This window comes from Flavobacterium marginilacus, from assembly GCF_026870155.1.
Classification (GTDB): Bacteria; Bacteroidota; Bacteroidia; order Flavobacteriales; family Flavobacteriaceae; genus Flavobacterium; species Flavobacterium marginilacus.
This window is the reverse complement of sequence record NZ_CP113975.1, coordinates 4,094,672-4,210,014: the sequence shown is the minus strand read 5'-3', so window position 1 is coordinate 4,210,014 and position 115,343 is coordinate 4,094,672. Positions and strand designations below refer to the sequence as shown.

General features: G+C 35.2%; 100 protein-coding genes, 4 tRNA genes and 2 pseudogenes (2 of these 106 running past the window's edge). 65 read left to right on the top strand and 41 right to left on the bottom strand.

Features of this window, described 5'->3' with window-relative positions; genetic code table 11:
• The 7 genes from OZP07_RS17470 to OZP07_RS17440 all read left to right on the top strand — a co-directional run.
• On the top strand, positions 1 to 83 hold the end of the coding sequence (locus OZP07_RS17470; protein ID WP_281636111.1) for a ThiF family adenylyltransferase. Its footprint begins 985 nt before the window's first position; only the last 83 of its 1,068 coding nucleotides appear in the window; its start codon lies off the left edge, out of view; the stop codon is at positions 81 to 83.
• Between the two features lie 113 nt (positions 84 to 196).
• Positions 197 to 640 (top strand): molybdenum cofactor biosynthesis protein MoaE, encoded by a 444-nt coding sequence (locus OZP07_RS17465; protein WP_281636110.1) that lies wholly within the window; start codon positions 197 to 199, stop codon positions 638 to 640.
• A gap of 201 nt (positions 641 to 841) precedes the next feature.
• On the top strand, positions 842 to 1,756 hold the full coding sequence (moaCB, locus tag OZP07_RS17460) for a bifunctional molybdenum cofactor biosynthesis protein MoaC/MoaB (RefSeq protein WP_281636109.1): 915 nt from the start codon (positions 842 to 844) through the stop codon (positions 1,754 to 1,756).
• Positions 1,746 to 2,753 carry a GTP 3',8-cyclase MoaA gene (gene moaA / locus OZP07_RS17455; protein WP_281636108.1) on the top strand — a complete coding sequence of 336 codons (1,008 nt, stop codon included), beginning with the start codon at positions 1,746 to 1,748 and terminating at the stop codon, positions 2,751 to 2,753. Before moaCB ends, moaA begins: the two co-directional genes overlap by 11 nt.
• A gap of 275 nt (positions 2,754 to 3,028) precedes the next feature.
• Positions 3,029 to 4,108, top strand: a complete 1,080-nt coding sequence (gene mnmL, locus OZP07_RS17450) for a tRNA modification radical SAM protein MnmL/YtqA (RefSeq protein WP_281636107.1) — start codon at positions 3,029 to 3,031, stop codon at positions 4,106 to 4,108.
• Between the two features lie 94 nt (positions 4,109 to 4,202).
• The gene (locus OZP07_RS17445; protein WP_281636106.1) at positions 4,203 to 5,102 is read left to right on the top strand and encodes a Fic family protein; all 900 of its coding nucleotides are present in this window, start codon (positions 4,203 to 4,205) and stop codon (positions 5,100 to 5,102) included.
• Positions 5,103 to 5,337: 235 nt separating this feature from the next.
• Positions 5,338 to 6,867 (top strand): ArnT family glycosyltransferase, encoded by a 1,530-nt coding sequence (locus OZP07_RS17440; RefSeq protein WP_281636105.1) that lies wholly within the window; start codon positions 5,338 to 5,340, stop codon positions 6,865 to 6,867.
• A gap of 158 nt (positions 6,868 to 7,025) precedes the next feature.
• Here OZP07_RS17440 and nadB read toward each other — a convergent pair whose 3' ends face one another.
• Both nadB and nadA read right to left on the bottom strand, forming a co-directional pair.
• Positions 7,026 to 8,564 carry an L-aspartate oxidase gene (gene nadB / locus OZP07_RS17435; protein ID WP_281636104.1) on the bottom strand — a complete coding sequence of 513 codons (1,539 nt, stop codon included), beginning with the start codon at positions 8,562 to 8,564 and terminating at the stop codon, positions 7,026 to 7,028.
• Positions 8,565 to 8,566: 2 nt separating this feature from the next.
• Positions 8,567 to 9,493 (bottom strand): quinolinate synthase NadA, encoded by a 927-nt coding sequence (gene nadA / locus OZP07_RS17430; protein ID WP_194640723.1) that lies wholly within the window; start codon positions 9,491 to 9,493, stop codon positions 8,567 to 8,569.
• Between the two features lie 258 nt (positions 9,494 to 9,751).
• Between nadA and OZP07_RS17425 the strand changes: the two genes are divergently transcribed.
• A complete protein-coding gene (locus OZP07_RS17425) occupies positions 9,752 to 11,575 on the top strand; it encodes a hypothetical protein (protein WP_281636103.1) in 1,824 nt (607 codons plus the stop codon).
• Between the two features lie 82 nt (positions 11,576 to 11,657).
• Here OZP07_RS17425 and OZP07_RS17420 read toward each other — a convergent pair whose 3' ends face one another.
• The 8 genes from OZP07_RS17420 to ric all read right to left on the bottom strand — a co-directional run bounded on the left by OZP07_RS17420 (position 11,658) and on the right by ric (position 18,913).
• The gene (locus OZP07_RS17420) at positions 11,658 to 12,392 is read right to left on the bottom strand and encodes a hypothetical protein (RefSeq protein WP_281636102.1); all 735 of its coding nucleotides are present in this window, start codon (positions 12,390 to 12,392) and stop codon (positions 11,658 to 11,660) included.
• A gap of 61 nt (positions 12,393 to 12,453) precedes the next feature.
• Complete coding sequence (locus OZP07_RS17415) at positions 12,454 to 12,888, bottom strand: RrF2 family transcriptional regulator (protein WP_281636101.1); 435 nt, start codon at positions 12,886 to 12,888, stop codon at positions 12,454 to 12,456.
• Between the two features lie 224 nt (positions 12,889 to 13,112).
• Positions 13,113 to 13,562, bottom strand: coding sequence for a CopD family protein (locus OZP07_RS17410; RefSeq protein ID WP_281636100.1), 450 nt, complete (start codon positions 13,560 to 13,562; stop codon positions 13,113 to 13,115).
• A gap of 179 nt (positions 13,563 to 13,741) precedes the next feature.
• On the bottom strand, positions 13,742 to 14,950 hold the full coding sequence (locus OZP07_RS17405) for a hypothetical protein (RefSeq protein WP_281636099.1): 1,209 nt from the start codon (positions 14,948 to 14,950) through the stop codon (positions 13,742 to 13,744).
• Between the two features lie 2 nt (positions 14,951 to 14,952).
• Positions 14,953 to 15,669, bottom strand: a complete 717-nt coding sequence (locus OZP07_RS17400; RefSeq protein WP_349293644.1) for an anaerobic ribonucleoside-triphosphate reductase activating protein — start codon at positions 15,667 to 15,669, stop codon at positions 14,953 to 14,955.
• Positions 15,623 to 15,790 carry an anaerobic ribonucleoside-triphosphate reductase gene (gene nrdD, locus OZP07_RS22180; RefSeq protein ID WP_115813472.1) on the bottom strand — a complete coding sequence of 56 codons (168 nt, stop codon included), beginning with the start codon at positions 15,788 to 15,790 and terminating at the stop codon, positions 15,623 to 15,625. Before nrdD ends, OZP07_RS17400 begins: the two co-directional genes overlap by 47 nt.
• A 256-nt stretch (positions 15,791 to 16,046) precedes the next feature.
• On the bottom strand, positions 16,047 to 18,152 hold the full coding sequence (locus OZP07_RS17390) for a ribonucleoside triphosphate reductase (protein ID WP_281636098.1): 2,106 nt from the start codon (positions 18,150 to 18,152) through the stop codon (positions 16,047 to 16,049).
• 29 nt (positions 18,153 to 18,181) lie between these two features.
• A complete protein-coding gene (gene ric / locus OZP07_RS17385; protein WP_281636097.1) occupies positions 18,182 to 18,913 on the bottom strand; it encodes an iron-sulfur cluster repair di-iron protein in 732 nt (243 codons plus the stop codon).
• Between the two features lie 431 nt (positions 18,914 to 19,344).
• Between ric and OZP07_RS17380 the strand changes: the two genes are divergently transcribed.
• The 16 genes and pseudogenes from OZP07_RS17380 to OZP07_RS17305 all read left to right on the top strand — a co-directional run bounded on the left by OZP07_RS17380 (position 19,345) and on the right by OZP07_RS17305 (position 34,703).
• A complete protein-coding gene (locus OZP07_RS17380; RefSeq protein WP_281636096.1) occupies positions 19,345 to 19,779 on the top strand; it encodes a c-type cytochrome in 435 nt (144 codons plus the stop codon).
• A 12-nt stretch (positions 19,780 to 19,791) separates the two neighbouring features.
• Positions 19,792 to 21,126 carry a cbb3-type cytochrome c oxidase subunit I gene (locus OZP07_RS17375; RefSeq protein WP_281636095.1) on the top strand — a complete coding sequence of 445 codons (1,335 nt, stop codon included), beginning with the start codon at positions 19,792 to 19,794 and terminating at the stop codon, positions 21,124 to 21,126.
• Between the two features lie 107 nt (positions 21,127 to 21,233).
• Positions 21,234 to 22,025 (top strand): CbbQ/NirQ/NorQ/GpvN family protein, encoded by a 792-nt coding sequence (locus OZP07_RS17370; protein WP_281636094.1) that lies wholly within the window; start codon positions 21,234 to 21,236, stop codon positions 22,023 to 22,025.
• Positions 22,026 to 22,073: 48 nt separating this feature from the next.
• Positions 22,074 to 23,849, top strand: a complete 1,776-nt coding sequence (locus OZP07_RS17365) for a nitric oxide reductase activation protein NorD (protein WP_281636093.1) — start codon at positions 22,074 to 22,076, stop codon at positions 23,847 to 23,849.
• A 182-nt stretch (positions 23,850 to 24,031) separates the two neighbouring features.
• Positions 24,032 to 24,997 carry a DUF438 domain-containing protein gene (locus OZP07_RS17360; protein ID WP_281636092.1) on the top strand — a complete coding sequence of 322 codons (966 nt, stop codon included), beginning with the start codon at positions 24,032 to 24,034 and terminating at the stop codon, positions 24,995 to 24,997.
• A 195-nt stretch (positions 24,998 to 25,192) separates the two neighbouring features.
• Positions 25,193 to 25,774 (top strand): cytochrome c oxidase subunit 3, encoded by a 582-nt coding sequence (locus tag OZP07_RS17355; RefSeq protein WP_281636091.1) that lies wholly within the window; start codon positions 25,193 to 25,195, stop codon positions 25,772 to 25,774.
• Positions 25,775 to 25,776: 2 nt separating this feature from the next.
• Complete coding sequence (locus OZP07_RS17350) at positions 25,777 to 26,028, top strand: cytochrome C oxidase subunit IV family protein (protein ID WP_281636090.1); 252 nt, start codon at positions 25,777 to 25,779, stop codon at positions 26,026 to 26,028.
• A 117-nt stretch (positions 26,029 to 26,145) separates the two neighbouring features.
• Positions 26,146 to 27,606, top strand: a complete 1,461-nt coding sequence (nirK, locus tag OZP07_RS17345) for a copper-containing nitrite reductase (protein ID WP_281636089.1) — start codon at positions 26,146 to 26,148, stop codon at positions 27,604 to 27,606.
• Between the two features lie 74 nt (positions 27,607 to 27,680).
• Positions 27,681 to 28,013: pseudogene (locus OZP07_RS17340) on the top strand (c-type cytochrome); the annotation flags it as partial.
• Between the two features lie 47 nt (positions 28,014 to 28,060).
• A complete protein-coding gene (locus OZP07_RS17335) occupies positions 28,061 to 28,807 on the top strand; it encodes a formylglycine-generating enzyme family protein (RefSeq protein ID WP_432419568.1) in 747 nt (248 codons plus the stop codon).
• A gap of 37 nt (positions 28,808 to 28,844) precedes the next feature.
• Entirely contained in the window at positions 28,845 to 29,486 is a 642-nt protein-coding gene (locus OZP07_RS17330; RefSeq protein ID WP_281636087.1) for an SCO family protein, read from the top strand.
• A 204-nt stretch (positions 29,487 to 29,690) separates the two neighbouring features.
• On the top strand, positions 29,691 to 30,965 hold the full coding sequence (locus OZP07_RS17325) for an alginate export family protein (RefSeq protein ID WP_281636086.1): 1,275 nt from the start codon (positions 29,691 to 29,693) through the stop codon (positions 30,963 to 30,965).
• 301 nt (positions 30,966 to 31,266) lie between these two features.
• Positions 31,267 to 31,632 (top strand): hypothetical protein, encoded by a 366-nt coding sequence (locus tag OZP07_RS17320; protein ID WP_281636085.1) that lies wholly within the window; start codon positions 31,267 to 31,269, stop codon positions 31,630 to 31,632.
• A 121-nt stretch (positions 31,633 to 31,753) separates the two neighbouring features.
• Positions 31,754 to 32,554: an MbnP family protein gene (locus OZP07_RS17315; RefSeq protein WP_281636084.1), complete on the top strand. Its 801-nt coding sequence runs from the start codon at positions 31,754 to 31,756 to the stop codon at positions 32,552 to 32,554.
• Between the two features lie 50 nt (positions 32,555 to 32,604).
• A complete protein-coding gene (locus tag OZP07_RS17310) occupies positions 32,605 to 33,642 on the top strand; it encodes a cytochrome-c peroxidase (protein WP_281636083.1) in 1,038 nt (345 codons plus the stop codon).
• 80 nt (positions 33,643 to 33,722) lie between these two features.
• Complete coding sequence (locus OZP07_RS17305) at positions 33,723 to 34,703, top strand: transporter (protein WP_281636082.1); 981 nt, start codon at positions 33,723 to 33,725, stop codon at positions 34,701 to 34,703.
• Positions 34,704 to 34,740: 37 nt separating this feature from the next.
• Here the strand turns inward: OZP07_RS17305 and OZP07_RS17300 are convergent, their stop codons facing one another.
• From OZP07_RS17300 to lysS, 6 genes and pseudogenes are all read right to left on the bottom strand, one after another.
• Entirely contained in the window at positions 34,741 to 35,052 is a 312-nt protein-coding gene (locus OZP07_RS17300) for a type II toxin-antitoxin system RelE/ParE family toxin (RefSeq protein ID WP_281636081.1), read from the bottom strand.
• The gene (locus OZP07_RS17295; RefSeq protein ID WP_281636080.1) at positions 35,034 to 35,270 is read right to left on the bottom strand and encodes a hypothetical protein; all 237 of its coding nucleotides are present in this window, start codon (positions 35,268 to 35,270) and stop codon (positions 35,034 to 35,036) included. The genes OZP07_RS17300 and OZP07_RS17295 overlap by 19 nt, the downstream gene beginning before the upstream one ends.
• Before the next feature lie 37 nt (positions 35,271 to 35,307).
• Positions 35,308 to 35,940 carry a hypothetical protein gene (locus OZP07_RS17290; RefSeq protein WP_281636079.1) on the bottom strand — a complete coding sequence of 211 codons (633 nt, stop codon included), beginning with the start codon at positions 35,938 to 35,940 and terminating at the stop codon, positions 35,308 to 35,310.
• Complete coding sequence (locus OZP07_RS17285; RefSeq protein ID WP_281636078.1) at positions 35,933 to 36,142, bottom strand: DUF433 domain-containing protein; 210 nt, start codon at positions 36,140 to 36,142, stop codon at positions 35,933 to 35,935. Before OZP07_RS17285 ends, OZP07_RS17290 begins: the two co-directional genes overlap by 8 nt.
• 75 nt (positions 36,143 to 36,217) lie before the next feature.
• A pseudogene (locus tag OZP07_RS17280) lies at positions 36,218 to 37,887 on the bottom strand (IS1182 family transposase).
• Positions 37,888 to 37,998: 111 nt separating this feature from the next.
• Positions 37,999 to 39,699: a lysine--tRNA ligase gene (gene lysS, locus OZP07_RS17275; RefSeq protein ID WP_281636077.1), complete on the bottom strand. Its 1,701-nt coding sequence runs from the start codon at positions 39,697 to 39,699 to the stop codon at positions 37,999 to 38,001.
• A 334-nt stretch (positions 39,700 to 40,033) separates the two neighbouring features.
• On the opposite strand from lysS, the gene OZP07_RS17270 reads away from it, so the two are divergent.
• The 4 genes from OZP07_RS17270 (at position 40,034) to OZP07_RS17255 (ending at position 42,927) form a co-directional block, all read left to right on the top strand.
• Positions 40,034 to 40,774, top strand: a complete 741-nt coding sequence (locus OZP07_RS17270) for a hypothetical protein (RefSeq protein ID WP_281636076.1) — start codon at positions 40,034 to 40,036, stop codon at positions 40,772 to 40,774.
• A 123-nt stretch (positions 40,775 to 40,897) separates the two neighbouring features.
• Positions 40,898 to 41,650 carry a hypothetical protein gene (locus tag OZP07_RS17265; RefSeq protein WP_281636075.1) on the top strand — a complete coding sequence of 251 codons (753 nt, stop codon included), beginning with the start codon at positions 40,898 to 40,900 and terminating at the stop codon, positions 41,648 to 41,650.
• Positions 41,651 to 41,655: 5 nt separating this feature from the next.
• Entirely contained in the window at positions 41,656 to 42,369 is a 714-nt protein-coding gene (gene lipB / locus OZP07_RS17260) for a lipoyl(octanoyl) transferase LipB (protein WP_281636074.1), read from the top strand.
• Positions 42,370 to 42,741: 372 nt separating this feature from the next.
• The gene (locus OZP07_RS17255) at positions 42,742 to 42,927 is read left to right on the top strand and encodes a hypothetical protein (protein WP_281636073.1); all 186 of its coding nucleotides are present in this window, start codon (positions 42,742 to 42,744) and stop codon (positions 42,925 to 42,927) included.
• A gap of 48 nt (positions 42,928 to 42,975) precedes the next feature.
• Here the strand turns inward: OZP07_RS17255 and rnhB are convergent, their stop codons facing one another.
• Positions 42,976 to 43,638 (bottom strand): ribonuclease HII, encoded by a 663-nt coding sequence (rnhB, locus tag OZP07_RS17250; protein WP_281636072.1) that lies wholly within the window; start codon positions 43,636 to 43,638, stop codon positions 42,976 to 42,978.
• A 730-nt stretch (positions 43,639 to 44,368) separates the two neighbouring features.
• Here rnhB and OZP07_RS17245 point away from each other — a divergent pair.
• The 5 genes from OZP07_RS17245 (at position 44,369) to OZP07_RS17225 (ending at position 49,981) form a co-directional block, all read left to right on the top strand.
• Positions 44,369 to 46,339: a putative porin gene (locus OZP07_RS17245; protein ID WP_281636071.1), complete on the top strand. Its 1,971-nt coding sequence runs from the start codon at positions 44,369 to 44,371 to the stop codon at positions 46,337 to 46,339.
• Positions 46,340 to 46,459: 120 nt separating this feature from the next.
• Positions 46,460 to 47,821 (top strand): pyridoxal-phosphate dependent enzyme, encoded by a 1,362-nt coding sequence (locus tag OZP07_RS17240; protein WP_281636070.1) that lies wholly within the window; start codon positions 46,460 to 46,462, stop codon positions 47,819 to 47,821.
• Between the two features lie 25 nt (positions 47,822 to 47,846).
• The gene (locus OZP07_RS17235; RefSeq protein WP_281636069.1) at positions 47,847 to 48,329 is read left to right on the top strand and encodes a 3'-5' exonuclease; all 483 of its coding nucleotides are present in this window, start codon (positions 47,847 to 47,849) and stop codon (positions 48,327 to 48,329) included.
• 101 nt (positions 48,330 to 48,430) lie between these two features.
• Positions 48,431 to 49,702: a DUF2851 family protein gene (locus OZP07_RS17230; RefSeq protein WP_281636068.1), complete on the top strand. Its 1,272-nt coding sequence runs from the start codon at positions 48,431 to 48,433 to the stop codon at positions 49,700 to 49,702.
• A 51-nt stretch (positions 49,703 to 49,753) separates the two neighbouring features.
• The gene (locus OZP07_RS17225) at positions 49,754 to 49,981 is read left to right on the top strand and encodes a PspC family transcriptional regulator (protein WP_100841929.1); all 228 of its coding nucleotides are present in this window, start codon (positions 49,754 to 49,756) and stop codon (positions 49,979 to 49,981) included.
• Positions 49,982 to 50,057: 76 nt separating this feature from the next.
• On the opposite strand, the gene OZP07_RS17220 is transcribed toward OZP07_RS17225, so the two are convergent.
• On the bottom strand, positions 50,058 to 51,536 hold the full coding sequence (locus OZP07_RS17220) for an amino acid permease (protein WP_194640758.1): 1,479 nt from the start codon (positions 51,534 to 51,536) through the stop codon (positions 50,058 to 50,060).
• A gap of 287 nt (positions 51,537 to 51,823) precedes the next feature.
• Between OZP07_RS17220 and OZP07_RS17215 the strand changes: the two genes are divergently transcribed.
• From OZP07_RS17215 to OZP07_RS17120, 20 genes are all read left to right on the top strand, one after another.
• Complete coding sequence (locus OZP07_RS17215) at positions 51,824 to 52,690, top strand: ComEA family DNA-binding protein (protein WP_281636067.1); 867 nt, start codon at positions 51,824 to 51,826, stop codon at positions 52,688 to 52,690.
• A 17-nt stretch (positions 52,691 to 52,707) separates the two neighbouring features.
• Positions 52,708 to 53,847 carry an acyl-CoA dehydrogenase family protein gene (locus OZP07_RS17210; protein WP_281636066.1) on the top strand — a complete coding sequence of 380 codons (1,140 nt, stop codon included), beginning with the start codon at positions 52,708 to 52,710 and terminating at the stop codon, positions 53,845 to 53,847.
• Positions 53,848 to 54,014: 167 nt separating this feature from the next.
• On the top strand, positions 54,015 to 54,212 hold the full coding sequence (rpsU, locus tag OZP07_RS17205) for a 30S ribosomal protein S21 (RefSeq protein WP_115813444.1): 198 nt from the start codon (positions 54,015 to 54,017) through the stop codon (positions 54,210 to 54,212).
• Between the two features lie 77 nt (positions 54,213 to 54,289).
• The gene (locus OZP07_RS17200; protein WP_281636065.1) at positions 54,290 to 55,189 is read left to right on the top strand and encodes a tyrosine-type recombinase/integrase; all 900 of its coding nucleotides are present in this window, start codon (positions 54,290 to 54,292) and stop codon (positions 55,187 to 55,189) included.
• A gap of 34 nt (positions 55,190 to 55,223) precedes the next feature.
• Positions 55,224 to 55,526 carry a ribosome hibernation-promoting factor, HPF/YfiA family gene (gene hpf / locus OZP07_RS17195; RefSeq protein WP_115813442.1) on the top strand — a complete coding sequence of 101 codons (303 nt, stop codon included), beginning with the start codon at positions 55,224 to 55,226 and terminating at the stop codon, positions 55,524 to 55,526.
• A 91-nt stretch (positions 55,527 to 55,617) separates the two neighbouring features.
• Positions 55,618 to 55,691, top strand: a tRNA-Thr gene (locus OZP07_RS17190).
• 67 nt (positions 55,692 to 55,758) lie between these two features.
• A tRNA-Tyr gene (locus tag OZP07_RS17185) sits at positions 55,759 to 55,839 on the top strand.
• 61 nt (positions 55,840 to 55,900) lie between these two features.
• A tRNA-Thr gene (locus OZP07_RS17180) sits at positions 55,901 to 55,972 on the top strand.
• A gap of 54 nt (positions 55,973 to 56,026) precedes the next feature.
• Positions 56,027 to 57,214 (top strand): elongation factor Tu, encoded by a 1,188-nt coding sequence (tuf, locus tag OZP07_RS17175; protein ID WP_194640762.1) that lies wholly within the window; start codon positions 56,027 to 56,029, stop codon positions 57,212 to 57,214.
• A gap of 52 nt (positions 57,215 to 57,266) precedes the next feature.
• Positions 57,267 to 57,337, top strand: a tRNA-Trp gene (locus tag OZP07_RS17170).
• A gap of 18 nt (positions 57,338 to 57,355) precedes the next feature.
• Positions 57,356 to 57,553, top strand: coding sequence for a preprotein translocase subunit SecE (secE, locus tag OZP07_RS17165; protein WP_194640763.1), 198 nt, complete (start codon positions 57,356 to 57,358; stop codon positions 57,551 to 57,553).
• Positions 57,554 to 57,562: 9 nt separating this feature from the next.
• A complete protein-coding gene (gene nusG / locus OZP07_RS17160; protein WP_194640764.1) occupies positions 57,563 to 58,114 on the top strand; it encodes a transcription termination/antitermination protein NusG in 552 nt (183 codons plus the stop codon).
• 66 nt (positions 58,115 to 58,180) lie between these two features.
• Entirely contained in the window at positions 58,181 to 58,618 is a 438-nt protein-coding gene (gene rplK / locus OZP07_RS17155; RefSeq protein ID WP_115813558.1) for a 50S ribosomal protein L11, read from the top strand.
• Positions 58,619 to 58,631: 13 nt separating this feature from the next.
• On the top strand, positions 58,632 to 59,321 hold the full coding sequence (rplA, locus tag OZP07_RS17150) for a 50S ribosomal protein L1 (RefSeq protein ID WP_194640765.1): 690 nt from the start codon (positions 58,632 to 58,634) through the stop codon (positions 59,319 to 59,321).
• Positions 59,322 to 59,343: 22 nt separating this feature from the next.
• Positions 59,344 to 59,844 carry a 50S ribosomal protein L10 gene (gene rplJ, locus OZP07_RS17145; protein WP_194640766.1) on the top strand — a complete coding sequence of 167 codons (501 nt, stop codon included), beginning with the start codon at positions 59,344 to 59,346 and terminating at the stop codon, positions 59,842 to 59,844.
• A gap of 96 nt (positions 59,845 to 59,940) precedes the next feature.
• Positions 59,941 to 60,312, top strand: coding sequence for a 50S ribosomal protein L7/L12 (rplL, locus tag OZP07_RS17140; RefSeq protein ID WP_115813437.1), 372 nt, complete (start codon positions 59,941 to 59,943; stop codon positions 60,310 to 60,312).
• Positions 60,313 to 60,591: 279 nt separating this feature from the next.
• Entirely contained in the window at positions 60,592 to 64,404 is a 3,813-nt protein-coding gene (gene rpoB / locus OZP07_RS17135) for a DNA-directed RNA polymerase subunit beta (protein WP_194640768.1), read from the top strand.
• Between the two features lie 296 nt (positions 64,405 to 64,700).
• Positions 64,701 to 69,008 carry a DNA-directed RNA polymerase subunit beta' gene (gene rpoC / locus OZP07_RS17130; RefSeq protein WP_281636064.1) on the top strand — a complete coding sequence of 1,436 codons (4,308 nt, stop codon included), beginning with the start codon at positions 64,701 to 64,703 and terminating at the stop codon, positions 69,006 to 69,008.
• A 62-nt stretch (positions 69,009 to 69,070) separates the two neighbouring features.
• Positions 69,071 to 69,382: a DUF3467 domain-containing protein gene (locus OZP07_RS17125; protein ID WP_194640770.1), complete on the top strand. Its 312-nt coding sequence runs from the start codon at positions 69,071 to 69,073 to the stop codon at positions 69,380 to 69,382.
• Positions 69,383 to 69,583: 201 nt separating this feature from the next.
• Positions 69,584 to 69,958, top strand: coding sequence for a hypothetical protein (locus tag OZP07_RS17120; RefSeq protein ID WP_281636063.1), 375 nt, complete (start codon positions 69,584 to 69,586; stop codon positions 69,956 to 69,958).
• Between the two features lie 84 nt (positions 69,959 to 70,042).
• Here the strand turns inward: OZP07_RS17120 and OZP07_RS17115 are convergent, their stop codons facing one another.
• Positions 70,043 to 71,632, bottom strand: a complete 1,590-nt coding sequence (locus tag OZP07_RS17115; protein ID WP_194640772.1) for a peptide chain release factor 3 — start codon at positions 71,630 to 71,632, stop codon at positions 70,043 to 70,045.
• 624 nt (positions 71,633 to 72,256) lie between these two features.
• Here OZP07_RS17115 and OZP07_RS17110 point away from each other — a divergent pair.
• From OZP07_RS17110 to OZP07_RS17095, 4 genes are all read left to right on the top strand, one after another.
• Positions 72,257 to 73,690, top strand: coding sequence for a peptidylprolyl isomerase (locus OZP07_RS17110; RefSeq protein WP_194640773.1), 1,434 nt, complete (start codon positions 72,257 to 72,259; stop codon positions 73,688 to 73,690).
• An 82-nt stretch (positions 73,691 to 73,772) separates the two neighbouring features.
• Positions 73,773 to 74,726, top strand: coding sequence for an AAA family ATPase (locus tag OZP07_RS17105; RefSeq protein WP_194640774.1), 954 nt, complete (start codon positions 73,773 to 73,775; stop codon positions 74,724 to 74,726).
• Between the two features lie 330 nt (positions 74,727 to 75,056).
• A complete protein-coding gene (locus OZP07_RS17100; protein WP_281636062.1) occupies positions 75,057 to 77,831 on the top strand; it encodes a bifunctional aconitate hydratase 2/2-methylisocitrate dehydratase in 2,775 nt (924 codons plus the stop codon).
• Between the two features lie 126 nt (positions 77,832 to 77,957).
• Positions 77,958 to 80,225 (top strand): aconitate hydratase, encoded by a 2,268-nt coding sequence (locus tag OZP07_RS17095; RefSeq protein ID WP_281636061.1) that lies wholly within the window; start codon positions 77,958 to 77,960, stop codon positions 80,223 to 80,225.
• Between the two features lie 578 nt (positions 80,226 to 80,803).
• On the opposite strand, the gene OZP07_RS17090 is transcribed toward OZP07_RS17095, so the two are convergent.
• The 3 genes from OZP07_RS17090 to OZP07_RS17080 all read right to left on the bottom strand — a co-directional run bounded on the left by OZP07_RS17090 (position 80,804) and on the right by OZP07_RS17080 (position 83,982).
• The gene (locus OZP07_RS17090) at positions 80,804 to 82,606 is read right to left on the bottom strand and encodes an NACHT domain-containing protein (protein ID WP_281636060.1); all 1,803 of its coding nucleotides are present in this window, start codon (positions 82,604 to 82,606) and stop codon (positions 80,804 to 80,806) included.
• 160 nt (positions 82,607 to 82,766) lie between these two features.
• Complete coding sequence (locus OZP07_RS17085) at positions 82,767 to 83,129, bottom strand: transcriptional regulator (protein ID WP_281636059.1); 363 nt, start codon at positions 83,127 to 83,129, stop codon at positions 82,767 to 82,769.
• 355 nt (positions 83,130 to 83,484) lie between these two features.
• Entirely contained in the window at positions 83,485 to 83,982 is a 498-nt protein-coding gene (locus tag OZP07_RS17080; protein WP_281636058.1) for a hypothetical protein, read from the bottom strand.
• Between the two features lie 478 nt (positions 83,983 to 84,460).
• On the opposite strand from OZP07_RS17080, the gene trhA reads away from it, so the two are divergent.
• From trhA to OZP07_RS17065, 3 genes are all read left to right on the top strand, one after another.
• Positions 84,461 to 85,093, top strand: coding sequence for a PAQR family membrane homeostasis protein TrhA (trhA, locus tag OZP07_RS17075; protein ID WP_281636057.1), 633 nt, complete (start codon positions 84,461 to 84,463; stop codon positions 85,091 to 85,093).
• 214 nt (positions 85,094 to 85,307) lie between these two features.
• Positions 85,308 to 86,717, top strand: coding sequence for a peptidoglycan endopeptidase (locus tag OZP07_RS17070; RefSeq protein WP_281636056.1), 1,410 nt, complete (start codon positions 85,308 to 85,310; stop codon positions 86,715 to 86,717).
• A 148-nt stretch (positions 86,718 to 86,865) separates the two neighbouring features.
• Positions 86,866 to 88,275, top strand: coding sequence for an APC family permease (locus OZP07_RS17065; protein ID WP_281636055.1), 1,410 nt, complete (start codon positions 86,866 to 86,868; stop codon positions 88,273 to 88,275).
• A 227-nt stretch (positions 88,276 to 88,502) separates the two neighbouring features.
• Here the strand turns inward: OZP07_RS17065 and ald are convergent, their stop codons facing one another.
• On the bottom strand, positions 88,503 to 89,627 hold the full coding sequence (ald, locus tag OZP07_RS17060) for an alanine dehydrogenase (RefSeq protein ID WP_281636054.1): 1,125 nt from the start codon (positions 89,625 to 89,627) through the stop codon (positions 88,503 to 88,505).
• Between the two features lie 211 nt (positions 89,628 to 89,838).
• Here ald and OZP07_RS17055 point away from each other — a divergent pair, with 211 nt between their 5' ends.
• The gene (locus OZP07_RS17055) at positions 89,839 to 90,297 is read left to right on the top strand and encodes an Lrp/AsnC family transcriptional regulator (protein WP_115813425.1); all 459 of its coding nucleotides are present in this window, start codon (positions 89,839 to 89,841) and stop codon (positions 90,295 to 90,297) included.
• Between the two features lie 57 nt (positions 90,298 to 90,354).
• On the opposite strand, the gene OZP07_RS17050 is transcribed toward OZP07_RS17055, so the two are convergent.
• From OZP07_RS17050 to OZP07_RS16970, 17 genes are all read right to left on the bottom strand, one after another.
• Positions 90,355 to 90,744, bottom strand: a complete 390-nt coding sequence (locus tag OZP07_RS17050) for a DUF1801 domain-containing protein (protein ID WP_194640783.1) — start codon at positions 90,742 to 90,744, stop codon at positions 90,355 to 90,357.
• A 318-nt stretch (positions 90,745 to 91,062) separates the two neighbouring features.
• Positions 91,063 to 92,832, bottom strand: coding sequence for a DUF885 domain-containing protein (locus tag OZP07_RS17045; RefSeq protein ID WP_281636053.1), 1,770 nt, complete (start codon positions 92,830 to 92,832; stop codon positions 91,063 to 91,065).
• 37 nt (positions 92,833 to 92,869) lie between these two features.
• Entirely contained in the window at positions 92,870 to 94,183 is a 1,314-nt protein-coding gene (locus tag OZP07_RS17040; RefSeq protein WP_281636052.1) for an amidohydrolase family protein, read from the bottom strand.
• Positions 94,184 to 94,187: 4 nt separating this feature from the next.
• Positions 94,188 to 97,184, bottom strand: coding sequence for an amidohydrolase family protein (locus OZP07_RS17035; RefSeq protein ID WP_281636051.1), 2,997 nt, complete (start codon positions 97,182 to 97,184; stop codon positions 94,188 to 94,190).
• A gap of 628 nt (positions 97,185 to 97,812) precedes the next feature.
• Complete coding sequence (locus tag OZP07_RS17030) at positions 97,813 to 98,175, bottom strand: transcriptional regulator (protein WP_281636050.1); 363 nt, start codon at positions 98,173 to 98,175, stop codon at positions 97,813 to 97,815.
• 383 nt (positions 98,176 to 98,558) lie between these two features.
• Positions 98,559 to 99,059 (bottom strand): hypothetical protein, encoded by a 501-nt coding sequence (locus tag OZP07_RS17025; RefSeq protein ID WP_281636049.1) that lies wholly within the window; start codon positions 99,057 to 99,059, stop codon positions 98,559 to 98,561.
• Between the two features lie 263 nt (positions 99,060 to 99,322).
• Positions 99,323 to 99,880, bottom strand: coding sequence for a hypothetical protein (locus OZP07_RS17020; protein ID WP_281636048.1), 558 nt, complete (start codon positions 99,878 to 99,880; stop codon positions 99,323 to 99,325).
• A 306-nt stretch (positions 99,881 to 100,186) separates the two neighbouring features.
• Positions 100,187 to 100,513 (bottom strand): hypothetical protein, encoded by a 327-nt coding sequence (locus tag OZP07_RS17015; protein WP_281636047.1) that lies wholly within the window; start codon positions 100,511 to 100,513, stop codon positions 100,187 to 100,189.
• Positions 100,514 to 101,059: 546 nt separating this feature from the next.
• A complete protein-coding gene (locus OZP07_RS17010; protein WP_281636046.1) occupies positions 101,060 to 101,659 on the bottom strand; it encodes a hypothetical protein in 600 nt (199 codons plus the stop codon).
• Positions 101,660 to 101,992: 333 nt separating this feature from the next.
• Positions 101,993 to 102,697 carry a DUF4386 domain-containing protein gene (locus OZP07_RS17005; RefSeq protein WP_281636045.1) on the bottom strand — a complete coding sequence of 235 codons (705 nt, stop codon included), beginning with the start codon at positions 102,695 to 102,697 and terminating at the stop codon, positions 101,993 to 101,995.
• A 182-nt stretch (positions 102,698 to 102,879) separates the two neighbouring features.
• The gene (locus tag OZP07_RS17000) at positions 102,880 to 103,368 is read right to left on the bottom strand and encodes a hypothetical protein (protein WP_281636044.1); all 489 of its coding nucleotides are present in this window, start codon (positions 103,366 to 103,368) and stop codon (positions 102,880 to 102,882) included.
• A 138-nt stretch (positions 103,369 to 103,506) separates the two neighbouring features.
• Positions 103,507 to 104,055 carry a hypothetical protein gene (locus OZP07_RS16995; protein WP_281636043.1) on the bottom strand — a complete coding sequence of 183 codons (549 nt, stop codon included), beginning with the start codon at positions 104,053 to 104,055 and terminating at the stop codon, positions 103,507 to 103,509.
• A 191-nt stretch (positions 104,056 to 104,246) separates the two neighbouring features.
• The gene (locus tag OZP07_RS16990) at positions 104,247 to 104,978 is read right to left on the bottom strand and encodes a hypothetical protein (RefSeq protein ID WP_281636042.1); all 732 of its coding nucleotides are present in this window, start codon (positions 104,976 to 104,978) and stop codon (positions 104,247 to 104,249) included.
• Between the two features lie 813 nt (positions 104,979 to 105,791).
• Entirely contained in the window at positions 105,792 to 107,048 is a 1,257-nt protein-coding gene (locus OZP07_RS16985; RefSeq protein WP_281636041.1) for a DUF6161 domain-containing protein, read from the bottom strand.
• A gap of 386 nt (positions 107,049 to 107,434) precedes the next feature.
• Positions 107,435 to 108,883, bottom strand: coding sequence for a glyceraldehyde-3-phosphate dehydrogenase (locus OZP07_RS16980; protein WP_281636040.1), 1,449 nt, complete (start codon positions 108,881 to 108,883; stop codon positions 107,435 to 107,437).
• A gap of 195 nt (positions 108,884 to 109,078) precedes the next feature.
• Positions 109,079 to 109,321, bottom strand: coding sequence for a hypothetical protein (locus tag OZP07_RS16975; protein WP_194640904.1), 243 nt, complete (start codon positions 109,319 to 109,321; stop codon positions 109,079 to 109,081).
• Positions 109,322 to 109,453: 132 nt separating this feature from the next.
• Positions 109,454 to 110,854 carry a trypsin-like peptidase domain-containing protein gene (locus OZP07_RS16970; RefSeq protein WP_194640796.1) on the bottom strand — a complete coding sequence of 467 codons (1,401 nt, stop codon included), beginning with the start codon at positions 110,852 to 110,854 and terminating at the stop codon, positions 109,454 to 109,456.
• A gap of 138 nt (positions 110,855 to 110,992) precedes the next feature.
• On the opposite strand from OZP07_RS16970, the gene dapF reads away from it, so the two are divergent.
• From dapF to OZP07_RS16950, 4 genes are all read left to right on the top strand, one after another.
• Positions 110,993 to 111,778 (top strand): diaminopimelate epimerase, encoded by a 786-nt coding sequence (gene dapF / locus OZP07_RS16965; RefSeq protein ID WP_281636039.1) that lies wholly within the window; start codon positions 110,993 to 110,995, stop codon positions 111,776 to 111,778.
• 191 nt (positions 111,779 to 111,969) lie between these two features.
• Complete coding sequence (locus tag OZP07_RS16960; RefSeq protein ID WP_281636038.1) at positions 111,970 to 112,524, top strand: GNAT family N-acetyltransferase; 555 nt, start codon at positions 111,970 to 111,972, stop codon at positions 112,522 to 112,524.
• Positions 112,525 to 112,541: 17 nt separating this feature from the next.
• On the top strand, positions 112,542 to 113,582 hold the full coding sequence (gene mltG / locus OZP07_RS16955) for an endolytic transglycosylase MltG (RefSeq protein WP_281636037.1): 1,041 nt from the start codon (positions 112,542 to 112,544) through the stop codon (positions 113,580 to 113,582).
• A 569-nt stretch (positions 113,583 to 114,151) separates the two neighbouring features.
• A complete protein-coding gene (locus OZP07_RS16950; protein ID WP_194640800.1) occupies positions 114,152 to 114,799 on the top strand; it encodes a peptidoglycan-binding protein LysM in 648 nt (215 codons plus the stop codon).
• 55 nt (positions 114,800 to 114,854) lie between these two features.
• On the opposite strand, the gene OZP07_RS16945 is transcribed toward OZP07_RS16950, so the two are convergent.
• Positions 114,855 to 115,343, bottom strand: partial view of a hypothetical protein gene (locus tag OZP07_RS16945; protein ID WP_281636036.1) — the 3' portion only. 51 nt of this gene lie beyond the right edge of the window; the window shows 489 of its 540 coding nt (coding positions 52-540); the start codon falls outside the window, past its right edge; the stop codon is at positions 114,855 to 114,857.

Genomic DNA, 115,343 nt, shown 5'->3' with positions numbered 1-115,343 from the left:
TGAATTATCTCCAAAACTCTGGGTTTATTGGAGTTTTTCATTTGGCAAGAGGAATTGAATCCCTTAAAAATCAAATAGAATAGCAATTTTAATAACAATATCAAAAAAATAAAAATAGGCTATAGACGTCACAGAAAAAAAAATAATCGGCGAAAATCCGTTCAATCGTTGTCATCTTTGGCCCAAAAGAAAAAATATGTCAGATAAACCAAAAAAAAGTTCCTTCATACAAGGACAAATAACCTCCGAGTTCATTGGGAATTCGATTGCCAAACACCAAAGTAAAACCACAATTGGAGCCCATAATATTTTTTTGGGTCAGGTTCGTGCCGATGTGATTGAAGGAAAAACAGTGACCGCAATTGAATACACTGCCTACGAAGAAATGGCAGAACAAACATTCTATGAAATTAGGGAAGCCGCTTTTGCAAAATATGAACTTTCATGTCTGCATATTTATCACAGTTTGGGATTGGTAAAAACAGGTGAAATCTGTCTGTTTGTCTTTGTTTCGGCACCAAGACGAAAAGTGGTGTATGAAGCATTGGAGTTTTTGGTGGAAGAAATAAAAGAGAAAACAGCGATTTTCGGAAAAGAAATTTTTGATGACGAAAGCTATACTTGGAAAAAGAACACATAAATAAAAAATAGGCCACTCCCGATAGTTATCGGGAGACACGGATAAAACTTATAAACACGGATAGAAAATGATTTTTAATAAATTTTAAAATATATAATCAGTAAAAAATCCGTTTAATCTGTGCCATCCGTGGCAAAAAAATATACGTGCAGTAGGTAAATCTAAAGTCTAAAAATCTGCAGTCTAAAATCTAAAATCATAATGGTAGATATCACCCATAAAATAATTACCCAGCGCATTGCAACAGCTCAGGCCATTGTAAAAGTAGGTTCGCCTGAAACGATGCAGGCAATTGTAAATAAAACAGTTCCAAAAGGCGATGTATTGGAAGTAGCACGAACTGCAGGGTTGTTTGCGGTAAAAAACACTTCAAATTCGATTCCGGATTGTCATCCAATGCCGATAGAATATACAGGAATCGAATACGAATTGCTCGAAGATTCAGTGTTGATAAAAGTAAGCGTTAAAGCGATTTACAGAACAGGAGTTGAAGTAGAAGCCATGCATGGTGCTTCGATAGTGGCTTTGACGATGTACGATATGCTAAAACCTATCGACAAACAAGTCGAAATTTCGACTATAAAACTACTTTATAAAAAAGGAGGAAAATCGGATTATGGAGTAAAAGAAAATTTGGATTTATCGGTGGCGGTGATCGTTTGTTCTGACAGTGTTGTCAGTGGAAAAAAAGAGGACAGAGCCGGAAAAGTGATTTCGGATAAAGTCAAAAAGATGGGAATGACCGTTTCGAATTATACGGTAATTCCGGATGAGGTTGCTGATATTCAGGAAACGATTACCAAATTATGTTCCGGCAATAAAGATTTGATTATTCTCACCGGCGGAACAGGTTTGTCCAATCGTGATGTAACCCCCGAAGCGATTATCCCAATGCTTGACCGTCGTATTCCGGGGATTGAGGAAGCGATTCGTTCTTATGGACAAGACAGAACGCCTTATGCGATGTTATCCCGAAGCGTTGTTGGATTCAAAGGAAACACGCTGATTATGGCTCTGCCGGGATCTACAGCGGGAGCAAGTGAATCGATGGATGCCGTTTTTCCTTCGGTGTTGCATTTATTTAAAATACTAAATGGTTTCAACCATGGAAAATAGCAAAAATCCAATGCAGGACGACCACGGAAGGGTACACAATTACCTTCGTATTTCGATTACAGAACATTGTAATTTGAGATGTACGTATTGTATGCCTGCCGAGGGGATTGCGCTTACACCAAGAGCGCATCTGATGACTGCAGCCGAAATTGTTACCATTGCAAAGACTTTCGTAAAACTTGGCGTCAACAAAATCCGATTGACAGGAGGTGAGCCTTTGGTACGGAAAGATGCCAAAAAAATTATTGAAGAATTAGGAAAACTAGGCGTAGTACTGACTTTAACAACCAACGGAATCCTAGTTCATGAATTTATAGATACTTTCAAAGAGGCCGGAATTACCACTTTGAACGTGAGTATCGACAGTTTGAAACAAGACAAATTTAATGAAATTACCCGTCGCAATTATTTTGAGAAAGTCATTGAAAATATTGATTTACTAGAAAGAAATGGCTTCAAAGTAAAACTGAATGTCGTTGTTATCAAAGGATTTAATGATAACGAAATTGTTGATTTTATTGAGTTGACCAAAGAACGAAACATTCAGATTCGGTTTATAGAATTTATGCCTTTTGACGGTAATCGATGGAATAAGGAAAAATTGGTAAGCTATGCCGAAATACTTTCACAAGTGAATGATTTTTATGGTAAATCTAATGTAAACCGTTTGCAGGACAGACCAAATGATACCTCCAAAAATCATAAAATTGAAGGTTACCAAGGGAGTTTTTCGGTAATCAGTTCGGTTACGAATCCGTTTTGCAGTACGTGTAATCGTATCCGTTTGACCGCCGATGGAAAATTGAAAAATTGTCTGTTTTCGAATACTGAAACTTCTTTGCTCGATACCTTGAGAGCAGGGGATTCAATTGAACCGCTTATCTTCCAAAATATAAAATCTAAATTTGCCATGCGGGGCGGAATGGATAATGATGCTAAATTCCAAGATCCGCTCCTTTTTTCGAAGAATAGAAGTATGATTAAGATTGGGGGGTAGTATTATTTCACAAAGATTCACAAAGTCTATTGAGTAAGGTTTTTAATGAATTTCTAAAAATCTGCGTGAATCTGCGAAATCTGAGTGAGAAATAGTGGCACGCAGATTTTCGCTGATTAACGCAGATAGAAAGGATTAATTTTATAGGCAAGGACTTTGCGCCTTAGCGTCTTTGCGAGAAATTGGGTTCGTAAGGAGTCGCTAAGACGCAAAGAAAAGCGGATTATGAAAATAAAATATTGATTTTTAGCCCCGATTGCAGTAGAAATCCTTGTGTGCCGGGGTTCGGCACGCAAGATTGTAACGGAGCGGGAGGAATTTCTCTGAAAATAACAAATCTTTCTGCTCCAAAATACCTGACAAAAATCATTTCGGTGTCATATAATCGTGGATACCTTTGCGAAATGAATGCAGAAAAAGAATCCGGAAAGAAAGGTTATAACAATTACGGGACACATCTCCGTGAGAAATACAATGGAAAGAAAGTTTTCAAGGTAATTGTCGATGGTAATTTTAGCTGTCCCAACCGTGACGGACTGAAAGGTTATGGAGGTTGTACCTATTGTAATGTTGATTCCTTTACACCCGATATTTCAAGAAAAGCACCCACGATAGAAGATCAATTGCTTCAGGGGATGGAGCGCGCCAAAAAGTCGTATAAGGCAGACCAATTCATAGTTTATTTTCAGCCGAATACCAATACTTATGCACATGTTGATTATCTAAAAAATATCTATGACCGTGCTTTGGCTTTCAATCCTGATGAGGTTGTTGGGTTTTCGGTAGGGACTCGTCCTGATTGCATAGATGCCGAAAAAGTGGTTTTACTCGAAAGTTATTGCGACCGTTTTGATGTTGATCTCGAAATGGGAATGGAATCGATGTATGACGAGACGTTATCGAAAATCAACCGAGGCTGTACCCATGCCGAATTCATTACTGCAGTGGAGCTGTTAAAAGACAGCCCAATTGATTTGTGCGTTCATACCGTTTTTGGATTTCCGTGGGAAACCCGCGACATGATGCTCAATTATATCGCCGAGATCAACCGTTTTCCGCAAATAAAATTTGTCAAATTCCATCACCTGCATATCGTCGAAGGCTCGATTATGGGCGTACATTACAAGCGAAATCCGTTCCCGCTCTTCACTTTGGAACAATACACCGATTTGCTTTGTGAGCTTATTCCGCTCCTGCGTCCTGATGTTGTTATTCAGCGCCTCTTCGGGATCTCCGATTGGGACTTGCTCATCGCCCCAAATTGGGGACTCAAAAAAACCGAAATCCAACATTATATCGATTCTACAATTGAAAAAAGAGGGATTGTTCAGGGGGCGCAGTACAAAGGGAATTAGAAAGAGTATTTTTTGCCGTTAACGGCAAAAAAGTAAAGTTTTAAAAGTATTTTTTGTTGTATATTTGCCGATAACGGCAGGTTTAAACAAAGCAATGAGGTATATTTCTGTAAATGAGTTTGCAAAAAAATGGATTTTATCCGAAAGGACTGTACGCCATTATTGTGCTTCCAGTAAAATCAAGGGTGCTTTCCTGACAGGTAAAACCTGGAATATTCCCGAAGATGCTGTTTTGCCTGAAAAGGAGAAAAAGAAAAAATTCAGTAACAATATTTTGCTGAATCACCTGAAAGAGCAAAAGGATATGAAACTTAAGGGAGGGATTTATCATCGTACGCAGATTGATCTCACTTACAATTCCAACCGCATTGAAGGGAGTAAACTTAGTCACGATCAAACCCGATATATTTTTGAAACGAATACCATTGGAGTTTCTAAAGAAGCTATTAATGTAGATGATATTATTGAGACCTCAAATCACTTCCGTTGCATTGACCTGATAATTGATAAAGCTAAAGCAAAATTGACAGAATCATTTATCAAGGAATTACATTTTTTATTGAAATCGGGTACTTCTGATAGTGGTAAAGATTGGTTTAATGTCGGTGAATATAAAAAGCTTCCCAATGAAGTTGGAGGAAATGAAACTTGTTTGCCTAAAGAGGTCGCTGTTAAAATGAAAGAACTGCTTTCTGAGTATTATAAAATTAAGAAGAAATCTCTAGAAGATATTATTGATTTTCATTATCAGTTTGAAATTATTCACCCCTTTCAGGATGGTAATGGCAGGGTGGGACGATTGATTATGTTTAAAGAATGTCTGGCAAACAATATTGTGCCATTTATCATTGATGAAGATTTAAAATTATTTTATTATAGAGGTTTGCAGGAATGGAATAATGTAAAAGAATACCTTTTGGATACTTGTCTAACCGCTCAAGATAATTACAAAGCCATTCTTAATTATTTTGAAATAGTTGGTAATAAAGATTAAGAGAAGTAGTGTCTATTTTCTATCTGTTCGAAGAAAATTTGTTTTTCTTTTTTGACAAACAACCAATATTTCGACAAGTTATTCAATAAGTTTTTTTGCCCTTTTGGTGAAAATTTAGTTTTGTAATATAATTCTATGTAATATTGATAAAAGATTTTTATTGCAATATCTTTTATATTTATGAGCTTGAAATATCGAAAATGAATATTATCCTAATCGATAACTAACTTATATCATGACCAAAAAAACATTATTACTACTTGGCTTCGTTTTATTCAAATTTGTTTTACAATATTCATTAATAAGCTCCGACTACGATTTACAACGAGATGAATATTTGCACTTAGATCAAGGCCATCATTTGGCCTGGGGATATCTATCGGTACCACCGTTTACTTCCTGGATTTCCTATATTATTTATCTTTTGGGGAATTCGATTTTTTGGGTGAAATTTTTTCCTGCTTTGTTTGGCGCAATGACTTTAGTTGTGGTTTGGAAAGCAATTGAGGAATTAAAAGGTAAGCTGCCTGCCTTAATATTGGGAGCTGTTTGTGTGCTGCTTTCGTCTCTTTTGCGATTAAATACCTTATATCAGCCTAATTCTTTTGATGTTTTGTGCTGGACGACTTTGTATTTTGTCTTAATAAAATACATCAATTCTGATAATACCAAATGGCTTTTCATTGGAGCTGTCGTTTTTGCTTTAGGTTTTTTAAATAAGTATAATATTGGCTTTCTATTGATTGGTTTGATTCCCGGATTGTTAGTGACGAAACAGAGAAAAATCTTTGCTCAGCCCAAATTTTACTTGGCATTGATTTTAGGATTGTTACTTATTGCACCGAATATTTATTGGCAGATTCAAAACAGTTTACCTGTTATTCATCATTTAAAAGAATTGGCAGATACTCAGTTAGTTTATGTTGATCGGTTAGGATTTTTAAAATCACAATTGTTCTTTTTTATCGGCTCTTTTTTTGTTATTGTTTCGGGATTATTAGCCTTATTATTCTACAAACCATTTGAGAAATACAAATTTTTCTTTTGGTCGATAGTTTTTACACTAATGGTTTTTATGTATTTCAAAGCCAAAGATTATTATGCTATTGGGCTGTATCCTATTTATATTGCCTTTGGTGCTGTCTTTTTAGAAGAACAATTAAAAAATGGCTGGAAAAGGTATTTATTTTCAGTTTTAATTGTAATTCCTATGTTGATTTTTATTCCAATGTATAAAGTTGATTTTCCAAATAAAAGTCCGCAATACATTGTGAGTCATGCCAAAGAATTTCAAAAATACGGACTGCATCGCTGGGAAGATGGAACAGAGCATATACTCCAGCAGGATTTTGCCGATATGGTAGGATGGAAAGAATTGGCCGTGAAAGTAGATTCTGTTGCCGGAACATTGCCGGATTTGGAACATACCTTAATTCTCTGTGATAATTACGGACAGACCGGTGCTATCAATTATTATACTAAAAATAAAAAAGTTACTGCTCATTCCTTCAATGCCGATTATGTTAATTGGATTCCTTTGGATAAAGAAATTAAAGACGTTATTTTGGTAAAAGAAGATAATGATGATGATAAAGAAAGGAAAAGAGAAATTCCAATTTTTGACACCGTTTATTTGGCAGGCAAAAGGATTAATAAGTTTGCAAGAGAGCCAGAAATTTCGATTTATGTTTTGCGGGGTGCCAAAGTGGATATCAACAAAAGAATAAAAGAAGAAATGGAAAGAAAGAAAAATTATCAAGAATAATGCATTAGTATTCTCAGCGGATATTATCGTCGAGAAGAAAAGTTTATATGTTGGATTATAGTATTAGATAAACAGCAGAGCATTCCATTTTTAAATTAAACTAAAAACTCCTTCAGCTATTTTGTCGAGGGAGTTTGATAATTTATTTTTAATGCTAATTATTTAATGTCTTTAGATTCATATTTTACAAATCCGCCACAATTGCCGTTTCGGTCGATGGATTGCTGAACGATTAGGTTTCCAATATCGATCATATTATGTAATTCATATAAATCCTTGCAGACCAAATGATTTTTTATTTTGTCATCAATTTCGTTCTGCAGATTTTTAAGAACATTTTTTGCCAGTAATAAATCCGATTCAAATCGTACGATTCCCGCATTCTGACGCATTAATAATTGCAGTTTTGCTTTTGTTTGTGCGATATATTCGGGAGCAATTTTATCTTTAGACTGGTTAGGCCATTCAGAAATAATGCTGGCAGTTTTTGAAGTGATAAAAGGATTTTCTGCCAAGTAATGATATATTTTATCCGAGTAAACCAAAGCTTCTAAAAGTGAGTTTGAAGCCAGTCTGTTAGCGCCGTGTAATCCTGTTCGGGAACATTCGCCGCAGGCAAATAAATTCTCTATTGAGGTTTTTCCGTTGCTGTCTACCACAATGCCGCCACATAAATAATGCTGGGCAGGAACAACCGGAATCCATTCTTTTTCAAGATCAATTCCCACTTTTTTGCAGTGGTTGTAAATCATTGGGAAATGGTTTTTGAATCCTTCCATATCCAAATGTGTGCAGTCTAAATACACACATTCATCACCCGATTTTTTAAGTTCCAAATCAATGCTCTGCGAAACAATATCTCTTGATGCCAAATCGCCTCTTGAGTCATAATTCAGCATAAATAAATCGCCTTTTTTGGTTCTCAAATGAGCGCCAAAACCACGGACAGCTTCGGATATTAAAAATTTGGATCCTGGAGAATCATCGTATAAAGCTGTTGGATGAAACTGGATAAACTCCATATCCTGTATTCTCGCATTGGCACGATACGCCATTGCAATTCCATCTCCTGTTGCTATGACTGGGTTGGTGGTATGTCCGTATAGATGTCCGATACCGCCAGTGGCCAGTAAAGTAAAATCAGATTGATATGTGATTACTTCATTTGTTTTTTCATCCAAAGCATAAGCTCCTATACAGCGGTGATCTTGCGTAATCAATTCCAGAGCAAAATGATGATCGAGAACATTTATATTTTCTTTTTGCATTACCTGTTCCAAAATGGCACGCTGTATCTCATGGCCGGTCTGGTCTTTGTGATGCACAACTCTGTTTTCAGAATGACCTCCTTCTTTTCCTAAATCAAAAGTACCTTTGGCATTTCTATCAAATTGGGCTCCCCATTCGATAAGTTCTTTTAATCGTTTTGGGCCTTCAGTAACAACCATTTTAACTACGGCTTCGTCACACAATCCGTCTCCGCAAATCAGAGTGTCTTCGATATGTTTTTGATACGAATCTTCAGTCTTGTCGGTAACAATAGCGATACCGCCTTGAGCGTATTTAGTATTGGACTCGTCTGCGTTTGCTTTGGTGATAATGGTGATGGTTCTCTCAGGAAAACGGTTGGCCATTTTTAAGGCAAATGTCAGACCTGCAACTCCTGAACCTATAATTAAATAATTGGCTGTGATCATTATTAAGATAATTCGAGCATGCGTTCGATAGGGATTAATGCTTTTTCTCTAATGTCATCGGGAACATTAACTTCGGGAGTTTCATTCAATAAACAGTCGTATACTTTTTGTAATGTATTCATTTTCATGTATCCGCATTCACTGCAGGCGCAGGTGTTGTCTTCGTTTGAAGGTGCCGGAATCAATATCTTATTAGGGACTTCCTGTTTCATTTTGTGTAAAATACCCGCTTCAGTGGCTACAATAAATTTGCTGCTTGGATTGGTTTTTACATAATTAATCATTCCTGCGGTAGAACCGATGTAATTGGCAGTTTTCAATATATGTGTTTCCGATTCTGGATGCGCAATGATTTGAGCGTCTGGATTTTGTTTGTATAAAGCCACCAGTTTGTCAAGTGAAAAAGCTTCGTGAACTACGCAGGAACCATCCCAAAGCAGCATTTTTCTGCCTGTTTGTTCCATTACATATTTTCCTAAATTTTTATCCGGAGCAAAAATAATTGGTTTGTCTTTTGGAATAGATTCAACGATTTTGACCGCGTTGGATGAAGTTACTACAATGTCTGTCAGCGCTTTTACTTCGGCAGAGCAGTTTACATAAGTGATAACGATATGATCGGGATGTGCTTCGGTAAATTTTTTGAAATCTTCTGGGGGACATGATTCGGCTAGTGAACAGCCTGCTTTCAGATCCGGCAGAATTACTTTTTTGGCAGGGTTTAATATTTTGGCAGTTTCGGCCATAAAATGAACTCCTGCGAAAAGGATAATATCGGCATCTACTTTCATCGCTTCCTGAGATAATCCCAAGCTGTCCCCAACATAATCTGCCACATCCTGTATATCGGATTCTTGATAATAATGCGCTAGAATTACCGCATTTTTCTCTTTTTTTAATTCCAATATACGTTCTTTAAGACTTTTCATTTTTTAAAAACTTTAATGGTGTTTTTTTAATTGAGATTAATTCTATGCAAATATAAGGTAAAACTTTGAAGCTGCACGTTTCCGCAAGCTTTCTAAACCATTCAAAAAAAATGTTTTTGTTAAAAAAAACAGCTTTTCAGGTTTTTGCAACCAGCAAATTTAAAGGGATATGTTTCATTTGAACATGATATTTATCAGGTTTTAAGCGGATGAGTATTGTGATATTTGCACAAAGTTTTAAACCAAATATTTACATTTATGAACGCTAAAAAACAACTGCATAATTTCCATATTCCTGTGATGGGACTGGCCTATACGATTGATAGTCCAATTCGTGTTGCACAGTATGGAATTTCATCTGTAGTATCAATTATAGATGATGATTTGATTGAAAGAATGAACGCTTTTTACAGCGAAAAATTCAAAATGCCGTATCAGGAAATCACAGAAAAGATCCATGATTATCGTGCTGAACGTGTTACTTCCTACTTGAATCTGATGGATACTATCGTTAAAGATAAATTCGAAAAATTTAAAGTAGAACTGACAGAAAGCAAGCAAGCTTTGGAAAATTACATCGCGATGCTTCCTAATAAATCGGAGATCAAAAAAGGGCTGCAGAATTTTATTGATGAAGGAATTACTTTCAAGGATACCATCAAAAAATATATCGAAGAAAATCTTTCTCCAGGTGAAATTGATGTGAATATCATGACCAAAGTCGATAAAGATAATTTTATAAAAGACAAGCAGTTACCGGTTGAGTTTAATGATGCTCATGCTTCACTTCGCGGTTTTGCAAACAGTAATCTGTCTTCATCAGTGGTGCTTTCTGCGGGAATGAATCCGAGATTGTACGCTTATTTTGAAAATTTTCCGGTTTTTTATCCGAATACTGATAATAAACTGCAAAAGAAAATTATCCTTAAAGTGAGCGATTTTCGTTCGGCAATGATTCAGGGAAATTTTCTGGCCAAAAAAGGACTTTGGGTTTCAGAATATCGAATTGAATCAGGGTTAAACTGTGGTGGACACGCTTTTGCTACCGACGGATACTTGCTGGGACCAATTTTGGAAGAATTCAAACAAAAGAAAGAACAACTGATTCAATCGGCTCACGAGCTGATGGTGAAAGCTTTGGAAATAAAAGGACTGCATGTTCCAGAAACTCCATTAGAACTAAAAATCACAGTTCAGGGCGGTGTTGGTACCGCCGAAGAGCATGACTTTTTACTAGAACATTATCAAGTAGATTCTGTGGGCTGGGGTTCACCTTTTTTATTAGTTCCCGAAGCTACTTCTGTTGATGTTGAAACGAGAAGATTGTTAGAAAAAGCCAAAGAAGATGATTTTTATTTGAGTCATATTTCTCCTTTGGGAATTCCATTCAATGCCGTGAAAGGAACAACGAATGAGTTTTTTAAACAAAAGAGGATTCAGGAAGAAAAGGCGGGTAGCTCCTGCCCAAAGAAATTCTTGGCTTTGAGCAAGGAATACGGTCCAAAAGGAATGTGTCCAGCGTCCAAGTCGTATCAGGATTTAAAACTGGAAGAATTGAATGCTGAAAAAGATTCATTGACCCAAGAAGCTTTTGACAGAAGAAAAAACAGTATCACTGAGAAATCGTGTCTTTGCGTAGGGTTGGCAAATGCTTCTTATCTTGAAAACAATTTAAAAATAAAAGGACAGCAGCAGGGAGTTGTTATCTGTCCAGGCCCAAATTTGGCCTATTTTGACAAAGAAGTTTCGCTTTCGGATATGGTAAAACATATTTATGGAAATGCTTCTGTTCTTGGAAATAAGGAGCGTCCGAATGTTATTATCAACGAATTGAAAATGTACATGGATTATCTGAAAAATGAGATCAATGAATTTTCAGAACAAATCACAGCAGCACAGACAAAAAAACTGAAAGCTTTCAAAACTAATCTGAATGAAGGAATTGAATATTATCAGTCTTTAATCGCGTCTAATAATTGGTTTGAAAAAAGCAGACAAACTATAGAAAAGCAGTTAAAACAATATAAAGACGAACTGCTGGAGCTTTGCATTCCGGAGCAAATACCTGCAATAGCAGTTTAAACAGAAAGAGGCTTGATTCAGAATCGAGCCTCTTTTTTTTATAGTGTTTTTCAAGTTGTTTTTATTTTGAAAACAATTGTTGTCAGTTATGATCTTTAAAAAGGGTTTCACCTTTAACTAACCATGCAAAGCCGAAACTTTCAACCGCCAGTGTTTCCATCCAAAATGTTAGTGGATACTTTGAAAAATAGAAGGAAGGAATTATTTTTAGTAAGCCGGCAAACGGAACCAATATTGCCAAAAACATAAGTACAGCACAAATTCTGTAAATTCGGTTTCGGAGGATTTTTTTACTTCCTCTTTTACTAGGATCCTTATTTGATTTTGTAAATAAAAAAAAGCACATATACGATAGGCAAATAAAAAATAATGCTGCCATGGTATAATGAAAATACATTCTGAAATTGCTTACTGGTAATATAGTAACTGCATATTTTTTTGCAGGATCTCCGCATATATCCGTAATATTACTAGTAGGAAACAAAACGGCCAGTAAGGCAAAAATTCCTGCAGATAACGAAATATAAAAGTCAGCAGTCTCTTTGCCCTTGTAAACAATCAGAAAAAAGGCGAGGAGGCTCAAAACAATTACAAAAATACTGCCAGCACGGGTATAGTAATAATGGCTGATAGATTCTAAAGGATATTGTAAGCCATTGTCAAGATACAGGAATCCAAATAACAGTAAAGGCAAAGCCATTCCCATAATACCAATAATCTTTCGAAGGGTCAGACTATTGGTAAGCCAAATTTTATTATCATCTTCATAATCTATTTTTAGAAGAGAATTTAAGCCGGATTCCTTAGATTTAGTCATGATAATTAGAGGTTTTAAGATTGGCTGCTTAAAATTATCATGTAAATATAGGATTACTATTTTAATACCTCAAAAATGTATCACTAGATTTTATACCTAAAGCTAATTCTTCAAGATTGGTATTCTCGAGCATAAAAGCTAATTCGCTTCGAATTGATTTAAATTTTTCATGCATCGGGCAGGGATGACTATCGGAACAATGCGCGAGACCTAAACCACAGCCCGTAAAAACGCGGTCCCCTTCCAGGGCATTCACGATTTGTGCTAGTTTAATGTCCTTCATTATTTCTCTTGGAATCTCGAAACCGCCACCAACACCTTTTATGGAATTAATGATGTTGTCTTTTGATAGTATTTGAAGAATTTTGGCCGTAAAAGCTTCTGGGGAATCAATCTTTTTGGCAATGTCTTTGAGTCCAACTCTTTTGTTTTGATAAGACTCTGAAGCGATGAAAATCGTGGCTCGAATGCCGTATTCACAGGTTTTGGAAAACATAATCGGTTTTTTACAAATTTAAGAAATTAGTTCCAAACTCTCTAGAAATTACCCTAAAGGTTTGGCTGTTTTTTGAATAAAAATCATCATTTGGGCGTGTCCCTTCGTAAAAAACTCAGGGTCGGGTTTTTCGTTCCCGCTTCCCGATGAAAAATCGGGAGAGCTTCACTGCAACCCCTCACGCGGGTAACTGCAGGAGAAGAGAATTAGTTGTTCGTTCAAGATTAAAGTCCTCCAAAACGCACAAAAGAACCCAAAATAAGCATCACAACACCAATCAGCGTAACCGAAAGAATATGAAATGTCATTTCGGGCAGTTTACGGGAATCAGTTTTCAGTTTTGGCAGCACTCTGAATTGCGCGCTCAACGCAAAAAGAACTGTCAGAAAAAGTAAAAGCAGTTTGGTAGAAACCACTTTTTCTATCGGTGTGGCAAATTGAAACCAGTATTCGATGCTTACGCCATATTTGTAAGCCATCATAATTCCCGTGGTTACTAATAAAACCAGCGAAGTCATTCCCACCGGTTCGTACTTCCGTTCATAGTCGAGAATTATATTTTGGTTTTTTTCTTTCAGTGCTTTTGGCAAATGCCCAAAAACCAGTAACAAATGCCCTCCCACCCAAATGGAAGCACATATAAGATGAATGATTAACAGTAAATGATGGTTCATATCGTTTTTGGTTTAAGTTTTTAATAAAACATATAAGTCATGTATATTTTTTAGTTTAAACCATTAAGTTATTAAGGTTCATTAAGGGATAACCTTAATTTTCTTAATCTCTTAATGGTTCAAGATTTTGAAAATTTATTTTCTGTTTAAAAAACTTATATGACTTATATGTTTAAAAATTAATCGTTTGTTTTTTTAAATGAAATACCAATCGTAAGCATCAAAAGTCCCACTGGTAAAAAGATGCTCACTAAAAATAAATTTAGATAATAATCAGGAAACGAGCTTTTGTTCAGGAACAGCCAAATGCCTTGGAGAAACAGCAGTATTTCAGTTGCCACAAATCCGAGCAGAAATAGATTCATTCCCCATTTTTCAATAAATTTTTTCGGGTTTAAAAAACTATTCTGAAAAGCAAATCCAAACAGAAATCCAGTGATAATTCCCAGCATCGTCAAATGAATATAACCAATAACAAAATTCCGAATCTGATGAGAAACCTGCGCTAGTTCAGGAACCAAAACTACCAGCTGAATGATGATTTTTAAAGCTAATGAGAACAACGCAAATCCGTAAACGGTTTTTACTAATATCGAAAGATTGGAAAAAAACACCGTTAATTGTGGCTTGATGTGATGAATAAAAAGAACCGCCGAAACCATCTGCAGGACAACGCCAATTGCATTTATCCAGTGAAAAATAGGATTGGACAAATACCAGCTCACGGGCAAGGCCAAAGTCAATACTGTAGAACAGACGAATAAATTATAAATTAGACTGAATTTTTTCTCATCGAAAACGAGTTTTGCCTGCTTGAAAAATAAAGCCAAAACAGCAAACAGAAACCATCCATTAAACTGAAAATGGAGGAAAAACTGAATAGCAATTTGATAGAACGCACTTGCTTTTCCTAACAATCCTACCGCAGGACCCAGACACCAAACACCAGCGGTGGATAAGAGCATAAAAAACAAAGCGGTTCGCAGCATTTTCTTTTCGGGCAAAGCGGCGGGTTCGGCGTCTTTCCAAACTAAATAACAGAACCAGTAACTGCAAAAAATATGCAAAGTCGAAAAAAGGATAGAAGCAAAGGCATATCCCTGCGCAGGGAAGTCGATCATCATCCCGATGACTGCGATTTCTGTTACCCAAAACAATTTGTTGTAAATGGGTTTTTCTTGTGCTTTTTCAGGGATAAAAGAGTAAAATATCAGGCAATAAAGCATCATATACACCCAGCCCAGCATTGCAACATGCGAATGGCCGTGCATCAAAAACTGAAAATTGACTCCTTCAATTGGGGCAACATACATCCATCGGAGTAATAACCCCATCAGCGAAGCAATGAAAAAATTGATAAAACAAACAAGAATCCAGCTCTTTCTCATAATTAGCCTCTAAAATGCACTTTAATTTTTTCTGTTGAAAGATTTTCGTTTTCCAAATCCCTGAACGAATGCCCTAGTTTTTCAATCGTTGGGGTCTCATTCCTAAAATGCTGAAGATAATAATTTCCTATATAACCGATGTTTTCCAGATAGGAAATCATCTGCTGAATGTCGTTTTTCTTCAATAAATCGGAATGTACCGTTGTGCGCACTTCAAATGGAACTTCGCTCTCAAGCAATAAATGTAGTGACTTTTCAAACGGAATAAAAAGATCCGACTGTGTTATCTTTTCGAAGTTATCCGGCATGGCCTTAAAATCAAGTGCGACATAATTGACAAGTTTTTTGTTGATAAGTTCTTTGAGTATTTTGGGCTGTGAGCCGTTCGTGTCAATTTTGACCAAGAATCCCATATTCTTGACTTCTTCAATGAAGGAGACGCTTCTTTTGTGCAGTAAACATTCGCCACCGCTAAAGACGACAGCGTCCAGCAGTTTTTTTCTGTTTTTTAGAAACTGGATTGCATTTTCGAATGAAATAATGCCTTTCCCAAAAACAATTTCGGGATTGTAGCAATATAGACACCGCATATTACAGCCTGCAAACCAAAGAATGCAAGCTGATTTGTGCGGATAGTCTAATAAAGTGAAAGGTGTTAGGCTGTAAATGGGCCTAACAGCACTTTCCTTCTGTAAAATGAGTTCGTTGTCTGTGTTCACCTTTTTTTCCTATGTTAAAACTTTCTACGGGTCTGTGATAGCCCATTACTCGTGTGTACACTAAACACTTAGTGCGTAGTTCTTGATTTTCTTCTAGAATCTGCTTGGCTGTTATTTTCATATTTATTTGGGTTTTAAAAGGTTTAAAGTTGTTTAAAGGTTAAAATAGTTTAATGTTATTTTCGTTGTTTATCTCACAATATTGTCAATTCCGACGAAGGAGGAATCTCCACAAGTAACTCCGTAATCAAAGGCAATCATCTTTGTCGATTTTGCAGCGGAGATTACTTCGCCAATTTACTGTCGCTCGTGTCCTCCTACGTCAGGAATGACAAAATCGAGGAATGGCTTCCTGTTTGACACATTTTAAACTTTTCTTAATGTTCAATAAATTTCGCTTTTTCCTCAATGATGGTTTCATCACATTTTGGGCAATATTCGTGTTCGCCGTTCAGGTAACCGTGCACCGGACATACACTAAAAACAGGCGTTACGGTAATGTACGGTAATCTGAAATTGGTAATCACTTTTTTTACAAACTGCTTGCAGGCTTCGGGTGAGCTTATTTTTTCGCTCATGTACAGGTGTAAAACTGTTCCTCCGGTATATTTACACTGCAGTTGATCCTGCAGCATCAAGGCTTCAAACGGATCCTGAGTGAAATCTACTGGAATTTGAGAACTGTTCGTATAATAAATATTGTCCTGCTGTCCTGCCTGAATAATATCGTCATAACGTTTTTTGTCTTCTTTGGCAAAACGATACGTTGTTCCTTCGGCAGGTGTTGCCTCGAGATTGTACAGATTTCCGGTTTCTTCTTGGAATTCTTTCATTCGGTTGCGGATGTGATCCAAAATTTCTGAAGCAAACTCGATGCCTGTTTCAGAGGTTACATTGTCTTCGTCATTGCTGAAATTTTCAATCATTTCATTCATTCCATTCACGCCAATGGTCGAAAAGTGGTTTCTGAAATGTTCCAGATAACGTTTGGTGTACGGATACAATCCTCGGTCGTACATCTCTTGGATAAATACCCTTTTTTTCTCCAAAGTCGATTTGGCTATATATAAAAGATGGTCTAGTTCGGTGTATAATTTACCTTTATTTCCTTTGTTCAAATAACCCAGACGAGCCATATTGATGGTTACAACACCAATGCTTCCGGTCATTTCGGCACTTCCAAAAAGTCCGTTGCCGCGTTTCAATAATTCACGTAAATCCAGCTGCAGGCGACAGCACATACTGCGGACGGCATTGGGTTTGTAGGCATTTTCATTTTCAACCTGATTGCCATTTTCATCCAAAACATATTGACTGCCAATAAAATTCTGGAAATAAGAAGAACCAATTTTGGCCGTATTTTCAAAAAGCAGATCAGTGTTTTCTCCGTCCCAGTCAAATGCTTCGGTGATATTCACTGTAGGAATAGGGAAGGTAAACGGCTGTCCGTTGGCATCGCCTTCGGTCATTACGGTATAATACGCCTTGTTGATAAGGTTCATTTCTTTCTGGAAATGCTCATAACGCAAGTCGGTTACTTTAGACACTCCTCTTCTTTTTGCTCTGACTAATAAGTCAGAAGTAATGCAGTCTTCAAAGATATGATGGTCATTTTTGGTTGGAATCTGCGTTTTTAAATCATCTGGAACGATCCAGTCCAAAGTGATGTTGGTAAACGGCGATTGTCCCCAGCGCGCGGGAACATTCAGATTGTAAACAAAACCTCTGACCGCTTTTAAAACATCGTCAAAACCCAAATTATCTTTGAAAACATAAGGAGCGAGATACGTGTCAAACGAACTGAAAGCCTGAGCTCCCGCCCATTCGCTCTGCAGAATCCCAAGGAAATTTGCCATTTGTCCCAAAGCCTCCCTAAAATGGGACGGAGGCTTACTCTCTACACGCCCCCTCACGCCGTTAAAACCTTCGTTGAGCAGTACACGCAGACTCCAGCCAGCACAATAGCCGGTTAAACAATCCAAATCATGAATATGAATATCGCCATTGCGGTGGGCATAACCTTCTTCTTTGGTATAAACTTTATCTAACCAATAATTGGCAATAATTTTTCCTGCCACATTGTTGACCAATCCAGCATTGGAATACGAAGTATTGGCGTTGGCATTGATGCGCCAATCGGTTTGTTCAATATATTCTTCAATTGTCTGAGAACTGTCCACATAAGTTGTGTCATCATTCAAGCCCTGTATATGTTCGCGCTGTAATTTCCTCGTGTGACGGAAAAGCATAAAAGAACGCATGACGTCAAAGTATTTCTTTTCGTATAATTTCTTCTCAATCATGTCCTGTATTTCCTCGACGGCCCATACTTCTTCAGCTTCAAGCTGTATGATAATGCTTTCAAAAATACTTTCATCAACAACTGCAGAGACGCTTTTGAAACTTTTTTCAATGGCATCTTTAATTTTATAACTTTCAAATGGCTTGTACTTACCATTTCTCTTTATTACATAGTTCTCCATAGTTGTTGATTTTTAGTGTTTGACATAGTTTATGATTGTGCCGAAAATTCCTTTTCGAGTTTAGCTGCTTTTGGGAATAAAATGTTATTTTCCAAATGGATGTGTTTGTGCAGATCCTGTTCAAATTCCTGTAACATGGCAAATGTTACTTTATAAGTATTACATGCATCAGATGGCGGTGTGTAATCGTTGCTTAATGATGCTATTTTTCTAAAACGCTCTCCTTCAGTATCATGCTCGTGCATCATCATCGCAATTGGATTTTCTACAGTTCCAAAATGTGGCTGTTCAATTAATTCATCTGAAATAGTGGCACGAACCATTTTTTTGACAAAAGGAAACAGAATCAGTTCTTCTTTTTTCATGTGCTGTGCCAATTCTCCTGCGCATCCTTTAAAAAGTTCGTTTATTTCTAATAATTCAGGATGATTGGCTCCGTGTACTCTGCTCAGTTTATCTAAAAACTGAAGCAGCACTGGTGTTTTTTCCGATACATAACGGTGGTGTGTTTTCTCGATATAATCGGCTAATAAATCGATCGGCCAAGAATTGAAATCAATTCCCGAATCACTTTTTTGAGACAAAACAGCTTCAATTTCTTTCAATAATTCATCAGGATTAACTGATTTTTTCTCGCATGCTTCTTCAATACTTCTGTTGCCGTTACAGCAAAAATCGATGCCGTATTTTGAGAATAAAGCTGCAGTTCTAAAATCTTTTGCTACATATTGACCTATTGTAATTTTTTCTAAAGTTTCCATATTGATTTTTTTTATTTAAAATTTATAGGCACAAAAATAGATACTATTTTAATAAAAGACAAATTTATCCTTAATTAATTTTATTATTTAAAATTCTTTATAAATACTTGAAGGTTAAAATAATGAGATTGTAGGGGGTCTCTTTTTTTGACTTTGTAATTTTACGACTAATTGAAAATTAGGAACATGATTTTTATCATATTCCGGCTTCAACTTAAGAACATTTTTGTGTTGAAAACTCCTAAAATCTATATTCATAATCAGTTGCACGGAAATTTTTTTTTAAAGAGCAGTCAAATTATTTTTTTTGAAATAAATGATAAAAATCATAATAAAAGACAAAAATATCTTTTATATTTGCATTTAAATAAAAGACAACTTTATCCTTTATTTAAAAATAACATTTTACTAACTAAAAAAAACAGATTATTATGCTTTCAAAATCACAAGCACGGGCATTTTTTCTGGGAGGAACATTGGTCACCTTTTTAATCTTTATCGGATTGACCATTTATTCGTTTATGCCTAGAAATGATCAGACAAATTACAAGGCGATTGATAAACAGGTCGTGAGAGGAAAAGAAATTTGGGAACACAACAATTGTATGGGCTGTCATACTATTTTAGGAGAAGGAGGCTATTATGCACCGGAATTGACAAAAGTTATCGACCGCAGAGGCGAGGGTTACGTTAAGGCTGTACTGATGTCACCAGTGCCTTGGGCACCAAATGGACGAAAAATGGTGGTCTATAATATGAATGAAAAAGATGCCGATGCCGTTGTGGCCTATTTAAAATGGATCGGGAAAATTGATTTGAACGGATTTGACCGCATCGTTTCGCCTTTAGCTAAAGAAAATAATTAAAAGAAAATTACAATGAAATATAAATCACAAAAAGTAGCCTATTGGTTTTTTGCACTCTGTATGCTGTTGTTCTCACTGCAGATTGTCTATGGCTTTATTATGGGCTTTGATAGAATCGGAGTTCAAGGACTGCATGATATTATCCCTTTTAATGTTGCCCGTGCGGTGCATACTAATTTATTGGTAGTTTGGCTGTTAACTGGTTTCATGGGAGCGGCCTACTACATTATCCCTGAAGAAGCACAGCGCGAACTGATAAGCGTAAAATGGGCGTATGTACAACTGATTTCCCTTGCCGTTGTTGGTGTTGTGGCCATCGTTGGATTTCACTTAAACCACTGGGAAGGAAGAAAATTTCTAGAAATCCCGAGAGAATTGGATTTCTTGGTTGTTGTTAATGTATTGCTGTTCCTTGGATTGATTCTGGGAACGCTTTTCAAAGGAAAACGCAAAACGACAACTGCACTGGTATTGACAATGGGATTGTTATTCGCCGCTTTATTGTATCTGCCTGGAATGATTTGGTTCGACAGTCAGGTGATGGATTCCTTCTTCCGCTGGTGGGTAGTTCACTTGTGGGTTGAAGGTGTTTGGGAACTAATTATGGGAGGTATCCTTTCGTATTTATTGATCAAATTGACTGGCGTTGACCGCGAAGTTATCGAAAAATGGCTGTATGTAATCGTTGGTTTGACATTCCTTTCAGGAGTGTTGGGGACAGGACACCATTACTATTATATTGGAGTGAATAAAATTTGGTTAATCGTGGGCGGAATTTTCTCTGCATTGGAGCCATTGGCTTTCCTCGGAATGGCTTTGTTTGCTGTAAATATGTACCGCAAAGGTGAAAAAAGCCACCCAAACAAAATTGCTCTTTTCTGGACAATAGGTTCTTCAATCGTGTCATTTATCGGAGCTGGATTACTAGGTTTCGCACATACTTTACCGCAGACAAACCTTTATACCCACGGAACTTTGGTAACGGCCATGCACGGACACTACGCTTTCTGGGGCGCTTATGCGATGATTGTTTTGGCGATAATTAGTTATGCTTTACCGAATTTAACAGGTCGTAAAAGATACCAAAGCGCAACAGGAATGGCTGCTTTCTGGCTGTCAAATGTTGGAATGCTGGGAATGACTGTCGCTTTTGGAGTTGCCGGAGTGGTACAGGTATATTTGGAGCGAAAAATGAAAATGGAATTTATGGTCGTACAGAACGAAATCAGTATTCACTTCGTAGTATTATTGATCTGTGCAACAATGTTCGCCACCGGAATCTGTATGTTCATCTATGATTTTATAAAATACGGCCGACCAACGGATGAAGCTTTGGAAATAAAATAACTAACCTGCCTTTTTTTCCAACCGGAACGTTCATTCAAAAGTTTTAAACTTCCATTTCCTCAAAACAATTGTTTGACGTTTCGGTTTTTTCAAAAAAATAAAAAAATATGTTAGCAGATACTTTAACAATAACACCGTATTACCACGCTGTAGGTAAAGAAGTGGAAGTTTTTGAACACTCGTACAAAAACAAAATTCCCTTTTTGCTGAAAGGTCCAACAGGAACGGGTAAATCCCGATTTGTGGAATATATGGCACATCAATTGGACAAAAAACTGATTACGATCAGTTGTCACGAGGAAACCTCCTCCACCGATTTGATTGGCCGATTTATTATCAAGGGAGCCGAAACGGTTTGGCTTGACGGTCCTTTGACCACCGCCGTAAAAGAAGGTGCAATAATTTACCTTGATGAGGTTGCCGAAGCCCGACCTGATGTAATTGTGGCAATTCACTCCTTGACGGATCACCGGCGAGTGCTTTTCATAGACAAATTGGGTGAAACCATAAAGGCGCATGATGATTTTATGCTGGTGGCGTCTTTCAATCCAGGTTATCAAAGAGGTTTTAAGGAATTGAAACCTTCTACAAGACAACGTTTCATTGCCGTTTCATTTGATTATCCAGAACCGAAAATCGAAGCTGAAATTTTGGTAAACGAAACGAATATTGATCACGACACATCCAAGAAATTAGTAGCAATAGGTAACAAGATTAGAAATTTAACCGAATTAGGTTTGACCGAAACGGTTTCGACACGACTTCTAGTCGATGCTGGGAAAATCATCCACAGCGGATTGCCCAAACGATTGGCGGTTCACGTAGCCGTTGTCGAGCCATTGACAGACGATTTACAAACGTTGGAAGCATTGAAAGATTTGTGCAATTTGATGATATGATTCCGTAGGGACAGCTCGCGAGCTGTCCGTACACAAAAAAATAAAAAAATGGGTTTCGAGATAGATGAATATTTAGTCGGAAAGTTTTTTAAGCATTTAAAAAGCCGAAAAAAAATAAGCCCCGAAGTAGAAACCAGAACGGTTTCCCTTGCCAAGATACAGTCACGCCTGACGATAATGGCGCGCGCCTTGACGGGAAATCCAATCGAAATATTTCCTGCCGAAAGGGAAGGAGGTTACAAAAACAATAATTTTTTCCTTCCGGTTTCGTTTGCCGAATTTTCAGCAACAGAGGAGAATCTTGCTTTTTATCACTTCAGGATTTTATATTTAAGCATTCAACAGCGTTTGAATTACAATTGGACTCCCGAAGATGCGGAGCGGAGCCTGCTTCTTTCGCAACAAAAAGCATTGGAAACTTCTGAAGCCATTCTTTCGGTTTTGTTCGATGAATTTGCGTTTGACAGAGAGTTTTTGGCGAAAGCCAAAAAACATTTTATCGAAAAACAAGATGCTAAAAACGAACCTGATTTTTCTTTTCTTTTTGGCAAATGGATGAAAAATGAAGTGGTTGCCGAAACTGAAAATGAACTTCAAAATTTTACGGACAAGATTCAAAAACCGAACGAAATTCAGCCTTTAACGACATTGAAAGCGCAAGCTGTTGAGGAAGTAGTGACGGTTGAACTCGACAAAAAACAGCAGGAAGATTATGTGATGCTTCATAATTTTGAAAAAGTAGAAACGGCTGAGGAATTCAACGGAAATTGGCGAGATTTTGACGGCTCGGATGAACTCGAAGACCATCAGGATGCTTTGGAAGAACTGAATATGAAATTCACAGTCCGAGTTGACGACACGGCACATTCCGTATATCAGGCCGATTTTATTGAGAACACCACTATTTCTGAAAGTGCTTCGGTAGACGAAAAAGGTTTTCACCACAGTTACGATGAATGGGATTTTGCCAAAAAAAGTTATAAAACAAATTTTTGCAAGGTCTATCCAAAACTACAGTTAAAAACCGACAGCGATTACTACCAAAAAACAATAACAAAGAATGCCTCAACGCTGATGGGTCTGCGCAAAATGCTGACGAATGTCAACAATAAAATGCAACAGCAAAAAAGGCAGACTCAGGGCGATGAATTCGACATCGATGCAATAACCGACTTGTATGTCGATGTACATTCCCGTAGAACGCCATCGGACAAAATTTATGTTTCCAAACGAAAAAAAGAAAAGGATTTATCGATCTTGATTCTTTTGGATATTAGCCTTTCGAGTGATGGATATGCTTCTGGAAACCGTGTGATTGATGTAGAGAAAGAAGTTTCGATTTTGTTTGGGGAAATTCTGAACGAGTTCCAAATCGATTTTTCAATTGACAGCTTTTATTCCAAAACCCGAAATTACTCAACCTATCTGACCATCAAGGATTTTGATGAAAATTGGAATGTTGCCAAGCATAAAGTGGGTGCAGTAGAACCTAGTGGTTACACCCGGATTGGGTCGGCCTTGCGCCACGCAGGAGTTCGCCTCGACAAACGAAACACCAAAAATAAATGGGTTATCCTAATCTCTGACGGAAAACCCAATGATTACGATAAATACGAAGGTAAATATGGAATCAATGATGTAAAACAGGCACTTCGGGAACTGAATTCAAAAAACATCAATTCCTACGCATTAGCCATCGAGGCCGAAGCCAAATACTATCTGCCCCAAATGTTCGGGCAAAACCATTACCAGATTTTGACAACTCCCGTCGAGCTGTTGCAGTCGCTAGTAAAATTATATGAGAAGATAAAACACCAAAAATAATGCAAGACCATTTTTTTAAATGAACCATTAAGATATTAAGATTCATTAAGGTTAATGTGAAAATATAGATTGAAATTTAATTTTATTAAAGTCTTAAAGCTTAAAAAAGGAAACATAATCCAGCTTAATTTCCTTAATACTTTAATGGTAAAAAAAATAAAATGGTTCAAAATTTAATCAAAATGACAGATACAACAGATACCCCAGTATTGCCCGAAGGACATCCCGTTTGGATTTACTTTCAGGAAAAAGAATTAATAGTGTCTCTTTTGGAAGAGATTCAAAGTGTTGACCCAGCGATTGATTTGCCAAAGTATACCAACATATTCAATCAGCTGCTTACGATTGAGAAACGTTTTGCCCGCAAGGAAAATCAGCTTTTCCCTTTTTTGGAGAAAAAAGGCTGGGTTGGTCCGTCGCAGGGAATGTGGTCTTTCCACGATAATTTGAGAGAGCAAATCCGCTTGATTCAGTACTATGTAAAAATGAATAATCCTGAAAGAATAGCAACTAATACTCCCTTTTTGGTGGACGGAATCTATCGATTGTTGGGTGTGGAGGAAAACGTGCTGTTTCCAAACGCACTAGATATTCTTACCGAAAATGACTGGATCGAAATGCGCAAAGGCGAAGAGGAAATAGGCTGGATGCTTTCGCACACACCGCCGTCTTTCCCAAAAGTCGAATACATACACCCGAGCGAAGATTTCACCGTAAGGGAAATGCCTTTTTCGTTGGAAAACACTTCCCATTACGACGAGGGTTATATGACGGTCGAGCAGGTGAATCTGCTTTTGAGAACGATGCCATTGGATTTGACTTACGTTGACGAAAACGACAGGGTGATTTTCTACAACCGCGGAGAAGAACGCGTATTTCCAAGAAGTGCAGGAATCATCGGTCGTGAAGTGAAGTTTTGCCATCCGCCAAAAAGTGTGGGAACGGTACTGAAAATTCTCGAAGAATTCCGCAAAGGAACTCAAAATGAATCGTCGTTTTGGATTAACTACAAAGACAGATTGATTTATATCCGCTATTTTGCCGTTAGGGACGCTAATAAAAATTACAAAGGCGTAATCGAAATGTCACAGGATATCACCGACATTAAGAAAATAGAAGGTGAAAAAAGACTGTTGGATTGGGAATGAAAAGATTTCTGATTTTTGATTAACGATTTTTGATTTCTGATTTTAGTGCAGAAGGATTAGTTTTTTCCCGTTATGTACAAAAGAAAAAGCTGAAATAATCGACTTCGTTTTTCAACATCTAAAATCTTTTATCATTCCTCTATCGTTTACCCAAAATCATAAATCTAAAATCGTTAATCTTCAATCTAAAATCAAATGGAAAGTTTGAAAATAAATTACAAAAATATTTACTATCCGCCAGGAGGTATTCTGATGTGGATCATCATTTTTCTGGAACTCATCACTTTCGGGATGGCACTTCTGGCATTTGTATACTACGGAACTGAAAATGCCACGGTTTTTCATGAGTCGCGTATGGAATTGAATACGGTTTTCGGAACTTTAAACACTGTTTTTTTATTGACTAGCGGTTTTTTTATGGCCAATGCTGTTCATTCGTTTAAGGAAAATGAAGTTAAAAAATCATCTCTGTATTTTAAATTGGCAATGCTTGGCGGATTTTTATTTTTGGCATTAAAAAGTGTTGAATATTACCATAAAATCGAAAGCGGAATTTCATTGGACACCAATATGTTTTACACTTTTTATTGGCTGTTGACCGGATTTCATGTTATTCACGTGATTATGGGATTGGTCATTTTGGCGTGGACAAATTACGGAATGACGAAGAAAAATTCTGACACCACAGCTGAAGATATCGAAGCTTGCGGTGCTTTTTGGCATATGTGTGATTTGATTTGGCTGCTGTTATTTCCAATCCTTTATTTATTTTTTTAATTATGAGAAAATCATTAATTTTAATCTATATTTTACTGTTAATAATCACTTTTACAGTTGTTTGCGTGGCTGGCTGGCTTGGGGTTTCAAATATCGTTGCTCCTTTGATAATGTTTTTTGCGGTTATTAAATTTCTGTTAGTAGCTTTTCAGTTTATGGAATTGAAGAAAGCACATTCGTTTTGGAAAATCAGTTTGACGTTTACTTTGGTTTTGTTCACGGTATTGGTTATTTCGCTAAAACAAAAGTCATAAAAAAAAGTTAAGAAATATGATATTTATCATCCTTTTTATGGAACTCATATTTTAATTTTACCCTATAAAAGACATAATTATCCTTAATTGAAGTACTATTCTAAAACCAAAAATAAAATGAAAAAACCATTAAATTTTAGCAGACCTTTTAGCTTGAAGGCATTGGCATTAATTGCATTTATTTGTATTTTTTCCTGTGCAAAAAAAGAAGAGGAACATGATGCAGCTTATTACGAAAAAATAAAGGTCGAAGGACAAAAAGAGGCCGAACTGACTGTGCCGCCATTGGTTCCAAAACCAATTGGTGACCGACCGGCGATGAAATTGGTTGTCAATATGGAAATCAAGGAAGAGGAAGGCGAAATGGTTGATGGAACCAAATACGTTTATTGGACATTTGGTGGATCTGTTCCTGGAAATTTCATTCGAACCAGAGTAGGCGACGAAGTGGAATTTCACTTAAAAAACCATCCAGACAATAAATTGCCGCACAATATCGATCTGCATGCAGTAACCGGTCAAGGCGGAGGAGCAGCTTCATCAATTGTTGCGCCTGGACATGAAAAAGTATTCAATTTCAAAGTACTGAATCCGGGGTTGTATGTGTACCATTGCGCCACTGCGCCTGTGGGGATGCATATTGCGAACGGTATGTACGGTTTGATTTTGGTGGAGCCAGAAGGCGGATTACCACCAGTTGATAAAGAATACTACGTGATGCAGGGTGATTTTTATACCAAAGGAAGTTACGGAGAACAGGGAGTACAGCCTTTTGACATGAACAAAGCCTTGAAAGAAGAACCCGATTATGTGGTTTTCAATGGTAAAGTGGGAGCGATTGCCGGTGATAATGCCCTTACGGCAAAAGTAGGTGAAACAGTACGTATCTTTATGGGTAACGGTGGGCCAAACTTGGTTTCTTCATTCCACGTTATCGGTGAGATATTTGACAAAGTACACATCGAAGGCGGTGACTTAATCAATAAAAATGTGCAGACAACGATGATTCCTGCGGGAGGTTCTGCGATTGTGGAGTTCAAAGTTGATGTTCCTGGGACATTTATATTGGTGGATCACTCCATTTTCAGAGCGTTCAATAAAGGAGCCTTGGGAATGCTGAAAGTAACCGGTGAAGAAAATAAAAAAATCTATTCAGGAACGACTCAGGAAGGAATTTATTTGCCTGAAGGCGGAAATGTGCAAAATATGCCGGAAGGTAAAAAAGAGACTAAACCTGCAGTTGCCAAAACGCTGCCTGAACAAATTAAATCAGGAAAAGCAATCTTCGGGACAACTTGTTTTGCCTGTCACCAATCTGAAGGACAAGGGGTGCCGCATGCATTTCCTCCATTGGCAAAATCAGATTTCTTGAATGCCGATCCTAAGAGAGCTATCCAAGTTGTCATAAGAGGATTGAGCGGTGAGATTACAGTAAACGGTCAGAAAATAAATAGTGTGATGCCAAGTCAAAATCTTTCAGATGAAGAAATCGCAGATGTTTTAACCTATGTTTACAGCAGCTGGGGTAATAACAAAACGGTTATAACTCCTGCAATGGTAAAAGCGCAAAGAAAATAATAAACACAATTTTAAATATTTTATAAGTCATGAAAAAATACATTTTAGGAATAGCATTGATTGGATTAAGTCTGAAAGGGTTTAGTCAGGATGTAAACAAGGGTAAAGGTGTTTATACCAAAACTTGTATTGCCTGCCATCAGGCTACAGGAGCTGGAGTTCCTGGTGCTTTTCCTCCATTAGCTAAATCGGATTATCTGAATGCCGATGTAAACCGAGCCATTAAACAGGTAATCAAAGGGTCAACTGCACCAATAACCGTAAATGGAAAAAAATACACAACGGCTATGCCTCCGCAGGCTTTAAGCGACCAACAAATCGCTGATGTACTTACTTATGTTTACTCAAGCTGGGGCAATAGTAAAAAAGTGGTTACCGCAGCCATGGTGAAAGCTCAAAGAAAATAATTAATTTTAAAGCAAAAAGAGTTCCTATGTCTCCACTTAAAAAAATAATGATCTTCTTTTTATTGCTGATAAACAGTATTCTTTTTGCTCAAGAATCAAAAATGGTATTCATAGATAGGGGGACTTTTGTCCCCCTTTATGGTGCCACCACTAAAAAACCGGTTAAAGTGGAGTCTTTTAAATTAGATGTTTATCCGGTTACCAATGCACAATATCTTGCCTTTGTAAAAAAATATCCGGACTACAGCCGTTCGAAAATGAAAGGATTATATGCCGATAAAAGTTATCTGAATCAATGGGAAAGCGATTTCAGTATCGGAAAAAATAATTTGGCCGATGCTCCAATAACCAATGTCTCTTGGTTTGCTGCCAAGAAATATTGTGAGTGCCAAGGGAAAAGACTGCCGTCGATGGACGAATGGGAATATGTGGCTATGGCCGATGAAAAACGCTCCGATGCCCGTACCAAAGAGGAGTTCAATCGATATATTCTGTCTTGGTACGAAAAGCCAAAAACCTATTCGAATCCGATAGGGAAAACCTTCAAAAATTATTGGGGTGTCTATGATATGCACGGATTGGTTTGGGAATGGACTTCGGATTTCAACAGCATTTTTCTTTCGGGTGAATCCAGAAAGGACAAAGACACTGACAAGAATCTCTTTTGCGGAAGCGGATCTGTAAACGCCACAGATCTGATGAATTATGCCGCTTTTATGCGCTACGCTTTCAGGGGAAGCCTTAAAGCAAATTATACTACAAAAAACTTAGGTTTTAGATGTGCCAAAGATTAATTGGCACTTTCTGAAATCAGCCAAAACCAATCCAAAAATGAAACTTAATTTAACTCCAAACCGTAAAGGAATTTTTAAAACAGAATGGTATTTTTTACTTGTTTTGCCTATTTTTGCGCTGTTTTTAGCTTTTCAAGGCTGTAACAAAAAAGAGATTGCTGCCAAAGAGAGACCTATTTCTGATTTGTCGATTTACAATCTGCCATCTAAGTGGACTACACAAAACGGGCAGAATATTGAAATGAAGGATCTGAGAGGGAAAGTACTTGTAATGGTTATGATTTACACTTCCTGTAAAGCGGCCTGTCCGCGTCTGGTGGCAGATATGCGTAATATCGAATCGCGTCTGCCGAACGATATCAAGGAAAATGTAAAACTAGTATTAGTTAGTATTGACCCGGAAGTAGATACTCCAAAACGGCTGAAAGACTTTTCGATTGAAAATAAAATGGAAGGTGACCAATGGCTGTTTTTGCGTTCGACAGAAGAAAACACCAGAGAGTTTGCAGCGGTTTTGGCTGTTAATTATAAAAAAATATCTCCAATGGATTTTTCTCATTCCAATATCATAAGCGTTTTTAATACCGAAGGCGAATTGGTTTATCAGCAGGAAGGATTAGGTGTGAACTCGGATGCAACAGTTAAAAAAATTACCGAAGAATCTGCTAAAGTACAGTAAGCGTAACTATTCGGCTGGATAAAAGTTTGATACGAATGTCGCCGATTAGTACAAATTCAAGATGAAAATGAGGAGAATTTCACAAATACAGCTTCAATTCAATTTGTGCAAATTTGCGAGATTAGTGTTTCGTTTTATTTCGATTTTATGTTTTATTAATTTTTAGCTGAATAATTACAAGTAAACTAAATTAAAATTTCACTAATGAAAATGTTCAAAAAAATGGTACTGGCAGCTGTATTAATTGCCAGCGGGAATATTTTTGCCCAAGAGTTTGATGCCAACTTACAGATTAAGCCCCGTTACGAATTTAGGAACGGCTATAAAGCTCCGATTCCTTATGGAGAAACACCGGCGCAGTTTATAAATTCAAGAGCGCGTCTGAATCTGAATTTTAAACAGGATCAATTTGTTACCAAATTTACTATGCAGAATGTCCGTGTCTGGGGAGATGCTGCTCCAAATACCAAATCGGATGTGAATGGTATTCAGGTTTTTGAAGCGTGGGCGCAATATAATTTTAATGAAAAATGGAGTACCCGTTTAGGCCGTCAGGTGATTTCATATGACAATCAGCGTATCCTTGGTGAAGCTGATTGGGCACCGCAGGCACAAAGCCACGATGCTGTATTGGTAACCTATAAAAACAGTAAAAGCCATTTGGATTTAGGTTTTGCTTTAAATGCAAACGGAGAATCTGATATTGCCGTACAATATACTGTTGCCGCTTACAAAGCCATGCAGTACGCCTGGTATCATACAGAATTGGGTAAATTGAATATGAGTTTGTTGTTCTTAAACACTGGTTACGAAAATAAACTGACAGCTCCAATTCCAACACCAACCCCAGAATTGAAAGTGGATTATATGCAGACTTTCGGGACCTACATGAACACCAAAGGTAAATCCTGGGACGGAAATCTATGGTTTTATGGTCAGACTGGAAAAAATAGTACTTATAACGTGAGCGCTTTTGATGCTGCGCTTAATTTTAATTATGCTGTAACCGAAAAATTTAAAGCCGGTTTTGGTTATGAATTTTTATCTGGAAAAGGTCAAGACAATACAAGTACCGATATAAAATCATTCAGTCCTCTTTTTGGAACAAACCACGGATTGAACGGTTATATGGATTATTTCTATGTAGGGAATCATAAAAATTCGGTAGGACTGCAGGATGTATTTTTGAAGTTTGGTTATAACGTAAACAAATGGCAGTTTGCTTTACTGCCTCATGTCTTTAGTGCTGCCAATACTGTTTTAGCTGCTAATGGAAATGAAATGGACAACTATCTGGGAACGGAAATTGATTGTACAGCTGCCTACGCTGTTCATAAATTTATCAATATAACTGGCGGCTACTCTCAAATGTTTGGAACCGATACAATGCAAAGAATAAAAGGTGGCGATGTAGATCACACCAATAATTGGGCATGGGTTATGATTAATGTGAATCCTCAGATTTTTTCTTTTAAATAATTATTAATTTTTTGGAGCAGAAACATCAGGTATTTTTGGTCAGATGGTTCCTGCTCTTCGTTACAATCTTGTTCCCCGAACCACGGGCAACAAGGATTTTCACTCCGATCAGGGCTAAAAGGTGAGATAGTGTTTTTTTGTTATGATTAAAATTAGAATCGAATTTCGTTTTTAATTCATTGGATTAAAAAACATTTCAGCAAGAAACTCTTTATTGTTTAATCGATCGTTATTTGATGTTAATTTGTGTTTTAAAACGAAAGTTTAAAATTTAAATATATATTTTTGCACCGTGAAAAAAATGATATTCATAATAGTGCTAATGATGCTCATAAAACCGATATTTCCGGTTATTGAGTATGTGGTTAATTATGAGTATATTTCAAAAGTGCTTTGCGAAAATAAAGCAAAACCCATGATGCATTGTAATGGGAAATGTCATCTGATGAAAGAACTGGCCAAAGCATCTGATGCTGAAAACCCAAAATCATCAGACAAAAAAGGAACTGTTCAGCTTACCGAAGTGTTGTTTTTCGAAGAAATAAAATCATTCAAAATCAATACTTTAATTTCTTCAAATACTCAAAAAATAAATAAAAGCTATTCGGATTTATACTTCTATCTGAATGGTGATGCAGTTTTTCGTCCCCCTATTTTTATTTCTTAAAATTTAGATTTATTAAAAGTTTCTTCTGTCGTTTGCACAGATGGGATTAATTTTGCTTGCATTAAAATGAATTGTTTTGATGCAGACTGTTATGATATTTTAAAAAATAAAAAACTTAAAAATGAAATTTCAAATAAAAAAAATAATAGCTGTTGTGGCTATAGCATTTGCATTGGGTTCATGTTCAAATAATGATGATGAAGCGATTGGTGGAGAAGGAAAATTAGGAGTAGAATTTGATAATGTTTTTGGAAGCAGTAATTTGATTCTGAACACACAAAGTAATGTTACTTCTCAAGGTGAAACCTTAAAAATATCAGATGTAAAATACATTATTAGCAACATTGTTTTAACAAAAGAAGATGGAACTACGTTTACTTATCCAAAATCTAAAAGCTATTTTGTAGTGAGTGAAGCAGATACTGAGACTCAGGAAATTGAATTAGAAAATATTCCTGCTGGAGATTACACAAAAATTAAATTCGGAATAGGAGTAGACAAAGCCCAATTTGATTTGGGAGCAACAGGACAAGGAGACTTTTTAACAATAGCAGATGAGGCTGGAATGATGTGGTCTTGGAGTGCGGGGTATAAATTTGTTCTTTTCGAAGGTAAGTTTACTTCATCTACAGTAACTGCAGAAACTGCTTTTATGGTGCATACAGGACAAACTGGAACAGATTATAATTATACCGAAGTAACACTTAATCTGCCAACTAAAGCTTTGGTAAGAACTACTATTACACCAGATATTCACATTTTTGCAGATGTTGCCAAAATTATTGATGGAACTAATAAAATCAAACTTTCGGATAATAATATGGGAGGAATGGGAGCGATGATTATGGGAGGAACAAACCTGCCATTAATTACGGCTAATCTTTCTAATATGTTTACTGTAAATCACGTGCATAACGACTAAAAAAGGATAAAAGCGGTTGGTTACACTGACCGCTTTTTAAAACAAAAAATATGCAAGTAAAATATTTAGTATTGCTCATTTTGCCTTTTTTCTGGAGCTGTTCTGATAATGATGAGGTGTATCAAAATATTCCTTTAGCATTTGAAGTACCTTCTAACTTTCCGCCTTTGGTATATGATCTGGCTAATAATCCGCCAACTGAAAAAGGTTTCGAATTAGGTAAAAAGCTTTTTTATGACGGAAGATTATCCTCGGATGGATTGGTTTCCTGTGGATTTTGCCACATTCAGCAAGATGCATTCACACATCACGGACACACTGTAAGCCATGGTGTGAATAATGCTGTAGGAACCCGCAATACACCGTCTATTCAGAATTTAGCGTATCAGACAAGTTTTATGTATGATGGAGCGACAGCGCATTTGGATTTACAGCCCATAATTCCATTTACGAGTGCAGTGGAGATGAATGGTAATTTTAGTAGTGCCATTGCGATGATGAAAGCCGATCCTGAATATCAAAAATTATTCAAAATTGCTTTTACCGATGGAGAAATCAATTCAGAGAATATGCTCAAAGCCTTGGGACAATTTATGGTGATGGTAACATCGTCTAATTCTCGATTTGATAAATACCGCCGTAAGGAATCTGGCGGGACACTTACTCAGCAAGAGTTAGATGGCTACACTGTTTTTAATGCAAAATGTGCTTCTTGCCACGCTACTGATTTGTTTACTGATAATTCGTTTCGAAATAACGGTTTGCCTGTAAATCCTGCCGTGAATGATGTTGGGCGTTATCGAGTTACCGAATTGGCGACTGATTATTATAAATTTAAAGTGCCCAGTCTGCGCAACATTGAGAAAACAGCTCCTTACATGCACGATGGAAGATTATTTACTTTGGAAGCCGTTCTGGAACATTATAATTCGGGAGTTGTTGCATCAGAAACATTAGATCCAATTTTGAATAAAAAGAGCAAACTGGGAATTCCTTTAACTGAAACTGAAAAGTCACAAATAATTGCTTTTCTAAAAACCTTAACCGATAATCAATATCTAACTGATAAACGATTTTCAGAGTATTAAAGTTTCTAAGTTTCTAGGTGGCTAAGTTTCTCAGCAACTTAGCCACTTAGGAACTTAGAAACTATTTAAAAAAAATAAATATGAAAAAAATACTAATTCTTTTTCTTATTGCTTGTCAATGGGCAAATGCAGCCGAAAAAGATACACTGAACGCGATCAATCCGTTTGCCAAATTTCGCTATTTTTCGAAAGTGGAATCTGAATTCGAATTTGAAGATGAGGATTGTGATGCCTGTGGCTGTTCTGCCAGTGGCGGAAGCATGGGTTTTGCTTCTGTACTGAATGCCAATTTTGTAGGTATTCGTTATTTCAATCAGCAATATAAAACCAATGATGGGTTGTATAGCAATTCGCCTTGGTATGTGGAGAATTTCAATACAGTTCAGGCTTGGGCTAGAATTCCAGTTGGTAATAAGGTGCAGATTTCAGCTTTGATTCCATATCATTTTCACGAAAGAGAAACCGTCGCAGGAATGGAAGATATAAATGGAGTGGGTGATATTACGGTTTTGGGAATGTACACTTTGTATCAAACGCATAAAGACAGTACAATTGTGAGTCATACACTCCAATTGGGCGGAGGATTTAAAGCGCCAACAGGAAAGTTTAATGAAGCCAATTCTGAAGGTGTAAATCCTAGTTTCCAGGTTGGAACCGGAAGTTGGGATTATTTACTGGCTTCTGAATATACTATCAGAAGAAATAAATTTGGTTTGAACACTATGCTTAATTATGTTATTAAAACCGAAAACGAAAAGAAATACCAATTCGGAAATCAATTCAATTACTCAGGCACTTTTTATTATTTGTACGAAAAGAATAGTCTTTCGATAGCTCCTCAAGCCGGTTTGGCAGGTGAAGTGTATGAAAGCAATTATCAGCATGGACAAGAATTATCAAATACTTCGGGAGATATTCTGTTTGGTAAATTTGGTGTCGAAATTGGTAAAGACCGTTTGTCTATTGGTGTTAACTATTTAGCTCCGGTAAATCAGAATTTATCTGCCGGCAATGTAGTTGCCAATTATCGATGGAGTATTAATTTAAATTATAGTTTGTAAGAGAAAAAAAAGAGTTTCAATTTTGGAGCTCTTTTTTTTATGATTTTTTTAGAATTTTAAAAAGTTTTTTTGGATTTTGTCTGTTGTCCCAAAAAGCAACAACAATTAATTCTTTTTCAGTTGTTTTGTAGTAAATATTATAATTGCCTAAAGTTGAGGTTCTAATGTTTTTGTAATTAGTGTTAACGAAGTTTTCTGGATTTTTGAGTAGAAATTGTACTCTAGCCAAGATTTCATAAATTAGTTTTTCAGAATAGGCAGAAGATTTATTACGTTTTGTCCAATATTTCAATATTTTTCTTCTTTCACGAACGGCTGTATCAGTCCAGATTACTGTTTTGACAGCCATTCTAAATCTTCTTTGTCCAATTGTTCCTGAGAAATGACTCTGCCAAATTTTATATCTTCTTCTCCTTCTTTTACCATATTTAATTCATATTCGCTTAAATGGTAAATTTCTTTTTTGTCAATAGTCTTGAGTAAAACCATTATTTTTTTTAACAAGCTCTCATCCTCTACAGATTTTAGTTTGTCAAATATTTCTAGTTTTAATTCTAATGTATTCATAATTAAATGATTTGAATAATCAAAGTTAAGGAAAAAATTATTTATGGATTTTAGATTCTTCTTCTTTTATTTCCTTTCTCATTTGGATCTTTAGTTGATCAAATGTTAATTGATATTTTAAAGAAAAGGTTTTTATTTCATCATTATGTTTTTTCATTTCTTCCATAGTTAATGTAGTTAGTTTAGGAAGATAATCATCGTTAAACTTTTTAAATATTAAATTGTAATTGCTCTTTACATTCTCAATTAGTTCATATACTTCATCTGATGAATTTAAAATTGAAGGCTGAATTTCTATATTTAATAATTGATATAGATTATTATATTTTTTTGAAACTGAACTAAATTTTTCGCGATATTTTTCATAAAATAATTCAAGTTCATCGTCATTATCCGAATCAAGTTCATTTTTCTTAAAATTAAATTCAAAAACAACTAACAAGAAATCTTCAAAAATTAAATCATGTGTTTCAATAGAATATTTACTTATTGTTTTTAGTAAATTTTCATAACCATTATGTTTTTGATTGTAAATAAATTCGGCTCTTTTATATTCTAATTCTTTTCGTTTTATTCTATTTAAAAAAAGTAAATTAAAAATATTTGCCATTAAAGTTCCTCCTAAAAAAGAAAGAATAGGTGTGATAATCGTCCAATCAAATTCACACATTATATTTGTTTTTTGCATAACATAATGAAGCTATAACATCTTCTTTTTCTAATTCAGGATGGTCTTCTAAAATTTCTTTGATTTCCATACCAGAGCCTAGCATATCTAAAATTATTTCTACAGGCCATCTCATATTTCTAACCGTTGGCTTGCCGTGGCAAACATCAGGGTTTATTGTGATTCTTGAAATTAGATTTTCCATTGCATTTTAATTTTACTCAAATATAATGAGAATATTGATATAAAAAAAGAGGCTGTCCGAAAAGGACAGCTTTTTTTATGCTGCAAATTTCAGGAATCGATTTTGGGTTGGTTGATTAATGAAAAAATATTCTGTTACAGTATTTAAAAAGTGAATTTCGACTTTTATAGCTCTATTTAGAACTCTGAAGGAGATTTTTAGATGAGTTTTCGACGCATCATTGTTCTTTGCTATCATTTTTCTGAAATTATGCCCGATAGCCATCAATAGAAATTCCATTTCCACTTTTTCGATGCTTGTGAAAGTAAACCGGCTGAATTTATTGTTGTTTTTTAGCTGTCCGAATACTGCTTCAACTTCTATTGGGCGTTTGCTTCGGTGTTCGAGTCCTTTTTCGCTCATGAGCAGCTCTTTGGCCTGAGCCCTTAATTGGTTCAGGCGGTGGTTTACTTCTATTGTTCTGTTTCCTTTGGCTTTATGGCACAAACTTCTAAGTGGACATCCATCACATCTTTTTGCTTGATAATAAGATACTTGTGATTCGTATCCGTTGGCCGATGTCCGTTTTCCACTGCCAATGTTTTCCATTCTTTGTCCCATTGGACACACATAAAAATCCTGCTGTATATTGTAGAACAAATTCTGGACAAGAAACGGATTGTCCTTCATTTTTTTCTTCTGTTCTTTGTGAAAATAATTATACTTTACATAGGCCGTTATGTCTTTATTTTCAAGCATTTCGTAGTTTTCTTCGCTTCCATAACCAGCATCGGCTACAACTGTTTTGCTTTGTTTTTGATACATTTTTTCAAATTCCTCCAGATGGGATTTTAAAGTCGTAGTGTCGTTAGGTGTCTGATGAATGGTTACATTGGTAATGAATTGATTTTCAGTAGAAATCTGAGGATTGTATGCAGGTTTTAACTGTCCGTTTTTCATATGGTCTTCCTTCATTCTCATAAAGGTAGCGTCAGGATCTGTTTTGCTGTAGGAGTTTCTATTGCCTAAAATCACTAAATCTTTTTCGTATTTTTCAAGCTTTGGCAGGTGCTCTTCCTGAAGCTTTTCAAGCTCTTTGGTTATCTTCTTGTTGGGCTCTTTGAGTTTTTTATTGAGTTCTGATAATTTTTCTTTCAGCTCTTCCGAGTTTATTTTTTTGGTAATTCTTCCTTGTTGACTTCTTGATTATCTGATAAAATACTGTTTTCGATATCGGATAAGATGCTGTTGATTTTTACTTCGAGTTTTTCTTTGTATTTCTCTATAGAACCCCGCCAGACAAAGGTGTATTTGTTGGATTTGGCTTCAATTTTTGTTCCATCGATGTATTGGATATCCAGACTGACATAGCCCATTTCCACAAGCATTTTGACTACTTCTGCAAATAAATCTTTGATGTTTTCTTTTAGAACCTTTCCTCTAAAATCGTTGATGGTTCTAAAATCAGGGGTTGAGTTGCCTGAAATAAACATAAAATGAATGTTCTCGGTGAGTGCTTTTGCTATTTTTCGGCAGGAATAAGTGTTGCTCAAATAGCTGTAAAACAAAACTTTAAGCATCATTCTGGGATGATAAGCCGAGGTCCCTCCTCCTTTATATTTTTTAAGTATATGGCTTATATCCAATGAATTGACGACCTTGTCCACTAAGCGGACAGGGTGGTTTTCTGAAATTTTATCAAAAATATTTATCGGAAAAAGTTCCGGTGTATTGATCGATTGCGATTTAAATATTACTTTAGCCATTGCTCGTTTTTTGTGCAACTCTAAGATACTATTTTAGATTAAAAACAGCAAAAAAAAGGCTGTCCTTACTTTTTGGACAGCCTCTTTTCATATGATTTTCGGAATAAAACCTTACTCCACCAATTCCACAAACTTAAACTCACCTTCAACGGCAACTTTTGTCAAACCGTGTTTAGATAAATTTTTCATCGACGCATCCCATTTTTTACCGCTTAAATTCGCGGTAATTTTTAGCTGCTGCAGATCCATTTTATTTTCATTTCCTTTCAATAAATCAATGATAAATTTCTCTTCGTCTGATAATTCAACGGTCTGTTTTTTCTCCGGACGCATCTGCGGAAACAATAAAACCTCCTGAATTGAAGCATTATTGGTTAAATACATAATTAAACGATCCATTCCAATTCCCATTCCAGATGTTGGAGGCATACCATACTCAAGAGCTCTCAGGAAGTCTTCATCGATAATTCCGTTTGCTTCATCATCACCTTTTGCAGCTAAACGCATTTGGTCTTCAAAACGCTCTCTTTGATCAATCGGATCATTCAATTCAGAATAGGCATTTGCAATTTCTTTACCGCAGACCATCAATTCAAAACGTTCAGTCAAGTCTGGATTATCGCGGTGTTCTTTACAAAGCGGCGACATTTCTTTTGGATAATCTGTAATGAAAGTCGGCTGAATATAATTGCCTTCGCATTTTGCGCCAAAAATCTCATCAATCAGTTTTCCTTTCCCCATTGTTTCGTCAACTTCAATGCCCATACCTTTGGCAGCTTCGAACAGTTCAGCTTCTGTTTTTCCTGAGATATCAAAACCTGTAAAATGTTTGATAGAATCTGTCATGGTAACACGTGCATACGGTGCTTTGAAATTGATTTTATGCTCACCAAAAGTAACTTCGCTAGTTCCATTCACAGCAATAGCACAATGTTCAAGCAAGCCTTCAGCAAATTCCATCATCCAGTTGTAGTCTTTGTAGGCTACATATATTTCCATTGCGGTAAATTCAGGATTATGCGTTCTGTCCATTCCTTCATTACGGAAGTTTCTGGAGAACTCATAAACACCTTCAAAACCGCCAACAATCAATCTTTTTAAATACAATTCGTTTGCAATACGCATGTAAAGCGGAATGTCAAGCGAATTATGATGCGTGATAAAAGGTCTCGCTGAAGCACCACCAGGAATGGATTGCAAAACCGGAGTGTCTACTTCCAGATATCCAGCATCATTAAAATAACCGCGCATCGCAGTGAATAACTTTGTACGCTTGATAAAAGTTTCTTTAACTTGCGGATTAACAGTTAAATCCACATAACGCATTCTGTAACGCAATTCAGCGTCGTTGAAGGCATCGTGAACTTTTCCATCTTCATCCACTTTTGGCAATGGTAACGGACGCAAAGTTTTACTCAAAAATGTAAAACCGCTCACACGAATACATTTTGCACCAACCTGAGTCGTAAATAATTCACCTTCAATACCAATAAAATCTCCTAAATCGGTCAATTTTTTAAAAACCTGATTGTAAAGTGTTTTATCATCGCCTTCACACAAAACATCACGGTTCACGTACAATTGAATGCGTCCTTCGCTATCCTGCAGCTCAGCAAAACAAGCTTTTCCCTGATCTCTAACACTCATCAAACGACCAGCTGCAATCACCTTTTTACCTTCTTCAAAAGACTCTTTAATCTGCTTTGAAGTATGATTTACAGGAAAAAGATTGGCTGGATAAGGATTGATTCCTAAATTACGTAAGGATTGAAGTTTTTCTCTTCGGATGATTTCTTGTTCTGATAAGGCCATTATGTTCTGATTTTTAAGTCCGCAAAGATAACAAATTGATTGCAGATTTCAGAAAGCAGATTTTAGATTTTTTGGAGCACAAATTTTCTGTGTTTTCAGGAACATTTCTCCCGTCATTCGCTGCAATCTCTTGTGCCGAACCCCGGCACAAGAGGATTTTCACTCCTGCCGGGGCTATTTTACAAGTTTTGTTTTTCATAACCTCTCTGCCAAAGTAATAATTAGAGATTGAAAATGTTAATTATTTAAAAACAATAATGAAGGCTGCAGGAAAACTAATTAACTTCGATTTTCATGAACTCTAAATTTTAGAAAATTAACATATTGCAGTCAAATGAAAAAAGGTTTCTTATTACTCTTACCATTTCTAATCATAAGCTGTCAGGTAACAGAAACACTGCGCCTCAATAGTGATGGGAGCGGAACAATCGAAGTAACTAATTTGCGTGACGAAAACAGTTATATGCAGATTGCTAGAGATAATTACTCTAAGGAAAATATTTACAGAGACACAACTTATGTTTTTGGAGATTATATCAAAAAACACCAAGAAACGTTTTCCCGAACGCCAATTGCCGATCAAAGAGTGTTCTTGAAATATTCCGAAGTAAAAATTCATGTAAAAGCAAGTTCATACGATAAGGAATTCAGAACGGTCTATACACAGAATTTTCAAAAAGTGGCTGATATTGCTGATCTTACCAAAACAGACCATTATTTGGCTGACATTAAAAATAATTATGCATTAAGTGCCGAAGAGCATTATTATAACGTCTGCTACGATTACAACGGCAATCGTTTCCATCGAATCGTCACGGTTACAGATACACTGGAGCAAAAAAAGGAATTTGATAAGATTGAAAAAATGAAAGCTGAATACAAAGGCCGTAAACTAGTTCAGAATTATGTCCTGAATTACCATTTTCCTCGAAAAATTCAGTCGGTTTCCAATCCGCTTGCTAAAATTAGTGATGACCAAAAATCGCTGTCACTGCAGTTTCTTTTAGCGGATTGTCTGCAAAATCCGTTGAGCACAAATCTGGAAGTGATTTTAGAACCTGAAGCAGTAGATTAATGCCTTTTTGGTTTATGCTCTTTTAAGTCAGATTGCGATGAAATAGTTAAGTTTTTTTAAAATAAATCTGGAGTTAAAAGGTTTAAAATAGAGTTCGTATATTTGGAGAAAAATAATTCTGCAATGAAAATATATAAATTACTGTTTTTTACTTTTTTATTAACGGCGTTAACTAGCTGTACTTTCACTGAAAACATTTATATCAATGATAACGGAACCGGAAAATTTTTTATAGATGTAGACGGCTCTGCTTTTATGGGAATGGCTGGCGATCAGTTAGGAAGTCAAATGGGAGCTGGTGCCAAAAATGATATCGATTCTACTTTTACTTTCAAACAGCTGTTTTCTGAGAAAAAAGACAGCATTGCTAAATTATCGACAGAAGCTCAAAAAGAAATTAAAAAGCTGGAAAATTTTGTGGTAACGACAAAAATGAATGCAGAAAAAAAGCAGTTTTTAATGACTATTGCAACTGATTTTAAAAATGTGAATGAACTTCAGGATATTCTGCAGACAGCTGGGACACTGCAAAAACTTGAAGGAGGTTCAAGTATAAATCCTCTCGGCAGTGGTTTAGGAGATAATAACAGTAAATTAAGCTACACTTACGATGGGAAGAAGTTTTCTCGAAAAGCTGTAATTAATCAGCAAAAAGTGACTGAAAAGGTAAAAGATTCTGCAGCTGATATGTCAAAAATGATTTATTCATCGTCTAATTATATTATGAAATATCATTTTCCGAAAAAAATAAAGAAAATTTCTAATCCGAATGCTTTATTCAGCGATGACCGGAAATCAGTTACAATACAATACTCTTTCACGGATTATATGGAAAATCCAGATAAACTTAACTTTGATGTTGAGTTTGAAAAATAATTAAAATGAATAAAAAAATTCAGCTTCAAGATTTAGGAAATAAAGATTACAAAGAAACTTGGGCATACCAAGAAGAGCTTTTCAAAGGAATTGTCGATTTGAAAATTCAGAACAGAAGAGAAGAAACCACTCTTGAAACTCCCAATTATTTTCTGTTTGTTGAGCATCCTCACGTTTATACTTTAGGGAAAAGTGGTGATTTCAGCAATCTGCTTTTATCCGAAAAACAGCTGGAAGCCAAAGGTGCTGCTTTTTACAAAATCAACCGTGGCGGTGATATTACGTATCATGGTCCTGGACAGATTGTGGGATATCCTATTCTGGATCTGGAAAATTTTTTCTCGGACATTCATAAATACCTGCGTTTTCTGGAAGAAGCCATTATTCTTACTTTACAGGAATACGGAATAGAATGCGGACGAAGCGACGGCGAAACCGGAGTCTGGCTAGGAGCAGGTACACCATTCGCGAGAAAGATTTGTGCTATGGGTGTTCGTGCTTCCCGCTGGGTAACGATGCACGGTTTTGCTTTAAATGTTAATGCTGATTTGGGATATTTCGACAATATAATTCCATGCGGTATCCGAGGCAAAGCGGTTACTTCACTTAACGTTGAACTTGGAGTTGCAAAAGTGGATGAAGCCGAAGTGAAAGCGAAAATCTTAAAACATTTTACTCAATTATTCGAAGCAGAGTTTGTTGCTTTTAAACAGGTCTGAAAATAATAAGAGCCTGTTTAAATTTTATTTTTGAGATTTATTATTAGATGATTTTTGAGTGAAACTAGGCAAATTTTTATAAAATAGCAGAGCTATTGTATAAAAATTTAACGAAGTTGTAGCCAAAAAACGTCATAAGAGAGCTAATAAATAAAACTTAAACAGGCTCTAAGTATAAATTTTTTTAGTTTTCTTTTTAATTTGTTGAATATCTGCTCTATATTAATAAATTAGATTGATGCCAAATTTACAACTGCCGGCGGACGTTATTATACGCTTGTAGATTTTGAAGCTTCTAACGATGCAGGTTATGAAATCAAGGATGATGCCAATGCGTTTAGTAAACAATATGATTCATATTTAAGGCTGGATGTGAAATTTGGAATTAAATTCAACAGCAAAAAGAGAAAAAGATTCCATCTGTTTTATGTTGATTTAAAAAATGTAACCAATCATACCAATGTTTTTCAGTTAGAATATAACCGATTGACCAATAAAATAGATCAAAAAGACCAGATTGGTTTTTTACCCGATTTTGGATATAAATTTCAGTTTTAGATTTTAATAAATGGGCTTGTCGATTTTGGATAAGTCTTTTTTTATTGTTTAAAAAAGATTCAGTTCCAACTGTTCGGGCAATAATCTGAAACTCATTCGGTGGTATTTCGTCGGGCCATATTTTTTGATTGCTTCACGGTGTTCCTGCGTTGGGTAGCCTTTGTTTTTTTTCCAGTTATACATTGGGAATTCCTCGTGAATTTTATCCATATATTCATCGCGGTAGGTTTTTGCCAAAATAGAAGCTGCTGCAATACTTAAATATTTAGAATCCCCTTTGATGATACTTTGGTTGGGAATAGATTTCAATAATTCAATTTCCGAGTTAGAGAATTGTTTTCCAATTTTATTTTTCAGTCCCAATTTGGCATTCAATGCTCTGTTTCCGTCTACAATTATAAATTCCGGAATTTGGGATAATTTCAATATACTTTCCTGCATTCCTTTCATCGAGGCGTTTAGGATGTTTATTTCGTCAATTTCCTCTGGATGCAGATGAGTTACTGCAAAGGTAATGGCTTCCTGCTCGATAATTGGTCTGAGTTTCTCTCTTACTTTTTCGCTTAATTGCTTACTGTCGTTTAGAAAGGCATTTTTAAAATCGAATGGCAGAATTACAGCTGCAGCAGTAACCGGGCCTGCAAGACAACCGCGTCCCGCTTCATCGGTGCCGGTTTCGAAAACAAAAGAAGAGAAATTATTTTGAAGCATACGGATTGAAGTCTATTTTGTACTGCAAATATTGTGATTTTTTTTTGATTTTTGAAAAAGGCAGTAAGCAGTACATGGCATTCGCATTTTAAAAAAGATAAACACGAATTTCACCAATTAGCACTAATTCTTATCAAAATTGAAATCAAATTTTACAGTTTCGAATATTTTGTGTAATTAAATAGCAATCTTAATTCGTGCTAATTAGTGTAATTCGTGTCAGAAACTTTTAAAAGCTAATGCCGTGTAAGCAGTATTAAAAGATGAAAAGCTTATTGATTAATATGACTGTACGCAAATATTACTATGTGTTTTTTTTGCCACTGATTACATGGATTCTCACAGATTTCATTACTGTTTATTTAAAAATCTTTGTAGTCAGTGGCTAATTCGATCAGTTTGGTATTAGTTAAGGATAGTTATATTGATTAATGTTTAAAACTTTCTAAGTCACTGCTGAGACGCGAGAAGGATAGAAGCAATCCGCCACTGCGGAGCGTATAGCCTGACAGCATACCGGTAAAAGGGCGTATATCCGTACAGTGAAATAGCCCTTTTATTGGGATGGTGGCTCGCCCAGATTATTTGGAAATGAAAAGTTCTGGTTTGTAAAAAAAATATGTGTTAATGTTTACTTTATAAATTGGAGTGTTTTTTTATTTATACGTTTTTATCCTTTACCTTTGCTGGATATATCTGTAAAATAAATGCCTAATTATAACCGTTTCAAATGAGGATTTTCTTTTCTTTAATTTTTTTAGCTTTTCCGATTCTCCTTTTTTCACAGAAAAACAAACAGGTAAATAGTGCTAAAGAAATTGATTATAATAGTAAATACAATTCTTCGGACTCCATAAAGAAGAAGAAAGCGCCAGAGGCAACATATGATATGTACCAGTTTATTTCACTGAGCCGTGATACTACTTATATTGATACTACTCAGTCTATCAGAAAATCGTACAGTCATAATTATTTAAGAAAAGATAATTTTGGGCTTTTGTCATTTCCAAATATCGGACAGACATACAATACGCTGCAGTATGGAATGAATGGTTTTTCGCCTTATCCGGAATTTGGTTTTACGGCAAGACAGTTTAATTATCTAAAAGTTAATGATATAAAATATGCAAATGTTGCTACGCCGGTGACTGAACTGTATTTTAAATCTACGATTCAAAGAGGACAGTCAGCTGATTCTTATTTTTCATTGAATATTTCTCCAAGGCTAAATTTTTCGATTGCTTATAAAGGATTGCGGTCGAAGGGAAGGTATATCAATCAAGAGACCAAATCGGGGAATTTTAGATTCACAACAAGTTATAATTCCAAGGACGGGCGATTTATTGCAAATATGCATTATACTTCACAGAAGCTTCAAAATGAAGAAAATGGGGGAATCAGTAATGTAAGCGATTTTACCAATGGTGACTCTTCGTTTGATAATAGAGAGCGGTTAGGAGTATACCTCGAAGATGCGAATTCGGTATTGAAAGGAGGACGTTTTTTCTTTGATCAGGCCTTTAGAATAAATCCTAAAAAAGGAGATAACAATTTGTATTTTACCAATCAGTTTAATTACGAAGAAATATATTACAACTACAAACAGCAGACAATTGCATCAAATGTTGGCGGTACTCTTGTGAGCCGTTTTGGTGAATCGTTTGTGACTGGTGGAATTGATGATATTACGAATTATAATAAAATGTATAATAAAGTTGGAGTTGTATATGAGAATATGATGCTGGGCTCTTTTACTTTTTTTGTTGACGATCTGCATTCTAATTATTTTTACAATAATATTTTGTATTTAGATAATGGAAATACGGTTGGTAATCTGTTAAGTCAAAAAATTAACACGTTTGGCGGTCAATATAATTATCGTAAGGACAAATGGAATGGTAAATTTTTATATTCTAAATCGATAACAGATCAAAATTTATATAATATTGATGCTTCGGCTGTTTATGACTGGAATGATGAAAATCAGTTATCATTTCGTTACCAAAGCATGAATAAGCTGCCAAATAATAATTATAATTTATTTCAAAGCAGTTATAAAGAATACAACTGGTCTAATGATTTTGTCAACGAAAAAATAAATTCTATCAGCGCCAATGCGGATACCAAATGGGTTTCATTGTCAATGCAGCTGAATACCATAAATGATCATTTATATTTTGCCGATGTCACTACTGCCACACAAAGGGAAGACAGCATGCAGATTGTCGCTCCTAAGCAATATGGTAAAGCAATTAATTATGCTTCGCTAAAGGCAGCTAGAGAGTTTGTTTTTGGGAAGTGGGCATTGGATAATACTTTATTATTTCAAAAAGCAGATCAGCCGGATAATGTTTTGAATGTTCCTGAATTTGTTACCAGAAACACTTTGTATTATACTAATTATATGTTTAATAGGAAGTTATTTTTCCAGACAGGTATTGAATTGAATTATTTTACAAGCTATTACAGTAATGTTTATAATCCTGTAATTGGTGAGTTTTTTGTGCAGGACAGAGTTAAAATTGGTAATGCTCCTCTTCTTGATTATTTTGTAAATGTTAAGATACAGCGTACGAGGCTTTATTTGAAAGCAGAACATTTTAATTCGCTGTTTTCGAAAAATAATTATTTTTCAGATCCCAATAATCCATATCGTGACTTCTTAATTCGTTTTGGATTAGTTTGGAATTTCTTTAATTGATTTTTTGTAACAAAATCAATTTAAAAAGTTATTTCAAATAAAAAAATACACTAATTTTACTTCCATACGAACTATATAGAAATGCTATAGTTTAAGTTGTAACTGCTGAAAAATAACTAAATGGAATACTCAGAAAATATATTAGGGACTATTGGGAATACGCCGTTGGTGAAACTCAATAAAATAACTGCAGAAGTGAATGCTTTGGTTATTGCCAAGGTAGAGACATTCAATCCGGGAAATTCGGTAAAAGACCGTATGGCAGTAAAAATGATTGAGGATGCCGAAGCTGATGGCCGTTTACAGCCAGGCGGAACAATAATCGAGGGGACTTCCGGAAATACAGGAATGGGACTTGCGCTTGTAGCAATTATTAAAGGATACAAATTAATCTGCGTGATATCCGACAAACAATCCAAAGAAAAAATGGATATTCTTCGTGCAGTTGGAGCCAAAGTAGTGGTCTGCCCAACTGATGTAGAACCGACCGATCCTCGTTCTTATTATTCAGTTTCCAAAAGACTGGCTGAAGAAACGCCAAATTCCTGGTATGTAAATCAATATGATAATTTATCCAATACTTTGGCTCATTATGAGCAGACAGGTCCTGAAATCTGGAAACAGACTGATGGCAAAATTACTCATTTTGTAGTTGGGGTTGGAACTGGCGGAACTATTTCGGGCGTTGGTAAATTTTTGAAAGAAAAAAATCCTAACATCAAAATCTGGGGAATTGATACTTATGGCTCAGTTTTTAAGAAATATCATGAAACTGGAATTTTTGACGAAAATGAAATCTATTCTTATATAACTGAAGGTATTGGTGAAGATATTCTGCCGAAGAATGTTGACTTTTCATTGATTGATGGTTTTACCAAAGTAACTGATAAAGATGCTGCAGTTTATACCCGGAAAATCGCACTCGAGGAAGGAATTTTTGTTGGGAATTCTGCTGGTGCTGCGATAAAAGGTTTGTTACAGTTAAAAGAACATTTCAAGCCAGAGGATGTTGTGGTGGTGTTATTTCATGATTCGGGAAGCCGATATGTGGGCAAAATGTTCAATGATGACTGGATGCGTGAAAGAGGTTTCTTAGAGGAAGAGGTTACAACGGCAGAAGATGTAATCAAAGATCATATCAATCAGCAATTGATTCTGGTTCGAACCGAAGAATTGGTTTCGCATGCGATTGACCGTATGCGCAAGTATGATATTTCACAAATCCCCGTTGTTGATATCAATGGATTTGTGGGTTCTGTTGATGAAACGGATTTATTTCGAAGTTATGTAGCCGACAAAAATGTTGCGGATAAGCCAATCAAAGAAGTGATGGGAAAACCTTTTCCGGTGGTAAAATTGAACACTTCTATTGAAGAGGTTTCTAAATTATTCACCAAAGGAAATGATGCCGTATTAGTGGAGCTTAATAATGGAAATCATCAGATTATTACAAAGTCAGACATCATTAGATCAATGAAATAATTTTTTTTTTAAATTTTAAATTTCCATGACTTTTACGGCAATAGATTTTGAAACTGCAACTGCTTATCATCCATGTTCGGTTGGAATAGTAATGGTTGAAAACGGGGTGATTGTTGATGAATTTGTAACTTTGATTAAGCCCCCAAATAACGAGTATAATCCGTTTACAATTAAAGTTCATGGTATTTCACCTAGAGATACCGCAAATGCCAAAACCTTTATCGAAGTTTTTCCCGAAATTCAAAAAAGGATTCAAAACAGAGTTGTAGTAGCACACAATGAAAGCTTCGATCGGAATGTTTTGATTAAATCAATGCTCCTGTATGGCTTGAACTACGAAGATTTAAATATTGGTTCGCGTTGGGAATGTACGGTGAAGATATATAAATCTAAAGGATTAAAACCAACAAAGCTTAGTGATTGCTGTCGTGTAATGAATATTAAGCTAAACCATCACGAGGCATTATCGGATGCCAGAGCTTGTGCTGAATTGTATTTATTGAAATAAACTCTTTCAGATTATCTTCGAAGCTGTCTTTTTTTAATTTTGTAAGACAAGTTGTTGGTTTTTTTTATTACTTTAGTTTAAAAGTCTAACAAATCTGAATTATGAAAGAAGATTTTCTCCACTACCTTTGGAAATTTAAAAAGTTTGATACTTTAAATCTAAAAACCTGCTGTCAGGAGGAAATCACAATTAGTAATTCGGGTCAGTATCTCGAATTGGCAGGGCCTGATTTTTTTAATGCACAAATTACCATTGGAGATCAAAAATGGGCAGGAAATGTAGAAATTCATGTCAAATCATCTGATTGGTATATTCACCATCATGAAAGAGATTCAGGTTATGAAAATGTAATTTTGCATGTAGTCTGGGAACATGATTCTGAAATTTACAGAAGCAACAATTCCGAAATACCAGTTCTGGAACTTAAAAATTATGTTAGTTCAGAAACAGTAAATAGTTATCAAAAATTACTATCGCCAAAATCTTGGATTTTTTGCGAAAAGCAATTAAAGGAAATTCCTCAATTTACTTTAATTAATTGGCAGGAGCGTCTTTTTTTTGAGCGCTTGGAAAGAAAGTCAAAACCAATTTTGGAATTGCTGGAATTAACCAATAATGATTGGGAAGCGGTTTTGTTCTGTCTGTTGGCAAAGAATTTTGGTTTGAATACTAATGGTGAAATATTTCTCAAAATTGCTCAGTCAATTCCGTTTTCTGTAATCCGTAAAGAATGTTTTGAAGTAGAGAATCTCGAAGCATTATTGTTTGGTTCCGCAGGATTGATGGATAAAGAGAAAGAAGACGCCTATTTCAAAGATTTAAAATTCAGGTATTTTTATCTCCTTCATAAATATCAAATTGATAAAAACAGTATCGAGCCTGTACAGTTTTTTAAACATCGTCCTGATAATTTTCCCACGATCAGGCTTTCGCAATTAGCTGATTTATATCATAAACAGCAAAATTTGTTTTCTAAAATATGCGAATTGAATTCACTTGAAGCTATATATGAAATTTTTGGTGTTTCGGCTACGTCCTATTGGCAGACTCATTATCAGTTTGACAAAGAAAGTTCCAAGAAAAAGAAAGCTTTAACAAAATCTTTCATTGATTTAATTATCCTAAATACTATTATTCCGCTTCAATTTGCTTATGCCAAAAGTCAGGGAAAAGAAGATTCGGAAGATTTGATTACTATGCTGAATAAAGTTGAGGCTGAAAAGAATTCAATCATGGAAAAATTTAGTTCCTTTGGATTAAAACCAAAAAATGCGTTTGAAACCCAATCATTATTACAGCTCAAAAATGAATACTGCAGTAAGAATAAATGTTTAGATTGCGCTATTGGGTTAGAATTATTGAAAAAATACTGATTTGCCGATTCGGAAATTTTGTATTTTTGTAAAAATCATAACTTAAAAAAAATGCGGGCAGTAATACGGTTGAAATTCTTTTTAGAAAAATATGGCTTTCATGTGTCATCACGTTTGGCAGATAAATTAGGGATGCGTGTAACAAACGTCCGCTTGTTTTTTATTTATATTTCTTTTGTAACTGCTGGTTTAGGATTTGGAGTTTATCTTACTTTGGCTTTTTGGATTAGATTGAAAGACTTAGTCCGTGCTAAACGAACTTCTGTTTTCGATTTGTAGAAAATTAATTCTAGAACATATAAAAAGGGTCATAAAGTATTTGCTTCATGACCCTTTTGTGATTTTATTTTAAATTTTATATTTCTGGATTGTTCAATTTACTGTTTTTCTTACCATAAGAAAAATAGAAAATGACGCCTATAGCCATCCATGCAAAAAGTCTCAGCCAATTTGTCCAGCCTAGACCGTACATCATAGCACAGCATACGAATACTCCCAAAAGGGGTACGAAAGGTACTAGCGGAGTTTTAAACTCTCTGATCATGTTTGGTTCTTTTTTTCTTAAAATAATAACAGAAATACATACAAGAACAAAAGCAAATAAAGTCCCAATACTTGTCATGTCTCCAACAATATCTCCTGGAACAAATGCTGCAAACGCTCCAACAATTAATAGAATTACTAGATTCGCTTTATAAGGAGTTTTGTATTTTGAATGCAGATCACTAAAAGCTTTTGGTAATAATCCATCTTTACCCATAGAGTAAAAAACTCTTGACTGTCCTAATAACATTACTAAAATAACGGATGAAAAACCTGCTAATATGGCAATAGTTACAAATTGTGCAAGCCAGTTATAACTTTCTCCCATAGCATGAATAATCGCATTGGCTACTGAAGCTTCTTTACCGCTGGTTCTAAAAAACTCAACTGGTTCAAGCCCTGTTAATACATGACCAAAAAGAATATATAAAATGGTACACACTGCTAAAGATCCTAAAATACCAATTGGCATATTTTTTTTAGGGTTAATCGTTTCTTGTGCAGCAGTACTCACAGCATCAAATCCTATGAAGGCAAAGAAAACCGTACCAGCTGCTCCTAATATTCCCATTATGCCTCCATAGGCGTGTCCTACACCGTGTTCATCAGTGAAAACATCTGTAGGAGGGATATAAGGTGTGTGGTTCGCTGGATTTATGAAATGCCATCCAACAACTATAATTAATATAACAATTAAAACCTTTACAACAACAATGATAGCATTTACAACTGCTGATTCATGTATTCCTTTTATCAATAGTAAGCTTATTACGGCAACTATAAAAAGAGCAGGTAAATTTACTAAACCATGTTCTCCTGTTACTGATGTTTGGAATGGCGAATGAGAATAGGCGTAAGGTATTGGATCCATATGCAGTACGTTTGTGAGTAAATTGTTTAAATATTCACTCCAGGCGATTCCTACGGTTGCAGCTCCCACTGCATATTCAAGAATTAAATCCCAGCCGATAATCCAAGCTAAAAATTCCCCCATAGTTGCGTATGTGTATGTATAAGCACTTCCGGAAATGGGGATAGAAGAAGAAAGTTCTGCGTAACACAATCCTGCTAATGCACAGCCTATAGCGGCAACAACAAAGGCAATTGTTACAGATGGGCCAGCACTTTGTGCCGCTGCGGTAGCTGTTCTTACAAACAATCCAGCTCCAATTATAGCACCTATACCTAATGCAATTAAAGACCAAGCGGTTAGTGTTCTTTTTAATCCTTTTTCAGAATCAGCTGCTTCTGCTAATAGTTGAGCTAATGGTTTTCTTTTCCAAATAGACATGGTTTATGGTTTAAATGTTATTAAGTTCCAAATGTATCGTTTTTTGTAAAAAATAAAAACAATTATCGTCTTTTAAGTTATAAAAACTTTAAGATTTAAAAAATAAGAGGTTTTGTTTTTGTTTATGTATTGATATTTAGTGTGTTGTAAATTTATTAAAGATGTAATAAATTGATATTATGAAATGTGTGAATTTGATGTTTTTCTTAATAAAATGATTTTTTTTATTTTAATTTAGATTTTAATAAAGACAAGAACATTATTCTGAAATGAATTCTAAACAACAAATGCAATATTTTAAGTTTACTAAGCAACAGCAAAAAGGGATTTATTTGCTTTTTGGAATTATTATTGTTTTGCAATTGGTTTATTATTTTGTGGATTTCAGTCCTATTCAAGAAAAGGATTCAGGTAAACAGCAATGGCTTTCCTTGCAGCCTGTTGTAGATTCTTTAAAATTGCATAAATCTAATGATAAGCCTGCTGTTTATCCTTTTAATCCAAACTTTATTTCTGATTATAAAGGTTACAAATTAGGTATGTCTGTAGCGGAAATTGATAGGCTTTTAGCTTTTAGAAAACAAAATAAGTTTGTTAATTCTGCCAAAGAATTTCAAGACGTAACAAAAGTTTCAGATTCATTATTAAATACAATAGCACCGTTTTTTAAATTCCCGGATTGGGTAAATAATAAAAAGAATAAAGCTGATTTTAAGAAATATCCAAATTCAGCTTTCGCCCAGAAAGAGAAAATAGTTCCTATCGATATAAATACCGCCACTCAGGATGATTTAATTAAGATTAATGGTATTGGCGAAGCAATATCACTAAGAATTTTGACTCAGAAAGAAAAGTTAGGGGCATTTGTATCGATGGAGCAGATGAAAGAAGTTTGGGGTTTGTCTCCAGAGGTGATTCTCAATTTAAACAAGTATTTTGCCATTACAAAACTCCCTGATTTAAATAAAGTAGATATTAATAATGCTTCGTTAAAAGAATTGTCTGCGTTTTTTTATTTTAAAAATGATCTCGCAAGACAGATTGTAAAATACAGGAGTATGAATGGTGATTTTAGGACTATTGAGGATTTGATAAAGATTAACAATTTTCCTGTTGATAAGGCAAAATATATTGCCTTATATTTGAACTTTTAATATAAATGATATTTATTATGAATTTTGATTATAACGAAACTCAATCTTTGATAGCGCAATCTATAAAAGATTTTGCCGAAAAAAATATAAGGCCTTATATAATGGAATGGGATGAGGCTCAGATTTTTCCAGCGCATCTTTTTAAAAAATTGGGCGAAATGGGTTTTATGGGGGTGTTGGTTCCTGTAGAATTAGGAGGTTCAGGATTGGGGTATCATGAATATATTACAATTGTAGAGGAGATTTCCAAAGTCGATCCGTCGATCGGATTGTCAGTTGCTGCTCATAATTCATTATGTACTAATCATATTTTAACCTTTGGGAACGAAGAACAAAAGAAAAAATGGATTCCAAAACTAGCCACAGCCGAACATATTGGCGCTTGGGGCTTGACTGAGCACAATACTGGATCCGATGCCGGCGGAATGAATACTACAGCAGTTCGCGATGGTGATTTTTGGGTGGTAAACGGAGCAAAAAACTTTATTACTCATGCTATTTCAGGAGATATTGCAGTTGTGGTTGTGCGTACTGGGGAAAAAGGGGACTCAAAAGGGATGACAGCATTTGTTTTTGAAAAAGGAATGCAGGGTTTTGCATCTGGAAAAAAAGAGAATAAATTAGGCATGCGCGCCAGTGAAACTGCTGAATTGATTTTTGACAATTGCCGTATTCCGGATGCGAACAGATTGGGTGAAGTTGGGGAAGGATTTGTACAGGCAATGAAGGTTTTGGATGGAGGCCGTATCTCGATCGGTGCTTTGTCGCTAGGTATTGCTAAAGGCGCTTATCAAGCGGCTTTAAAATATTCTAAGGAAAGATATCAGTTTGGACAGCCTATATCTGACTTTCAGGCAATTTCATTCAAATTGGCTGATATGGCTACTGAAATTGAAGCTTCGGAATTGTTACTGCATAAAGCGGCTTTTTTAAAAGAACAGCACAGGCCGGTTACTACATCAGGAGCAATGGCAAAAATGTATTCGTCAGAGGTTTGTGTAAAAATTGCTAATGACGCTGTCCAGATACACGGTGGCTACGGTTATACTAAGGATTATCCGGTAGAAAAATTTTATAGAGATTCCAAGTTATGTACCATTGGAGAAGGAACTACTGAGATTCAAAAATTGGTAATTTCTAGAAATTTATTGAAATAGTTAATGGTTTTTTGGTTGTGTACTTCATAATTGTGTGTTGCTTTTATTCTTTGTGAATCTGGGTTTGTGATCAATTTTAAAATGAATTCAAAAAAAGTAAAATAAAATGCTTTAGTTCCAAAATAATGTTTAATTTTGCGCACTTAACGAAAGGGGGTGATAAAATTATGTTAATTATACCAATTAAAGACGGAGAAAATATCGATAGAGCACTTAAGCGCTACAAAAGAAAATTCGATAAAACTGGAACTGTAAGACAATTAAGAGCACGTACTGCTTTCATTAAGCCGTCAGTTACAAATAGAATGAAATTCCAAAAAGCAGCTTATATTCAAGGATTAAGAGATAGTATTGAGAATATTTAATACTTATTAACTGCATTTTAAAATAAATTACCGTTAGTAATTAAAGTTTCTTAACTTTGATGCTAACGGTTTTTTTTATGACTACAAATAATAAAGATGCATTTAGAGATTATCTGCAGCTGGAAAAAAAATACTCTCCGCATACGGTAAATGCTTACTTAAATGATCTCTCTTTTTTTGAGGTTTTTAATAGGGAGTGTTTCGGTCAGGATACTATTGATCAGGTGAATTATAACCAGATTAGAAGCTGGATTGTTTTGCTTGTTGATGATGGTGTTTCTAATGTTACTGTGAATAGAAAAATTGCCTCCCTTAAAGCGTTTTATAAATTTCTATTAAAAATTAAACAGATTCAGGTTAGTCCTTTGTTGAAGCATAAGGCTTTAAAAACAGAAAAAAAACTTCAGATTCCTTTTTCGGAAAAAGAATTGGTTGAGGCTTTGTCTTGTAATTCGGCTCCTGAAGGATTTCAGGAGGTGAGGGATAGGCTTATTGTAGAATTGTTTTATACTGCCGGAATCCGAAGGGCAGAGCTAATCCAATTAAAACTTTCGAATGTGAATTTCGTGGCCGGTACTATAAAGGTGTTAGGGAAGAGGGATAAAGAGCGGATTCTGCCTGTTTTGGGTGTGGTTATGGAACAGTTAGTGTTGTATGTAAAGGAACGTTCTGTGTTGGAAAATATTGAGGATGAGGATTATCTTTTTCTAACAAAAAAAGGGTTAAAATTGAATGATTCTTTTGTGTATCGATTAATAAATTCATACTTTAGTAGTGTCTCCGAAAAGGTAAAAAAAAGTCCTCATATATTACGTCATACATTTGCGACTCATTTATTAAATAACGGAGCTGATTTGAATTCAGTAAAAGAATTATTGGGGCATTCCAGTTTGGCTTCTACGCAGGTTTATACTCATAGTAGTTTGAATGAACTTAAAAAGGTGTATAAAGAAGCGCATCCTAGGAATAGAAAATAATTCAAAAAGTGTTTAACTATTAAAAAGATAGATTATGAAGGTAAATGTTCATGCGGTTAACTTTACTGTTGACAAAAAGCTGGTAGATTTCGTTCAGGAAAGAATGGATAAGTTGGAAAAATATTATGACAGAGTTGTTTCTTCTGATGTTTTTTTGAAAGTTGAAAAGACAAGTGAAAAGGAAAATAAAAATGTTGAGATAAAGATTAATGTCCCTGGGGATGATTTTTTGGTTGAAAAACAATGTAAATCCTTTGAAGAAGCAGTCGAACAGGCAGCGGAATCTTTAGAGCGATTGCTTGTAAAACGTAAAGAAAAGTTAAGAACACATATTTAATTTAATTTTTTTTAAAAAAATGTTTTGATTAAAGGATAAAATATCTACATTTGCAGTCCGTTAGAAATAGCGGACTTTTTTTATTGAAATCGCCAGCGTAGCTCAGTTGGCTAGAGCAGCTGATTTGTAATCAGCAGGTCGTGGGTTCGAGTCCCTCCGCCGGCTCTTTTTTTGTTTCAAATGCGATTTGAAACGGGTTCTTTAAGGTATTGGAATTTTAATAAAAAAAAAGGGGGAGATACTCAAGCGGCCAACGAGGGCAGACTGTAAATCTGCTGTGTGAACTTCGCAGGTTCGAATCCTGCTCTCCCCACAAAATGATTTGAGATTTAGAATTCTGAATTGAAAATTGTAAAATCCTTAACAGGGATTCTGCCGACTTAGCTCAGGGGTAGAGTGCTTCCTTGGTAAGGAAGAGGTCACGGGTTCAATTCCCGTAGTTGGCTCAAGTAAGTAGGAAATTGAAATAAATATATAAACTAGATTAAAAATTAAGTAAAATGGCAAAAGAAACCTTTAACCGTTCGAAACCGCACTTAAATATTGGTACGATCGGACACGTAGATCACGGTAAAACTACTTTAACAGCAGCAATCACAAAAGTGTTATCTGATGCTGGTTACTGTCAAGCAAAATCATTTGATCAAATTGATAATGCCCCTGAAGAAAAAGAAAGAGGTATTACTATTAATACATCACACGTTGAGTACGAAACTGCTAACCGTCACTACGCACACGTTGACTGTCCAGGTCACGCGGATTACGTAAAGAACATGGTTACTGGTGCTGCTCAAATGGATGGTGCTATTCTTGTTGTAGCTGCAACTGACGGACCAATGCCACAAACACGTGAGCACATCCTTTTAGGACGTCAGGTAGGTATTCCTAGAATTGTTGTTTTCATGAACAAAGTGGATATGGTTGATGATGCTGAGTTGTTAGAGCTTGTTGAAATGGAAATTAGAGATTTATTATCTTTCTATGAGTACGATGGAGACAACTGTCCAGTTATTCAAGGTTCTGCTTTAGGTGGTTTGAATAATGATGCTGCATGGGTTCCTAAAATTATTGAATTAATGGAAGCTGTTGATGCTTGGATCGAAGAGCCAGTTCGTGACGTTGCTAAACCATTCTTGATGCCGGTTGAAGACGTATTTACAATTACAGGTCGTGGAACTGTTGCTACAGGTCGTATCGAAACTGGAGTTGCTAATACTGGAGATCCAGTTGAAATCATTGGTATGGGAGCTGAGAAATTGACTTCTACTATCACTGGAGTTGAGATGTTCCGTAAAATCCTTGACAGAGGTGAAGCTGGAGATAACGTAGGTTTATTGTTGAGAGGTATTGATAAAGAATCTATCAAAAGAGGTATGGTTATCATTAAGCCAGGATCTGTTAAACCACACGCTACTTTTAAAGCTGAGGTGTATATCTTGAAAAAAGAAGAAGGTGGACGTCATACTCCATTCCATAATAACTACCGTCCGCAATTCTATGTACGTACAACTGACGTAACAGGAATCATTACTTTACCAGAAGGTGTAGAGATGGTAATGCCAGGTGATAACTTAACTATCAATGTTACTTTATTAAGTCCAATCGCTATGAGCGTAGGTTTACGTTTCGCTATCCGTGAAGGTGGTAGAACAGTAGGTGCAGGTCAGGTAACTGAAATTGTAGCTTAATACTATATAAATTACCAAGCCAGTGTCGTTTAGACGGCACTGGTTTATAACTACGGGCGTAGTTCAAGGGTAGAATAGCGGTCTCCAAAACCGTTGATGGGGGTTCGAATCCCTCCGCCCGTGCAAAATAAACTAATCACTATGACAAAAGTTGTTAATTACATATCGGAATCATTTGAGGAATTAAAATCAAATGTGACTTGGCCGGAATGGGCTGAGATACAGCGTCTTACTATTGTTGTAGCAGTGTTTTCCGTGGTATTTGCTTTGGCAACATGGGGAACTGATGAAGTGTGTGCAAAAACATTGGCTGTATTTTTTAACTGGATTAAAGCGTAATTTTTTGTAATGGCCGATAATAATATAAAAAAGTGGTATGTCGTTCGTGCGGTTAGCGGGCAAGAAAATAAAGTGAAAGCTTATATCGAAACAGAAATAGCTCGATTAGGAATGAGTGATTATGTCTCGCAGGTTCTTGTGCCTACTGAAAAAGTAGTTACTGTAAAAGAAGGTAAAAAATTATCAAAAGATAAAGTTTATTTTCCAGGTTATGTTATGTTGGAAGCCAATCTTGTTGGGGAAATTCCTCATATTATTAAGTCTATCACAAGTGTTATTGGCTTTTTGGGTGAAACCAAAGGCGGTGAGCCGGTTCCATTAAGAATGTCAGAAGTGAATAGAATGTTAGGTAAAGTTGATGAGTTAGCTGTAAACACAGATACTCGTTCAATTCCTTTCAGCTTGGGTGAAACTATTAAAGTGATCGATGGTCCTTTTAATGGCTTTAATGGTACAGTTGAAAAAATAAATGAAGAAAAGCGTAAACTTGAAGTAATGGTGAAAATTTTCGGAAGAAAAACACCTTTGGAATTGAGTTTCATGCAGGTTGAAAAAGTATAATTTTTGTTACATCTATAATAACCACTGCAATCGCTTCCTATGATTGTGGTGTTAAATTTTTTAAAAATGGCTAAAGAAATTAGTAAGGTAGTTAAACTACAAGTTAAGGGAGGTGCTGCGAACCCGTCGCCACCGGTTGGACCTGCTTTAGGAGCTGCTGGGGTAAACATCATGGAGTTTTGTAAGCAGTTTAATGCTAGAACTCAGGATAAACCTGGCAAAATTTGTCCAGTGCAAATCACTGTGTACAAAGACAAATCATTTGATTTTGTTGTTAAGACTCCTCCAGCTGCAGTACAGTTAATGGAAGCAGCAAAGCTAAAGTCCGGATCAGGTGAACCAAATCGTAAAAAAGTAGCTAGCGTTACTTGGGATGTTATCAAGGCAATTGCTGAAGATAAAATGGTAGATTTAAATGCATTCACAATCGAATCTGCTATGAGCATGATTGCTGGAACAGCTAGATCTATGGGTATAACTGTATCAGGAGATTCTCCTTTTTAATTAAGAGAAAGACATGGCAAAATTGACAAAAAAGCAAAAAGAGGCTGCTTCAAAAATTGAAAAGAACAAATTATACTCTTTAAAAGATGCCGCTGCATTACTTAAAGTTGTTGCTTCTGCAAAATTTGATGAGTCTGTTGATATCGCAGTTCGTTTGGGTGTTGATCCAAGAAAAGCGAATCAAATGGTGAGAGGTGTAGTAACATTGCCTCACGGAACAGGTAAAGATGTAAAAGTATTGGCATTGGTTACTCCAGATAAAGAAGCGGAAGCTAAAGAAGCAGGAGCAGATCATGTTGGTCTTGATGATTACCTGCAAAAAATTAAAGACGGTTGGACAGATGTTGATGTAATTATCACTATGCCTGCTGTTATGGGTAAATTAGGTCCATTAGGTCGTATTTTAGGTCCTAGAGGTTTAATGCCAAACCCTAAAACAGGTACTGTAACTATGGATGTTGCAAAAGCTGTTGCAGAGGTAAAAGCTGGTAAAATTGACTTTAAAGTTGATAAAACTGGTATCGTTCATGCAGGAATTGGTAAAGTTTCTTTTGGAGCTGAGCAAATTGTTGACAACGCACACGAAATTATTCAAACATTAATCAAACTTAAACCAACTGCTGCTAAAGGTACATACATTAAAGGTATTCACCTTACAAGCACAATGAGTCCTGCTATTGCATTGGATCCAAAAGCAGTATAATTGGTAGTTAATAATTTTTAGTATGACTAGAGAAGAAAAATCAATCGCGATTGAAGATTTAACTGCACAGTTAGCTGGTACAAACATCATTTATGTATCTGATATTTCTGGATTAGACGCAGAAACAACTTCAAACTTGAGAAGAGCTTGTTTTAAAGCAGGTGTTAAATTAGAGGTAGTAAAAAACACTTTGCTTGCAAAAGCAATGGAAGCTTCAGATAATGACTATGGAGATTTACCTTCTGTTTTGGCAGGTAACAGTGCTATATTCATTGCTGATGTTGCAAATGCACCTGGAAAAATTATCAAAGATTTTAGAAAAAAATCAGCAAAACCTGTATTGAAAGGGGCTTATATCAATTCTGAAATTTACCTTGGTGATGACCAATTAGATGCATTAGCTACTATTAAATCTAAAGAAGAGCTTATCGGTGAAATTATTGGATTATTACAATCACCAGCTCAAAGAGTTATTTCTGCTTTACAAAACCAATTTGCTGGCAGCGAAGAGGCTGAAGCTTAATACTCAAAATGAGGAAATTTATTTCCTTGTTGCTTAAAATAGCGCACAATAAATAAATTATATTTTTACAAATCATTTTAAAAAAAGATAGAAAAAATGGCAGATTTGAAACAATTCGCAGAGCAATTAGTTAACCTTACAGTTAAAGAAGTTAACGAATTAGCAACAATATTGAAAGATGAGTACGGTATCGAACCAGCTGCTGCAGCTGTAGTAGTTGCGGCTGGTGGTAGTGAAGGTGCTGCTGAAGAAGCTCAAACTGAATTTACAGTTGTATTGAAAGAGGCTGGAGCTTCTAAATTAGCTGTTGTAAAATTAGTTAAAGAACTTACAGGTTTAGGTTTGAAAGAAGCTAAAGATGTAGTTGACGGTGCTCCAAGCAACGTTAAAGAAGGTGTAACTAAAGAAGAGGCTGAAGGTCTTAAAAAATCTTTAGAAGAAGCTGGTGCAGTTGTTGAGTTAAAATAACAAAACCCCAGTTTAAAAGTAGGTTTAGACCTTGGACAGAAACGTCCAACGGTCTAAACCATTTTTCGTATAATAAAATTATATCAAGTTTTATTATAAAATAGTTTAGAATACGAAAAAGTTTTTGATCAATACGAAGAAAGAAAATTCACAATGTTTTTTATTTGTTGGTTTTTAAAGATGTATCGATTACAAAAAGAAAGTATAGATTGTTTTATAAATTGAACAGTGTTTTTACACACAAAAATTACTTTTTTTTAATCAAAATTTTGTCCATTGATGATAACAAATCAGACTGAAAGATTGAATTTTGCCTCAACCAAAAACATACCTCAATATCCAGATTTCTTAGATGTTCAGGTTAAATCGTTTAAAGATTTTTTTCAATTAGAAACTAAATCAGACGAAAGAGGCGACGAAGGGTTGTACAATACCTTCATGGAAAACTTTCCAATTACAGACACAAGAAACAACTTTGTATTAGAATTCCTTGATTACTTTGTAGATCCGCCACGTTACACCATTCAAGAATGTATAGAAAGAGGTCTTACGTATAGTGTGCCTTTAAAAGCTAGGTTAAAACTATATTGTACCGATCCTGAACACGAAGATTTTGAAACTATTGTACAAGATGTTTATCTTGGAACAATACCTTACATGACACCAAGTGGTACTTTTGTTATCAATGGAGCAGAGCGAGTTGTGGTTTCACAATTACACCGTTCTCCGGGTGTTTTCTTTGGGCAGTCATTCCATGCAAATGGAACAAAATTATATTCTGCGAGAGTTATTCCTTTTAAGGGATCTTGGATAGAATTTTCTACCGATATCAACAGCGTAATGTACGCGTATATCGATAGAAAGAAAAAATTACCTGTTACAACTTTATTCCGTGCTATTGGTTTCGAAAGAGATAAGGACATCCTTGAAATTTTTGACCTTGCTGAAGAAATTAAAGTGTCAAAAACTGGTCTTAAAAAATATATTGGTAGAAAACTTGCTGCACGTGTTTTGAACACATGGCATGAAGATTTCGTTGATGAGGATACTGGAGAGGTGGTTTCAATCGAGCGTAATGAGATTATTCTTGATCGTGATACTATTATCGACAAAGATAATGTCGAGGAAATCATTGATTCTAACGTTAAATCTATTTTGTTGCACAAAGAAGATAATAACGCTGTTGATTATTCTATCATCCATAATACATTACAAAAAGATCCAACAAACTCTGAAAAAGAAGCTGTTGAGCATATCTACAGACAATTGCGTAACGCTGAACCGCCTGATGAAGAGACTGCTCGTGGTATTATTGATAAATTATTCTTCTCGGACCAACGTTATAACTTAGGTGAAGTAGGTCGTTACAGAATTAATAAAAAACTTGGTCTTGATACTCCAATGGAAAAGCAAGTGCTTACCAAAGAAGATATCATTACTATTGTTAAATATTTGATCGAATTGATCAACTCAAAAGCTGAGATTGATGATATCGACCACTTATCAAACCGTCGTGTTAGAACAGTTGGAGAACAATTGTCTCAACAGTTTGGTGTTGGTTTGGCTCGTATGGCAAGAACCATTCGTGAGAGAATGAACGTTAGAGATAACGAGGTGTTTACACCAATTGATTTGATTAATGCTAAAACATTATCATCAGTTATCAACTCTTTCTTTGGAACAAACCAGTTGTCTCAATTTATGGATCAAACGAATCCATTGGCTGAGATTACACACAAAAGAAGATTATCTGCACTTGGACCAGGTGGACTTTCGAGAGAAAGAGCTGGATTTGAGGTTCGTGACGTTCACTATACGCACTACGGACGTTTATGTCCGATTGAAACTCCTGAGGGACCAAACATTGGTTTGATCTCTTCTCTTGGTGTTTATGCTAAAGTAAACGGAATGGGTTTCATTGAAACACCTTATCGTAAAGTAAATAATGGTGTTGTAGATTTAGAGTCTACGCCTATATATTTAAGTGCTGAAGAAGAAGAAGGAATGTTAATCGCTCAGGCGAACATTAAAATGGAAGATTCAGGTAAAATTACTGCCGAGAACGTAATTGCGCGTCAAGAAGGTGACTTTCCTGTAATTGATCCTTCTCAAGTGGATTATACAGACGTTGCGCCAAACCAGATTGCTTCGATTTCTGCATCTTTGATTCCTTTCTTGGAGCATGATGATGCGAACCGTGCATTGATGGGATCTAACATGATGCGTCAAGCCGTACCATTGATACGCCCTGAAGCTCCGATTGTTGGAACTGGTTTAGAGCGTCAAGTGGCTTCAGATTCTAGAGTATTGATTAATGCAGAAGGACATGGAGTTGTAGAATACGTTGATGCTAATATCATTACTATCAAATATGATCGTTCTGAGGAAGAAAGAATGGTAAGTTTTGATGCTGATGAAAAAACATACAACTTAATTAAATTTAGAAAAACCAATCAAGGAACAAGTATTAACCTTAAGCCTATCGTAAGAAAAGGTGACAGAGTAATTCCTGGGCAAGTATTGTCTGAAGGATATGCTACTCAAAATGGAGAATTAGCTTTAGGTAGAAACCTTAAAGTTGCGTTTATGCCATGGAAAGGGTACAACTTCGAGGATGCGATTGTGATTTCTGAAAAAGTAGTTCGTGACGATATCTTTACTTCAATTCACGTAGACGATTACTCATTAGAGGTAAGAGATACAAAATTAGGTAACGAAGAGTTGACGAATGATATACCAAACGTTTCTGAAGAAGCTACTAAAGATTTGGATGAAAATGGTATGATTAGAATTGGAGCCGAGGTTAAGCCTGGTGATATTCTTATCGGTAAAATCACTCCAAAAGGAGAATCAGATCCTACTCCGGAAGAGAAATTGCTTCGTGCAATCTTTGGTGATAAAGCAGGTGATGTAAAAGATGCTTCATTGAAAGCTTCTCCTTCTTTACATGGTGTAGTTTTAGATAAAAAATTATTTGCAAGAGCGGTAAAAGACAAACGTAAACGTACTCAGGACAAAGATGCTTTAGGAGCTCTTGAAATGGAGTTCGAAGTGAAGTTTGTTGAGCTTAAGGATAGATTGATTGAGAAACTTTTTAATATCGTAAACGGAAAAACTTCTCAAGGTGTAATGAATGATTTGGGTGAAGAAGTTTTACCAAAAGGTAAAAAATATACTCAAAAAATGCTTTACGCTGTTGAAGATTTTGCTCACTTAAGTAAAGGTCAATGGGTTGCTGATGATGCAACAAATACTATGGTTAATGATTTGATTCATAACTATAAAATTAAATTGAACGATTTACAAGGTGCTTTGCGTAGAGAGAAATTTACAATTACTGTTGGAGATGAATTGCCATCAGGAATCTTGAAATTGGCTAAAGTTTATATCGCTAAGAAACGTAAGTTGAAAGTAGGGGATAAAATGGCAGGTCGTCACGGTAACAAAGGTATTGTTGCTCGTATAGTACGTCATGAAGATATGCCTTTCTTGGAAGACGGAACACCAGTTGATATCGTGTTGAACCCGCTTGGGGTACCTTCGCGTATGAACATCGGGCAAATTTATGAGACAGTATTAGGATGGGCTGGTATGAATTTGGGTAGAAAATTTGCTACTCCAATTTTTGACGGTGCTTCTTTAGACGAGATTAATGCTTTGACTGATGAAGCTGGAGTACCACGTTTTGGACATACTCACCTTTATGATGGTGGTACAGGAGAACGTTTTCATCAAGCAGCAACTGTGGGAGTAATTTACATGCTTAAATTAGGACACATGGTTGACGATAAGATGCACGCACGTTCTATCGGTCCATACTCGTTGATTACTCAACAGCCACTTGGAGGTAAAGCTCAATTTGGAGGTCAGCGTTTTGGAGAGATGGAGGTTTGGGCACTTGAGGCTTATGGAGCATCAAGTACGCTGCGTGAAATCTTGACTGTTAAATCTGATGATGTTATTGGTAGAGCCAAAACTTACGAAGCAATCGTAAAAGGTGAAACTATGCCGGAACCAGGATTACCTGAATCATTCAATGTATTAATGCATGAATTGAAAGGTCTTGGTCTTGACCTTCGTTTGGAAGAATAAATTATTCAAAGTAGAGACGTAGCAATGCTACGTCTCTATTTAAATTTTATAAGAGTTTTTTAGGATTTAGCCCCGTAACCCGTTCCGATTTTTTATAAAATTTCAAAAGATTTTATAACTAGCACTTCAAATTTGAGTTTGAAGTTTAGAGAAGTAATTCGAGGTAGTTTTTAAGTCGAAAGTTTGAAGGTACAAAGTCTAAAGTCATTCGTGGCTTTAAAAACTTTATGATATTTGACTTTAAGACTAAAAACAAGAATCAATTTTTAATTGCAAATAAATCAATAGTAAAAACTATGATAAATAATAGAAATAATAAAGAGAAGAATACTGTAAAAAGATTCGATAAAATTTCGATAGGATTAGCTTCTCCAGAATCTATCTTGAAAGAATCAAGAGGTGAAGTGTTGAAGCCTGAGACTATCAACTATAGAACTCACAAACCTGAGCGTGACGGACTTTTCTGCGAAAGAATTTTTGGACCTGTAAAAGATTTCGAATGTGCTTGCGGAAAATATAAAAGAATACGTTACAAAGGTATCATCTGCGACCGTTGTGGTGTAGAAGTTACTGAGAAAAAAGTACGTCGTGATAGAGTTGGACATATCAACCTTGTTGTGCCAATTGCTCACATCTGGTACTTCCGTTCTCTTCCTAACAAAATTGGTTATATCCTTGGTCTTCCATCTAAGAAATTAGATATGATTATTTACTACGAAAGATACGTAGTAATCCAAGCTGGTATTGCTAAAAATGCAGATGGGGAATCAATACAAAGATTAGATTTCTTGACAGAAGAAGAATATTTGAATATATTAGATACTCTTCCAGCTGATAATCAATATTTAGATGATTTTGATCCAAATAAATTTGTTGCCAAAATGGGAGCAGAGTGTATTATGGATTTATTAGCGCGTATTGATCTTGACGAATTATCATACGATTTAAGACATAAAGCTAATAACGAAACATCTAAACAGCGTAAAACTGAGGCGTTAAAGAGACTACAAGTTGTAGAGTCTTTCCGTGAATCTACGTTGAACAGAGAGAATCGTCCTGAGTGGATGATCATGAAAGTGATTCCAGTTATTCCACCAGAATTGCGTCCTCTTGTGCCTCTTGATGGTGGTCGTTTTGCAACTTCGGATTTGAATGACTTATATCGTCGTGTAATCATCCGTAACAACCGTTTGAAAAGATTAATCGAGATTAAAGCTCCTGAAGTAATCCTTCGTAACGAAAAACGTATGCTGCAGGAATCTGTAGATTCACTTTTCGATAATACTCGCAAAGCTTCAGCAGTAAAAACGGAATCAAACAGACCATTAAAATCATTGTCTGATTCGTTAAAAGGTAAACAGGGACGTTTCCGTCAAAACTTACTTGGAAAACGTGTGGATTATTCTGCTCGTTCGGTAATTGTTGTTGGACCTGAGATGAAATTGTTTGAGTGCGGTCTGCCAAAAGATATGGCTGCTGAGTTATATAAACCTTTTGTTATCCGTAAATTGATAGAAAGAGGAATTGTAAAAACAGTAAAATCTGCTAAGAAAATAATTGATAAGAAAGAGCCTGTAGTTTGGGATATTCTTGAAAATGTAATCAAAGGACATCCAGTATTACTGAATCGTGCTCCTACTTTGCACAGATTAGGTATCCAGGCGTTCCAGCCAAAATTGATTGAAGGAAAAGCGATTCAATTGCACCCATTAGTGTGTACGGCGTTCAACGCGGATTTTGACGGGGATCAGATGGCGGTTCACCTGCCATTAGGACCAGAGGCTATTTTGGAAGCTCAATTGTTAATGCTGGCTTCTCACAATATCTTGAACCCTGCAAATGGTGCGCCAATTACTGTACCATCTCAGGACATGGTTTTGGGTCTTTATTATATGACCAAAGAGCGTTTGTCAACACCTGAGAAGACTATTTTGGGAGAAGGAATTACATTCTATTCTGCTGAAGAGGTGAATATTGCATTGAACGAAGGAAGATTAGAATTGAATGCTCGTGTAAAAATTAGAGCAAAAGATTTTAACGAGGCTGGAGAGTTAGTGTATCAAATTATCCAGACAACCGCTGGACGTGTATTATTTAATGAAGTAGTACCTGAAGCAGCTGGATATATCAATGACGTATTGACTAAGAAAAACTTAAGAGATATTATCGGGCACGTATTGAGTTCGACTAGTGTACCTGAAACAGCAGCTTTCTTGGATGATATGAAAAACATGGGTTATAAATTTGCATTCAAAGGAGGATTATCATTCTCGCTTGGTGATATTAGAATCCCAGAACAAAAACCAAAATTGATTGCAGATGCCAGAGAACAAGTTGAAGGTATTTCTGCTAACTATAATATGGGGCTTATTACCAATAACGAGCGTTACAACCAAGTTATTGACGTATGGACTTCAGCAAATGCCCAATTGACTGAGTTGGCAATGAAAAACATTAGAGAAGATCAGCAAGGTTTCAACTCTGTGTATATGATGCTTGACTCTGGGGCGAGGGGGTCTAAAGAACAGATTCGTCAGTTAACTGGTATGCGTGGTTTGATGGCTAAACCTAAAAAATCTACTGCTGGTGGTGGTGAAATTATTGAAAACCCGATTCTTTCTAACTTTAAAGAAGGTCTTTCGATTCTTGAGTACTTTATCTCTACTCACGGTGCTCGTAAAGGTCTTGCGGATACGGCTCTTAAAACGGCTGATGCCGGATACTTGACCAGAAGATTACATGACGTTTCTCAAGATGTTATTGTTAATCTTGAGGATTGCGGTACTCTTAGAGGTATTGAAGTTTCTGCATTGAAGAAAAATGAGGAGATCGTTGAATCATTAGGAGAAAGAATTTTAGGACGTGTTGCATTGCAGGACGTAATTAATCCATTAACAAGTGAGATTTTAGTACATGCTGGTGAGCAGATTACTGAAGCATTAGTGAAAGGTATTGAGGCTTCTCCAGTTGAGAAAGTTGAAGTACGTTCTCCATTGGTTTGTGAGGCTACTAAAGGTATCTGTGCTAAATGTTATGGTAGAAACTTGGCAACTGGTAAAATGACTCAAAGAGGAGAGGCTGTTGGTGTAATTGCTGCACAGTCAATTGGAGAGCCTGGTACACAGTTGACACTGCGTACTTTCCACGTTGGAGGGGTTGCAGGAGGTATTTCTGAAGAATCTAGTATTATCACTCGTTTTGCTGGTAAACTGGAAATTGAAGATTTAAAAACTGTAAAAGGTGAAGACGGAGAAGGTAATGCAGTTGATATTGTAGTTTCTCGTTCTACAGAGTTAAAATTAATTGACGAAAAAACAGGTATTTTATTAAGTACACATAATATTCCTTACGGTTCAAGTATTTTTGTTAATGATGGTGAATCAGTAGAAAAAGGAACTATAATCTGTAAGTGGGATCCATATAACGGAGTTATTGTTTCTGAGTTTACGGGTAAAATTGCTTACGAAGATTTAGAGCAGGGGCAATCGTTCATGGTTGAGATCGATGAGCAGACTGGTTTCCAGGAAAAAGTAATCTCTGAGGCTAGAAATAAAAAATTAATTCCTACTTTATTGGTTTACGGTAAAGAAGGTGAATTAATCCGTTCTTATAACTTACCGGTAGGTGCTCACTTGATGGTTGAAAACGGAGAGAAAATTAAAGCTGGTAAAGTTTTAGTTAAAATTCCTCGCCGTTCTTCTAAATCTGGGGATATTACAGGAGGTTTACCAAGAATTACGGAGTTGTTAGAGGCTCGTAATCCTTCAAACCCAGCTGTAGTTTCTGAGATTGATGGTGTTGTTTCTTTCGGAAAAATTAAAAGAGGTAACCGTGAAATCGTTATTGAGTCTAAATTTGGTGACGTTAGAAAATATTTGGTTAAATTATCAAGCCAGATTTTAGTTCAGGAAAATGACTTCGTAAGAGCAGGATCTCCATTGTCTGATGGTGCTATTACACCGGATGATATCTTGAGAATTCAAGGGCCATCTGCTGTTCAGCAGTATTTGGTAAATGAAATTCAGGAGGTATACCGTCTTCAAGGGGTAAAAATCAACGATAAGCACTTTGAAGTAGTAATACGTCAAATGATGCGTAAAGTTAGAGTTGAAGATCCAGGAGATACTTTGTTCTTAGAAGATCAATTAATTCATACTAAAGATTTTATCGTTGAAAATGATAAATTATATGGTATGAAAGTGGTTGAAGATGCTGGAGATTCAAGTGTTTTAAAACCAGGTCAGATTATAACACCGCGTCAGCTGCGTGATGAAAATTCATTATTGAAACGTACTGACAAAAATCTTGTTGCTGCACGTGACGTAATTACGGCTACTGCAACACCGGTTTTACAAGGTATTACTAGAGCTTCTCTTCAGACTAAATCATTTATTTCTGCTGCTTCTTTCCAAGAAACAACAAAAGTGTTAAACGAAGCTGCTGTTGCAGGTAAAGTGGATTTATTAGAAGGATTGAAAGAGAATGTAATTGTTGGACATAGAATCCCTGCCGGTACTGGTATGAGAGAATATGATAATGCAATTGTAGGATCTAGAGAAGACTATAATGATATGATGGCAAATAAAGAAGAGTATATTTATTAATTCTTTCATCAATGTTCTCTCTCTGTGAATGCAGGGAGAGAGTGTTGAAAAATTTAAATTTTATGAGCAATCCTAACCAACAGCAAGAACAGATTAATATTGAATTGGATGAAAAAATAGCTGAAGGAATTTATTCAAATTTGGCAATAATTAACCATTCTTCATCGGAATTTGTATTAGATTTTGTTTGTATAATGCCAGGAGTTCCTAAAGCTAAAGTTAAATCAAGAATTGTTTTAACACCACAGCATGCTAAAAGACTGCTTAAGGCAATTGGTGAAAATGTTCATCGTTTTGAATTAGCTCATGGTGAAATAAAAGAAGGCGAGCAGGCTCCAATTCCATTAAATTTTGGTCCGGCAGGACAAGCCTAATTATATAAAAATGAAGACTTCAGAAATGGAGTCTTTTTTTGTGTTTTACATAAATGTTATGGTTTTATTAAGGTTTCCGATATTTCATGTTATTAAACGACTATTTATGTACTTGAACGACTATTTTTTTTCCTAGATGACTATTTATTTAGTTTTGCACCCTGAATATGTATAACAAATCATATTAGGAAGGTATTTGAGATGGGTAAAATTTTTAATGTTTTTCAAAATAACAAAAATAGTAGTTCTTTATTTATTATTGTTTTGATATCTTTTCTTTCTACAGGTTCTGTTTTTGGGCAGAAAGAAAATTTAGAAATTCCTATTGTGGAAGTGCTGAATATTCATAATGATATTGTGATTGAAGACCCTGTGAAAGTGTCGTCTAATTCTCTCATGATGAACTCAAATGTAAATTTCATTTTGTGGTTCATGGGAACTAAGGAAGATGTGAGTAAACCTTTTTCGGATGATGGTATGTACTCTAAGAAAAGTTTTTTGACTTCGGGAAGACAGCCAAATCATTTATTGGTAAAAACGCTTTTGAAAAAAGCACTAAATATTAAATCTTGCTAGCGAGTATTTAAGGTTGAATTTAATTTGTATATATAAAAAACGCCAATTAAAAATTGGCGTTTTTTTTGTCTATTTTTTTATGATTTAATCAAATTCTGAAGTGAAAAATAGTTTTACACTTGGGTATTTGCTTTGTGTCATCTGAATGGTAAAATCAGAATCGGCAAGGAAAACCAATTGATTGTATTTGTCTTTTGCTAAAAATTTCTGTTTGATACGTTTGAATTCTTTAAATTCTTCGTTTTTAGCATCGTCTGGTTTTACCCAGCAGGCCTTGTGAACAGGAAAGTTTTCATAAGTACATTTTGCACCATATTCATGTTCTAGACGGTATTGAATAACTTCATATTGTAATGCACCAACTGTACCAATTACTTTTCGGTTATTCATTTCTAAAGTAAATAATTGGGCAACTCCTTCGTCCATTAATTGGTCAACTCCTTTATCCAGCTGTTTGGCTTTCATCGGGTCAGCATTGTTTATGTATCTAAAGTGTTCTGGAGAGAAACTTGGAATTCCTTTGAAACTCATTACTTCACCCTCGGTTAAAGTATCACCAATTTTAAAATTTCCAGTATCGTGTAATCCAACAATATCACCTGGATAGGAGATGTCTACGATTTCCTTTTTTTCAGCAAAAAAAGCATTTGGACTTGAGAATTTTAAATTCTTTTTTTGACGTACGTGATAATAAGGTTTGTTTCTTTCAAAAGTTCCAGAAACGATTTTTATAAAAGCTAATCGGTCTCTGTGTTTAGGATCCATATTCGCGTGGATTTTAAAAACAAATCCAGACATTTTTTCTTCTTTTGGATCTACCAATCTAGTCTCCGAATCTTTTGGTCTTGGCGACGGTGCAATGTTTACAAAGCAATCTAATAATTCTCTAACCCCAAAATTGTTTAAAGCGGATCCGAAAAAAACTGGCTGTAATTTTCCATCCAAATAATCCTGACGATCAAATTTTGGATATACTTCGTCAATTAATTCTAGTTCTTCACGCAAACGATCTGCAGGTTTAGGTCCGATTATTTTCTCTAATTCAGGACTTTGTACATCAGAGAACGCAATTGTTTCTTCAATATTTTTACGGCTGTCACCGCTAAATAAGTTAATATTCTGTTCCCAAAGATTGTAAATTCCCTGAAAATCATATCCCATGCCAATTGGAAAACTTAGGGGAGTAACTGTCAATCCAAGTTTTTGTTCCACCTCGTCCATTAAGTCAAAAGCGTCTTTTCCCTCACGGTCTAATTTATTAATGAAAACAATAATTGGAATTTTTCGCATTCTGCAGACAGCAACCAGTTTTTCGGTCTGCTCTTCAACCCCTTTTGCGACGTCAATAACAACAATTACACTGTCAACTGCTGTTAAGGTTCTAAAAGTATCTTCGGCAAAATCCTTGTGACCTGGAGTGTCGAGAATGTTTATTTTTTTCTCTTTATAGTTGAAGGCTAATACGGATGTAGATACAGAAATTCCTCTCTGACGCTCAATTTCCATGAAGTCACTCGTAGCTCCTTTTTTTATTTTATTGTTTTTTACTGCACCAGCTTCTTGAATTGCTCCTCCAAAAAGCAGCAATTTTTCTGTCAGTGTGGTTTTTCCGGCATCGGGATGTGAGATAATCCCAAATGTGCGTCTTCTTTCTATTTCTTTTAAAAAACTCATATTTATATATCAATTGTCTGCAAAAGTACTATTTATATATGCTATTTAAAAAAAATATATAGTTATATGAAATGGATTAAATTTCTGGATATAATATAGATCTGAATTCGATTGTAATTGTAAATGATGGTAAGAAAGAATTATGTTTCTCTTTAATCCTGATTGAAACAATATCCTTTTTTTTAAACAAAGTTAAAGTTTAGAGTAAGAACTATTTTTTTTTGAAATGCCAGTTGCTGATGCTTCTAAAAAATAGTAATTTGGATTAAAGTCTGCCATTGCTGTCAAATCTTTAGTTATGCTGTAGTAAGTTGTGCGTAGGTATTGGTTTGGGGAATTAAATTAGGGCTATAATTTTTTTGATTTTGCATAAATAATATAAGCAGGCTGTGGAACTTAATAATTTTTTGTTAATAGTACTGAGGAAACTTGTTTAATGCATTCGAATTGTTATTTTTGTTCGTTATATGTTGAGATAATTGTAAGTTTTTTGCCGAATTATTACGTTTTGATTTTTCGGACTTTAAAGTGAACAATTTCTTGTTTTTTAAAAGATTGTATTTAAGAGAAATGCATTTTTTAAAATAGATTTTTTTGAGATAATAATAATATAAAAAATAAAAAATGCCTTTAAAAATTGTACAAATGAAATCCATAACTACTAAAGTTATGCTGTCTTTTTTTCTTTTGTTTTTTTCTTTAACTTTTGTAAATGCTCAGGAGATTATAAAAGATACTGTTGTTCCTAAGACAGCAAAAGCACCTGTGGTTTCAACAAAAAAACTTAAAGTAGACGGAGTAGTTGCAACCGTTGGAGATTATATTATATTAGATTCTGATATTGACAAAGGTTTTTTGGAAATTAAAAGTCAAGGAGGATCTATCTCGGATGTAACGAGATGTCAGGTTTTGGGGACGTTATTGGAACAGAAATTGTATGCTCATCAAGCAGTTCAGGACAGTATTATAGTAAGTGATGCCGAAGTAAAAGGTATGATGGATGAAAGATTATCTTATATGCTTCAGCAGGTTGGAACAATGGATAAGCTGGTTCAGTATTATCAAAAGGATTCGGAAGAAGAATTTAGAACATATTTCTTTGATGTACTAAAAGAGCAGAAGCTTACTGGTGAAATGACGAAAAAGATAATCGATAAGGTTGAAATAACGCCTGAAGAAGTTCGTGAATTTTTTAAAAAAATACCTGTTGCTGATTTGCCGGTTTTTGGTGCGGAGTTAGAAGTAGCTCAAATTGTTGTAAAACCAAAGGTTACTGAAGAAGACAAGAAAAGAGTTATTGATAAACTGAATGGCTTTAGAAAAGAGTGTATGGAGGGAGCAAGTTTTGCTACCAAAGCTGTGCTGTATTCGGAAGACCCTGGTTCCAGTAAAAACGGAGGTTATTATAAAATGAACAGGAAAACTGCTTTTGTCAAGGAGTTTAAAGATGTTGCATTTAGTCTTGCTGAAGGTGAGATTTCAGAGCCTTTTGAGACTCAATACGGTTTCCATATTATTTATGTTGAAAAAATAAAGGGGCAGGAAATTGAATTGAGGCATATATTAATAGCTCCAACAGTTTCTCAGGAGTCTTTGAAAGAAGCTAAAGAGAAAATTACTTTAATTAGAAAGAAGATATTAGATAAGGAAATTCCTTTTGCGGAAGCAGCAAGAACGATGTCTGATGAAAAGGAAACAAGAGCGAATGGAGGAGCACTGGTAAATCCTAAGACTCAGGATACACATTTTGAGCTGACTAATATGGATCCTTCTATTTATAATCAGGTTTCCAATTTGAAGGATAATGAGATTTCTATGCCGTTTCTTGAAGATAAAGAAGGGAAAAAATATTATAAAATCATGATAGTGACCAATAGAATTGATTCGCACACTGCGGATTATGCTAAAGATTATATCAAAATTAAGGATTTGGCTTTGAAAGAAAAACAAATTAAAGCTATTGCAAAATGGTTTGATAACAAAATTAAGGATACTTATATAAAGATTGTGGATGAATATAAAGATTGTCCATTTACTAATAACTGGGTAAAAAAATAATTTTCATTAAATAAATAAAAAGAGTTAGTTTTATGTTTTCATAGTACTAACTCTTTTTTAATTAAAAAAAAATAATATAAAAATGTCGGATGTAACAGCGATACAAAATTTAGTTCAGAAGCGTAATGAATTAAAAAAAGAAATATCTAAAATTATTGTAGGCCAAGAAGCTGTTGTTGATCAGATTTTGCTATGTATTTTTTCAGGAGGACATGCCTTGTTAGTAGGAGTTCCTGGACTTGCTAAGACTTTGTTGGTGAATACTTTGGCGCAGGCTTTAGGTCTGGATTTTAAAAGAATTCAATTTACTCCTGATTTAATGCCTTCAGATATATTAGGGAGTGAAATATTGGATGAAAACAGGCAGTTTAAATTTATTAAAGGGCCTATATTTTCAAATATTATTCTGGCAGATGAAATCAATAGAACGCCTCCAAAGACGCAGGCGGCTTTATTAGAAGCAATGCAGGAACGTTCGGTTACTATTGCTGGCGCAAACCATAAACTGAGTCTGCCTTATTTTGTTTTGGCTACACAAAACCCAATAGAACAGGAGGGGACTTATCCATTGCCTGAAGCACAGTTAGACCGATTTATGTTTGCGATAAAACTTGAGTATCCATCTTTTGAAGAAGAAGTGCAAGTTGTGAAAAGAACTACTGCAGATGTCGATACAAAGGTGAATGCATTATTTACTGCTCAGGAAATTATTGATTTTCAGCATTTGATCCGCCGTATTCCAGTTGCAGATAATGTAGTGGAATATGCAGTTGGGTTAGTAAGTAAAACACGTCCTGATAATAAACTGTCTAATGAATTTGTGAAAAATTATCTGGATTGGGGTGCGGGTCCAAGAGCTTCGCAGAATTTGATTTTGGCAGCCAAAGCAAATGCGGCTTTTCATGGTAAATTTTCTCCGGATATAGAAGATGTAAAAGCTGTTGCAGTTGGTATCCTGCGACATAGAATTATTAAAAACTATAAAGCAGATGCCGAAGGAATTTCTGAGGAAATGATAATTGGAAAGCTTGTTTAAAAGTAAAAAATAATAGATTATTGAAAAGTGCTGCATTCTAATGGGAATGTGGTACTTTTTGTTTAACAATAGTTTTTCTTTTTGTTAAAATCCATTTCTGAATTATTGAATTTGTAAAATTGACAGACTAAACATGCTTATTTCTTATTTTAACGCAGTGAAATCATTTATTTTGCAATAATTTTTTTTGAAAAATGGACATCTATTAAATTTCTTTAAATTATCATCTTTAATTATTAAATTTGCAGGACAAAAAAATAAAAAACACTTAATTATTATGGCTTTAATATTGAAATACTCAATAAAAGAGCCATTAACCTGACTTTAATTATGAATATTTATAGCGACTACATCAAGGAGATCGAAGAACGTAAAGTTCAGGGACTCCACCCAAAGCCAATTGACGATGCTGCATTGGTAAGTGAAATCATTGCACAAATCAAAGATTTAGATAATGCTAATCGAGAAGACTCTCTTAAATTTTTTATTTATAACACTTTGCCTGGAACTACTAGCGCAGCTGGTGAGAAAGCTAAGTTTTTAAAAGAAATTATTCTTGGTGAATCTGTAGTAGCGGAAATCACGCCTGCTTTTGCATTTGAATTGTTGTCACATATGAAAGGCGGACCTTCAATTGAAGTACTTCTTGATTTGGCTTTAGGAAATGATGCTGCTATTGCAAAACAAGCTGCGGAAGTTCTTAAAACGCAGGTTTTCCTTTATGATGCAGATACAGATCGTTTAAAAGAGGCATTCAAAAACGGTAATACTATCGCTAAAGAAATTATAGAAAGTTACGCAAAAGCGGAATTCTTTACTAAACTTCCAGAAGTTGCTGAAGAAATTAAGGTGGTAACTTTTATCGCTGGTGAAGGTGATATTTCTACAGATTTACTTTCTCCAGGAAATCAGGCACACTCACGTTCAGATCGTGAATTACATGGTAAATGTATGATTACTCCTCAGGCACAGGAGGAAATTAAAGCACTTCAGGCACAGCACCCTGATAAATCGGTGATGCTGATTGCTGAAAAAGGTACAATGGGAGTTGGTTCTTCTCGTATGTCAGGAGTAAACAATGTGGCACTTTGGACAGGTAAACAAGCAAGCCCATACGTTCCATTTGTTAATTTTGCTCCGATTGTTGGAGGTACAAACGGTATTTCTCCAATTTTCTTAACAACAGTTGATGTTACCGGAGGTATCGGTCTTGATCTTAAAAACTGGGTTAAAAAAACAGATGCATCAGGGAATGTTGTTCGTAACGAAAGCGGAGAGCCGGTTTTAGAGCAGGCATATTCTGTAGCTACAGGAACTGTTTTAACAATCAATACAAAAACTAAAAAATTATACAATGGCGATAAAGAATTAATTGATATAGCTAAAGCTTTCACTCCTCAAAAAATGGAATTCATTAAAGCGGGCGGGTCTTATGCGATTGTATTTGGTAAAAAATTACAAACATTCGCAGCGAAAGTTTTAGGAATTGATATTCCATTAGTATTTGCTCCATCAAAAGAGATTTCTCACGAAGGACAAGGTCTTACTGCGGTTGAAAAAATCTTCAACAGAAACGCTGTAGGAACTACTCCGGGTAAAATATTACACGCTGGTTCTGATGTTCGTGTAGAAGTAAACATCGTAGGTTCTCAGGATACTACAGGTCTTATGACTTCTCAGGAATTAGAAGCTATGGCGGCTACTGTGATTTCGCCAATCCTTGATGGTGCTTACCAATCAGGTTGTCACACTGCATCTGTATGGGATAAAAAAGCGCAGGCAAATATTCCTAAATTGATGAAATTCATGAACAACTTTGGTTTAATTACTGCACGTGATCCAAAAGGTGTCTATCACTCAATGACGGACGTAATCCATAAAGTTCTTAATGATATTACAATTGATGACTGGGCTATCATTATTGGTGGTGACTCTCATACGAGAATGTCAAAAGGTGTTGCTTTTGGTGCTGACTCAGGAACTGTTGCTCTTGCACTTGCTACTGGTGAAGCTTCTATGCCAATTCCGGATTCTGTAAAGGTGACTTTCAAGGGAGAAATGAAAGAATACATGGATTTCCGTGATGTGGTTCATGCTACTCAGGCTCAGATGCTGAAACAATTTGGTGGTGAGAACGTTTTCCAAGGAAGAATTATCGAGGTTCACATTGGAACTCTTACTGCTGATCAGGCATTTACATTTACTGACTGGTCTGCGGAAATGAAAGCAAAAGCATCTATCTGTATTTCTGAAGATGATACTTTGATTGAATCATTGGAAATTGCGAAAAGCAGAATTCAAATTATGATTGACAAAGGAATGGATAATCACAATCAAGTTCTTCAGGGATTGATTAATAAAGCAGATAAGAGAATTGCTGAGATTAAATCTGGTGAAAAACCAGCTTTAACTCCAGATGCAAATGCTAAATATTATGCTGAAGTTGTTGTTGATCTTGATGTGATTGCAGAGCCAATGATTGCTGATCCAGACGTAAATAATGCTGATGTTTCTAAAAGATATACTCACGATACAATCAGACCTCTTTCTTTTTATGGAGGAGATAAAAAAGTAGATCTTGGATTTATTGGTTCTTGTATGGTTCACAAAGGTGATATGAAAATCCTTGCTCAGATGCTTAAAAATATTGAAGCTCAAAACGGTAAAGTAGAATTTAAAGCACCTCTTGTAGTAGCGCCTCCTACTTATAACATCGTTGATGAATTGAAAGCTGAAGGTGACTGGGAAGTTTTACAGAAATATTCAGGTTTCGAATTTGACGATAATGCACCGAAAGCTGCAGCACGTACTGAATACGAAAAAATGTTGTATTTAGAGCGTCCAGGCTGTAATCTTTGTATGGGTAACCAGGAAAAAGCAGCTAAAGGAGATACTGTAATGGCAACTTCAACGCGTCTTTTCCAAGGAAGAGTTGTGGAAGATACTGATGCTAAAAAAGGAGAGTCTTTATTATCATCTACTCCAGTTGTAGTACTGTCAACAGTACTTGGAAGAACTCCAACAATTGAAGAATATATTGCTGCTGTTGATGGTATCAACTTGACTAAGTTTGCGCCTTCTCACAAGCAGTTAGTGAATAGTTAATATAATTTTTCTATCATAATTTAGAAGCCCGAGTCATAAACTCGGGCTTTTTGTTTAATAACTGCTCTATTTTTTGTAAATTGTAGGGTTTAAAATAAATTAATAATTAACAATACTGTAAATCTTATGGCTTTTGATATTGAAATGATTAAAAAAGTGTACGCAGATATGCCTTTACGTGTAGATGCGGCACGTGAGATAGTTGGCCGTCCGCTTACTTTAACGGAGAAAATTTTATACAGTCACCTTTGGGACGAAACTGCTAAACAGGCATACGGAAGAGGTATTGATTATGTTGATTTTGCTCCGGACAGAGTTGCCTGCCAAGATGCAACTGCTCAGATGGCATTACTTCAGTTTATGCATGCCGGTAAATCTAAAGCGGCAGTTCCTACAACGGTCCATTGTGACCACCTGATTCAGGCCAAAGTCGGTGCTTCTGCAGATTTAGCTGTGGCGAATACACAGTCGAAAGAAGTTTTTGATTTTCTGTCATCTGTTTCAAATAAATATGGAATCGGATTCTGGAAACCAGGGTCAGGAATTATTCATCAGATTGTTTTGGAAAATTATGCTTTTCCAGGAGGAATGATGATTGGTACGGATTCGCATACGGTAAATGCCGGCGGATTAGGGATGCTGGCTATTGGAGTGGGAGGTGCTGATGCTGTAGATGTAATGTCCGGAATGTCTTGGGAGTTGAAATTTCCGAAATTAATCGGAGTAAAATTAACTGGAAAACTATCTGGCTGGACTGCTCCGAAAGATGTTATTTTAAAGGTAGCCGATATTCTTACTGTAAAAGGAGGGACAGGAGCTATTGTTGAATATTTTGGCGAAGGCGCTACTTCCATGTCATGTACAGGAAAAGGGACTATCTGTAATATGGGAGCCGAAATTGGTGCTACAACTTCTACATTTGGCTATGACGATTCCATGCGCAGGTATTTAGCTGCTACAGGCCGGCAGGATGTTGTTGATGCTGCAGATAAAGTTGCTTCTTATTTGACCGCAGATCCAGAAGTATATGCTAATCCATCACAGTATTTTGATCAGCTTATTGAAATTAATTTATCCGAATTGGAACCGCATATCAACGGGCCTTTCACACCAGACCGCGGAACACCAGTTTCTAAAATGAAAGCAGAAGCTGCAGCAAACGGCTGGCCAATAAAAGTAGAATGGGGATTAATTGGCTCCTGTACAAACTCCTCGTATGAAGATATGGCACGTGCGGCTTCAATTGTAAACCAAGCTGTTGAGCATGGAATCACTCCAAAAGCAGAGTTTGGTATCAATCCAGGGTCGGAACAGATTCGTTACACTATCGAAAGAGACGGTATCATCGCCACTTTCGAAAAATTGGGAACTAAAGTATTTACAAATGCCTGCGGACCTTGTATCGGGCAATGGGATAGAGCTGGTGCTGACAAAGGAGAGAAAAATACAATCGTACATTCATTCAACCGTAATTTCTCCAAAAGAGCTGACGGTAATCCAAATACACACGCTTTTGTAACATCGCCGGAAATGGTTGCTGCGTTGGCAATTTCAGGAAGATTGGATTTCAATCCGCTGACTGATACATTGATTAATGATAACGGTGATGAAGTGAAATTAATCGCTCCTTATGGTGACGAATTACCGAAAAGAGGTTTTGATGTTGAGGATGCTGGTTTTCAGGCACCGGCCGAAGACGGATCAAATGTTCAGGTAAATGTAAGTCCGACTTCAGACCGTCTGCAGTTATTGGCTCCATTCGAAGCCTGGGATGGTAAAAATATTGCTGGAGCAAAATTATTGATTAAAGCTTTTGGAAAATGTACTACCGACCACATTTCTATGGCAGGACCATGGCTGCGTTTCCGCGGGCATTTGGATAATATTTCTAACAATATGCTGATTGGAGCTGTCAATGCATTCAATCAGACTGCAAATTCAGTTAAAAACCAATTGACAGGTACTTATGAAGCTGTTCCTGCTGTGGCGCGTGCTTACAAAGCTGCTGGAATTCCTTCGGTTGTTGTGGGGGATCATAATTATGGAGAAGGTTCATCTCGTGAACATGCTGCAATGGAGCCTCGTTTCTTGGGTGTAAAAGCTGTTCTGGTTAAATCATTTGCCCGTATCCACGAAACCAATCTAAAAAAACAAGGATTATTGGGATTAACATTCGCAAACGAAGCCGATTATGACAAAATTCAGGAAGACGATACCATCAACTTTATTGATTTAGTTGATTTTGCTCCTGGAAAACCATTAAGCTTGGAATTGGTTCACGCTGACGGAAGCAAAGAAATAATCTTGGCAAACCATACTTATAATGCAAGTCAAATTGGCTGGTTCAAAGCTGGTTCAGCCTTAAACTTAATCGCTGCTGAGGCTAATGCGTAAGCGTTTAAAATTTTTATAGTAGAAACTCTCAAGGCAACTTGGGAGTTTTTTTATGAGAGGGTTTGAAAAATTTTGATCTGATTGCTCGATTATATAAAAAACTGTTGTGTACGATAGCGGATTTACAATCATAAGTGTTCGGAACAAGAATTTTAATTGCCTCCAGCTTTAGCTGGAGTTTACTAAATTCAGAGATAAATTGGCTTTAGCCAAAAAACATCTGCTTTGTTTGGCTAAAGCCTTTTATTGTTTCAAAATCACAATCCTCCAGCTGAAGCTGGAGGCAAGCCAATAATAAACTCAGGTTTCGAACACTTATGATTGTAAATTAGGGCTATCAGGTTTGCGGATGCTCTTTGCGGGCACAGAAAAAATTTATGCGCTATCGTTGCCGAGACATATCAAGGGCTTTCGGGCTATTCTACCAACTTTTCTAAAACAATTTCTTTTCTGTAAGCATTAAATGAGATTGAAAAAAACACATTAAACTTGGCTATAAGGTTTTGTCTGTTTGTTTCAGAGTATTGATTTGCTAAAATGTTATAACTATTTACAACTTCTCTGAGTACAGTACTTTTTTAAACATCTAATAAATCTTCGGTATTTTCATTCTCCTCTGCAATATCTTTCTTTACTTTTTCTAAACCATTTTTCAATTCTTTCATAAAGACTAATGACTTATCAATAATTCCACAATTTTTTAAATAAATAGACTTTTCAATTTGAGCTTTTTCACTTCCCTCATCAAATCGTATGTATTTTTCATTGTTTATTTCTATCATTTCTTGGAAAGATAGTTTTAATTGATTTACACACGAATTCAGTTCTTCGAAAGATGTAACAATACTTTTTAGTTGAAAAAAAGCTAAATAAGAATCGTAAATTAAGTTTTTTTCACTGTAACCACCTATTGTATTTGTTTCAGAGTTAATCATAAATTTTATACCAAATTCTTTCAATAAATTAAATGTCAGTTTATCTGGTTTAGTTGAATCAACTCTTTTTATAAAATCTTCAGTATTTGGAATTAAAAATAACTTCGAAAAGTAAATTTTATCATTTTCATAACATAATTTATAGAGGTTTAAATTACCTCCATTTGTATGTTTGCGTTGCTGAAGAAATTTTTCACCATAAACTTTAGATTTTTGCTCTTCATTTAGACTTTTAATTAAAATAGCAGTAAAATATTCTTGTAAAGATTTATGTGGAAAAGTATATTCAGTTCCGTCCTGAATCATTATTGCAATTGAAACCGTTAGATCGTAAATAAGATTCTCTATTTCTAAATTTAGTTTTAGTTTTTCAAGTATTTTTTTAAGTCTCTCCTTTAAGTATTCTTCATCAAAACTATATTTTCCTTTAAAAATAGTTACATAAGAAAACCATTTTAAAATATTTTCAAAGTCATCATTTTTTAAGCCTGATTTTCTTTCGTGTAACCAAAATCCTTTTTTCGTAAAGGCATCATGTTTAGTACACAGCGTATCAAAAACATTTGAATAAAATTTACTCTTATATTTGGGCAATTCTGGATAAGTATTAAATGTGAAAATAAACATCGATAATAAAAGAGGGTTTGAAAGATACTCTTTATAATCTTTATTTTCAGATTTTTTTACGATAGAGAGAATTGTCTCGACAGATTCTAAATCTTCATAATTTTTGAATTGTAATCTTATGAAACTTTCTATTTGTTTATTGTTTAAAGATTGTACATAAAAATTATCAAATCGTTGTAATGATTCTGCATTAGATCCTGGTCTTGATGTTACTACAAAAGTGTTTTTACTATATGTGTCGACAAATTCCTCAATATCTACAGTGATTCTATCCTTTGCTGAAGAATAAATTTCATCGTAACCATCAAGTAAAAAAATAAAATTTCCTTCTTTTAAAATTCTATCAACTAATTTTTCAGAATTAGCTAATTCATTTTTTGTCAAAATACTTGTTATGTAGTCATAAATTTTACCTTGATAATCTGTTAGATTTCGAAGTTCAATTATGATAGGAATTCTATATGATTGATTAACCGTTGAAAGAAATATATGTTTCATTAACATACTTTTTCCCGATCCTGCATTTCCAATCAAGGTGATAAAATTATATTTACTTAAAATTTTTTTTAGGTCAGAGTTAGTTTCAAAAATTTCGTTTTTATTTTTAATATTGACAGGAAAGAAGATATCATAAAAATCAATTTTTTCTTCTCGATAAATAAAAGTTTTAGTTTTTGAAAATTTATCATAAAAATTATCAATGTATTCTGGTAAACCATTATCGAAAATATGCAAAAATTCATCTTTGAAACCTTTACTTAATTTCATTAATGGGTCTTTAAATATTGAAAGAAGTGTTAATCCGATTGATGTTGCCATATGTTTTATGTTCGTTTTTTTTAGTATTGCACACAACTAGTTTATATACTCAATTTTTACTCATTTGTTGAGTTTAGCTATCTTTATTTGACTGGCTTTGCTCAATAGTCGTCAGTTTTGTTTTCCCAAATATAGTTGATTTAACTCAATTTAACTTAGGTTATTTTTTAATCATTTCCCGCAGGGTTTCCATCTGAATCTCCATTTTTTGTAGGAGCGCCTCTTTCTGGGCAAGTTCTTCTTTTAGGGCTTTTTCGCGAGTGGTTTCAAAACGATAGGGCAGGTATTCACCCAAGTGCGCAATAAAATTGTAGTTCATTGCCATACTGAGTTTCCATATAATGGCAAACTGCAAGGACTCTTTCTTGAAATATTCGTTCAATCCCGTAGGGAGTATGCCTAGTGCTCTGGCAACATCGGCTTTCTTGATTTTATTCTGGGTAATGTGATAATGGATAAAATTGCCAATCGCTGGGTAATGTTCCCCTTTTCCATTCTTGTATTTGTTGCTGGTCGATATCATCTTTTGTGTGTTTAAGGTTAGGAATACCTAGTGTTTTTCTAAAAAAGTAGTGCTAAACACTAATAGTGTTGGTTGGAACTACATGGTTTATTGGTTCAAACTACATATTCTGTTGGTTCGAACTACATATACTATTGGTTTAAACTATATGCTTTATTGGTTCTAATACCATATAGTATAGGTGCAAACTAGCTGTTCTATTGGTTCGACGAACCAATAAAGCAGGTTTAAACTACCTATATTGTTGGTTCGAACTACATACAATTGCTTTTGAATAACAAAAAAGAACGGCAAAAAAATCGCCTCTTTTATTTCAAAAGAGGCGATTGCGGTTATTTTTAAGCAAATTGTTTTGCTACACCGCTGGTAGTACGGGCGGTACCGTAACGGCATTTCCGCCGCTAGTGGCAAAACGTTTTTTGAGTTGATCGACGATGCTGTCTGCTCCCTGAACTCCGGCATCGGCTGCTGATCCAAAGGATTTGTACAGCGCCAGTGCTACACTGTAGGCCTCACTGCCTGCCAGCATTTTGGTGTCTTCAATGCGCTCACAAAGCTGGTTGGCCAAACCCGAGATTTCATCCAGTTGCGTAAAAAGTGTTAAATCATTTTGCATATTCGCCACCGAAAGATAAGACGGAACAAGCGTTGGGTTGTTTACTGCCGCATTAATGGCATCTTCGGTAAACGCTTTGTTGGCGACATCAACAGTGTTTAGTGATTTTCTCTCGTCGGCGGTTAACCCCACCAGAAACGGAAGATTGGTTAGAATAGTTTGGAAAGCGGCTTTGACTGCCGTTACCTGTGCTGCCGTAGCAGTGGCGTTTACGCGATTGTTAAGCAAATTTGACATAAAATAGTTTTTTAATGGTTATTGTACTAATAGTTTACAAAATCAAATCTAAACTATTCTTACTTTTTCAAATAGTTTTTTTCTGTCAATTTTTGTATATTTTGTTAAATGTGTAAGTAAAAAGTTATGTATATGAATAAATTGATGGAATTTTATGGAAATACTGTTGTAGTCTTGACAGAGGAGTAATCTGAGAACTAAATATTAAAGCTTAAGCTCACGGCATTCGCATTTAAAAAAAGATAAATACGAATTTCACCAATTAACACTAATTCTTATCAAAATTGAAATCAAATTTTACAACTTTTACAGTTTCGAATATTTTGTGTAATTAAACAGCAATCTTCATTCGTGCAGATTAGTGTAATTCGTGTCAGAAACTTTTAAAAGGGAATGCCGTGGCTTAAGCTTCGGTATGCTTGAAATTAAATGATGAAATCGTATCTTTATTGAAATTAAAAGTGTAAAAATAAATACGATGTCAACCAGAATCCAAACCCGCAAAGAAGAATTAGCAAACGGAATTTCACACATTCTGGGGATACTATTTTGTTTAACAGGAATGCCTTTGCTTATTGCAAAAGCATCTGAACACCACAATTTAATAACAGAATCGTCAGTTATAGTTTTCGGAATAGGAATGATGCTTGTGTATTTGTTTTCATCTTTGTATCATTTAGTACAAAAACAAAAATCGAAACAGTTGCTTAAAATAGCCGATCATATCAGTATTTACTATCTGATTGCAGGTACTTACTCGCCACTCATGGTTATTTATCTGAATAAGGAAACGGCGCTGCTATTTTTAGGAACAATGTGGTCGATAGTCTTGTTGGGGACATTTTTTAAGATTTTTTACATTGACCGTTTTAAGTTTATTTCTGTTGCATTGTATTTAATGATGGGCTGGATGATTGTTTTTGTTATAAAACCGTTATGGGGCGTAATTCCATTTTCGGTATTTATGTGGATTCTTGCAGGCGGATTGAGTTATACTGTGGGAGTATTTTTTTATATCAAAGGGGACAAAAATTATTTTCACACTATTTGGCATTTCTTCGTGCTCATGGGGACAATATTTCATTACGCAGCGATTTTAGAAAGTTTATGAAAAGGTTAAAGTGTTTAATTTTGTGTTAATATTAACGATAAAAGGCTGATATTTTTATTTTTTTTAAGAATTTTAGCCTGTTTTTAGTTTTTGTTTCTGTTTAATAAGTTATATTTGTAATTCTTCAAAAAAAAGTTGAAAACCAGACACACAAATAGTATAACCCCCTCAAAAAATGTGTGTATTGTTGAAAATGAGGAATAAATAAAGAACGATGAAGTACTTAAGATTAATTGTTACAGCCTTTTTTTTATGCAGTATAAGCGTTTTTTCACAAGATAATAACATTCAGCATTCTATAGTAAAAGGGGAAACAATTTCTAGTATTGCTCAAAAATACAATGTTTCGATTGCTTCAATTTATAAGTTAAATCCCAAAGCTAAAAAAACACTGCATCTCAATCAGGTATTACTGATTCCAAATTCTGAATCGAAAAAAGAGAATGATCAGACAGTTTCCGATGCTGAAAAAATAACTCAGATTACTCACCAGGTGCAGTCTAAAGAAACATTATACGGAATTACAAAACAATTTAAAACTACAACTGAGCTGCTCTACAAAGCAAATCCTAAATTAGAAACAGAAGGATTGAAAATAGGACAGACTATTAATATTCCATCAAATTTAACCAAGAAAGAAATAGCCGATTTGTCTAATTCAAAGGCAGAAGAAACTGCTGAAAATACGGAATCTTTAACGCATATAGTGAAACCAAAAGAATCTTTGTATGCAATCGCAAAGAAGTACGGTATAACCTTGAAAGAACTGCAGGATGCCAATCCTAAAATAGGGAAGAAGGGCTTAAGTCTAGGTCAGGTAATTGTGATTCCTAGTAATGGAAAATCGGCATCAAAAGAGTTAGCTGTAAAAGAAACTAAGTCTGAAACAGAAACTCTTCCGGTTGCAGCGGCTGAAAAAAAAGAAATTGTTCCAGCTGAAAATAAAAATAAGGAGAAGATTACAATTGAAGAATCTCAAGTTCCAACTTCTGAAATCATTCATGAAGTTTTGACTAAAGAAACTAAATATGGAATTGCAAAAAAATATGGCATAACCGTAGCAGCATTAGAAAAACAGAATCCTGCCATTAAGCAAAAATTAGAAGTTGGTGCAAAATTAAGTATTCAGGTTCCTAATAACGCTGTCGAGAATCAAATAAAAAAAGAAGATGGAACTGCTTTAGTTCAATCTGAAAAACAAGCTGACACTACAACTACAGGGCTGACTATTGCAAATGAAGACCTGATTGCTCAAATCATTCAGTCAGCATCAGATAAGATAGGAACCAGATATAGAAGCGGAGGGACTACAACTGCAGGATTCGATTGTTCAGGTTTCATGTATTCTACTTTTGGTGCATTTGATATAAAACTGCCAAGATCTTCCATTGAACAATCTGCAATTGGTGAAAAGATTGATGATGAAAATGCACAGAAAGGAGATCTGATTTTCTTTAAAACTAACGGAAGACGTCATATTAATCATGTGGGAATGGTTATAGAAGTTAATGAAGATGAAATAAAATTTATCCATTCTTCGACACATTCAGGAGTAATTATTTCTTCTACAAAAGAGCCGTATTATCACCGTAATTTTGCACAGGTGAACCGGATACTTAAATAGCTTTTAAAAATAAATTTATCAAAACTCTTAAGGAAACTTAAGGGTTTTTTGTTTTTAGGATTTAATCTTTTTCTGAGTATAGATACTAGTATTAGCCATTTTCAAAAAAAAGTATATCTTTAGCCAACCAAAAAAATAAACCAAAAAAATGGAAGAAAACAAACCAGGAGAATTTAAAAGAGAACTCGGATTATTAGACGGAACTATGCTTGTCGTAGGGTCGATGATAGGTTCTGGGATATTTATTGTGAGTGCAGATATCGCAAGACAAGTTGGATCTGCGGGCTGGTTAATACTGATATGGCTTATTTCGGGCTTAATTACGATGATCGCTGCTGTTAGTTACGGAGAATTGAGTGCTATGTTTCCTAATGCTGGAGGGCAGTATGTTTACCTAAAAGAAGCTTACAATAAGTTAATCGCTTTTCTGTACGGCTGGAGTTTCTTTGCTGTAATTCAAACTGGAACTATTGCTGCTGTAGGTGTAGGATTTTCTAAATTTTCGGCCTATTTATATCCGCCTTTAAGTGATGAAAATGTTTTGTATGAGCTGGGTGCTTTCAAACTGAATGCAGCACAAATCGTTTCGATAATAACCATTGTTTTGTTGACTTATGTAAATAGCCGCGGGGTGAAAAACAGCAAAATTCTTCAGACGGTTTTGACGATAATTAAAATTTTATCATTGTTTGGATTAATCATCTTCGGATTTATTTTGGCTGCCAAATCGGATATTTGGAATGCTAACTGGGCTGATACATGGGGTTCAAGAGCTTTTGATGCTGACAGTGAATCTTGGAGTTCTATTGGCGGAACAGCTTTGCTGACTGGAATTTCGGCAGCAATGGTTGGTTCTTTATTTTCCAGTGATGCTTGGGTGGGAGTAACTTTTATTGCAGGAGAAATTAAAAATCCAAAACGCAATGTTGGCTTAAGTTTGTTTTTAGGTACATTGATTGTAACTATTATTTATATATTAACGAATTTGATGTATCTGGCAGTTATTCCAATGCAGGAAATTGCCACAGCAAAATCTGACAGAGTTGCGGTCGTTGCTTCTCAATATACTTTTGGGGATATGGGGACAATTATAATTGCCCTGATGATTATGATTTCGACTTTTGCGTGTAATAACGGACTGATTATGGCAGGAGCCAGAGTGTATTACACAATGGCTAAAGATGGTTTGTTTTTAAAGAAAGCAGCCAATCTTAATGAGGCAAGCGTTCCAGCATGGGCTTTATGGGTGCAGTGTGTATGGGCATCGGTATTATGTTTGACTGGAAAATATGGTGATCTGCTTGATTTTGTAATTATCATCGTATTGATTTTTTACATACTTACAATTTACGGAATCTTTATTCTCAGAAAGAAAATGCCGGAGGCTGAAAGACCTTACAAAGCTTTTGGATATCCATTCTTGCCGCTTGTGTATATAATTGTAGCGATTGCAATTTGTATTGGATTACTGCTTACTAAATTTTCTACCTGCGGATGGGGAGTATTGATTATGCTGACAGGTATTCCAGTGTATTATTTGACTAAACCTAAGGAATAGTATTCAGATTTCAGAGAATAGATTGCTGTTTTTAAATATGATATAGGAATCCGTCTCTAGTGGCGGATTTTTTTGTTTTTGACTGTTTTTGCTGTTTCTTTTTACTATTTGTAAATTGCTGAATAAGTCTAATGTTTTCTGCTTCAAATTATAATCAGACTAAAAACAGAAAACCCGTTTTGTTCTTCAAAACGGGTTTTTCCTGCGTAGTAAGCACTTATTTAATATTAACAAACTGCGTTTTCTAATACTAACTCTTCATTAAAAGGAAGATTCCAAGCTTCGGCAACTCCTTTATAAAGGATTTTTCCGTTGGCAATGTTTAATCCTTTTTTTAGTTCTTCGTTTTCGGCACAGGCTTTCTGCCATCCTTTGTTTGCCAATTGTACTGCATAAGGCAAAGTAGCATTAGTAAGTGCAAGTGTCGAAGTATAAGGAACTGCGCCTGGCATATTTGCCACGCAGTAATGTACAATATCGTCAATAATGAAAGTTGGGTTTTCGTGAGTGGTAGGGGAGCAGGTTTCAATACATCCTCCTTGATCCACGGCTACATCAACAAGAACGGTTCCCGGACGCATAGATTTTAGCATGTCGCGTTTAATAAGATGTGGCGCTTTAGCACCAGGAATCAATACAGCTCCAATGATTAAATCAGTATCTGTAATTGCTTTTTTAATGTTATAACTGTTAGACATTATAGTCGTAACATTAGCAGGCATAATATCATCTAATTGACGTAAACGAGGTAAGCTTACATCCATAATAGTGACTTGAGCTCCTAAACCTGCGGCCATCTTTGCAGCTTGAGTTCCTACTATACCTCCGCCTAGTACTAATACTTTTGCCGGAGGAACACCTGGAACACCGCCAAGAAGAATTCCTCTTCCTTTTAATGGTTTTTCTAAATATTTCGCACCTTCCTGAATAGACATACGCCCTGCAACTTCAGACATTGGAACTAATAACGGCAAACTGCGGTCTGTTTTTTCAACAGTTTCATATGCCAGACAGATGGCCTGACGCTCAATCATTGCGTGAGTTAGCGGTTCTGATGATGCAAAGTGGAAGTATGTAAAAAGTAACTGGTCTTTTTTGATAAGAGGATATTCTGAAGCGATTGGCTCTTTTACTTTGATAATCATTTCAGCGATTGCATAAACCTCTTCAATCGTCGGTAAAATAACAGCGCCGGCAGCAGTATATTCTTCATCGGCAAAACCGCTTCCTTCGCCTGCGGCTGCCTGAACATAAACGCTATGTCCATTATTTATCATTTCAGCAGCACCTGCTGGAGTTAGGGCAACTCGATTTTCATTATTCTTAATTTCTTTAGGAACACCGATTATCATAACTTATGTTTTAAGTGGTTGATTTAATATTACATTACAAATTTAGGAGATAAAGAAAAATTTTGTTTAATGGATGTTAAAATAAGAAAATATTATTTTTATTTAGTATTTTAGCATGAAATAATTCTTTATTTGGCAGTTTTATGAATATTAAAAAGAAAATTTATCGGATTATTTTGTTATAAATTAATTTATAAAATTTGTTTTTGTTATGATTTTAGATGAAAATGACAGAAAAATACTTCGTCTCCTGCAGGAAGATGCACATTTGACATTAAAAGACATTTCGAATCAAATAAATCTTTCGCTCACTCCAGTTCATGACAGAGTTAAACGTCTTGAAAAAGAGGGTGTTATTGAACGTTATGTATCTATATTGAACAAGAAAAAACTAGGTAAAAACCTCACTGTTTATTGCCAGGTGACTTTGGTGAAACAGACGTTTGATATTTCGGATAGTTTTAATCGTGCAATATTAGATTTACCTGAGGTTGTTGAATGTAATTTTGTTTCGGGTAGTTTTGATTATATGCTCAAAATTGTGCTGCCAGACATGGAAAGTTATCATCATTTTCATCAGATGAAATTATCCATTTTGCCGGAAGTATCTTTGATAAACAGTTTTTTTATTATTTCAGAAGTGAAGAGTACAACGGTTTTGCCAATATGAAAAGTATCAATAGGAATGTCTTTTGGGATTTTAGAAAATCTTTTTGAGTTAGTTTTTTTATTTTAACCTTTCCAGATGTCCTTTACGTTTTATAATGTTTTTATAATCCCATTGAATTTCTCTTGATTTTTTCAGCCAGCGGGACAGATCATCTAAATTAACCTGGTCTGCGGAAGTATAGCGGATATCAGCAGCCTTAAATTTTCCTTCTTTTTGAAGTTTTTCTTCTTCAAAAGTATCACCGCTCCAAAATAAAAGCCGTAAGCTGTCTTTGAGTTTGCCGTAGCCTACAATTGGATTTCCGTCGATGAACCAAACTGGGATGGCATGCCAGATTTTATTTTCGGCTTCGGTTAGTTCGCTGTCAATAGCAGTGGCAATCAGGTCACAAATTGCTTTGTCAGTTTCAGTTTGTTTGTCGTTATATTCTTTAGTATCCTTATTCATTTTTAGAGTACAATTTATTTGGACATGCTATTTTTTCACTAGTTGGGAGAAATGGAAATTCTGACTGCATATTATTCTAATCTTTGTTTCGATTATTCAAATATAATAAAAAATGTTTTGGAATATTGAATTATATGTATTTGATAATGTGGTGTATGTATAAATTGTTTTGCGATAATTTTACTGGTTTATTGTGGGGTATTGTTTAACAGGAAGACTGTTTTTTGATTGCAGATGCAACTGAAATAAAAATAAACCTCGCTCTAAATATTTAAAGCGAGGTCATTTTGTGTAATTGTCTAAATGTTTATTTGATAACTATTTTAACATTCGTTCACGAATATATTTTACAGGAGAACTGCCAAAACTTAGGAATGTCTCATGAAAATCTTTTAAACTGTATTTATTGCCCATTTTCTTTTGATAATCATCTCTAAGCTGTTGAATGGCTGTAGAACCACTATAGTAAGAGCAAAGCTGCACCTGAGAAACCGTAGCACGATGATATTTTTCCTCAACCTGCTGCTCGGTTTGAAAACATTCTTTTGATAACAGTTTTACGATATCTTCTTTTGATTTGTTTAAACATTGAATATCATAATCGATGATAACGTTACCCAATTCTCGAAGTTTCCAGACTCCTAATGCTAATTCAATTTCTGGCTGATGATTACCCCAGCCTTCATCAATCATCATTGTTTCACAATATACTGCCCAACCTTCAATCATAGCACCATTTTGGAAAACAGAACGTAATACATCTGGAGATTTTTTGTTATTGTAAATTCCCTGTAAGCAATGTCCTGGAACCGCTTCATGTATGGATAATATCTGCGAAGAGTAGGAATTGGTTTCGCACAAAGCACTTTCGGCCTTTGCTGGAGTATATTGAGTCAGGTCGTCTATATTGTAATATGTTGTTCCTTTTTTTTGGTAAGGAGGAATAAATTCAGCATTAGCCAAAGCAAAACCTCTGGCATATTCTGGCATGTATCTCACCTTGATTGGAGGAGAAACAGTATCAAAGTCGAATAATTTTTTTTCAATGATAAACTTTTTCAATTGAGTTACTTGGTCTTTCAGTGATTTATAAAAATTAGCAGGAGTAGGATGGTTAAGCTGCATTTTGCTTAAAACCATCCTGATTACTTCTAAACTGTCTTTTGGTTTGGTTTGAGCTGGATAATATTTCGTCCATACCTTACTTGCAGTAACATACATTTTGTTATGATAGAATTTTTTGGCAGCAATCGCTTTTGCATAAATCTGTTCTGGAGTAAAATCAGTTGCTAAATCGTATTTGAATTTTTCAGCAAACAGTTTTTTACCGATGCGGTAATCTTTGAATTTAAAATTTTTATCAGCACCTATTTTTTCCAAACCGCTTACATAACCTTTCATTGCAGTGGTTGCTTTAATGATGTTTTTTTGCAAACTTTCTTTTTCGGTTACAGTCAAATGGGAAGCTGCAATAGAATCTGTGAGTGATTTGCCAAATACTCCTAATCCGCCTTTGTTTTGGCTGACAGCCATTTCCAAATGTTCTTTGGTTGGTTGTTTTAAATTCTCTAAGGCAGCTTTGTAGAAAGCATCAGAGTTTTCCAGATACTTGGTTAGTATTCTCAATCGTTCATCTAGTGATGCATACGGCTGGTTAATGATGTAATCACAAGAGCCGCTGATATTATAGACAGAAGCATCCCATTCCTGTTGTTTAAAAACGGTAGTGTACCAAATATCGCTTTCCAATTGATTCTTGATGATATTACTGCTGATTTTATTATTATCGCTCAGCTGATTATAGTCCAAAGAAGCTAAATCGGCTAACCATTTTTTTGAGAAAGAAACATTATCTGCAAAAGTGGCAGCATTAGGCACCACCAATTTGTCATAATATTTGCCATAACCTACACCTATAGAGCCTGAAGGATATTGTTTCCAATAAGCATCTAAAAAATCAGTTTCAAAAGCCGTAAAGTTCTTATCTGTCGTATTACCGTTATTTTCTTTTTTATTCGAATTGCAGCTGACTAGAGTACTGGCAATACCCAGCATAATAAGAATAAGTTTAGTGAATTTTATTTTCATAAATGTCGTTGTTTAATTAATGTTTTTTAGAATTCAATTACAGTTGATTGTATTTTCCTTTGAATTTTTTGTTTAAAGCACTTTGATGAGTCTCTAAACTGATTGCTCTCCCTTGAATGAATGCTTGCGTCAATTTATTGGTTCTCATATCCAAAGCATCACCTTCTGAAATAAATAAAGTAGCATCTTTACCCAATTCCAATGTTCCGCATAAAGTATCAATTCCTAAAATTTTTGCAGTATTGGATGTTATTAACTCTAAAGCTGTTTCCTTATCCAAACCGTAGGCGGCACAAGTACCAGCAAGAAAAGGTAAATTTCGGGTATTCATTCTTTCGTGATCACCACTATTTTCCAAACCAACTAAAATTCCTTTGTCTGTTAATATTTTTGCCAATTTATATGGCAGATCAATATCATTATCAGCTTTCTCAGGCATATCATGTACACGTCTTAAAAGAACACTAATATTGTTTTTTTGAAGTAAATCACTGGTTTTATAAGCTTCATAGCCGCCTACAATAACCATTTTGGGAATTCCATTGCTTTTTGCTAATTGAACTGCATCAATAATTTGTTTTTCTTCATCTGCATGGATATATAATGTCTGAGATCCATTAAATAAGCCCTTTGCAGCCTCTAAAATCTGATTTTTCTCTTTGGGTGTATCTAAAGAATATGCTTTTGAATTGGATAAAAACGAATTAATTTCTTCTATTTGATTTTTATAATCTTTGTTAGGTTCACTAACTCCAGGCTCAAACCAGCTGCCGCTTTTTTTGTAACTGGCTGGGAATTCAAGGTGTATTCCGTCATTTTCTTTTAGTATGGCATCTCTCCAGCTCCAGGCATCCAGCTGAACAATAGATGAAGTACCGGATATGCGTCCGCCTCTTGGGGTAATCTGAGCTAATAATATTCCATTTGGACGAACAGTCTCAATCACTTTTGATTCGGAATTATAAGCGATAATACTTCTCACATGTGGATTAAACTGGCCAATTTCATCCTCATCATCGGATGATTTCACGGCATCAATTTCTACTAGTCCCAGAGTGGAGTTTGGAGCAATAAATCCTGGATAAACGTGTTTTCCGCTGGCATCAATAGTAGTGTCATAAGCGTCTTTTGCTATGCGTATGGCAGCAGCATCAGCAACTAAAATAAGTTTTCCGTCTTTAAATCCAATTGCACTGTTTTCTATGACTTTTCCATTACCTAAATGGGCGGTGGCATTGAGTATTAATATGGATTTTGTTTGTTTTGGTGCTGGTATCTGTTGTGCTTTTGTAGTTATTGATAAAAGAAATACCAATAATACGGTCACTTTATAGGTGTGTTTTATTTTCATGTTTTTATTGTTCTAATGTATCACAATCGTATAATTTTTTGTCTGTCTTTTTCGGCTCTTGAGTGATCATTCCTTTGTTTTTTTCCAATAGCAGTTGTGCAATTAATTCATTTCTCTCATTGGAATTTGCGATACGTTGAGCCTCGTCTTTTTGCAGATCATAATAAACAGCACCTTCGATGATTGTTTTTTCTGCTTTGGCATAAATAGAAAGAGGATTGTTGTTCCATAATACAACATCGGCATCCTTGCCAACTTTGATACTTCCTATTTTGTCATCTAGATGCAATAATTTAGCTGGATTCAAAGTGACGAATTTCCAAGCTTCTTCTTCGGAAATATTACCATATTTAACGGCTTTGGCCGCTTCCTGATTCAATCGTCTTGACATTTCAGCATCATCTGAGTTATAGGCTACAACTATTCCCTGATTGTGAAGAATTGGTCCATTATAAGGAATAGCATCGTTTACTTCAAATTTATATGCCCACCAGTCTGCAAATGTGGAGGCTCCTACGCCGTGTTCTTTCATTTTATCGGCAACTTTATAGCCTTCCAGAATATGAGTGAACGTATTTATCCTAAAATCGAATTTCTCTGCTGTCTGCATCAGCATTAAAATCTCAGATTGAACATAGGAATGACAGGTAACAAAACGTTCCTTATTTAGGATTTCGACTAGGGTTTGCATTTCTAAGTCAACTCTAGGTGCTTTGTTTTTATCTTTTTTGGAACTTGCATTGTAATTTTTCCATGCAGCTTCATATTCTCTGGCTCTTTGAAAATAATCTGTAAAAACCTGTTCTACACCCATCCTGGATTGAGGAAATCTTGTTGGATTGTCTATTCCCCAATTTGATTGTTTTACATTTTCTCCCAAAGCAAATTTGATAAATTTAGGCTGGTCTTTGTACAGCATTTCATCTGCGGATAATCCCCATTTCCATTTTACAATAGCGGAACGGCCTCCAATAGGATTTGCTGAACCGTGCAATAATTGGGAAGTAGTAACGCCTCCGGCTAAATCTCTATAAATATTTATGTCTTCAGAGTTTACTACATCCTGAATGGTCACTTCGGCAGTAGAGTTCTGTCCTGCCTCATTTACACCCGAAGAAATGGCAATATGCGAGTGTTCATCAATAATACCTGAGGTTAAATGTTTGCCTTTTGAGTCAATCGTAGCTGCAGAAGCATCAGATAAATTCTTTCCTATAGCGGCTATTTTTCCATTCTTTATTAGAACATCAGTTTCTTCAAGAATTCCTTCTTTTTCATTGGTCCAAACAGTGGCGTTTTTGAATAATAATGTCTGTTGTGTTGGTTTTTGTACATTTCCAAAGACAGTGTTTGGATACGTTACCGGAATAATATGATTTGGTTTGTCCACTTTTGCAGAATCCTTTTTAATAACAAAAGGAGACGTTTTTACCGCAGACCAAGTACTTTCATTCCCGTCGGCCATGATTGCTTTTCCAGAAAGTGCAGCAGTATTCTCGATAAATCCGGTTAATCGGGTAAAATTTGGATTGACCGTATCTTTTGATTTTATTAAAGCTGTTATCCAGTTGTCTGCAACTGTGAATTTCGTACTAACTTTCTTAGCATCAGTAGTTGTGATTTCAGTTTTTGGATCAGCCAGTTCACCTTCAACTTTCATTTTGTATTTTTCATTGGCAATGGTCAGGTCATAATTGCCGCGGATGTCATTTGGAATAATTTCGGTCACTGTATATCTGGTGCCCTGTACCCAGTTTTCGTGAATAATAGTTTTCTCCTCAAATACTTCGCCTGAGGTGATAATGAAATTGGCCTGGCTTCCATTTTTTAAACTCCCTATCTCATCGCTTTTTCCTAATAGGGAAGCAGGAATAGTTGTTAAGGATTCTAATGCTTTGGTTTTGTCCAAACCATATTTTATTGCTTTTAGTAAGTTGGGTCTAAAATCGTCTGTTTTTTTTAATTTGTCTGTGGTTATGGCAAATACAATACCATTATCTGATAATGTTTTTAGGTTTGTAGGGGCCTGATTCCAAAAGCGGAAATCGTATAATTCCATCTGGCTGGCCAGATAAGGATTGGATACATCATAAGCTTCAGGGAAATTAATTGGAATAATGAATTTAGAACCTGTTTTTTTGATTTCGTCAATTCTTTCAAACTCATTTCCGGCTCCTTTTAAAATGTAATTGATGCCAAATTCTTTTCCGATTTTTGCTGCGCGAAGACTGTTTAATTTGTCACCGGCATCAAAAATCTGAACCAGTTTTTGATTTTCAATCATAGCTTCAAGCGATATATCTTTGGTGGCTGAATTGCCATTTTTATACCAATTCATATCCAGATACATCTGACGAAGCAATGCCATACTTCCCATTAATGAAGTTGGATAGGCCTGGTTTGTTAATGCACTTTTTGTAAAAGCAAGCTGGTTGCTTATTTTGCCGGACAGCACACGGTTAGTGCTTACAGTATTGTTCAAAGCGATTAAAGCTCCAGATCCCTGGGCAATACCATCAGGGAAATGGGTGAGTACAACTCCAAAACCTGCTTTCAAAAATTCTTCAGCTTTTGATTGATCATATTTATATGTTTCATACGCATTTATTTCAGAACGGATACTTTCGTTCCAGTAGTACCCCACTCTTTTGGTATTGTACAAAGGACCATCGCTATTGTTAAAATTTCTTTTGGGTTTTTCGATACCAAAATTTGTGTAAATATCGATAAAGGAAGGGTAAATGAATTTTCCTTTAAGATCAATTATGGTACAGTTTTTTGGGATTGTAAGAGTATTTCCTGTTCCAGCAATCTTTCCGTTCTGAATCAGCAGGGTTCCTTTTTCAATGATTTGAGTAGGGGAGACATAAATTTTAGCATTTGTAAAAGCGGTGTAATTGTTGTTTTTATTTTGCACACTTTCACTGTTTGGGAAATAGTCTTGAGCATGAATTTTGGGTAAAAAAACACTCAAAAATAATAATAGCAGAGTTCTTCTCATTTTGATTTGGTTTATACCAACTAAATTAGAATATTTATTTGATTAATCTTGAAAAAAAGCAGAAGTATTACGTGTTTATTTGTGTTTTAACAGTTGTTTGCTGTATTGTAGTGATGATTTAATAATGAAATGGCGTTTTTATTTATTGTACAAAGTGTACTAAATACTGCAAAAGTTTAATACCATGTATTTTTTTTGCCACTGATTACACAGATTCTCACAGATTTCATTACTATTTTTTTTTAAAATCTGTGTAAATCTTTTTAATCAGTCACGGCATTCGCATTTAAAAAAAGATAAACACGCATTTCACCAATTAACACTAATTCTTATCAAAATTGAAATCAAATTTTACAGTTTCGAATATTTTGTGTAATTAAATAGCAATCTTAATTCGTGCAAATTAGTGTAATTCGTGTCAGAAACTTTTAAAAGCGAATGCCGTGTTAATCTGTGGCTAATTCAATCTGTTTGTTATTAATTAACGATAGTCATATTATTTTTTAATATTTCCATACTATCTGCCAGCTGTTATCATTGCCTCAGGCTTTATCTACGCTAATATAAAATCATTCCATAGTATTTGTATACATACTCCCGATACGGATTTGACAATATTTATTAGCTATTACTTCATCACTATTTTTTCATAAATCGCCAGCTGCACTTCCATTTTATTTATCAATTCATTTTTTTCGGCTAGCTGTGCTTTGAGCTTCTTTTCGGCTTGGGTTTCAAATGGAATCTGCAGGTATTCACTCATTTGAGCCAGAAAATTATGATTCACCGCTTTACTCAGTTTCCACAAAATGCCCAGTTGCAATGAATCCTGTTTAAAATATTTGTATAAGGTGGTTGGCAATATGTTCATGTCTTTGGCAACCTGCGTTTTGTTCAGTTTATTACTGCTGAGGTGATATTTGGTCATATTACCATTGATTGGATAATGCTCTTCGTTAATAGCTTGATATTTTGGTCTGTTTGATGTCATAAGTAAACAAATAGGGTTATTATTACTTTTTTTGTTGTTGTTAGTGGTATTAAGTACTATTATAACTTGCTATATGAACAAGTGTCACTGTTTCTAAAGGATGTTTTAACTTGTTTAATAAACAAGATATGCTGGTTTCAATGAATGGTGTAACTTGTTTTATGAACAAGTTACATTGTTTTTAAAAGCTAATATCACTGGTTTATAATGCAAGTTTTAATAGTTTTCAGGACTAGTTTAACTTGTTCTTTAAACAGGTTAAACTTGCTTCAAATCTTATTGTGGATGGAAATAAGAACTGTTTTTTCAATAAATGAGTACGATTGTAGTTATAAAAAAACTTCGTGAGGTTCACGAAGTTTTGTGATACTAAGTTTTCAGTTCTATGCTGCAGGTACTGGCTGGCTGGTTGGAGTGGCTCCTTTGTTTCCTTGATTAGCGAATCGCTGTTTCAGCTGATTTACAATAGTATCTGTACCTGCAACACCGGCCCCCGAAGCTGAGCCAAAAAGTTTATACAGCATAAGTGCCGAGGAATAGGCTTCGCTGCCCGCCAAAAGCTGGGTGTCTCCCAGTTTTTCCTGCAATTGATTAACAAGCCCAATGATTTCGTCCAATTGTCCAAACAGTGTTAAGTCGTTTACCATATTTGGCACCGAAATATACGATGGCAATAAGCTGTTATTGTTAACTCCTGCTGCAATGGCATCTTCGGTAAAAGCTTTGTTGTTTACATCTATAGTTGGTAACGCGATGCGTTCCTCGGTAGTTAATCCTACCAAAAAAGGTAAATTGGTATTGATTGTTTGAAGGGCTGTTTTTACAGCTGTAATCTGTGCCGCCGTTGCAGTAATGTTTAAGCGGTTGTTTGTTAAGTTTGACATATTATTTCTGTTAAAATTTAAATACTAATGTAGTAGTTATTTACAAAAAAATATGTTTATGCTAAAAAACTTACTTATATATTATTGAATTTGATTTTTATAAGCCAAAAGAGACTCGTAATAATTGCTAAAGAGAGGTTATTTGTTATAATGACCTGCGCTATTTTGAGGACACGAAATGCAATGCCGCCTATATGTAACGAGAAAATTAATTCATATCCGATCGATCGGATTGTGAACTGCTTTTAGAGGTTCGACTTTTTTTAATTTCCTCTTTTATTTTTTTCGTTAATTCTTTTTTCAATGTTATCCTCAACAATCATAATATCGTCAAATATTTTCCATCCCTTATTGGTTAGAATTGCCTCTATTTCTAGATAATATTTCTCATTATCATTTGAATCGATTAATTCTACTAATATTGCTGAATAACTATTGCCAGTATTATTTTCAGTTTCATAAATTATTTTATTAATTGCAGCAGTATTCCATTTAGGGTTTTTCTTGCCCCTACAATATTCGCCTGCCAAATCTTCATAACGGCCTTCAATGTTTTTTTGTTCCTCTATTTGTGATAATTTTGCCTCTTCATTGAGACTTTTTTTAAATTTAATTTTGCTATAACTTCTTTGTACTTTAATCGCATTTTCATATTCAGATATAGAAGGTACTAGATTGATTAAAGTATTTACGTCAGATTGTTGTAAGGACAATACAACTTTTTTTGCTAATTTATCTCTGTCAAGTTTTTGTCCGTATGAACAATTTATCGATGAAATGTATAGTGGTAATAATAAAAATATTAAAACTGAGTTTTTCATTTGTTTTATTAAGTTATTGAGCTTACGAGATTCTAACTAAGTTGACCGCTACGTCAGTCTGTGAATAAACTCAAAAAAAGGCTTTTAGAATTGTCTGTGTGCGAATTTTTTTTCCGACAGGTATCCGAATAGGTTCTCTTTTTGACTTAGTTTTTTCATAGCCTGACGTTTTTTTTGCTACAAGAGGTTTAGGATTAAAGAAGGGAGTTTTTTCCATTAGGCACAAATTTTCCAAGTACAAAACTATCTTTAAATTCAGCGTTTTACTCAAATCTCATGTAGGAACGGTTCTTAGGAACAGTTAGTTTATAACATTAGTTTTTCTTTTATGTCATTTTCAACTAAATTTTCATCTATTAAAGTTTGTGCAACTTTTCTAATAAATGATTTACTTTTTTTGATAAATATTGGATCAAAATTTTCTTCTCCAGTTCTATCTAAAGCTTCGAAAGCTCTAAAAATGAACTGTGCGCTGCTTCGATAAACTTCACCGATAAAAAGTGAAAAAATAAATGATTGATAACTAACATATTCGTATTGGATATGATTTCTTTTAAGGTATTCAATGGGAAGTACTTTTTGACTCTCATTGAATTTTGTAATAATGCTTTCTTTTATTTCTATGTTTATCATCGTTTGCGTTTTTTCTAATTCTAACTAACGTTTTATTAATGTTCAATAAATCAAATGTTTGCAAAACTTTTTTTCTTATTAATTCCTTTCATTTTTTCGCTTTTCCGCCGTTAGCTTACGGGGTTATGCATAACGTCAGTCTGTGAATAAATTCAAAAAGAGTCTCTGAGAATCGGCTGTGTGAATTTTTTTTCCGACAGGTATCCGAATAGTTTCTCTTTTTGACTTAGTTTTTTCACAGCATGAGGCCTCGCTGCTTCTCGTCAGTTGCGAGCTTCGGAACTGCTAATTTTCTGCTAAGATAAGTTTTCTTGCGAAAGATAAACGTGTACGGCTTGCACAAAATTAGCAATTGTGCGAAACCTATGTAGCTGTTGCACAACTAACTATTAGTTTAATTTAGATTACTTTTTACAAATATCAAATTCGCAATATATCATAAATCAATTAAGTATGGTTTATGCGTTTTGCGTTTCTTGACCAATATTACTTGTTTTTGAGTTGTACAATAGACACGTGTTACAGGTAGTGCTTATTTTGTGTAATTTAATGTAGAACAAAAAATAGTACTATTATTATAATCCAAATTGGAACACGTGGATCAACTTCATCGAAAAACTTCGGTTTTTTGGTGAAACAATATACTCCACCAGTCATTATAGTCACTGAAAATAAGATTATATATACGTTCTCTGAATCTTTATTTTCCTTATTGTTTCTGCATTCAATGTCTATATATTCTTTTTTATTTTTCACAAGCGAATGAATTTCACAAGTTGTTTCAGTGTCAATTTTTTTTATATCATCTTTTAAAATCTGAATTGAAATTGTATCACCAACATTTATTTCATTTATTACTTCATAATCGTTGACACATCTATAATCAAAATCAGCAATTTTGAAAGTAGATTTGTTTTCAATACATTTAAATTCGATCCATTTTCTACCGTGTTTCCCAGTAATTTCTTTAAATTTGGGTTTGTTGGAAGCTATTAAGTTCTCAATAGTTTTAAGGTCTGATGATTTAATTACGTAACTGCCACTGTGAACTCTAATGAATAAATACGCTCCAATAATGAAACAAATTATAGCTACTGATAAGTAACCTTTCCGTTTTTTATCCCAATCGTCTAGATTATTATCCATAAATTTTTGGTTGAAATATTTCGTTTATTTTCTTATGTCCTACGGATGCATTACCTGTAACGTCAGTCTGTGAATAAACTCAAAAAGAGGTTTTTAGAATTGTCTGTGTGAATTTTTTTTCCGACAGGTATCCGAATAGTTTCTCTTTTTGACTTAGTTTTTTCACAGCCTGATGCCTCGCAGCTTCTCGTCAGTTGCGAGCTTCGGAACTGCGTATTTTCTGCTAAGATAAGTTTTCTTGCGAAAGATAAACGTGTACGGCTTGCACAAAATTAGCAATAGCGCAAAGGCTGTTAGCAGTTCAGGCTTCTTTATGGGGTCTATTTTTCTAGTTTAATTTTCATTCGATTGTTTATACTTTGAAGTGTCTATACCTTTTATTAGCAGCCACAAACACAATGACAATTCGCCAATAAAAATTGGTATGGCAAGATATACAAACATTGGATTTTCAAATCCTTTGGAAAGAAACATTGTGAAACTATTAATTAAGTAACACAAACCAGCTATTGCATAAAGCACTCCCAATATTTTGGGCAGTAAATTTGATTTGAAAATTAAAAAACCGATTATTAAACAGTAAAAGCCAAAAAACACTAATCCAATTCCGTAACCTTGTGCTTGAATATTTAAAGATAACAAAGAAAGTGTGGCTAGCTGATTAGGATGGAACGTGTTAAGATAAGTTTCGTTACTTAAAATTAAAAGCGGAGAAATTTGATTGAGAAGATTAACAGCAATAATTGCAGTTTGGATAATTACAAAAGCCAATGCAATTTGTACCAATAATTTATTTACACGTTTGAAAAAATAATAAATGATTAATATGGTTGGTAAACCGACTGCAAAGTTGACAATGTCTGCTGCGAAACCCCAACGAAATAGCATTTCGTGAGTCTGAATGTTTTGAGCAGTAGCCAAAGCATCATTCGGAACTTTTAACGCTTGCCTTACAAACACTTCGGAGAATAATCCTGTTGCAATTACAATTAAATAGCATAAGCCTGCTATACGAGCTAAATTTTTATCTGATATCATTTTTATCTTAAAAATTGTGTTAGATTCATGAATTTTCCTGCTTCTGCTTAGCCTGACCGCTAACGTTCTGGTATTACAGCGTGTTTTGGGTTAAATTAAGCCTTATTTTCGGATTTGCCAAATCATTAGATACAAGACCATTTTGAAATTATGCCAATTGTTCAAATCTCTTGTAGCAAGTGTTAGGCGACGTAATTTTGTATGTAATGATATAACGTTGCAGTTTCTTTAAGCCCATTTTCAATTTGTCCAATTTTCATGGCACTACAAATTAAAATTGTTTTTCCATTTTTCATTTTTAAACTTACCCATGGATAATTGAATTTTTCAAGATATGGTTTTGGATATTTGTAAATTGATATTTCATCGATTTGATCTAATTTTAAATCAAAATTTAAATTGTCCTGTATATTTTTATAGTTTATATTTGATTTCGTTTCAAATATTTCCGCACTGTATTCTAATTTTTCTGGAATAACTTTAACTTGTCCTTTTGAAAAATATGCTACAGGAAAACTAAACCCAGAAGTTTTAATTTGGGGAAAGTTGGGATCAATTTTTTGAATACCGAAAATTTGTTTCCACCATTTATTTTCAGAATTTATTTTAGTCATTTTGTCTAGATGTTCAATTGATGAAATCCAAACTTCTGGTAATTGAAATGTATTCATTATTTTTAGTAGATTTTTGTTATTATGTTGCCTAACGTTCCCTTGCTACAAGAGGTTTGGGGTTAAATTAAGCCTTATTTTCGGATTTGCCAAAACTTCCAAATACAAGACCATTTTTAAATTAAGCCTAATTCCCGACTATTGCTTACTAGCGGTTAGCGGTTGTTTTTTTTTGATTTCGAATTCGTTTATTTCCATAACATTATTTTTGTAAAATTTTATTTGTATTTTACTTTTAATCCTACCTATAATTTTAGCGCTATCAATCTCGGCAATTTTGTATTCTGTATTATTTATTCTGATTCTTGAATTCCATCTTGAAATTTCTTTTTCAAGAATTTTTCCATTTTCATACAGACTTATTGCAGGCATAGTTTCTAAACTTATACTTTCTCTCAAACTATATTTTTCATTAAGTTTGATTTCATCACTTGTTCCAATTTTACCGCTTTTAAGTATATAAATTAGTGGCGAAATAAGTAATAATAATAAAATTATTGAATTGTATTTCTTTTTCAGTTTGGTAAAAATTATTGAAAGTGTCAACGAAATAAAATAAATATACCTTTCAGTTAAATAACCATTTAAGGATTTATCTGTTAAGAAAAAAACAACTAAGTCTATTAAAAATATTAGAAAAAGGCAAATATTAATGATTAGAAAAATCTGAGTAATTTTGTATTTCATTTTACTTAATTTAGTAAATATTCATTTCTGATTTTTTTCTAAAATAACCGCTAACGTTCCCTTGCTACAAGAGGTTTGGGGTTAAATTAAGCCTTATTTTCGGATTTGCCTAAACTTCCCAACTGCAAGACCATTATAAACATTAAGCCGATTGCCCAAATCCGTTGTAGTAGCTGTTATGCGTTCGGCTTTTATTTTGTCCCATTTATTCTGTCAATTTCGTTTTCACGTTTTTTTGTTTCATTTGTTTTGATTTCTACTTTTTCATTGTATTTGAACCCATAAAAATCACCATAAATTTCTTTGTTTTTGTTTACTGTCAAAGTGCTGTCCAAAGTTATTCCGTTTGGGCGTAATTCATAGTAAAGTATTGGGTTGTATGCTGTCAACGAGCCTTTGTCGCCCCAAGTTTCACCCCAATCCCAAAAACCAGCAAATTCCAAATTGTCGTCTTTGTCAAGATTTGATGCTTTTGAAATAAATGTCGGCAATTTTTCTGTGCTAATTATTTTGTCTCGATACACTTTAAAATATTTTAAGGAATTTTTATTTGGTCGTTCATTTACTTCTACTAATATTTCAAAGGTTTCTTTGTCAAGTTGTCTAATGATTGGATATAGCTTGTCCTCAAACTCATATTCCGTTAATGATGTGTCAAGAAAAAGTAGTTTGTTTTTATGTGTCAAGAAAAATAGTGTGTAGGTTTCAACCCCTTCAAAATTTTCTTTCTTCCCAACTTTAATTTCAAAATCATTACCAAGTTTTATTACCTTTTTAACTTGGTTGTCAATGTTTAAATTTGTTTGCAGACTGTCTGCATATTGAGCTATGGCACTAACAGTTTTTTGTCCGTTGCAGTTTGAGCTAGCTGTCAAAACAAATGCGATTAAAAAGGTCAAATACGATGATTCGTTAAATTTCATAGTTGTCGGTCTTTTAAGCTGACGCATAACGTTCCCTTGCAACAAGAGGTTTGGGGTTAAATTAAGCCTTATTTTCGGATTTGCCAAAACTTCCCAAATACAAGACCATTTTTAAATTAAGCCAAATGCCCAAATCTATTGTAGCAAGTGTGTGTGCCCTGCATGAGCAGGACACACGCTGTAAGCTTTGATAAAAATTGAAAAATACAAATTTCCAATTAGAAAACAAATCTTACAGCGTGTTATTTTTCCAGAGGGTGCAAGTCCCTTATGGGCGGATTGAAAACCCGAACCATTAGTACGTCGCAAGCTGGTTTACCGTGAGGTATGCAGTGAAGGAAGCGAAACGGCAAAATCCGGTACTGACGAACAGAAACGTCATAGGAGGCAAGTCAGCGAGGATAAGCGTCCACACCAACGCAACGTCCGAAGATTACCAAAATCGTTGATTTGTAGATGGCGCAGGAATTGGATGAAGGAAAAAGCTCTTACCAGGGGAGGTCTCTTAAATGTCGAGAACATTAGAAAGAGAAGTCAGCAGAGGTCATAGTACTTGGGGCAACGAGTTGCGAATAGATACCGCACAGGACTCACAAACAAGGAAGGACTGAACGCAAATCTCCAAGAAATTCGATTATGAAAGTTTACTTAGCCTAATCTTAAAGTAAATTATGGATAGCCCAAAAGGTGTAAAGAGCTTTTGGATGATGATTTGCGAACCGCCGAGTACGTGATCCGTACGCTCGGTGGTGTGAGAGGCGCACTCCGTTCCGTTTGGGGCGGAGCCGTCTACTCGATTGGCAGCTGGTGTTTTTATTTAGATAGAAATTTACTAACTATATCATTTGGCATTGTTGGAGATGAATCTTCTTTTAATAAGCCAGTTTCAACTCTGCTAAATAGTGATTGCAGAATTAGTTTTCTATCTTCATCTTTAACTTCTGTATCTCTCAATAATGCAAGATAGAAAAAGGTTAAAGTGTGTCTCTCTTCTGCATCTCGTGCTAAATGATATGAACTGAACATATATTTTGCTACAGCTTTAATAGTAAATGCAATTAATGTTAATAGTGTTATAAACACTAATGACCATCTTATAATTGCAGTTGAGTTTCCATTAAAGACGTGCATAAAAATCCAATCAGGTGAAATAATTAATATTAAGGCTAAAAAAACTGAAGCTGCAACAACTATTTTAATCAAAAGGTCTTTAGCCTTTTCGCCTTGACCATAATAAAGCGTTGATTTTTTTTGCCAATACTTTGCCGGTTTCTCAAGCTTTAATTTAGTTTCATAGGTTTCTTCTAATTTTTGAAGTTTCTCTAATTTTTCATCATACCATTTTTTCCATTCTTCATTTTTTGTGTTTTCAAACCATTCGTCAAATAACGTTTCCTTTTCTGTTTTTAATTCGTCAATTTGTGCGGCATACTCGTCATATTTATCATTAGTATTTTTTATATGCTCGATTACTTCTTTTCCAGATTCTGAAATATATTTTTGAAAATCACTTTTTAGTTTTGAGATTGACTTTTGTTCGGCATTTTTTCTATTAGCAATTCCTGTTCTGTCTTGTAATGTGAATTCATAAGCTAAAATTGCACCGTATAATAACTCTCTTGTATTAACATTGTAGTTTTTACCAACTAGGGTGTTGTATGCACCAAGAAAATAAGTTGGTGATTCTCGGTAAAGATTAATTAGAAATTCAGTCTGTGCGGAATTATAAGGCAAAGGTTTTCTATTTATTGCATTAACTTGTTCTCTTACTGAAGTCCAATAATGTTGCAAATTTGTGACTTCAGATTCGCTATAATTATTTACGAACTGAATTATTTGAGTTTGAATATTTATAAAATAATTTTTACTAGCAATAAATTCGTCAGGCAGAGGTTCACCAAATTTTTCCCAACCTTTTATTTGTTGATTTACGTACTGATAAATTGCACTAACACCTTTGATAGTTTGAACTATTTCTATAGGTGAAAAATTAAAAGTTTCTTCTACATTTTTGTGCCATTCGACATCAGTCGCCTTCGCGACTTTCTGATTTAGTTCTTTATTAGTCATAACGTTCAGTTATTATAGGGTCGAACACTTGCTGCCAACTTTTAAATATACGCTATACAGTTACATATAACTGCCCAAAAATAAGCAGCTTGACGCAACTACAATAGCGTATTATATTTTGTGAAAATAATAAAAATAGTTAAGCAATGAATAAAAGGTTTTTATTAATAAGTTACTTTTTATTTTAAAGTTCCTACCGTGTCACGCCCAAAGTAATTGTATACTGCAGATTTTAGAGTAAAGAATTCAGGTTTTAGAAAGTAAAAAAATCCGTCAAGTTACTGGAACGAGACGGATTTCGATAGCACACAGGCTGGGATGATTTTATTATCTAAAAAACTAAAATTAAAACTAAAAGAGCACTTTCCAGCCTGCAATTGGTTTGGCTAGTAATAAGTGAATCGTCTTACTTTGGCAATGTATTTAGCAAGCCGGATGACCTGATGGCTGTAGCCGTATTCGTTGTCATACCAAATATAAAGAACTATGTTTTTTCCGTCTTTGGAAACGATGGTGGCGCTGCTGTCGTAGATAGATGGTGCTGAGGTTCCCACTATATCCGAAGACACTAATTCGTTATTCAGCGAATATTTGATCTGCTCTACCAATTCGCCTTCTAGGGCGTATTTTTTCATGATGGCGTTGATGGCTTCTACCGAGGTTTCGGTGTTTACTTCCAGATTCAGCACCACCAAAGAACCGTTCGGAACCGGAACACGTATCGCGTTTGAGGTTAGTTTACCTTCCAATGATGGTAAGGCTTTGGCAACAGCGGAACCGGCACCTGTTTCGGTAATAACCATGTTTAGTGCGGCCGCTCTGCCACGGCGGTATTTGTTGTGCATGTTATCGACAAGATTCTGGTCGTTTGTGTAGGCGTGAATCGTTTCTAAGTGTCCTTTTGCAACGCCCAGAGTATCTTCAATTGCTTTTAGAATTGGAGTAATGGCATTGGTCGTGCAGGAAGCAGCAGAGAAAATGTCGATTTCATCTGGATTGTATTCGTTTTGATTGACACCGTGAACGATGTTTGGGATTCCTTTTCCAGGAGCAGTAAGCAATACTTTGGCAACTCCTTTGGAAGCCAGGTGACGGCTCAGAGCTTCTTTGGTTGTGAAAGCACCTGTGTTATCAATGACAAGGGCTTTGTCAATTCCGTAGTGGGTATAGTCAATTTCTTCGGGAGTGTTTGCGGTAATGACATGAACGGTTGTGCCGTTGATGATCAGGGCATTGTTGGCTGCATCGGCAATAACCGATCCTTGAAAATCGCCGTGAATGGAGTCGTAACGCAATAGCGAAGCTCTTTTCTCTAAACTGTTTGCATCGTTTTTGTCTCTGGTTACAATGGCTCTCAGGCGCAACTGCTGTCCTTTGCCAGTTCGGGACATGAGTTCCCGCGCTAATAATCGTCCGATACGGCCAAAACCATAAAGGACAACATCTTTTGGTTTTATTTCTTTGGATGATTTTGCCTTTTTTAATTTATGTAAAACAAAATGTCTGACATCTGGGTATTTTTCGTCTTCTAGCCGGTATTCGTAAGTCAGTTTACCAATGTCTAATTTGGACGGGGGTAAATCTAAAGTCAAAATTACATTAGCGATTTCTACAGAATCGGAAACTGAAATGGGTTTGCCTACAAATTTAGCTGCGTATTCATGCAGGTTGATAATCTCGCTTACATTTCGGTCTATTAACTCATTGCGGAACAAAACCAGTTCTATGGATTTTTCATACCATAAATCGCTGATGATTTTAATTAATTCTATTCCTGAACGTCTTCTGTCGGCTTGTAACAAAACCTCTTTTTCGTATAAATCCATGTTAGTCATATTGAAAAATTTGTATTTGCTGAATTGATTTTTAATAATAAAAACAATGATAATTGTTGTAAATTTTTAAAATTTGGTGCAAAAATACTTATTTCAATCGATTTCGTAACTTTTTTTATTGATTTTTTCAAATAAAAAAGCCAGCATGCAAATGCAGGCTGGCATATTGTTGTTTTGAGATTGATTCTGAAAAGTTTATTTGAGATAAAGTCCTATTATCATTAATGCAAGTGCGAAAAAGATTCCAACTACCCATTTTATAATGTCAACCTTTGTTTCAGCTAAATCTTTTTTTGATGCAATGTTTGAAATTTCACTTTCAATATTTTCTTTGATTGAAGTTTTTACGAACAATACAAGTTCTTCAGCTTCTTTTTCGCCAAGTTTGCTTTTCAAAGCGTTAAATAAATGAATTTCAGATATTGAAGAAGTTGCCATAGTTGTTGAATTTTATATCAAATATAATTCAATTAATGCCTATTTCAAAATAGATTTAGGATATTAATTATTTTTGATTAAAAAGCCGGCATGTAATTGCAGGCCGGCCTTTAGATTTAGTGTTTTAACTTTTTAGATGATGATTCTCATGATCTCACCATTTTTATTTATCATTTCAATGCGGATGCTTTGTTTTTCGTCCTTATTGTTCAAAATTTTAGAAACAGTTTCCACGTTGGTCGCTTTAACGTTGTTAATGCTCAAGATGATGTTTCCGACAAGTTCTTCGCTGTATTGTTCCAAATTTTCATTGGTGATGTCTTTAATTTTTACACCATAATTCAGTTTGAACCTTTTTTTGTCGTCAGCATTGATATTCTCGAGTTCGATTCCTTTAAATTCAGTATTGAAGTTTTCGTTTTTGCTCAAAACAACTGGTACAACCATATTTTTTCCGTTTCGGATAATAGTTACCTGCACTTTGTCATTTGGTCTTTTGGTGTTTACATAACCGGAAAGGTCTGCATAAGTAGCAATGTCCTGATTATCCAGTTTGATAATAATATCACCTTTTTGTAAATTAGCTTTCTCAGCTCCCGAATTTTTAGATACTCTGTTAATGTAAAAACCTTGTGTTTGCGTAACGCCTAATTCTTGAGAAACCGTTCCATTCAGTTCTCCGCCTTCTACACCAAGAATTCCCCTTTGTACATTTCCAAACTCCATAATATCTTCGATAATTTTTCGTGCATTATTAGAAGGAATGGCAAAAGAGTAACCTACATACGAACCCGTCATTGACGAAATCATCGTGTTGATTCCAATTAATTCCCCACGGGTATTTACCAATGCGCCACCGCTGTTTCCAGGGTTAACGGCAGCATCAGTCTGAATGAAAGACTGAATGCCTCTAGTGTCCAGATTTCTAGCCTTGGCCGAAACAATTCCAGCAGTAACAGTTGAGGTCAAGTTGTACGGATTACCAACAGCCAATACCCATTCGCCCACTTTAACCGAATCGGAATTAGCAAATGTGGAATACGGCAGTTTTTCATCGGCATCGATTTTTAACAGTGCAATGTCCATTTTAGAATCGGTTCCAATGAGTTTTGCTTTGTATGTTTTCTTGTTGTTCAGCGTGATTTCAATATCCGAAGCGTCTTTCACAACGTGATTGTTGGTTACGATATAGCCGTCCTCAGAAATAATAACTCCAGATCCGGTTCCAACCTGCTCCTGCTGCTGCTGTCCGCCGTAACCGTAAAAATATTCCATTATAGGATTGGAAACAGTTCTTACTGAAACATTTTTTACGTGTACTACGGTGTGAATGGCTTTATCAGCAGCAACTGTAAAATCTACATTTTCTGCACCTAAACTAGTCTGTCTTGCATAGAATTCAGGGGCAGTTGTCGTAATCCCGTTTTTGTTTGAAGAAAAATAACCATTGTTGTCAAATAATAATTTATAAGCGCCAAGGGTTGTTGCGCCACTCAACAAGGATACTAGGAATAAATTAGAAATTTGTTTCATTTTGCTTTATGTTTTATTAGTTATTTAATTACGAATTTATGGCAATTTTTTTTTCGCACAATATGGTTTAACGCTCTTTAACAATGATTAACAATTCATTAATAGTTTGTACTTTTGTGAGACTAAAATTGAAATAAAATGCAATTAGAATTCTATAAATATCAAGGTGCTGGAAACGATTTTGTTATGATTGACAATCGTTCCGGTTTTTTTCCAAAAGACAATACACAATTGGTAGCTCATCTGTGTGACAGACGATTTGGAATAGGAGGGGACGGACTTATTCTGCTTGAAAATGATTCCGAAACTGATTTTAAAATGGTGTATTACAATTCAGATGGGAATCAAAGTTCAATGTGCGGGAATGGCGGACGCTGTTTGGTCGCTTTCGCTAAAGATATGCACGTGATTGAAAACGAAACTACTTTTATTGCGACAGACGGCATGCATCATGCTTCATTTGAAGATAAACTGGTTTCGCTGCAGATGATTGATGTTCCTGCAATTGATATCAAAGCCGATTATTCGTTCCTGAACACCGGTTCTCCGCATCATGTGCAGATGGTTGAAGACTTGGAACATTATAATGTAAAAGATAATGGGGCAGCAATCCGTTATGGCGAATTGTACGGCAAAGCAGGCAGCAATATCAATTTTGTAAAAAAAATAGATGATACCACTTTCAGGCTGCGTACTTATGAAAGAGGCGTTGAAGACGAAACGTTAGCCTGCGGAACAGGTGCTACAGCTGTTGCCATTGCGATGAATGCCACAGGACAAACCAATGCTACTTCAATAAATGTAAATGTTGAAGGGGGAAAACTGGTTGTTTCATTTGATAAAAATCAAAATGGGTTTACCAATGTTTTCTTAAAAGGACCTGCAGAATTTGTGTTTAAAGGAAGTATAGATATAAGAATTTAGATATACGATATACGAGGTGGGATATACGGTTTCCAACTGAGAACTTTATTTCTGAAATTTTAATATCTATTTGGAAGTTTCGAAATTGTATTTATATGTAAATTTCATAACTTATAAATCCTATCTCGTAAATAGTATCTCTTAATTCGTAAATTCCATATCGTATATCCAACTTCGTAAATCGTATATAAATGAAAACATTAAAAGGCGACACTATTTACATCCGAGCACTTGAACCCAGTGATCTGGAGTTTATTTATGCGATAGAAAACGATCAGAGTATCTGGGAAGTGAGTAATACTCATACACCCTACAGCCGTTTTTTGGTAAAACAGTATCTGGAAAATGCACATCAGGATATTTATGAAGCCAAACAGTTAAGATTGGCAATATGTCAGGATGAAGATTTTCCAGCTTTGGGATTAATCGATCTATTTGATTTTGATCCAAAAAATAACAGAGCAGGTGTAGGGATTGTAATTCAGGACAATGCAAACCGAAATCAGAACATTGGCTCGGAAGCTTTGGATCTGCTTATTCATTACTCTTTTTATAATCTTAATCTGCATCAGTTATATGCAAATATTGGGTGCGAAAATGAAGCTAGTATTGCACTTTTTACTAAATTTGGTTTTCAAAAAATCGGTGTAAAGAAAGATTGGACTCTGGTAAATGGAGTTTACAAGGATGAAGCCATTTTTCAGCTAATCAATAATCAGGCGGGTGACAGCGAACTGTCTCAGTAATTTTTAATTTTTTAATTTTGAATCAAAAAAAGATAATATCACTAGCTGCAGTTGTAATAATTTCAGGCTTAATCGTTTATGGAGCCTTTTTAATGTATCAGGTATTTAGTGGCAACACAAAATTTGAAGAAAATGAGGTATATGTATATGTACCCACGGATTCGGATTATGAACAGGTAAAGAAAATTATCAGCCCTTATGTGAAAAATATTGACCGTTTTGAAATGGTAGCCAATAAGGCAAGTTATCCAGAGAATGTAAAACCAGGACGTTTTTTATTCAAAAAAGGAATGAGCAGCTACGATTTGGTCAAAGCGATGAGACATAACGATCCGGTAAATCTGGCTTTCAACAATCAGGAACGATTGGAAGATCTGGCAGGACGCGTAGGCTCTCAATTAGAACCAGACAGCCTGGAATTGCTGAATACGTTCAAAGACTCCATTTTTTTGAAAGAAAACGGTTTTAATGAAGAGAACGTTTTTGTCATGTTTATACCAAATACCTACGAATTTTATTGGAATACTCCGGCAGTGAAGTTTCGCGATAAAATGATTAAGGAATATAATAAGTTTTGGAACAAAGAACGTACCGCCAAAGCCGAAGCTCAAGGACTTACTCCAATTCAGGCAACAATATTGGCTTCGATAGTGCATAAGGAATCGGTAAAAAAAGATGAACGTCCTAGAATTGCAGGAGTTTATCTGAACCGATTGAAACTGGGAATGCCTTTGCAGGCTGATCCAACCGTGATTTTTGCAATGAAAAAGAGGTCAAATGATTTTAATCAAGTAATAAAAAGAGTTTTTTATAATGATTTAATTATGAAGCATCCTTACAACACATATGTGAATATCGGTCTGCCACCAGGGCCAATTGCTATGCCTGATATTACGGCACTTGAAGCAGTTTTAAACCCTGAAAAAAACAATTATATCTATTTCTGCGCCAGCGTTGACCGTTTTGGGTATCATGAATTTGCTGCGACTTTGGCGGAGCATAATAAAAATGCTGAAAAATATTCAAAATGGATTAATAGTCAGGGCGTACAGCGCTAGATTTATTATAACTTAAATTTTAAAAAAAGCTTTAAAATTGTTGAAAGACGATTTTGAAGTTTTTTTTTGTCTTCAAATTCTCTCTTTTGCGAAATTTATTTTATCAAAAAAGCAGTTGTGAATATGTAACTGATTGTATGAAAACTTCATTTTCTGATTTAGAAAAAAAGATCTTTTTCGTGCTGTAATTTTTGTTTATGTGGACAGCTTAGCCCTTTGCAGTCATGCTCTTGAATAGATTTATTGATTGAAAATTCTTTCTTTTTTAGCTAAAACGATATCGTAAAATGAGAATTTAGTACTATTTTGTGTCTAATTTTTCGTTTTCACGACGTTTTTACTTTTTATAAATAAGAATAAACTTATTTAATTTGACTGATTTTTTGTTGTTTTAATACTTTTTTTGAAATTTTGTTAACAGCAGAACGTCCGCAGACCTAGTTACTTACGGGGTTTTTGCAAGAGCAGTTGATAAGTTTAAAGGGTTGATTTTCAGCTTTATTTTTTTAAGTCGTATCTTTGGGCATAGAAATTTCAATAACGTGACAGGTTTTGAAGAAAACTACTTTATGATAAAAAAATGGTATTTTTACACAACTTTAATTGTTGTAGTGGCTTTTTTAAGCTTAGGTTTTAAACCATCCAAATTAGAATCTACCCCATGGTTTCTAATTAACGAATCAGATGATACATCCTACTTGCTACCATCATTAAATGTGACAGATTATACCAATTCTGAAATTCCCTATACTGGAACTTTCTTTATTGGCTATAAAGAAGCAATCGCCTTCAAAGAGTCGCAAGGTAAATACAAAAAAATTAATTCTCTAGGTTATTTAGGAAAATACCAATTTGGTATTGAAACTTTAAAAACTATCGGTATCCACGATAGCGCAGCTTTCATTAATAGCCCAAAAATGCAGGAAAAAGCTTTTATAGCATTGCTGTCCAAAAACAAATGGGAACTCAGAAATGTTATTGAAAGATATGAAGGAACCGTTTTGAATGGTACTCGTATTACTGAGTCAGGAATTTTGGCTGCAGCACATCTTGCCGGTGTCGGTTCTGTAAAAAAGTATTTCAGATACAAAGGAAAAAGATGTTTTAGAGATGCTTATGGAACTTCGTTAAGCAGTTATTTGCAGCGGTTTGGAGGTTATGATACTTCCTTTATTGTCGCAAAAAGTAATGCGAAGGTCTTGTCAAAAATTCATTAAATTTTAAATTATTAATAGGCGGTTTGAAATCAATTTCAGAACCGCCTATTAAATTTTAATCTGCATCTGCAATAATGTCACCATTAGGATGTACTTTTAATTTAAGAACTTCATTGTTTTTTTTGAGTTTTAAATTGTACTCTTTTTTTGTAATATCTCCGTTTTGCTGAGTGTAGAGATATTTGTCGTTTACAATCTGCCAGCCGGGATATGCTTTGTAAACGGAATAAATAACTGGAGGGGGAAGCATGGTGTTATTATATTTTTCAACAACACTAGTGAGTTTTCCTTTGCCATCATATGTGGCAGTCAAGATACCTTTTTTCACTTCCAGCATAACAAGATAGCTGTCAAAACCTTCGAAGTCTTTGCCTAAATTATAGGCAATAAATTCACTTTGAAGCTGTCTAATACTTGGGTCTGGATTTTTATCTGGGAGGTAATATGAAAAATCTTTTCCAGCACTTTTGATTACAACTTCGGGAAGATCTATAGTATTTATTGTTCCTTCATTGTTATCTTCAGTCGTTTTATTTTGTGAATA

Coding starts and splice junctions, on each gene's coding strand:
- OZP07_RS17070 (WP_281636056.1), top strand. CDS start 85,308: ATGAAGTACTTAAGATTAATTGTTACAGCCTTTTTTTTATGCAGTATA.
- OZP07_RS17020 (WP_281636048.1), bottom strand. CDS start 99,880: ATGAAAAACTCAGTTTTAATATTTTTATTATTACCACTATACATTTCA.
- secE (WP_194640763.1), top strand. CDS start 57,356: ATGACAAAAGTTGTTAATTACATATCGGAATCATTTGAGGAATTAAAA.
- OZP07_RS17330 (WP_281636087.1), top strand. CDS start 28,845: ATGAAACTTAATTTAACTCCAAACCGTAAAGGAATTTTTAAAACAGAA.
- OZP07_RS17445 (WP_281636106.1), top strand. CDS start 4,203: ATGAGGTATATTTCTGTAAATGAGTTTGCAAAAAAATGGATTTTATCC.
- OZP07_RS17000 (WP_281636044.1), bottom strand. CDS start 103,368: ATGAATACATTTCAATTACCAGAAGTTTGGATTTCATCAATTGAACAT.
- OZP07_RS17035 (WP_281636051.1), bottom strand. CDS start 97,184: ATGAGAAGAACTCTGCTATTATTATTTTTGAGTGTTTTTTTACCCAAA.
- OZP07_RS16975 (WP_194640904.1), bottom strand. CDS start 109,321: ATGGCAACTTCTTCAATATCTGAAATTCATTTATTTAACGCTTTGAAA.
- OZP07_RS17040 (WP_281636052.1), bottom strand. CDS start 94,183: ATGAAAATAAAACACACCTATAAAGTGACCGTATTATTGGTATTTCTT.
- OZP07_RS16990 (WP_281636042.1), bottom strand. CDS start 104,978: ATGAAATTTAACGAATCATCGTATTTGACCTTTTTAATCGCATTTGTT.
- rpsU (WP_115813444.1), top strand. CDS start 54,015: ATGTTAATTATACCAATTAAAGACGGAGAAAATATCGATAGAGCACTT.
- OZP07_RS17045 (WP_281636053.1), bottom strand. CDS start 92,832: ATGAAAATAAAATTCACTAAACTTATTCTTATTATGCTGGGTATTGCC.
- OZP07_RS17005 (WP_281636045.1), bottom strand. CDS start 102,697: ATGATATCAGATAAAAATTTAGCTCGTATAGCAGGCTTATGCTATTTA.
- nadB (WP_281636104.1), bottom strand. CDS start 8,564: ATGATCACAGCCAATTATTTAATTATAGGTTCAGGAGTTGCAGGTCTG.
- moaCB (WP_281636109.1), top strand. CDS start 842: ATGGTAGATATCACCCATAAAATAATTACCCAGCGCATTGCAACAGCT.
- OZP07_RS17115 (WP_194640772.1), bottom strand. CDS start 71,632: ATGAGTTTTTTAAAAGAAATAGAAAGAAGACGCACATTTGGGATTATC.
- lysS (WP_281636077.1), bottom strand. CDS start 39,699: ATGGCCTTATCAGAACAAGAAATCATCCGAAGAGAAAAACTTCAATCC.
- rpoB (WP_194640768.1), top strand. CDS start 60,592: ATGATAACAAATCAGACTGAAAGATTGAATTTTGCCTCAACCAAAAAC.
- OZP07_RS17105 (WP_194640774.1), top strand. CDS start 73,773: ATGTCGGATGTAACAGCGATACAAAATTTAGTTCAGAAGCGTAATGAA.
- OZP07_RS17375 (WP_281636095.1), top strand. CDS start 19,792: ATGAAATATAAATCACAAAAAGTAGCCTATTGGTTTTTTGCACTCTGT.
- OZP07_RS17110 (WP_194640773.1), top strand. CDS start 72,257: ATGCCTTTAAAAATTGTACAAATGAAATCCATAACTACTAAAGTTATG.
- OZP07_RS17220 (WP_194640758.1), bottom strand. CDS start 51,536: ATGTCTATTTGGAAAAGAAAACCATTAGCTCAACTATTAGCAGAAGCA.
- OZP07_RS17210 (WP_281636066.1), top strand. CDS start 52,708: ATGAATTTTGATTATAACGAAACTCAATCTTTGATAGCGCAATCTATA.
- OZP07_RS16995 (WP_281636043.1), bottom strand. CDS start 104,055: ATGAAATACAAAATTACTCAGATTTTTCTAATCATTAATATTTGCCTT.
- OZP07_RS16980 (WP_281636040.1), bottom strand. CDS start 108,883: ATGACTAACATGGATTTATACGAAAAAGAGGTTTTGTTACAAGCCGAC.
- OZP07_RS17310 (WP_281636083.1), top strand. CDS start 32,605: ATGCAAGTAAAATATTTAGTATTGCTCATTTTGCCTTTTTTCTGGAGC.
- OZP07_RS17015 (WP_281636047.1), bottom strand. CDS start 100,513: ATGATAAACATAGAAATAAAAGAAAGCATTATTACAAAATTCAATGAG.
- OZP07_RS17100 (WP_281636062.1), top strand. CDS start 75,057: ATGAATATTTATAGCGACTACATCAAGGAGATCGAAGAACGTAAAGTT.
- OZP07_RS17270 (WP_281636076.1), top strand. CDS start 40,034: ATGAAAAAAGGTTTCTTATTACTCTTACCATTTCTAATCATAAGCTGT.
- OZP07_RS16950 (WP_194640800.1), top strand. CDS start 114,152: ATGATAAAAAAATGGTATTTTTACACAACTTTAATTGTTGTAGTGGCT.
- OZP07_RS17030 (WP_281636050.1), bottom strand. CDS start 98,175: ATGACATCAAACAGACCAAAATATCAAGCTATTAACGAAGAGCATTAT.
- OZP07_RS17320 (WP_281636085.1), top strand. CDS start 31,267: ATGATATTCATAATAGTGCTAATGATGCTCATAAAACCGATATTTCCG.
- rpoC (WP_281636064.1), top strand. CDS start 64,701: ATGATAAATAATAGAAATAATAAAGAGAAGAATACTGTAAAAAGATTC.
- OZP07_RS17055 (WP_115813425.1), top strand. CDS start 89,839: ATGATTTTAGATGAAAATGACAGAAAAATACTTCGTCTCCTGCAGGAA.
- OZP07_RS17085 (WP_281636059.1), bottom strand. CDS start 83,129: ATGATATCGACCAGCAACAAATACAAGAATGGAAAAGGGGAACATTAC.
- OZP07_RS17315 (WP_281636084.1), top strand. CDS start 31,754: ATGAAATTTCAAATAAAAAAAATAATAGCTGTTGTGGCTATAGCATTT.
- OZP07_RS17125 (WP_194640770.1), top strand. CDS start 69,071: ATGAGCAATCCTAACCAACAGCAAGAACAGATTAATATTGAATTGGAT.
- OZP07_RS17290 (WP_281636079.1), bottom strand. CDS start 35,940: ATGTGTGAATTTGATTGGACGATTATCACACCTATTCTTTCTTTTTTA.
- ric (WP_281636097.1), bottom strand. CDS start 18,913: ATGGAAACTTTAGAAAAAATTACAATAGGTCAATATGTAGCAAAAGAT.
- OZP07_RS17200 (WP_281636065.1), top strand. CDS start 54,290: ATGACTACAAATAATAAAGATGCATTTAGAGATTATCTGCAGCTGGAA.
- OZP07_RS17090 (WP_281636060.1), bottom strand. CDS start 82,606: ATGGCAACATCAATCGGATTAACACTTCTTTCAATATTTAAAGACCCA.
- OZP07_RS17420 (WP_281636102.1), bottom strand. CDS start 12,392: ATGACTAAATCTAAGGAATCCGGCTTAAATTCTCTTCTAAAAATAGAT.
- OZP07_RS17405 (WP_281636099.1), bottom strand. CDS start 14,950: ATGAGAAAGAGCTGGATTCTTGTTTGTTTTATCAATTTTTTCATTGCT.
- tuf (WP_194640762.1), top strand. CDS start 56,027: ATGGCAAAAGAAACCTTTAACCGTTCGAAACCGCACTTAAATATTGGT.
- OZP07_RS17265 (WP_281636075.1), top strand. CDS start 40,898: ATGAAAATATATAAATTACTGTTTTTTACTTTTTTATTAACGGCGTTA.
- OZP07_RS17325 (WP_281636086.1), top strand. CDS start 29,691: ATGAAAATGTTCAAAAAAATGGTACTGGCAGCTGTATTAATTGCCAGC.
- OZP07_RS17410 (WP_281636100.1), bottom strand. CDS start 13,562: ATGAACCATCATTTACTGTTAATCATTCATCTTATATGTGCTTCCATT.
- hpf (WP_115813442.1), top strand. CDS start 55,224: ATGAAGGTAAATGTTCATGCGGTTAACTTTACTGTTGACAAAAAGCTG.
- rplA (WP_194640765.1), top strand. CDS start 58,632: ATGGCAAAATTGACAAAAAAGCAAAAAGAGGCTGCTTCAAAAATTGAA.
- OZP07_RS17295 (WP_281636080.1), bottom strand. CDS start 35,270: ATGAATACATTAGAATTAAAACTAGAAATATTTGACAAACTAAAATCT.
- nirK (WP_281636089.1), top strand. CDS start 26,146: ATGAAAAAACCATTAAATTTTAGCAGACCTTTTAGCTTGAAGGCATTG.
- ald (WP_281636054.1), bottom strand. CDS start 89,627: ATGATAATCGGTGTTCCTAAAGAAATTAAGAATAATGAAAATCGAGTT.
- OZP07_RS17025 (WP_281636049.1), bottom strand. CDS start 99,059: ATGTCAAACTTAACAAACAACCGCTTAAACATTACTGCAACGGCGGCA.
- OZP07_RS17050 (WP_194640783.1), bottom strand. CDS start 90,744: ATGAATAAGGATACTAAAGAATATAACGACAAACAAACTGAAACTGAC.
- OZP07_RS17245 (WP_281636071.1), top strand. CDS start 44,369: ATGAGGATTTTCTTTTCTTTAATTTTTTTAGCTTTTCCGATTCTCCTT.
- OZP07_RS17285 (WP_281636078.1), bottom strand. CDS start 36,142: ATGGAAAATCTAATTTCAAGAATCACAATAAACCCTGATGTTTGCCAC.
- OZP07_RS17370 (WP_281636094.1), top strand. CDS start 21,234: ATGTTAGCAGATACTTTAACAATAACACCGTATTACCACGCTGTAGGT.
- OZP07_RS17390 (WP_281636098.1), bottom strand. CDS start 18,152: ATGGAGAACTATGTAATAAAGAGAAATGGTAAGTACAAGCCATTTGAA.
- OZP07_RS17215 (WP_281636067.1), top strand. CDS start 51,824: ATGCAATATTTTAAGTTTACTAAGCAACAGCAAAAAGGGATTTATTTG.
- OZP07_RS17355 (WP_281636091.1), top strand. CDS start 25,193: ATGGAAAGTTTGAAAATAAATTACAAAAATATTTACTATCCGCCAGGA.
- nusG (WP_194640764.1), top strand. CDS start 57,563: ATGGCCGATAATAATATAAAAAAGTGGTATGTCGTTCGTGCGGTTAGC.
- OZP07_RS17365 (WP_281636093.1), top strand. CDS start 22,074: ATGGGTTTCGAGATAGATGAATATTTAGTCGGAAAGTTTTTTAAGCAT.
- OZP07_RS17465 (WP_281636110.1), top strand. CDS start 197: ATGTCAGATAAACCAAAAAAAAGTTCCTTCATACAAGGACAAATAACC.
- OZP07_RS17335 (WP_432419568.1), top strand. CDS start 28,061: ATGATCTTCTTTTTATTGCTGATAAACAGTATTCTTTTTGCTCAAGAA.
- OZP07_RS17065 (WP_281636055.1), top strand. CDS start 86,866: ATGGAAGAAAACAAACCAGGAGAATTTAAAAGAGAACTCGGATTATTA.
- OZP07_RS17300 (WP_281636081.1), bottom strand. CDS start 35,052: ATGGCTGTCAAAACAGTAATCTGGACTGATACAGCCGTTCGTGAAAGA.
- trhA (WP_281636057.1), top strand. CDS start 84,461: ATGTCAACCAGAATCCAAACCCGCAAAGAAGAATTAGCAAACGGAATT.
- OZP07_RS17305 (WP_281636082.1), top strand. CDS start 33,723: ATGAAAAAAATACTAATTCTTTTTCTTATTGCTTGTCAATGGGCAAAT.
- OZP07_RS17225 (WP_100841929.1), top strand. CDS start 49,754: ATGCGGGCAGTAATACGGTTGAAATTCTTTTTAGAAAAATATGGCTTT.
- OZP07_RS17080 (WP_281636058.1), bottom strand. CDS start 83,982: ATGTCAAATTTGCTTAACAATCGCGTAAACGCCACTGCTACGGCAGCA.
- OZP07_RS17415 (WP_281636101.1), bottom strand. CDS start 12,888: ATGTTTTCCAAAACCTGTGAATACGGCATTCGAGCCACGATTTTCATC.
- OZP07_RS16985 (WP_281636041.1), bottom strand. CDS start 107,048: ATGACTAATAAAGAACTAAATCAGAAAGTCGCGAAGGCGACTGATGTC.
- OZP07_RS17350 (WP_281636090.1), top strand. CDS start 25,777: ATGAGAAAATCATTAATTTTAATCTATATTTTACTGTTAATAATCACT.
- lipB (WP_281636074.1), top strand. CDS start 41,656: ATGAATAAAAAAATTCAGCTTCAAGATTTAGGAAATAAAGATTACAAA.
- OZP07_RS17440 (WP_281636105.1), top strand. CDS start 5,338: ATGACCAAAAAAACATTATTACTACTTGGCTTCGTTTTATTCAAATTT.
- moaA (WP_281636108.1), top strand. CDS start 1,746: ATGGAAAATAGCAAAAATCCAATGCAGGACGACCACGGAAGGGTACAC.
- rplK (WP_115813558.1), top strand. CDS start 58,181: ATGGCTAAAGAAATTAGTAAGGTAGTTAAACTACAAGTTAAGGGAGGT.
- nrdD (WP_115813472.1), bottom strand. CDS start 15,790: ATGAAAATAACAGCCAAGCAGATTCTAGAAGAAAATCAAGAACTACGC.
- dapF (WP_281636039.1), top strand. CDS start 110,993: ATGCAATTAGAATTCTATAAATATCAAGGTGCTGGAAACGATTTTGTT.
- OZP07_RS17240 (WP_281636070.1), top strand. CDS start 46,460: ATGGAATACTCAGAAAATATATTAGGGACTATTGGGAATACGCCGTTG.
- OZP07_RS17010 (WP_281636046.1), bottom strand. CDS start 101,659: ATGGATAATAATCTAGACGATTGGGATAAAAAACGGAAAGGTTACTTA.
- OZP07_RS17095 (WP_281636061.1), top strand. CDS start 77,958: ATGGCTTTTGATATTGAAATGATTAAAAAAGTGTACGCAGATATGCCT.
- nadA (WP_194640723.1), bottom strand. CDS start 9,493: ATGAAAAGTCTTAAAGAACGTATATTGGAATTAAAAAAAGAGAAAAAT.
- OZP07_RS17380 (WP_281636096.1), top strand. CDS start 19,345: ATGCTTTCAAAATCACAAGCACGGGCATTTTTTCTGGGAGGAACATTG.
- OZP07_RS17120 (WP_281636063.1), top strand. CDS start 69,584: ATGGGTAAAATTTTTAATGTTTTTCAAAATAACAAAAATAGTAGTTCT.
- OZP07_RS16970 (WP_194640796.1), bottom strand. CDS start 110,854: ATGAAACAAATTTCTAATTTATTCCTAGTATCCTTGTTGAGTGGCGCA.
- OZP07_RS17425 (WP_281636103.1), top strand. CDS start 9,752: ATGAACGCTAAAAAACAACTGCATAATTTCCATATTCCTGTGATGGGA.
- rnhB (WP_281636072.1), bottom strand. CDS start 43,638: ATGCTTCAAAATAATTTCTCTTCTTTTGTTTTCGAAACCGGCACCGAT.
- OZP07_RS17360 (WP_281636092.1), top strand. CDS start 24,032: ATGACAGATACAACAGATACCCCAGTATTGCCCGAAGGACATCCCGTT.
- OZP07_RS16960 (WP_281636038.1), top strand. CDS start 111,970: ATGAAAACATTAAAAGGCGACACTATTTACATCCGAGCACTTGAACCC.
- rplJ (WP_194640766.1), top strand. CDS start 59,344: ATGACTAGAGAAGAAAAATCAATCGCGATTGAAGATTTAACTGCACAG.
- OZP07_RS17230 (WP_281636068.1), top strand. CDS start 48,431: ATGAAAGAAGATTTTCTCCACTACCTTTGGAAATTTAAAAAGTTTGAT.
- OZP07_RS17235 (WP_281636069.1), top strand. CDS start 47,847: ATGACTTTTACGGCAATAGATTTTGAAACTGCAACTGCTTATCATCCA.
- rplL (WP_115813437.1), top strand. CDS start 59,941: ATGGCAGATTTGAAACAATTCGCAGAGCAATTAGTTAACCTTACAGTT.